The sequence below is a fragment of the Pseudomonas algeriensis genome (assembly GCF_048847255.1).
GTDB lineage: Bacteria > Pseudomonadota > Gammaproteobacteria > Pseudomonadales > Pseudomonadaceae > Aquipseudomonas.
The window spans coordinates 230,687-346,029 of record NZ_JBKKRK010000001.1; the positions used below are offsets into that span (position 1 = coordinate 230,687).

At 62.9% G+C, this 115,343-nt stretch carries 75 protein-coding genes (1 of these 75 cut by a window edge); 46 read left to right on the forward strand and 29 right to left on the reverse strand.

The features are described 5' to 3' along the window. The first annotated feature begins 152 nt into the window (after window positions 1-152). The 3 genes from treS to ACLK1G_RS01015 all read left to right on the forward strand — a co-directional run bounded on the left by treS (window position 153) and on the right by ACLK1G_RS01015 (window position 3,940). A complete protein-coding gene (gene treS / locus ACLK1G_RS01005; RefSeq protein ID WP_420763688.1) occupies window positions 153-2,219 on the forward strand; it encodes a maltose alpha-D-glucosyltransferase in 2,067 nt (688 codons plus the stop codon). Between the two features lie 120 nt (window positions 2,220-2,339). After that, complete coding sequence (locus tag ACLK1G_RS01010) at window positions 2,340-3,035, forward strand: hypothetical protein (RefSeq protein ID WP_420763689.1); 696 nt, start codon at window positions 2,340-2,342, stop codon at window positions 3,033-3,035. Beyond that, on the forward strand, window positions 3,032-3,940 hold the full coding sequence (locus ACLK1G_RS01015; RefSeq protein ID WP_420763690.1) for a hypothetical protein: 909 nt from the start codon (window positions 3,032-3,034) through the stop codon (window positions 3,938-3,940). The genes ACLK1G_RS01010 and ACLK1G_RS01015 overlap by 4 nt, the downstream gene beginning before the upstream one ends. Window positions 3,941-3,963: 23 nt before the next feature. Here ACLK1G_RS01015 and ACLK1G_RS01020 read toward each other — a convergent pair whose 3' ends face one another. From ACLK1G_RS01020 to ACLK1G_RS01035, 4 genes are all read right to left on the reverse strand, one after another. Continuing rightward, the gene (locus ACLK1G_RS01020; protein WP_420763691.1) at window positions 3,964-4,494 is read right to left on the reverse strand and encodes a cupin; all 531 of its coding nucleotides are present in this window, start codon (window positions 4,492-4,494) and stop codon (window positions 3,964-3,966) included. A gap of 83 nt (window positions 4,495-4,577) precedes the next feature. Further along, the gene (locus ACLK1G_RS01025) at window positions 4,578-5,312 is read right to left on the reverse strand and encodes a substrate-binding periplasmic protein (protein WP_420763692.1); all 735 of its coding nucleotides are present in this window, start codon (window positions 5,310-5,312) and stop codon (window positions 4,578-4,580) included. A gap of 23 nt (window positions 5,313-5,335) precedes the next feature. Beyond that, the gene (locus ACLK1G_RS01030; protein WP_420763693.1) at window positions 5,336-6,679 is read right to left on the reverse strand and encodes a GGDEF domain-containing protein; all 1,344 of its coding nucleotides are present in this window, start codon (window positions 6,677-6,679) and stop codon (window positions 5,336-5,338) included. 1 nt (window position 6,680) lies between these two features. Then, complete coding sequence (locus tag ACLK1G_RS01035; RefSeq protein WP_420763694.1) at window positions 6,681-7,451, reverse strand: substrate-binding periplasmic protein; 771 nt, start codon at window positions 7,449-7,451, stop codon at window positions 6,681-6,683. Window positions 7,452-7,680: 229 nt separating this feature from the next. Between ACLK1G_RS01035 and ACLK1G_RS01040 the strand changes: the two genes are divergently transcribed. Further along, window positions 7,681-9,417, forward strand: a complete 1,737-nt coding sequence (locus ACLK1G_RS01040) for an OPT family oligopeptide transporter (protein ID WP_420763695.1) — start codon at window positions 7,681-7,683, stop codon at window positions 9,415-9,417. 57 nt (window positions 9,418-9,474) lie between these two features. Here the strand turns inward: ACLK1G_RS01040 and ACLK1G_RS01045 are convergent, their stop codons facing one another. Next, window positions 9,475-11,259, reverse strand: a complete 1,785-nt coding sequence (locus tag ACLK1G_RS01045; protein WP_420763696.1) for an IlvD/Edd family dehydratase — start codon at window positions 11,257-11,259, stop codon at window positions 9,475-9,477. Between the two features lie 46 nt (window positions 11,260-11,305). Next, entirely contained in the window at window positions 11,306-12,487 is a 1,182-nt protein-coding gene (locus ACLK1G_RS01050) for a fumarylacetoacetate hydrolase family protein (RefSeq protein ID WP_420763697.1), read from the reverse strand. 114 nt (window positions 12,488-12,601) lie between these two features. Here ACLK1G_RS01050 and ACLK1G_RS01055 point away from each other — a divergent pair, with 114 nt between their 5' ends. The 4 genes from ACLK1G_RS01055 to ACLK1G_RS01070 all read left to right on the forward strand — a co-directional run bounded on the left by ACLK1G_RS01055 (window position 12,602) and on the right by ACLK1G_RS01070 (window position 16,852). Then, window positions 12,602-13,540, forward strand: a complete 939-nt coding sequence (locus ACLK1G_RS01055; protein WP_420763698.1) for a LysR family transcriptional regulator — start codon at window positions 12,602-12,604, stop codon at window positions 13,538-13,540. Window positions 13,541-13,858: 318 nt separating this feature from the next. Beyond that, a complete protein-coding gene (locus tag ACLK1G_RS01060) occupies window positions 13,859-15,241 on the forward strand; it encodes an MFS transporter (RefSeq protein ID WP_420763699.1) in 1,383 nt (460 codons plus the stop codon). Further along, window positions 15,238-15,978 (forward strand): SDR family oxidoreductase, encoded by a 741-nt coding sequence (locus tag ACLK1G_RS01065; RefSeq protein ID WP_420763700.1) that lies wholly within the window; start codon window positions 15,238-15,240, stop codon window positions 15,976-15,978. Before ACLK1G_RS01060 ends, ACLK1G_RS01065 begins: the two co-directional genes overlap by 4 nt. Before the next feature lie 25 nt (window positions 15,979-16,003). Next, window positions 16,004-16,852, forward strand: coding sequence for an ureidoglycolate lyase (locus tag ACLK1G_RS01070; protein WP_420763701.1), 849 nt, complete (start codon window positions 16,004-16,006; stop codon window positions 16,850-16,852). Between the two features lie 12 nt (window positions 16,853-16,864). Here ACLK1G_RS01070 and ACLK1G_RS01075 read toward each other — a convergent pair whose 3' ends face one another. Then, window positions 16,865-17,791 (reverse strand): LysR family transcriptional regulator, encoded by a 927-nt coding sequence (locus ACLK1G_RS01075; protein ID WP_420763702.1) that lies wholly within the window; start codon window positions 17,789-17,791, stop codon window positions 16,865-16,867. A 116-nt stretch (window positions 17,792-17,907) separates the two neighbouring features. Here ACLK1G_RS01075 and ACLK1G_RS01080 point away from each other — a divergent pair, with 116 nt between their 5' ends. Continuing rightward, window positions 17,908-18,333, forward strand: a complete 426-nt coding sequence (locus tag ACLK1G_RS01080; protein WP_420763703.1) for a VOC family protein — start codon at window positions 17,908-17,910, stop codon at window positions 18,331-18,333. 123 nt (window positions 18,334-18,456) lie between these two features. On the opposite strand, the gene ACLK1G_RS01085 is transcribed toward ACLK1G_RS01080, so the two are convergent. From ACLK1G_RS01085 to ACLK1G_RS01095, 3 genes are all read right to left on the reverse strand, one after another. Next, complete coding sequence (locus ACLK1G_RS01085) at window positions 18,457-19,410, reverse strand: sensor domain-containing diguanylate cyclase (RefSeq protein WP_420763704.1); 954 nt, start codon at window positions 19,408-19,410, stop codon at window positions 18,457-18,459. A 3-nt stretch (window positions 19,411-19,413) separates the two neighbouring features. Beyond that, a complete protein-coding gene (locus ACLK1G_RS01090; RefSeq protein WP_420763705.1) occupies window positions 19,414-20,412 on the reverse strand; it encodes a response regulator in 999 nt (332 codons plus the stop codon). Between the two features lie 129 nt (window positions 20,413-20,541). After that, window positions 20,542-21,354 (reverse strand): helix-turn-helix transcriptional regulator, encoded by an 813-nt coding sequence (locus tag ACLK1G_RS01095; protein ID WP_420763706.1) that lies wholly within the window; start codon window positions 21,352-21,354, stop codon window positions 20,542-20,544. A 103-nt stretch (window positions 21,355-21,457) separates the two neighbouring features. Here ACLK1G_RS01095 and ACLK1G_RS01100 point away from each other — a divergent pair, with 103 nt between their 5' ends. Next, window positions 21,458-22,441, forward strand: a complete 984-nt coding sequence (locus ACLK1G_RS01100) for a threonine dehydratase (protein WP_420763707.1) — start codon at window positions 21,458-21,460, stop codon at window positions 22,439-22,441. Between the two features lie 58 nt (window positions 22,442-22,499). Next, window positions 22,500-23,120, forward strand: coding sequence for a TetR/AcrR family transcriptional regulator (locus ACLK1G_RS01105; RefSeq protein WP_420763708.1), 621 nt, complete (start codon window positions 22,500-22,502; stop codon window positions 23,118-23,120). Window positions 23,121-23,182: 62 nt separating this feature from the next. Here the strand turns inward: ACLK1G_RS01105 and ACLK1G_RS01110 are convergent, their stop codons facing one another. Further along, entirely contained in the window at window positions 23,183-24,643 is a 1,461-nt protein-coding gene (locus tag ACLK1G_RS01110; protein WP_420763709.1) for an efflux transporter outer membrane subunit, read from the reverse strand. Window positions 24,644-24,854: 211 nt separating this feature from the next. Between ACLK1G_RS01110 and ACLK1G_RS01115 the strand changes: the two genes are divergently transcribed. Genes ACLK1G_RS01115 through fabF form a run of 3 tightly spaced genes read left to right on the forward strand, consistent with a single transcriptional unit; the run spans window position 24,855 to window position 30,318 of the window. Further along, window positions 24,855-25,964, forward strand: a complete 1,110-nt coding sequence (locus ACLK1G_RS01115; protein WP_420763710.1) for an efflux RND transporter periplasmic adaptor subunit — start codon at window positions 24,855-24,857, stop codon at window positions 25,962-25,964. Continuing rightward, window positions 25,961-29,023 (forward strand): efflux RND transporter permease subunit, encoded by a 3,063-nt coding sequence (locus tag ACLK1G_RS01120; protein ID WP_420763711.1) that lies wholly within the window; start codon window positions 25,961-25,963, stop codon window positions 29,021-29,023. Before ACLK1G_RS01115 ends, ACLK1G_RS01120 begins: the two co-directional genes overlap by 4 nt. Further along, window positions 29,020-30,318 carry a beta-ketoacyl-ACP synthase II gene (gene fabF, locus ACLK1G_RS01125; RefSeq protein ID WP_420763712.1) on the forward strand — a complete coding sequence of 433 codons (1,299 nt, stop codon included), beginning with the start codon at window positions 29,020-29,022 and terminating at the stop codon, window positions 30,316-30,318. Before ACLK1G_RS01120 ends, fabF begins: the two co-directional genes overlap by 4 nt. 7 nt (window positions 30,319-30,325) lie before the next feature. On the opposite strand, the gene ACLK1G_RS01130 is transcribed toward fabF, so the two are convergent. Next, complete coding sequence (locus ACLK1G_RS01130) at window positions 30,326-31,540, reverse strand: multidrug effflux MFS transporter (RefSeq protein WP_420763713.1); 1,215 nt, start codon at window positions 31,538-31,540, stop codon at window positions 30,326-30,328. 193 nt (window positions 31,541-31,733) lie between these two features. After that, window positions 31,734-33,944 (reverse strand): TonB-dependent siderophore receptor, encoded by a 2,211-nt coding sequence (locus tag ACLK1G_RS01135; protein WP_420763714.1) that lies wholly within the window; start codon window positions 33,942-33,944, stop codon window positions 31,734-31,736. 289 nt (window positions 33,945-34,233) lie between these two features. On the opposite strand from ACLK1G_RS01135, the gene ACLK1G_RS01140 reads away from it, so the two are divergent. The 10 genes from ACLK1G_RS01140 to ACLK1G_RS01185 all read left to right on the forward strand — a co-directional run bounded on the left by ACLK1G_RS01140 (window position 34,234) and on the right by ACLK1G_RS01185 (window position 68,006). Further along, on the forward strand, window positions 34,234-35,037 hold the full coding sequence (locus ACLK1G_RS01140; protein ID WP_420763715.1) for an ABC transporter ATP-binding protein: 804 nt from the start codon (window positions 34,234-34,236) through the stop codon (window positions 35,035-35,037). Beyond that, window positions 35,034-36,017 (forward strand): FecCD family ABC transporter permease, encoded by a 984-nt coding sequence (locus tag ACLK1G_RS01145; RefSeq protein WP_420763716.1) that lies wholly within the window; start codon window positions 35,034-35,036, stop codon window positions 36,015-36,017. Before ACLK1G_RS01140 ends, ACLK1G_RS01145 begins: the two co-directional genes overlap by 4 nt. Continuing rightward, entirely contained in the window at window positions 36,014-37,063 is a 1,050-nt protein-coding gene (locus tag ACLK1G_RS01150; protein WP_420763717.1) for a FecCD family ABC transporter permease, read from the forward strand. Before ACLK1G_RS01145 ends, ACLK1G_RS01150 begins: the two co-directional genes overlap by 4 nt. Before the next feature lie 63 nt (window positions 37,064-37,126). Then, on the forward strand, window positions 37,127-38,056 hold the full coding sequence (locus ACLK1G_RS01155) for an ABC transporter substrate-binding protein (protein ID WP_420763718.1): 930 nt from the start codon (window positions 37,127-37,129) through the stop codon (window positions 38,054-38,056). Window positions 38,057-38,213: 157 nt separating this feature from the next. Then, window positions 38,214-39,167, forward strand: coding sequence for a TauD/TfdA family dioxygenase (locus ACLK1G_RS01160; RefSeq protein WP_420764031.1), 954 nt, complete (start codon window positions 38,214-38,216; stop codon window positions 39,165-39,167). A 70-nt stretch (window positions 39,168-39,237) separates the two neighbouring features. Further along, on the forward strand, window positions 39,238-44,052 hold the full coding sequence (locus ACLK1G_RS01165; RefSeq protein ID WP_420763719.1) for a non-ribosomal peptide synthetase: 4,815 nt from the start codon (window positions 39,238-39,240) through the stop codon (window positions 44,050-44,052). Window positions 44,053-44,093: 41 nt separating this feature from the next. Next, window positions 44,094-53,558 (forward strand): amino acid adenylation domain-containing protein, encoded by a 9,465-nt coding sequence (locus ACLK1G_RS01170; RefSeq protein ID WP_420763720.1) that lies wholly within the window; start codon window positions 44,094-44,096, stop codon window positions 53,556-53,558. An 11-nt stretch (window positions 53,559-53,569) separates the two neighbouring features. Next, window positions 53,570-62,587, forward strand: coding sequence for an amino acid adenylation domain-containing protein (locus tag ACLK1G_RS01175; protein ID WP_420763721.1), 9,018 nt, complete (start codon window positions 53,570-53,572; stop codon window positions 62,585-62,587). Beyond that, window positions 62,584-66,366: a non-ribosomal peptide synthetase gene (locus ACLK1G_RS01180; RefSeq protein ID WP_420763722.1), complete on the forward strand. Its 3,783-nt coding sequence runs from the start codon at window positions 62,584-62,586 to the stop codon at window positions 66,364-66,366. The genes ACLK1G_RS01175 and ACLK1G_RS01180 overlap by 4 nt, the downstream gene beginning before the upstream one ends. Continuing rightward, on the forward strand, window positions 66,363-68,006 hold the full coding sequence (locus ACLK1G_RS01185) for a cyclic peptide export ABC transporter (RefSeq protein WP_420763723.1): 1,644 nt from the start codon (window positions 66,363-66,365) through the stop codon (window positions 68,004-68,006). The genes ACLK1G_RS01180 and ACLK1G_RS01185 overlap by 4 nt, the downstream gene beginning before the upstream one ends. A gap of 18 nt (window positions 68,007-68,024) precedes the next feature. On the opposite strand, the gene fhuF is transcribed toward ACLK1G_RS01185, so the two are convergent. Then, on the reverse strand, window positions 68,025-68,753 hold the full coding sequence (gene fhuF / locus ACLK1G_RS01190; protein ID WP_420763724.1) for a siderophore-iron reductase FhuF: 729 nt from the start codon (window positions 68,751-68,753) through the stop codon (window positions 68,025-68,027). Between the two features lie 199 nt (window positions 68,754-68,952). Between fhuF and ACLK1G_RS01195 the strand changes: the two genes are divergently transcribed. Then, entirely contained in the window at window positions 68,953-69,156 is a 204-nt protein-coding gene (locus ACLK1G_RS01195) for an MbtH family protein (protein WP_420763725.1), read from the forward strand. Between the two features lie 48 nt (window positions 69,157-69,204). Continuing rightward, complete coding sequence (locus ACLK1G_RS01200; RefSeq protein ID WP_420763726.1) at window positions 69,205-70,635, forward strand: diaminobutyrate--2-oxoglutarate transaminase; 1,431 nt, start codon at window positions 69,205-69,207, stop codon at window positions 70,633-70,635. A 154-nt stretch (window positions 70,636-70,789) separates the two neighbouring features. Here the strand turns inward: ACLK1G_RS01200 and ACLK1G_RS01205 are convergent, their stop codons facing one another. Genes ACLK1G_RS01205 through ACLK1G_RS01215 form a run of 3 tightly spaced genes read right to left on the reverse strand, consistent with a single transcriptional unit; the run spans window position 70,790 to window position 73,586 of the window. After that, the gene (locus ACLK1G_RS01205; protein ID WP_420763727.1) at window positions 70,790-71,716 is read right to left on the reverse strand and encodes a sugar ABC transporter substrate-binding protein; all 927 of its coding nucleotides are present in this window, start codon (window positions 71,714-71,716) and stop codon (window positions 70,790-70,792) included. 59 nt (window positions 71,717-71,775) lie between these two features. Continuing rightward, a complete protein-coding gene (locus tag ACLK1G_RS01210; protein WP_420763728.1) occupies window positions 71,776-72,567 on the reverse strand; it encodes a TIM barrel protein in 792 nt (263 codons plus the stop codon). Next, window positions 72,564-73,586: a Gfo/Idh/MocA family oxidoreductase gene (locus ACLK1G_RS01215; protein ID WP_420763729.1), complete on the reverse strand. Its 1,023-nt coding sequence runs from the start codon at window positions 73,584-73,586 to the stop codon at window positions 72,564-72,566. The genes ACLK1G_RS01210 and ACLK1G_RS01215 overlap by 4 nt, the downstream gene beginning before the upstream one ends. Before the next feature lie 179 nt (window positions 73,587-73,765). On the opposite strand from ACLK1G_RS01215, the gene ACLK1G_RS01220 reads away from it, so the two are divergent. Further along, entirely contained in the window at window positions 73,766-75,766 is a 2,001-nt protein-coding gene (locus ACLK1G_RS01220; protein WP_420763730.1) for a sigma-54 interaction domain-containing protein, read from the forward strand. A gap of 20 nt (window positions 75,767-75,786) precedes the next feature. On the opposite strand, the gene ACLK1G_RS01225 is transcribed toward ACLK1G_RS01220, so the two are convergent. Next, window positions 75,787-77,088 carry an SDR family oxidoreductase gene (locus ACLK1G_RS01225; protein ID WP_420763731.1) on the reverse strand — a complete coding sequence of 434 codons (1,302 nt, stop codon included), beginning with the start codon at window positions 77,086-77,088 and terminating at the stop codon, window positions 75,787-75,789. 147 nt (window positions 77,089-77,235) lie between these two features. Here ACLK1G_RS01225 and treA point away from each other — a divergent pair, with 147 nt between their 5' ends. Both treA and ACLK1G_RS01235 read left to right on the forward strand, forming a co-directional pair. Then, a complete protein-coding gene (gene treA, locus ACLK1G_RS01230) occupies window positions 77,236-78,840 on the forward strand; it encodes an alpha,alpha-trehalase TreA (RefSeq protein WP_420763732.1) in 1,605 nt (534 codons plus the stop codon). Between the two features lie 61 nt (window positions 78,841-78,901). Continuing rightward, a complete protein-coding gene (locus ACLK1G_RS01235; RefSeq protein WP_420763733.1) occupies window positions 78,902-79,819 on the forward strand; it encodes a LysR substrate-binding domain-containing protein in 918 nt (305 codons plus the stop codon). Between the two features lie 65 nt (window positions 79,820-79,884). Here ACLK1G_RS01235 and leuD read toward each other — a convergent pair whose 3' ends face one another. The 6 genes from leuD to xylA all read right to left on the reverse strand — a co-directional run bounded on the left by leuD (window position 79,885) and on the right by xylA (window position 87,392). Next, window positions 79,885-80,490 carry a 3-isopropylmalate dehydratase small subunit gene (leuD, locus tag ACLK1G_RS01240; protein WP_420763734.1) on the reverse strand — a complete coding sequence of 202 codons (606 nt, stop codon included), beginning with the start codon at window positions 80,488-80,490 and terminating at the stop codon, window positions 79,885-79,887. A 3-nt stretch (window positions 80,491-80,493) separates the two neighbouring features. Then, window positions 80,494-81,915: a 3-isopropylmalate dehydratase large subunit gene (leuC, locus tag ACLK1G_RS01245; protein WP_420763735.1), complete on the reverse strand. Its 1,422-nt coding sequence runs from the start codon at window positions 81,913-81,915 to the stop codon at window positions 80,494-80,496. A 153-nt stretch (window positions 81,916-82,068) separates the two neighbouring features. Further along, complete coding sequence (locus tag ACLK1G_RS01250; RefSeq protein WP_420763736.1) at window positions 82,069-83,205, reverse strand: sugar ABC transporter permease; 1,137 nt, start codon at window positions 83,203-83,205, stop codon at window positions 82,069-82,071. After that, window positions 83,206-84,762, reverse strand: a complete 1,557-nt coding sequence (xylG, locus tag ACLK1G_RS01255; protein ID WP_420763737.1) for a D-xylose ABC transporter ATP-binding protein — start codon at window positions 84,760-84,762, stop codon at window positions 83,206-83,208. 164 nt (window positions 84,763-84,926) lie between these two features. Then, a complete protein-coding gene (gene xylF / locus ACLK1G_RS01260) occupies window positions 84,927-85,928 on the reverse strand; it encodes a D-xylose ABC transporter substrate-binding protein (RefSeq protein ID WP_305494967.1) in 1,002 nt (333 codons plus the stop codon). Between the two features lie 147 nt (window positions 85,929-86,075). Continuing rightward, the gene (xylA, locus tag ACLK1G_RS01265) at window positions 86,076-87,392 is read right to left on the reverse strand and encodes a xylose isomerase (RefSeq protein ID WP_420763738.1); all 1,317 of its coding nucleotides are present in this window, start codon (window positions 87,390-87,392) and stop codon (window positions 86,076-86,078) included. Window positions 87,393-87,546: 154 nt separating this feature from the next. On the opposite strand from xylA, the gene ACLK1G_RS01270 reads away from it, so the two are divergent. From ACLK1G_RS01270 to ACLK1G_RS01280, 3 genes are all read left to right on the forward strand, one after another. Next, entirely contained in the window at window positions 87,547-88,734 is a 1,188-nt protein-coding gene (locus ACLK1G_RS01270; RefSeq protein ID WP_420763739.1) for a XylR family transcriptional regulator, read from the forward strand. Window positions 88,735-88,952: 218 nt separating this feature from the next. Then, a complete protein-coding gene (locus tag ACLK1G_RS01275; RefSeq protein WP_420763740.1) occupies window positions 88,953-89,294 on the forward strand; it encodes a YajG family lipoprotein in 342 nt (113 codons plus the stop codon). 165 nt (window positions 89,295-89,459) lie between these two features. Continuing rightward, on the forward strand, window positions 89,460-89,837 hold the full coding sequence (locus ACLK1G_RS01280) for a hypothetical protein (protein ID WP_420763741.1): 378 nt from the start codon (window positions 89,460-89,462) through the stop codon (window positions 89,835-89,837). On the opposite strand, the gene ACLK1G_RS25840 is transcribed toward ACLK1G_RS01280, so the two are convergent. Next, window positions 89,838-90,080 (reverse strand): hypothetical protein, encoded by a 243-nt coding sequence (locus tag ACLK1G_RS25840; RefSeq protein WP_489685926.1) that lies wholly within the window; start codon window positions 90,078-90,080, stop codon window positions 89,838-89,840. A gap of 16 nt (window positions 90,081-90,096) precedes the next feature. On the opposite strand from ACLK1G_RS25840, the gene ACLK1G_RS25845 reads away from it, so the two are divergent. Beyond that, on the forward strand, window positions 90,097-90,318 hold the full coding sequence (locus ACLK1G_RS25845; RefSeq protein WP_489685927.1) for a hypothetical protein: 222 nt from the start codon (window positions 90,097-90,099) through the stop codon (window positions 90,316-90,318). 9 nt (window positions 90,319-90,327) lie between these two features. Here ACLK1G_RS25845 and ACLK1G_RS01290 read toward each other — a convergent pair whose 3' ends face one another. Continuing rightward, complete coding sequence (locus ACLK1G_RS01290) at window positions 90,328-90,636, reverse strand: hypothetical protein (protein ID WP_420763742.1); 309 nt, start codon at window positions 90,634-90,636, stop codon at window positions 90,328-90,330. Between the two features lie 160 nt (window positions 90,637-90,796). Here ACLK1G_RS01290 and ACLK1G_RS01295 point away from each other — a divergent pair, with 160 nt between their 5' ends. Genes ACLK1G_RS01295 through ACLK1G_RS01305 form a run of 3 tightly spaced genes read left to right on the forward strand, consistent with a single transcriptional unit; the run spans window position 90,797 to window position 93,075 of the window. Further along, complete coding sequence (locus ACLK1G_RS01295; RefSeq protein ID WP_420763743.1) at window positions 90,797-91,522, forward strand: STN domain-containing protein; 726 nt, start codon at window positions 90,797-90,799, stop codon at window positions 91,520-91,522. Continuing rightward, complete coding sequence (locus tag ACLK1G_RS01300; protein ID WP_420763744.1) at window positions 91,519-92,064, forward strand: RNA polymerase sigma factor; 546 nt, start codon at window positions 91,519-91,521, stop codon at window positions 92,062-92,064. The genes ACLK1G_RS01295 and ACLK1G_RS01300 overlap by 4 nt, the downstream gene beginning before the upstream one ends. A 54-nt stretch (window positions 92,065-92,118) precedes the next feature. Next, entirely contained in the window at window positions 92,119-93,075 is a 957-nt protein-coding gene (locus tag ACLK1G_RS01305; protein WP_420763745.1) for a FecR family protein, read from the forward strand. Between the two features lie 22 nt (window positions 93,076-93,097). Here ACLK1G_RS01305 and ACLK1G_RS01310 read toward each other — a convergent pair whose 3' ends face one another. Together ACLK1G_RS01310 and gspH are read right to left on the reverse strand one after the other, a co-directional pair. Next, entirely contained in the window at window positions 93,098-93,709 is a 612-nt protein-coding gene (locus ACLK1G_RS01310; protein WP_420763746.1) for a type II secretion system protein GspJ, read from the reverse strand. Next, window positions 93,709-94,167, reverse strand: a complete 459-nt coding sequence (gene gspH / locus ACLK1G_RS01315; RefSeq protein WP_420763747.1) for a type II secretion system minor pseudopilin GspH — start codon at window positions 94,165-94,167, stop codon at window positions 93,709-93,711. The genes ACLK1G_RS01310 and gspH overlap by 1 nt, the downstream gene beginning before the upstream one ends. Window positions 94,168-94,259: 92 nt before the next feature. Between gspH and ACLK1G_RS01320 the strand changes: the two genes are divergently transcribed. After that, window positions 94,260-94,688: a type II secretion system protein N gene (locus ACLK1G_RS01320; RefSeq protein ID WP_420763748.1), complete on the forward strand. Its 429-nt coding sequence runs from the start codon at window positions 94,260-94,262 to the stop codon at window positions 94,686-94,688. A gap of 1 nt (window position 94,689) precedes the next feature. On the opposite strand, the gene gspI is transcribed toward ACLK1G_RS01320, so the two are convergent. Beyond that, the gene (gene gspI, locus ACLK1G_RS01325; protein WP_420763749.1) at window positions 94,690-95,070 is read right to left on the reverse strand and encodes a type II secretion system minor pseudopilin GspI; all 381 of its coding nucleotides are present in this window, start codon (window positions 95,068-95,070) and stop codon (window positions 94,690-94,692) included. 173 nt (window positions 95,071-95,243) lie between these two features. On the opposite strand from gspI, the gene gspG reads away from it, so the two are divergent. From gspG to ACLK1G_RS01370, 9 genes are all read left to right on the forward strand, one after another. Next, window positions 95,244-95,693, forward strand: a complete 450-nt coding sequence (gene gspG / locus ACLK1G_RS01330) for a type II secretion system major pseudopilin GspG (RefSeq protein ID WP_420763750.1) — start codon at window positions 95,244-95,246, stop codon at window positions 95,691-95,693. Next, complete coding sequence (gene gspK, locus ACLK1G_RS01335) at window positions 95,681-96,664, forward strand: type II secretion system minor pseudopilin GspK (protein WP_420764032.1); 984 nt, start codon at window positions 95,681-95,683, stop codon at window positions 96,662-96,664. Before gspG ends, gspK begins: the two co-directional genes overlap by 13 nt. Then, window positions 96,661-97,824, forward strand: a complete 1,164-nt coding sequence (gene gspL / locus ACLK1G_RS01340; protein WP_420763751.1) for a type II secretion system protein GspL — start codon at window positions 96,661-96,663, stop codon at window positions 97,822-97,824. The genes gspK and gspL overlap by 4 nt, the downstream gene beginning before the upstream one ends. After that, entirely contained in the window at window positions 97,817-98,371 is a 555-nt protein-coding gene (locus tag ACLK1G_RS01345; protein WP_420763752.1) for a type II secretion system protein M, read from the forward strand. The genes gspL and ACLK1G_RS01345 overlap by 8 nt, the downstream gene beginning before the upstream one ends. Then, window positions 98,368-100,740 carry a type II secretion system secretin GspD gene (gspD, locus tag ACLK1G_RS01350; RefSeq protein ID WP_420763753.1) on the forward strand — a complete coding sequence of 791 codons (2,373 nt, stop codon included), beginning with the start codon at window positions 98,368-98,370 and terminating at the stop codon, window positions 100,738-100,740. Before ACLK1G_RS01345 ends, gspD begins: the two co-directional genes overlap by 4 nt. Next, window positions 100,737-102,179 carry a type II secretion system ATPase GspE gene (gene gspE / locus ACLK1G_RS01355; protein ID WP_198796771.1) on the forward strand — a complete coding sequence of 481 codons (1,443 nt, stop codon included), beginning with the start codon at window positions 100,737-100,739 and terminating at the stop codon, window positions 102,177-102,179. Before gspD ends, gspE begins: the two co-directional genes overlap by 4 nt. Continuing rightward, window positions 102,179-103,390, forward strand: a complete 1,212-nt coding sequence (gene gspF, locus ACLK1G_RS01360) for a type II secretion system inner membrane protein GspF (protein WP_420763754.1) — start codon at window positions 102,179-102,181, stop codon at window positions 103,388-103,390. Before gspE ends, gspF begins: the two co-directional genes overlap by 1 nt. A gap of 340 nt (window positions 103,391-103,730) precedes the next feature. Beyond that, entirely contained in the window at window positions 103,731-104,963 is a 1,233-nt protein-coding gene (locus ACLK1G_RS01365; protein WP_420763755.1) for a substrate-binding domain-containing protein, read from the forward strand. 203 nt (window positions 104,964-105,166) lie between these two features. After that, on the forward strand, window positions 105,167-115,343 hold the 5' portion of the coding sequence (locus tag ACLK1G_RS01370) for a filamentous hemagglutinin family protein (protein ID WP_420763756.1). 2,336 nt of this gene lie beyond the right edge of the window; only the first 10,177 of its 12,513 coding nucleotides appear in the window; its start codon is at window positions 105,167-105,169; the stop codon falls past the right edge of the window.

Consider the following 115,343-nt stretch of genomic DNA (forward strand, 5'->3'; position numbering starts at 1 on the left):
AAGTTGCTCCCTCGCCACGGTTTTGGCGGGTTTGCCATCTCGCGAACCGTCCCAATGCAACGATTGCCAGGCCACGGCCTCATATGAGTCATAAGCGGCGCCTTGGATACCAGGCGGCGGGCCGATTTTCCTTATGACGGGTGATTGTTTTCATGACGATGGCTGAGAAAAACCATGTCGACTGGCTGGTGGAGCAATCGATGCTCAAGGCGGCGAGGCAGCGGGCCAAGCTTTACTCGGGACAAGGGCGCCTGTGGCAACAGCCCTTCGCACACACCCGGCCCCGTGACGCCTGCGCGCTATCCTCCGTTTGGTTCACCGCGTACCCGGCCTCCATCGTCACCCGGGAAGATGGCACGGTGCTCGAAGCGCTGGGGGATGAAACCTTGTGGCATGCGCTGTCGAAGATCGGCATCCAGGGCATCCACAACGGCCCCTTGAAAAGGTCCGGAGGCCTGCACGGCACTGAATTTACGCCGACGATCGACGGCAACTTCGATCGCATCAGCTTCGACATCGACCCGGAACTGGGCACCGAGGCCCAGTTGCAGGCATTGACACGCATGGCCGCTGCCCACAATGCCGTGGTCATCGACGACGTCATCCCGTCCCACACCGGCAAGGGCGCGGATTTCCGCCTGGCGGAGATGGCCTACGACGACTATCCAGGCCTCTACCACATGGTGGAGATCCGCGAGGAAGACTGGCCGCTGTTGCCTGAAGTCGAGGAGGGGCGCGACGCGCAGAATCTCACCGCGCAGCAGGTGGATGCCCTGCGCGACAAGCACTACATCGTCGGCCAGTTGCAGCGGGTGATCTTCTTCGAACCCGGCGTCAAGGAAACCGACTGGAGCGCAACCCCCGTCGTCATGGGGGTGGACGGCAAGCCGCGGCGTTGGGTCTACCTGCATTACTTCAAGGAAGGGCAGCCGTCGCTGAACTGGCTTGACCCAAGCTTTGCCGCGCAACAGATGATCATTGGCGATGCGCTGCACGCCATCGATTGCATGGGGGCGAAGATCCTGCGCCTGGACGCCAACGGTTTCCTGGGCGTCGAGCGCAAGCTCGATGGCACTGCATGGTCCGAGAGCCACCCGCTGTCGATCACCGGTAACCAGCTGCTCGGCGGTGCGATTCGCAAGGCAGGGGGTTTCAGTTTCCAGGAATTGAACCTGACGTTGGATGACATCGCCGCCATGTCCCACGGCGGGGCGGACCTGTCCTATGACTTCATCACGCGACCGGCCTACCAGCATGCCTTGCTGATGGGCGATACCGAATTCCTGCGCTTGATGCTGCGCCAGATGCACGCCTTTGGCATCGATCCGGGGTCGCTGATCCACGCGCTGCAAAACCACGACGAATTGACCCTTGAGTTGGTGCACTTCTGGACGCTGCACGCCCATGACACCTACCTGTACCAAGGCCAGACGTTTCCCGGCAACATCTTGCGCGAGCACATCCGCGAGCAGATGTATGAGCGCCTGTCCGGTGAACATGCGCCTTACAACTTGAGGTTCGTGACCAACGGCGTGTCCTGCACCACGGCCAGCATCATCACCGCCGCGCTGGGCATCCGCGACCTCGATGCCATCACCGCCGCCGATATCCAGCAGATTCGCCAGGTGCATCTACTACTGGTGATGTTCAACGCCATGCAGCCGGGCGTGTTCGCCTTGTCAGGCTGGGATCTGGTGGGGGCATTGCCGTTGCCGGCGGAGCAGGTCGAGCATTTGATGCGCGACGGCGATACGCGCTGGATCCATCGCGGCGCCTACGACCTTGTAGACCTCAACCCGCAAGCGCCGATGTCTGCCGGGCAAATGCCCCGCGCCAGGACGTTGTATGGCAGCCTGCCGAGCCAATTGAAGGATCCGGATTCGTTCGCCTCGCAACTGCGCAGAATCCTGGCCGCGCGCCGGGCCTACGACATCGCCGCGAGTCGCCAGATATTGATTCCGGACGTTGAGCATCCAGGGTTGCTGATCATGGTCCATGAACTGCCGGCCGGCAAAGGCACGCAGATCACCGCGCTGAATTTCGGCTCGACGCCCATCACTGAAACCCTCCATCTGCCAGATATCGCGCCGGGACCGGTGGTGGACATCATCAATGAGCGAGTCGAAGGGGATCTTACGTCGGAAGGCGAGTTCACCATTACCCTGGATGCGTACGAGGGGCTGGCGTTGCGGGTGGTGAGCAGTTCGCCGATGATCTGAGGGAGTCGAAGTCTTTGATCCGTGAGGAAGATTGAAAAGATAAATATCAATATGCCACTATTGTTATTGCCGCAGCTGCCGATATGAGCAGCATCGATTTTAATCATAGGGACTTGATACATGTCTTTTCGTACGCTTCGCACCCTCGCGACACTGACCGTTCTTGCCTGCCTGACCCTCACCGGTTGCGCCCACGTTCAACCGCCGGTACCGCTGGACCATCAATTCTGGGACGCCAAGGAGCCGACCATTGGCGTGGCGATCAACGTGGTGCCGGAGCCGGTGCTGGCGCTGACCGGCAATCAGGGGTTGCTGGACCTGGCCATCAATAAAGGCGTCAACAGCAAGCTCAGCGATAACGTTGAAAAATGGCAAGTACGCGACCTCAACACCTTGCCGGACGCCATCGTGGCCAAATTGCAGGCCAAGGGTTACAAGGCCAAGCGCATCAACGAGCCGGTGGACCTGACTAAATACAAGGAAGTCAGTTTCCGCGAAGGCTACACCACCCGTGACCTGACGCCGATCAAGGCCACCTACGGTGTCGATCGCCTGCTGCTGGTGAACGTGATGGGAACAGGCGCTACCCGCAGCTATTACAGCATCGTGCCGACCAGCGTCCCCATGGCGCAGGTGGGCGGGCAGGGCATGGTGGTCGATCTGGCCGACAACCGGCTCCTGTGGTTCAAGCCTTTCTCCGTTGTGCAGGCAGCCCAGGGCGAGTGGGACGAACCGAACTACACCAATCTGACCAACGCCTTTTACCAGGCGATGGACACGAGTCGCCAGCAAATGATCACACCGTTCGAGCAATGAAGCGCGGATTGATAGCGCTCGGCTCGGTGGCCTTGCTGATGGTGGCGGGTTGCGCGCAGAAGCCAGCCCCGCCGGCCGGTTTCAAAACGCCGGACGCGGTGTCCTATGTCCAGACCCACGGGGTGAAGGTTGACCTGCAACTGCCCCAGGCGTTTGTCGGCGCCAGTACCGTGGTGGACGCCGAGGCCGCACAGAAGGCTGCTTCGTCGAGTCATAACCTGGTCGCCAGTTCCGGCAACGCTGCTGGGCTTGCCGGTTTGCTGGTTGCCAGCCTGATCAATACCCAGATGGGCAGCGGTAGCTTGCAACGCGATGCCGAACAAACCGCCGCGAAGGAGTCCAGGCCGTTGGCGGACCTGCTTGCCGGCGTGCCGTTGCAGGAGCGCCTGCAACAGCGTTTCCAGCAGGCTTCGCTGGCAGCGGGTCTCAAGCAGGGCGCGGGAGATATCAGTGCCCGCCTGGTGATCGAGCCCAAGCTGATGCTGACCCCTGATCGTGGCAGCTTCGTATTGATCAATCAGGTGCAGGTCCAGGACATCGCCGGTTCGGCGTTGTATCGCATGCGCATTGAAGTCTCCAGCCAGCCGATCCGGCGTTGCGGCAAGCGTTGTGTCGACGACGGCTCGCTGGACCTGGCGCAAGTGACGACGGCGCTCGACGAATGTATCGATGAGTCGATGCGTGTGCTGGCTGCCGACCTGATGTTGCCGGCGCCGCCGGAAGCGGCCCAGGAAACCCTGCGCTATGTGCTTGATGGGCAGCGTGTAGTCGAGCGCGGTTATCAGTTGGCCAACAATGGGAATTACTGGCGCTACCGCAACCTCTACGGCGCGGTGAAATCAGTGCCGGTGCCGTTCGAGGACGCGTTGACTCAGGAGCAGTTGCGCCAGGTATACGGCCGCTGACCGCTCATATGTTCGGCCAGATGTCAGCGTTGGTCCGTCCAAAACCGGCTGACGCCGCCGTTGGCACCCTGCACCGGATCCCGATTCGGAAACGGCAACCCTTCGATGTTTGCCAGTTGCGCCTCGCTCGGCGCTTCGCGGCAGATGTCGGCCTGCTGGCCGGGTGGATACGCGCCGACCACCAGGAAGTCCTCGCTGGAGCCCAGGTTGCAATGCCCGGTGCCGGCGGGGAGAAGCAGCGCATCACCGGCCTTGACGTCGATGATTTGGCCGTTGGGGCCACCGATCATCAAGCGAGCCTTGCCGCTGGCAACACCGAGCACTTCGTGGCCTTCAGTGTGATAGTGGTGAAAGTCGTAGATCCCGTAACGCCATTGCGGTGGCCAGCCGTTGGCGCGGAAAGTCTGCTCCAGGCGGGCGGCCAGATCGTCGGTATGGGTCGCGACCGCATCACGGTAAACGATCACCGGCAGGCGTGGGTTGTTGGGTACCCAATCGTTGCGTTCCAGCAACAAGGTCTGGATTGAATCCGGGAGTGCGTTGAGCGTGCTCATGGAAGAAGCTCCACATCTGTGCCTTTATGGGCTAGACGGTGCCTTCGATGGGAGAGTTCAACGTCGCTCACCGGTGCCGCGCGTCAGCGCTTTTCCTTCATGATCCGCTCCACTTCACCCGAAGCCTTGAGCTGTTCGAAAGCGCGTTGTGCCTTGGCGACCGTCTCGTCGGGTGTGCTCAGGCTGAACGCCAGGTAAACCCGATGGGGCTGCTCATCCAGCGCGTAGACCTCCTCCAGCAGATTGAAGTCAATCCGGGCATCCTGGCACATCAGGCGCGCGGTGTTCTCCGGCATCGGCACGAGCTGGACCTGACGGTTCAACAGTTTCTGGAAGTTATCGTGGTTATTCGCTGAAACGACCAGTCGGCTGAAGCCACGACCTTGCAGATAAACCTGCTTGGCGTCATTTCGTACCACGCCGATGCTGTACTGCTTGGCCTCTTCCAGGGTGCCAATGGCGATGGGGGCCGTGTCGCGCAGCTTGTAGAGCCGGCTGGTGGAGCGATGGATTTCACCGACCCACTTGAACAGCTGTTCACGGGCCGGGGTGCGATCCAGCGGGAAGATCAGCACGTTGGGCTCGCGCAGCGCCATTTCATAGGCCCGCGCCCAGGGGTAGAGGGCCATGTGGAAATCGTCGAGATCGGCCTGCTTCAAGGTATCGGCGGCGATATGGATACCGGGGCCGACCAATTTCTCGTCGCGCAGATAGGCATACAACGAGTCCTCGGTCACGACCTCGATGGTTTCGGCCTGGCTTTGAAGGCTGTTCAAGGCCAGGAATACCCATGAACAGAGCATCAATGAGTGGCGCATACAGACCTCGGTTTTGGCGATGATTAGAGGGACACGCGGTTGCGGCCCTGGTGCTTGGCCCGGTACAGCGCCTGGTCGGCGCGTTGCATCAATTGGTCGAAATGATCCATGGCCTCGGGGTCCAGCTCGGCGACGCCGATGCTCAGGGTGACGAATGGGGAGATCGATGAGCCGCTGTGGGGCAGTTGGCGTTCGGCCAGGGCGCCACGCAAGCGTTGGGCCGCCTCCCAGGCCTGCCCTGCGTCGATATTGGGCAGCAGGACGACAAATTCCTCGCCACCGACCCGTGCGGTCAGCTCGCCAGAGCGGCCGAAGACCTCGCGCAGGGTTTCAGCGATCTGTTGCAGGCATTGGTCGCCGTTCATATGGCCATAGGTATCGTTGTAGATCTTGAAGAAATCGACGTCGCACATCAGCACCGCAAGCGGCGTCTTGTGGCGCATGGCGCGGCGAAACTCGACTTCCTTCAGCTCGTCGAAATGGCGACGGTTGGCCAGGCCCGTCAAGGCGTCGTGACGGGACAAGGCTTCGAGGGCCTGGTTGGCGGCCTTGAGCTCAGCGGTGCGCGCCTCGACCAGCTCGACCAGTTGATCGCGGCTGGCGGCGATCGCCAGCTCGTCCGAACGCTGGCGCTCCAGGTGGGCGTGGAGATTGTCCTGGAGTTCATTGACCTGGGATTCGAGCAAGCTCAACTCGTCCTGGCGATCCACCGAACGCTGCAGCTTGAGGTGGTGCTTGAGTGTTTGTGGCTCGAGCTCGCCCAGGTGCCGGGCGATATGCACCACGTGGATCGTCACCAGGCGGTTGAACATGGTCATGACCAGGCCCGCCAGCAGCATGGATTGGATGATCTGGGTGATGACGATGCTGCGCGCTTCGCCCCACAGGCGTTGCCACAGCAGTTGGTTATCGCCTTCGATGATGAGCTCGCCGACTTTTTCGTGGGCGCCGAGATAAGGCTGCGCGATGAGCTCGCGGTGCAATACCGGTGCTACCCCTTCGTTACCGGTGGTGTAGCGATTGAGCTCGATGATTTCCGGCGACCGGCCGGGCCGCAGGACATTCAGCGCCACGCGTCCGACCGGCGCGGCCTTGGCGACGCTGGCAAGCTGTTTGTCCAGGGAGTCGCGGTCCATCTCCCAGATCGCATGAGCCAAGGTGTCGCGGAAAACCTGGTCGATCAGCCCCAGCTCGGCATTCATGTCCGTCAGGTTGCTTTCCCAGGCCAGCCAGGTGCGCCAGGTGACCATCGCCACTGTGAAAAACAGGCAGAACAGCAGGGTCGCCAGGACCAGGCGCCGACCCAGGGAGCTGAGGGTCTTGGCTTGTGCCCGTTGAGAGGGTGGGGGTGTGAGATGGCTATCCATCTCATAACCACTTGCGCGCGATGGCATCGTAGACGCCGTTGCGACGTATGGCTTGCAGGCCTGCGCGGAATTTTTCGACGGTCTGCGGCGGCGTGTTGCGGCTGAACGCCATACTCAGGCCGTCGGCACTGCTCAGTTCGGGCAGCGCCAGCGACTTGATCAATACTTTGTCCGGGTCTTCGCCGTTCTGACGGGTCAGGTACAGCGCATTGAGCTCGTTGGAAATCCACAGCTCCACGTGGTCGACCTTGAGCTTGCGGTAATTATGTTCATATTTGGTGCTGGACTGAAGTTCTTCGCCGATGCGGAAGCCCTTCGAGACGAGAAACTGCTCGCCCACATCCTGATTGACGGTAGCGATCTGGTGCCCATGGGCATCGGCCAGGGAGTCGAGTTTCACCGGCCGCTCGGCCAGTGAATAGATATACCACTGGGTCGGGGCGATGGCGCCGATCCACTGGAACAGCGATTCGCGCGCCGGGGTGCGCACGATGGAATAGATCAACACATTGCTTTCATTGAGCGCCAGTTCATAGGCCCGCGCCCAAGGCATGGGCTGGATCGACGCTTCGACGCCGATCTCCTTGAGCACAGCCTCGACCACTTCGGTGCTCATGCCGGTCACCCGGCCGTCCTGCGTCATGTTGTAGGGCGGCAACTCCTCGGTGACGATGCGCAGTGGCGGCTCAGCCGCGATGGCCAACGCCGATCCACCTGCAACCAGGAGCATCAGGGCGCCACACATCAGTAAGCGGTAAAGCAGCGAAGCCATTGATCATCACCCTATGCAGCCAGCAGAGCCTGGCGAGGCCTGAGGGCCTTCGTCATCCAGGTTATCGGCTGGGTGAGGGTGTTGCTTGAGCGCAGCTACGCATCTTCCGGGCGACCGCTCTATCACGCGGACGCCAGGACGCGCCGGTGAACCTTCCGTCAATACAACGCTCACTTGTTAGGTCATCGCCCCGGGTGAACGCGCTGTTTTCTGCCGATAAGGAATTCGCATGGATCCAACCTCGACCTCCCACGTGCGCCCCGTAGAGCGCGAGTTCAGCCCACGCGCGGTAATCACCGGGATCGTGCTGGGTATTTTGCTGACGCCCTCCAATGTATATGCGGGATTGAAGATCGGCTGGTCGTTCAACATGTCGATCATCGCCTTGCTGGTTGGCTACGGCATCTGGCAGGGCCTGGCCAAGCGATCCTCCGGCCGGCTGCCCTGGACGCTCCACGAGAGCAACATCAACCAGACCGTGGCGTCGGCCGCGGCATCGATCATTTCCGGCGGGCTGGTGGCGCCGATCCCGGCGTACACCTTGCTGACCGGCCAGCAACTCGACGCGTTGCCCATGGTCGCGTGGGTATTTTCGGTGAGCTTCCTGGGTATCTGGATTGCCTGGTACCTGCGGCCATCGCTGCTTAACGACAAGGCGCTGAGGTTTCCCGAGGGCATGGCGACCCTGGAGACCTTGTTGCATATCTACAATCACGGCCACGAAGCCGCGACGCGCCTCAAGGTGCTGCTCGGCGCAGCCGTGCTGTCCGGGTTCGCCAAGTGGGTCGATACCTTCGTCTGGGCCATCCCGCGCTGGTCGCCGAGCGCCCAACTGGAGCGGCTGACATTTACCGCGGATCCGTCGCTATTGCTGGTGGGATTTGGCGGCATCATCGGCATCCGTGTCGGCCTGACCCTGTTGCTCGGCGCGCTGTTGGCGTGGGGTGGGTTGGCGCCGTGGCTGTTGGAAAATGGCCTCGTGCACTTGCCGCCCGGCAGCAGCGGCCCGCAATTCGCCGTGCTGGTGGAATGGCTGCTGTGGCCGGGCGTGAGCCTGATGGTTTGCGCGACCCTGGCTTCCCTGGCGATCCGCTTGTGGTCGCTGCACCGCTCAACCAAGGCCAGTGGCGCGGCGTCCTGGGTGGTGCCCAAGGCCGGGCCCGCCGTTGGTTTTTTGCTGGCAATCGTCTTGGTGGTCAGCCTGCAAGCCATGTTGTTCGGCATCAATCCCTGGATGGCGCTGCTGACCATTCCCTTGGCCATTTGCCTGGCGGCGGTGGCAGCCCGGGTAGTCGGCGCCACCGGAATTCCGCCCATTGGCGCCATTGGGCAACTGTCCCAGCTGAGCTTCGGCATCGTTGCACCGGGGCAGGTGCCGATCAACTTGATGAGCGCCAACACCGCCGGCGGTTCGGCGGGGCAATGCACGGACCTGATGAATGATTTCAAGGTCGGCCGGGCGATCGGCGCGACGCCGCGCAAGCAACTGCAGGCCCAGACGCTGGGGATTTTCATCGGCAGCATCGTCGGCGTGCTCGCTTACCTGGCGTTGATCCCCGACCCGCAAACCATGCTGCTCACCGAAGAATGGCCGGCCCCGGCCGTCGCCACTTGGAAGGCCGTGGCGCAAACCCTGACCCATGGCCTGGACTCGTTGTCGGTGAGCATCCGCTGGGCGATTTTCATCGGCGGCGCCGTCGGTTTGCTGCTGGGCATCCTCGACAGCCTGCTGCCGGCCCATCGCGCCCGCTACCTGCCCAGCACGGCTGCCCTGGGCCTGGCGTTTGTCCTGCCGGCCTCGGTGTCGCTGATGATGGCCCTTGGCGCCGTGCTGACCTGGCTGGTGAGCTGCCGCTGGCCGAGCCTCACCGAACGCTTCGCCATCACGGCGGCGGCGGGGTTGATCGCCGGGGAGAGCATTACCGGGGTGGGGGCTTCGTTGTGGCAGATGCTCGGTAATCTGTGAGCCCCCGTGGCGAGGGAGCAAGCTCGCTCGCCACTGGAAGCGGTGGGTGGCGCCGTGTCAGTGTGAATGTCGCGGCTCACCACTGCGGGCGATCACCCTCAGGTGCAACGTGGCCGGCTCCAGGCAACCGCCCGTGGAAAGCTGGCCGACCAGTTGCCGGTACAGTTCCTGCCAAGGCGTTTGCGACGGCGGGAAGTTCGGCGTCCAGGCACGGCGGCGCCGCTCCATTTCGGCGTCGTCCACCAGCAGGTTCACGGTGCGGGAGTTCAGGTCGACTTTCAGCCGGTCGTTGGTTTGCAGCAGTGCCAGGCCGCCGCCAACGGCCGCTTCCGGGGACATGTTGAGGATCGACGGGCTCGCCGAGGTGCCGCTCTGGCGGCCATCGCCCAGGCAGGGCAGGGAGTCGATGCCGCGCTTGATCAGCGCCGCCGGCGGGGCCATGTTCACCACTTCGGCGCTGCCGGGATAGCCCACGGTGCCAGCGCCGCGGATGACCAGGATGCAGCGCTCGTCGATGTCCAGCGCCGGGTCGTCGATGCGTGCGTGGTAGTCCTCCGGCCCCTCAAATACGATGGCCCGCGCTTCGAAGCTGTTCTCGGCGCCGGGTTCGGACAGGTAAGTCTTGCGGAACGCTTCGCCCACCACCGACATCTTCATGATCGCGCTGTCGAAAAAGTTGCCGCTGAGCACGATGAAACCGGCGCGGTGCTTGAGTGGGGTGTCGAAGGGGTGGATGACGTCGGCGTCGCAGGTCAGGCTGCCGCTGACGATCTCGCCGATGGTCTTGCCGCTGACCGTGGCGCAGTGCTCATGCAGGCGGCCGGCCTTTTGCAATTCGTGCATGACGGCCGGCACGCCGCCCGCGCGGTGGAAGCCTTCGCCCAGGTATTTGCCAGCGGGCATGCAGTTGACCAACAGCGGCACGTCCTCGCCGATTTTTTGCCAGTCGTCCAGGCTCAACTCGACGCCCATGTGCCGGGCGATGGCGATCAGGTGCGGCGGGCAGTTGCTCGATGCGCCGAGTGCCGAGGCGACGGCGATGGCGTTTTCGAAGGCTTCACGCGTCATGATCTGGGAAGGGCGCACGTCCTGGCGCACCAGTTCACAGATGCGCTTGCCAGTGGCGTAGGCCATCTGCCCGCGCTCGCGGTACGGCGCCGGAATGCTTGCGCAACCGGGTAACGACATGCCCAGGGCTTCGGCCAGCGCGTTCATCGACAGGGCGGTGCCCATGGTGTTGCAGTGGCCCACGGAGGGCGAGGCCGCCGTGGTCATTTCCATGAAACCTTCGTAGTTGATCTCGCCAGCGGCCATCAGGTTGCGAGCGTGCCACAGCACTGTGCCGGAGCCGATCAGCTCGCCCTTGTGACGACCGTCGAGCATCGGCCCGCCGGACAGCACGATGGACGGCAGGTCGGTGGTGGCTGCCGCCATCAGGCAGGCGGGGGTGGTCTTGTCGCAACCCGTGGTGAGCACCACGCCGTCCAACGGATAACCGTGGAGGATTTCCACCAGGCCCAGATACGCCAGGTTTCGGTCCAGGGCCGCCGTGGGGCGACGCGACTGTTCGGCGATGGGGTGCACCGGGAATTCCATCGGAATGCCACCGGCGTCGCGGATCCCGGCCTTGACCCGTTGCGCCAGTTCCAAGTGATGGCGGTTGCAGGGCGTCAGGTCGCTGCCGGTCTGGGCGATGCCAATGATCGGCCGGCCCGACTGCAACTCTTCCCGGGTCATCCCGTAGTTCATGTAGCGTTCGACATACAGCGCTGTCATGTCCGCGTGGGCCGGGTCGTTGAACCATTGCTCGCTGCGCAGGCGGCGTTTTGGCGTGTCACTCATGATTCATTTCTCTCTTGTAATTGGGTGAATCGACGATCTGTCGGGCTCAGCGGTCGAGCAGCCCCCGCGCGGCGAGGTTACGCAGCAGGGCGCCGACGCCGAAGGTCCACGGCGCGGCGTCGCAGCTATGGGTCACCTGATTATGCAGGCTGCCCAGTAGCGGGCTGCTGATACTGACGCGGTCGCCGAGTTTGTGGGTGAAACCGCTGCCGGCATGATCACGGTCCTCGGTGGGGGCGAACAGCGTACCGAGAAACAGCAGGAAGCCATCGGGGTATTGATGGTTGGCGTTGAGCGTCTGGCCTGCCAGGTCCTGCGGGTCGCGGCTGATCTGGCTCATGGAGCTGCAACCGTGCAGGCGGTAACCGTCTTCGCCTTGTACCTGCAAGTCAACTTCGCAGGCGCGCACATCGTCCAGGCTGAACTGCTCGTCGAACAGGCGAATGAACGGCCCGATGGCGCACGAGGCGTTGTTGTCCTTGGCCTTGCTCAACAACAGCGCACTGCGGCCTTCGATGTCCCGCAGGTTGACGTCGTTGCCCAGGGTCGCGCCGTGGATCCGGCCACGGCTGTCCACCGCCAGCACTACTTCCGGCTCTGGGTTGTTCCATTGTGAGGCGGGATGAATGCCGATCTGGCTGCCACTGCCCACGGCGGCCAGCACCGGCGCCTTGGTGAAAATTTCCGCGTCCGGGCCGATGCCCACTTCCAAATACTGCGACCACATGCCTTGCTCGATGAGAAACGCCTTGAGCCGCATGGCTTGCTCGGAACCCGGCACGATCGAGCGCAGGTTATCGCCGATCACGCCGTGGACCGTGGCGCGCACGGCTTCGGCGCGGGCCGCGTCGCCGCCGGCCTGTTCCTCGATGACCCGCTCGATCATGCTCGCCGCGAACGTCACGCCGGCCGCCTTGATCACTTGTAAGTCCAGCGGCGGCAACAGGAACGGCTTGGCCGGGTCGGCGTGGGGGCCGGTGTTGGCCAAGAGTGCTTCGAGGGTGGCGATGAAGGTGCCAGGCGTCTCTCTTACCGTCGCCAGGGGCGAGGGTGTTTCCAGTAGGTCGCTAAGGGTCGCGAATCGATCCGAGAGGTCGAACACCCCGTCGCTGCGCAGCACGATGGGCGAAGGCCCGGCGATCCGCCCCGGGACCCAGGCGCGACCAATCAACGTGCCGGCCACGCCATCGACCGGCAGAGTGTTCTCGGGAGTAAGCAATAGCGACATGGACAGGCTTCCTGGTTCGTAAAGCCTTCACGCTAGGGCCCGTTGTCGATGAACTCCAATGAGATATATTCAGTATCCGATAACGTCTGGTTATTGCGCCGCCGAGGAATGCCCATGTCCGATCTGTCCTTTTCCAGCTTTTGCGGCTGGCTCAAATTTCGTCATCTGCTGCTGATCGACACGTTGGGACGCACCTGCAACATGCATTTGGCGGCCGAGCAGATGAACCTCAGCCAGCCGGCCGTGAGCAAAATGCTCAAGGAAATCGAGAGCCTGCTCGGCTTCGCCCTGTTCGAGCGTCGACCGCGCAGCATGCCGCCCACCGCCCTGGGCGAGCACGTGCTGCGCTACGCGCAAATAGCCCTGAATGACGCCCGTTCGTTCGTCGAACAGATCAGCAGCCTGCGAGAAGGTGGCCACGGTTACTTGAAGGTCGGCGGTATTTTTGCCGCGACGGCGGTGGCGTTGCCCGAGGCGATCCTGCAGATCAAGCAGCGCTGGCCCTTGCTGTCCATCGAAGTGGTGGAGCAAACCAGTAATCATCTGATGAAGATGCTCGAAGAAAAGAAGCTCGACCTGGCCGTGGCGCGTTTCACCGATCAAAGCCAGCAGCAGCGCTACGACTTCCAGCCCCTGGCCCCCGAACCGTTCTGCATCGTGGTCAACGATCGCCATCCGCTGGCCAACGCCGGGCCGACATCCTTGCAGCAACTGGTGGACCTGCCGTGGATTCTCTACCCGGTCGGCACGCCGATCCGTGCCCGCATGGAGCTGGCCTTCGCCGAAGCTGGTGTGGGGATGCCGCGCAACACCATCGACACGATTTCGATGCAGACTTTCCTCCAGGTCCTGCAACGTGGGCCCATGATCGGCATGTTGCCCAACGCCATGGTCGACCCGTTGCTCGAAAGCGGCCAGCTCAAGACCCTTGACACACCGCTGCACCTGGTGCCCCAGGACTACGGCATCCTCACCCGCAAGGACGAGCCGCTGGTGGGCGCGGCCCTGGAGTTCGCCGAGATCCTCAAGGACAACGCCCGCTTGGATAACTGAATATCCTGTGGCGAGGGGATTTATCCCCGTTGGGCTGCGCAGCAGTCCTAAATCCAGCCTCTACGTTCTGTCAGGTTGATTGTGGGAGTTTGTTGGGGCTGCTTCGCAGCCCAGCGGGGATAAATCCCCTCGCCACAGGTTATGCAATTTGACTTACATTCCTCGTGCCAGTTTCTAGGTCTCTGATAACGCCCCGTTATCAACTAATCCAAAAATGCCATTGGGAAAGAATCGCTTCCCGACAGTAGAGTCCTCGTTCGATCGCCGGATGAATCGCTCATTCGACGTGACCCAATAAAAACAATCAGGGGTTACCTCATGCAAACCATCTCCGAGCATTCGCCCGCCCAGGCTTGCGCCGGCGGACTCGATTTCGAGGACCGGACCTACCGCAAGGTCATCTGGCGAATCCTGCCTGTCCTGCTGTTGTGCTACATGGCGGCCTACCTCGACCGGGTGAACATCGGTTTCGCCAAGCTCGACATGCTCAACGAGCTGCAATTCAGCAACACGGTCTACGCCTTGGGCGCCAGTATGTTTTTCTGGGGCTATTTCCTGTTCGAAGTCCCCAGCAACCTGTTGCTGCATCGCTTTGGCGCGCGGTTCTGGATCGCCCGGATCATGCTCAGCTGGGCGGTGATCTCCATGGCGGTGGCCTACACCGTGCCGCTGGCGGCGTTCTTCCATGTCGAATCGAGCACCATGTTCTATGTGCTGCGTTTCCTGCTGGGTATCTGTGAAGCGGGCTTTTTCCCGGGCGTGATCCTTTACCTCAATTACTGGTTTCCGACCCACCGGCAGAGCCGGGTGATGTCCGGGTTCCTGTTGGCCTTGCCGGTCAGCCTGACCCTCGGCGGGATCTTGTCCGGCTGGCTGATGAATAGCATGCAGGGCGTGCAAGGCCTGTCCGGCTGGCAATGGATGCTGATCATCGAGGGTATTCCTTCGATCATCATGGCTTTCGTGGTAATCGTCTGCCTGGCCGACAACATCGACAAGGCCAAGTGGCTGTCGGCAGCAGAAAAAGCCATGCTCAAGGCCAACCTGCAAACCGACAACCAGGGCAAGGCGTCGCGCTTGAGCGAGGTGTTTTTCAACCCTCGGGTGTGGTTGCTGGTGTTGATTTTGCTGACCTTCAACACCGGCTTCTATGGCCTGGCATTCTGGATGCCTTCGATCATCAAGAGCACCGGCATCACCAACAGCCTGCACATCGGTTTGCTCACCGCCATCCCTTATTCGGTGGCCGTCGTGGCGATGCTGCTCAACGCCCGGCACTCCAACCGCACCGGTGAGCGGCGCCTTCACGCGGCGATTCCAGCCTTCATCGGTGGCGCCGGGCTGATCCTCAGTGCGTTCTTCGCCGATAACCTGGTGCTGTCGGTGCTGTTCCTCAGCGTCTCCGCTTCGGGGATCCTCAGCCTGATGCCGATCTTCTGGACCCTGCCGGGCACCGTGTTGTCGGGCGTCGCTGCCGCTGCCGGGATCGGCATGATCAACGCCATCGGCAACCTGTCGGGCTTCACCGGATCGATGATCACCGCCGTGGCCGAGACGCTTACCGGCAATATCAACAATGGTACCTATGTCCTGGCCCTGTGCCTGTTGGTCAGTGGCGGGCTGATCCTGGCCATTCCGGCCTCGATGCTCGCCAGGGCACCAAAAAGCGCGGTCCCGGCAACGCAACTGGAGACCGCATGAGCCTGCAGAACAAACGGGTGCTGGTGACGGCGGCCGGGCAGGGTATCGGCCTCGCCAGCGCGGTGGCCTTCGCCCAGGCCGGGGCCGAGGTGTTTGCCAGTGACATCGATACGCGCGCATTGGCGGGCATCGAAGGTGTGACGGCGGTCACCCTGGATGTCACCTCGGCCAGCGCCATCGAGGCTGTCCGCGACTGGATCGGCGGCCTGGACGTGCTCTTCAACTGCGCCGGCTACGTGCACAGCGGCAACATCCTGGACTGCGACGAAGCGGCCTGGGTGCGTTCGATGGACCTCAACGTCACGGCCATGTACCGGATGATCCGTGCGTTCCTGCCAGGCATGCTGGCGCGGGGTGGCGGGTCGATCATCAACATGTCGTCGGTGGCGTCCAGTGTCAAAGGCGTGCCCAATCGTTTCGCCTACGCTGCCAGCAAGGCAGCGGTGGTGGGGCTGACCAAATCTGTCGCCATCGACTTCGTCAGCCAGGGGATCCGCTGCAACGCGATCTGCCCCGGCACCGTGGATTCACCATCGCTGCGCCAGCGCATTGCCGATCAGGCCGCGCAGCAGGGTGTCGATGTGCAACAGGTCTACCGGCAGTTTCTCGACCGTCAGCCCATGGGGCGCATTGGCAACACTCAGGAAATCGCGCAACTGGCGCTGTACCTGGGCAGTGACGCGTCCGCCTACACCACGGGAGCGGTGCACGTGATCGATGGCGGCATGAGCCTTTGAGTTTCCACTTGAACAGGAGCACTTCATGAAACTGTTGCGATACGGCGAAAAAGGTTCGGAAAAGCCCGGGCTGCTGGATGACGACCATCAGGTCCGCGACCTGTCGGGCCATGTGCCGGACATCGCCGGCAACGCCCTGGAGCCGGAAGGCCTGGCCAGACTCGCGGCCATCGACCCGCGCAGCTTGCCGGTGGTGACCGGCCAGCCTCGGATCGGCCCGTGCGTCGGGCAGGTCGGCAAGTTCATCTGCATCGGTTTGAACTACGCCGACCATGCCGCCGAATCGAACATGGAGGTGCCGAAAGAGCCGATCATCTTCAACAAATGGACCAGTGCCATTTGCGGGCCGAATGACGATATCCAGATCCCCCGCGGCTCGCTCAAGACCGACTGGGAAGTCGAGCTGGGCGTGGTCATCGGCAAAGGCGGGCGCTACATCGACGAAGCGAATGCCCTGGAGCACGTCGCCGGATATTGCGTCATCAACGACGTGTCGGAGCGCGAATGGCAGCTCGAACGTGGCGGCACCTGGGACAAAGGCAAAGGCTTTGACACCTTCGGCCCTCTCGGGCCGTGGCTGGTGACCAAGGATGAGATCCCAGACCCGCATACGCTGGACCTGTGGTTGGAAGTCGACGGGCATCGCTATCAGAACGGCAACACCCGGACGCTGATCTTCAGCGTGCCGCAACTGATCGCCTACCTCAGCCGGTGCATGAGCCTGCAACCGGGCGACGTCATTTCGACCGGCACGCCGCCGGGTGTCGGGCTGGGCATCAAGCCCAACCCGGTGTTCCTGCGGCCGGGCCAGACCATGCGCCTCGGGATTGCAGAATTGGGTGAGCAGCGTCAGGTGACCGTGCAGGCGGATTGATCCGGGAAGCGTTCAAGGGTGAGTAGTGCCGCCAATCCTATTCGGGTCTGCGACACCTGAGGCGCTTGCGGGCGTGCCTGCCTGCTCGATGACCAACTCGGCAAGAATCGCAACGGGGTCGGCCAGGCTCTGTCGCGACCGATGGATCAGGCCGATGTCCCGATGAAACGTGTGTGGCCCCAGGTCTAGGGCCCGCACGCCTTTGGGCCACGGCTGATGGGCTGACGTCTGCGGCACCAGGGCGACACCGACGCCTTTTTCCACCAGCTTGATGATCGCGTCCAGTTCATCCAGTTCGCACACTTCACGCAGGGTGAAATGCATCTGCCGCAGGAAACGATCGACTTGCCTGCCGCCGAACGAGGACCGGTCATAACGGATGAAGGGTTGGCTGGACAATAGCGCCGCCCAATCCTCGCCGGGCATTGCACGGGGAATGATCAGCCGATAAGGCTCCAATGCCAGGGTGGTCCAGCGCAGATCGCTTTGCAGCGAAAACGGCGGGCGGATCATCACGGCCATGTCGATTTCACCGGCGTCCACCAGATTGATCAATTCCACCGACAGGCCCGGCACGATGCGTGTGCGGCACTGCGGGCATTGCTGGTGAAACCTGGCGAGAGCGTCCGGCAGGTACGAGCGCTGGACCGAGGCGATCGCGCCGATGTTCACCAGCACGCTGGCGGGAAGCCCGGGGGTGGCGGAGCCGAGACTCTCGTAAAGGCGAAGCAGTTCCTGGGCTTGCAGGAGAACCTGGTGGCCCCGCTTGTTGAGGTGGGCCGTGCGCCCCTTGCGGTCGAATAGCTCGAAGCCCAGCTCGGCTTCCAGGCGCTGGATCTGCGCGCTGACCGCCGCCTGCGTGAGGCCGATCTTGTGCCCGGCTGCGGCGAAGGTGCCTTCGCGCGCGACGGCAATGAGGGTCTTGAGTTCTTTGATCATTGATAAAGATTAATGGTCTTTCTAAGAAATTTATATTGATTTTATTGTTCGGTTCCCGCGCCTACGATGGGCAAACGCGTGGTTGCGTATCCCATGATTGAATCTTTGGAGTCCCGATGAGCGTCTCGCCTTTCCATTTAGCAATTCCGGTCTATGACCTTGCGGCAGCCCGTACTTTTTACGGCCAAGTGTTTGGGTTGGAGGAGGGCCGCTCCAGCGAGCAGTGGGTCGATTTCAATTTCTACGGTCACCAGTTGGTGATCCACGAGCACCCCAAGACCGCGTCCCAGGAAAGCGTGCACAGCAACGCCGTGGATGGGCACGATGTGCCGGTGCCTCATTTTGGCGTGGTATTGGGGTGGGCTGAATGGGAAGCGCTGGCCGAGCGACTGAAATCCTTCGGCACTCAATTCGTGATCGAGCCCTACGTGCGTTTCAAGGGGCAGGTGGGCGAACAGGCGACGATGTTCCTGTTCGACCCTTGCGGCAATGCGCTGGAGTTCAAGGCGTTCAAGGACATGAGTCAGTTGTTCGCCAAATAACGGCATGCACATGACCCTGTGGGAGCGAGCTTGCTCGCGAAAGCGTTGGATCAGTTTGCAGCGATGTTGGATGTGCCGACGCCTTCGCGAGCAGGCTCGCTCCCACAGGGTTCGGTGCCGTCCTTAGCCATGCACCGTCACGCGATTGCGCCCTGTCTTCTTCGATGTATACAACGCCTGGTCGGCCCGGGCGATCAGCTCGGCGTGGTCGTTCGCCGGCGTGCTCAGGTCGGCCACGCCCAGGCTGATGGTGAACCGAATCTCCTGGCCGTTGTACTGCACCAACAATTGTTCGACAGCCTTGCGCAGGCGCTCTGCGAAAATCCGTGCGCCGGCCTGGTCGGTGTCCGACAGCACCACGCCGAACTCTTCGCCCCCGTAGCGCCCGGCCACGTCGGACTCGCGTACGTGCTCGTGCAATAGCGCGGCAACCTGTTCGATCACCTTGTCGCCGGCCTGGTGGCCGTAGGTGTCGTTGACCTGCTTGAAATGATCGATGTCCAGCATCACCAGGCTGAGGGCGTTGCCATAGCGCTGATGGCGGGCGTAGGCGGCTTTCAGGGTGCCTTCCCAATGACCGCGGTTATAGAGGCCGGTCAGGCGATCGGTGCTGGAGAGCAATTGCAGTTGTGCATTGGCGGCCTGGATCTGATGGCGATTGGTCGCGACGTCGGTGACGTCATAGATCACCAGGCAGATATGGTTGATCCGGTTGTCAGGCGAGCGCAGCGGCAGCAAGGTGGTGTTCTGGTACATGAACTCTTCCTGGCCGGTGATCGGTTGGTAGCTCTTGAAGCGCATCAGGTACGGGCGCTGCTCCCAGACCGTGAAGGCGGGGGTGCCCAGGGTCGCGACGCTTTCCACCTTGCGGCTGAACCATTGGCGGTCGACTTCCGGGAACAGGCTGAAGAAATTCCGGTTCTGGGCGTCCTTGGGTTGGACGCCGGAGCGGTTCTCCATGAAGGTGTTCCAGACCTGAACGCGGTACTCACGGTCGAGCACCACCACGCCGACGTCGATGCTCTGAACGATGGCCAGCAACCAGTGGAATTCGTTCAGATCGATGGAGTCGGTCATGGCTCAGCTCATCAGGTAGGCGAGTTTGTGGGTCAGCCGCTCGATGGAATCCTCCGTGAACAGCAGTAACAGGTCGAAGCGGATATCCTGGCCTTCGAGGCCGTAGCTGATCTCCACCGCGAGGGTTTTTTTCCAATGGACGCGGTTTGCCCGGATCAATTCCTCGATGGCCGCATGCTGGCCGAGGACCTGCGGATGACCTTGGGAGAACACCACATCGATCTGCTCGGCGATGCTGCTCAGGCACGCACCGATCAGGATGCTCGAAAGGTCCACCAGCATCTCCAGATCTGAATAGTCGGCGCTTTCGCGCTGCATCAACTGGGCGATATCGGCGATTTCCGAATCATGGAAGATCAGCAGGGCTTCGCCGGCAATCCCGCTGCCGATAAACCCCTGACAGATGGCCGTGAGTTGCTGGGAACCGCCGACGTCGTTCAAGGCCATGTGCAATTCGCCGACTTCGAGCACGTTGACGTTCGGCACCGGCAGTTGCACGAAAACCCCCAGCACTTTGGCAATCAGGGCGGCGGCCTGGCCGATGGCAACGTTGACCGTTTCGCGGAACGCGTCCTGGAAGCTGATGGCCGTGTTCGGTGTCGCTCGGTTCTGCGGCGGCGCCTGACCGGGCTGGCTCAACAGCCCCACGCGGTTGAGGGTCTTGCGCAGTTCGTTTTCATCGAACGGTTTTTTCAGGAAGGCCAACGCGCCCAGCTCAAGGACGCGGCGCACGGCCTCATCCTGAATGTCACCGGAAATCACGATGACCTGCGCCTTGAGGCCTTCGGCGCGCAACGCGCTAAGGACCTGGTATCCATCCATTTCCGGCATGGTCAGGTCGAGCAGCACCACATGGCCGAGGCCCTGACGTATGGCATCCATGGCCTGGCGGCCATTGACCGCCTCGGTGACTGAAACCGGCCAGTCTTGCGGCAGCGCACGCAACACTTGCTTGCGCGCCATGGTGGAGTCATCGCACACAACCAGAGGGATCAACGGCACTGGGGTGTCCAACGACGAATAGCGGGGGAGTTCCTTCGTGCCTCATTCATAGGCGGCAGTGGCCCTCTGATCAATGAACGGGATGCTGTCTTGGCTTCTTTTAAAAACTGGACCATTAAGTCAAGGGCGTCAAACGCCACTCGTCATCTGGCGCAACTGCGCCGGACTCACCCCTAGGCGCTGCTTGAACGTTGTTGTCATGTGCGCCTGGGAGCTGAAACCGCAGGCGTGGGCGATTTGCGCCAACGTCGCCGATGAGTCGCGTATCAACGCCCGGGCTTTGGCGAGGCGGCGGTCGATCAGGTAAGCGTGGGGGCTTTTGCCCGTCGCGAACTTGAAGGCGCGCATGAAATAACCTTCGGACAATCCCAGCAACTGCGCCATTGCCGAGACGCCCAGCGGTTGATCGAGGCCGGCATCGATGAACTCGTCGAGCAGGCGCATCCGGCTGTCGGTCATGGAGCCCTGGAGCGTTGCGCAAGAATGTTCGCCCGGCGTCACGCGCTCGGCCAGCGCCACGGCCCAGGCTTGCCAATCATCTTCGACCGAAGCGTGCAGCAACGCCTTGCGCATGCGCTGCGCGAGGGCGCTGGCGCGTGGGTCGACGCGATTGTTGAACGCATGATCTCCAGGCAGCACGACGCCGTCAGTGCGCACCAAACGCAGGTATTCGCCGCCTACGGGTGACTCCGAATACACGTCGCACTGGGCTGGGACGAACGCCAGGCCGTTGGGCTTGGCGTAGAACGGCTGCACCCGGTCGCTGCCAATGGCATGCAGGCCTCGCTGGCTGTCGAAGGCAAAGCCGATGACCGGCTGGGTTGCAATGTATCGAGCCGAATAGGCGCTACCGGGGAGCAGTTCGATGAGCCACGGGCCGGCCTCGACGCGACGGGTCGATTCAGTCGGGCGCGGTGGCTGTGGGCGGTTTCGATGGCTCATCTACCCATAGTAGTGAAGCGAGGGGACAAAAGTCAGGTCAGTTTTTTGAAAGCCCGGCTTCGGCGTCCCTGGCTAGACTGGCCGAAACCCAAGGAGACCCATCATGTACGCACTGACTCTCGACGATATCGAACAAGCGGCTCGCCAGGTCTACCAGGTCATGCCCGCCACGGCCCAGTACGCCTGGCCCTTGCTGGCGCAACGCCTCGGTTGCACGGTGTGGGTCAAGCACGAAAATCATACCCCCACGGGCGCGTTCAAGGTCCGCGGCGGCATCACATTCATGGATTGGCTCAAGCGTGAGCATCCGCGAACGAAAGGCATTGTCACCGCGACCCGTGGCAACCATGGCCAGAGCCAGGCGCTGGCGGCCAGCGCGGCGGGGCTGCGGGCATTGATCGTGGTGCCGGAGGGAAACTCGGTCGAGAAGAACGACGCCATGCGCGGCTTCGGTGGCGAAGTGATCGAATACGGTCGCGATTTCGATGAGGCCCGTGAAGAAGCGGCACGCCTGGCGCAGACCCAGGGACTCTATCTCGTACCGCCGTTTCATACCGAGCTGGTCAGAGGCGTCGCCACCTACGCGCTCGAGCTGTTCAAGGCCGTGCCTGACCTGGACACCGTCTACGTGCCCATTGGCTGCGGCTCCGGGATCTGCGCGGTCATCGCTGCCCGTGATGCCCTGGGCTTGCAAACCCAGGTCGTGGGCGTGGTGTCCACCGAGGCGACGGCGGCGAAACTGTCATTTGAAGCGGGTGAAATCCGCGAAACCGCCTCGGCCGATACCTATGCCGACGGCCTCGCCGTGCGCAAGCCGATTGCGCAGGCCTTCGCCATCTACGGCGCTGGCGCGGCGCGCATCGTAGCAGTCAGCGACCAGGAAATTGCCGAGGCCATGCGCGTCTATTACACCGACACCCACAACCTGGCCGAAGGTGCCGGCGCGGCGGCGTTGGCGGCGCTTATCCAGGAGCGCGGGAAGATGGAAGGGAAGAAGGTCGGGGTGATTTTGTCCGGCGGTAATATCGATCGATCGGTGTATGCCCGCGTAATCGGGTCAAGAGACGACAGGGCGATGGGATTGTGACTAAATCCAGGTTTGGTCATAAGTTGTCAATGGCCGTCGGGATGCGTAAGCTGCCCCGATGAACCAGCCATCCATTGCACCACCCAGCGCCCGTGGACCCGCCGATCACGACATTCGTGACCAGATCATCGCGGCCGCCCATGAACATTTCAGCCAGTACGGCTTTGGCAAGACCACGGTTTCCGACCTGGCCAAGGCTATCGGCTTCTCCAAGGCGTACATCTACAAGTTCTTCGATTCCAAGCAGGCAATCGGCGAAGCCATCTGCGCCAACTGTTTGTCGACGATCGTCGAGGCGGTGGAAGAGGCGATCAACGTAGACGGGCTGACGGCAACGGAGCGCTTGCGCAGGCTGGTCAAAACATTAGTGGTCACGGGCGTGAACCTGTTTTTCAACGACCGCAAGCTCTACGATATCGCGGCTTTCTCGGCTTCGGAGCGCTGGCCCAGTTCCCAGGCGTATAACGAACGGATCAAGAGCTTCGTGCTGGAGATCATCCGCCAAGGGCGTGAGCTCGGCGAGTTTGAACGACGCACGCCTCTGGACGAAACGGTGGAGGCCATCCACCTGGCCTTGCGGCCGTTCGTCAACCCCTTGCTGCTGCAATACAACCTCGACTTCGTCGAGGAAGCCCCCACGCTCACGACCAATCTCATCCTGCGTAGCCTGATGCCCTGAGCTTTGGCTGATGGCCACTCTTGCCACTCTTGCCGCTATTTAGTGACCATTTCTAAAAATGTTCACCTTGTCGCCACAGCTCCTTCCTCGGGAGCTTGCCAACCACCGCCAAGCGAACGGAATGCCGCGACCGCTGCCCGTGCTGATTCCGTTCGAGCCTGCGCTCGGGCATCGGATGCCTGCAGCAACGTCTCGTCGGCGTTGAGCACGTCGATCAGACTGGCGGTGCCTTTCTGGTAGGCGACGAAGGCCGATTGACGGGCCTGGTTCAAAGACGTTTCGCCTTGGGTGAGGGTGGTCGCCTGGGTTTCGCGATTGACCAGCGCGCTAAAGGCGTTTTCGACGTCTTCAGTGGCGCGCAGCACGGACTGGCGATAAGCAGCCAACGCTTCGGCTTCCTCGCCCTTGGCCTCGTCGATCCGGGCGTTGATGCGGCCAAAATCGAAGAGCCTCCAGCGCAGCCCCAGCACGCCCGCCGATTGGCTGGCGCCGCCACTGAACAAGTTACCGCCGGACACCGCCGTGGCGCTGCCGAGCAAGGCGCTGAGGGAGAACTTTGGATAGTACTCGGCGACGGCCTCGCCGATGCGCGCATTGGAGGCCGCAAGGTGGCGCTCGGCGACGATCAGGTCTGGCCGGCGACGTAGCAGGTCCGCCGGCGTTCCGGTTGTGGTTATTTGTGGGGCGAGGGGAATGTCGCGGCGCTCGGCCAATAGCGGCCGATGGGTGCCGGGCGGAGTGCCGAGCATGACATCCAAGGCGTTCATCGCGGCATCCAGGCCGGTCTGCAGGACCGGTAACGTTGCCTGGGCTTGTGCCAGTTGCCCCTCGGTCTGGCGAACCTGATAGCTGGCGGCGAGGCCTTTGTTGTACAGCAATTGGACTTTTTCCAGCAGGTCTTGCTGCGTCCTGACCTGTCGGTTTGCAATGTCCAGCCGGGCCTGCAGTCCACGAACGGTGATGTAGGTGTCGGCGACCTGCGCGGCGACCGCCAAGCGCGTAGCGACCGCACCGGCCTCGGACGCCTGGTAGTCCGCCAGCGCTGCTTCGCGTCCACGCCGCAGGCCGCCGAAGGCATCTATCTCCCAACTGGCGCCGAGGTTGAGTTCGTAGGAACTTCCGTATCGATCATAGCCAGGCGTTGAATCGAGCACCTGGCCGAGCGGGGTCTCCACCGACTGGTAGGCGCGCGCGGCCTGGCCACTGATATTTCCCGAGGGCAGCAAAGCGGCGTTCGCTGCGCCCAGTCCGGCCCGTGCCTGCATCACGCGCGCCGATGCCTGCGCCAAGTCCAGGTTTTGTTCAAGGGCCTTGGTGACAAACACCGTGAGGTTTGGATCACCAAACGCTTCCCACCAGACAATCGAGTCGGCCCGAACGCTCGCGGACCGCTGTTCGACCAGAGGCTGGCCTACGTAACGACTCGAAAGTGGGACTGCGGGACGATGGTAGTCCGGGCCGACCGCGCAACCTGTCAACAAGCCGGTGCTCAGAAAAAAAGCCAGGGGGCGCAGGGGTGGCATGGAAAATTCCTCGAGTCGATGCGGATTGTGACCATATCACAAGATGGTCACAAGCTGTCAATTGGCTTCCAGGTAGAGCTAACGGACAGTTGTTAAGTGCAACACGGCTTGAATGCTGACGGTCATAGCGTAAAGATCGTGACGATTGACAGATATGGTCACTCGAATGAGAATGCGCCTTCCATCCTGTCCGCTCATGAAAAGGGACCTTATGCTCCGGCGCCGACCTGTCACCCTTGCCGCTTGCTTGCTGCCTCTCGTCCTGACGGCGTGTGGCGAGTCATCCACCGAGAAAGATCCACGCACGCTTGCGCCCATAGTGAGGGTCGCGCAAGTTTTGGGTTCGCCCGACCGGTCGCGTTCGTTTACCGGCGTGGTCACGGCCAGGGTCCAGAGCGACCTGGGCTTTCGCGTGTCGGGCAAGGTCCTCGAGCGGCTGGTCGACACCGGCCAGACGGTCAAGCGCGGCCAGCCACTGATGCGCCTGGACCCTGTCGACCTGGGGCTGCAAGCGCGAGCACAACAGGAGGCCGTCGCCGCCGCTCGGGCGAGGGCGAAGCAGACCGCCGATGACGAGGCTCGTTACCGAGACCTCGTCGCTGCCGGCGCCATTTCCGCCTCGGGCTACGACCAGATCAAGGCCGCCGCCGATACCGCAAGGGCGCAACTCAGCGCGGCCCAGGCCCAGGCTGACGTTGCCCGCAACGCTTCTGGTTATGCCGTGCTGCTCGCCGACGCCGATGGCGTTGTGATGGAAACGCTCGCCGAGCCCGGGCAAGTTGTCGCTCTTGGACAAATCGTGGTTCGACTGGCCCGGGCAGGCCAGCGCGAAGCCGTAGTGCAACTGCCTGAAACCCTGCGGCCGACGTCGGGGTCAGTCGCCCAGGCGACGCTGTACGGCAATGCCAGCGAGGCGGTCAATGCGAAGCTGAGGTTGCTGTCGGATTCCGCCGACCCTGTAACGCGCACCTTCGAGGCGCGTTACGTGTTGGAGGGCGCGCTGGCCAGCGCACCGCTGGGTTCCACGGTCACGCTCCGGGTCGCCGCGGGGTCTCGGACGGAACAGGCACTGCAAGTTCCGATCGCTGCCATTTTCGACTCGGGCAAAGGCAGTGGTGTCTGGGTCATCACGGGCGAACCGGCGACAGTCGCCTGGCGTCCGGTGAAGGTCGTCGGCTTGAGCGACGACGCCGCGCAGGTCTTGGGCGAGCTGAGAATGGGCGAGCAGATCGTTGCGCTCGGCGCCCATCTGCTGCACGAGGGCGAGGCGGTGCGTCTTGCGCAACCGCAAGACGTGAAGGTTGCGGGGAATCGCCCATGAGCTTCAACCTCTCCGCGCTCGCCGTCCGCGAGCGTTCCATCACGGTATTCCTGCTGTTGCTGATCGCCGTTGCGGGTGTCCTCGCTTTTTTCCAGCTCGGCCGCGCGGAAGACCCACCCTTCACGGTAAAGCAACTGACGGTCATCACCGCCTGGCCAGGCGCGACAGCCCAGGAAATGCAAGACCAGGTCGCCGAACCGCTGGAAAAACGCCTGCAAGAATTGAAGTGGTACGACCGCACGGAAACCTATACCCGTCCCGGCCTTGCGTTCACGATGGTGTCGCTGGTCGATCGGACGCCGCCGTCGCAAGTGCAGGAAGAGTTCTACCAGGCGCGCAAGAAGCTGGCTGACGAGGCGATCAAACTGCCGCCCGGGGTTATAGGGCCGATGGTCAATGATGAATTTTCCGACGTGACCTTCGCCTTGTTCGCCCTGAAAGCCAAAGGCGAGCCGCAACGACGGCTGGTGCGTGATGCCGAAGCGCTGCGCCAACAACTGCTGCATGTGCCAGGCGTGAAGAAGATCAATATCATCGGCGAGCAGGCCGAACGGATCTTCGTGTCCTTTTCCCACGATCGCTTGGCGACCCTGGGGGTGTCCCCCCAGGATATTTTTACCGCCCTCAACAGCCAGAACATGCTCACGCCCGCCGGCTCCATCGAAACCGTCGGGCCGCAGGTGTTCCTGCGCCTGGATGGCGCTTTCGACAAGCTGCAGAAGATTCGCGACACGCCGGTCGTGGTACAGGGGCGCTCGCTGAAGCTGTCGGACGTGGCGACTGTCGAGCGCGGCTATGAAGACCCCGCCACGTTCCTGGTGCGCAACGGTGGCGAAGAGGCGTTGTTATTGGGCGTGATCATGCGCGAGGGCTGGAATGGCCTGGACCTGGGCAAGGCCTTGGATACGCAGATCAGCAAGATCAACCAAGACATGCCGCTGGGCATGGCGCTGACCAAGGTTACCGATCAATCGGTCAATATCGACTCGGCGGTCGGCGAGTTCATGGTCAAGTTCTTCGTCGCGCTGCTGGTGGTGATGATTGTCTGTTTCCTCAGCATGGGCTGGCGCGTGGGTGTCGTGGTCGCGGCGGCCGTGCCGTTGACGTTGGCCGTGGTGTTCGTGGTCATGGCCGCCACCGGCAAGAATTTCGACCGAATCACCCTCGGCTCCCTGATCCTCGCGCTCGGTTTGTTGGTGGACGACGCGATCATCGCCATTGAAATGATGGTGGTGAAAATGGAGGAGGGCTACGACCGGATCAAGGCCAGCGCGTATGCCTGGAGCCACACGGCCGCACCGATGTTGTCCGGCACGCTGGTGACCGCCATCGGCTTCATGCCCAACGGGTTCGCGCAATCGACCGCTGGCGAATACACCAGCAACATGTTCTGGATCGTCGGCATCGCGCTGATTGCTTCCTGGGTGGTCGCGGTGGCATTCACACCGTACCTGGGCGTGAAATTGTTGCCCGACATCAAGCAGGTCGAAGGCGGGCACGCGGCCATCTACAACACGCGGCACTACAACCGTTTCCGCCGAGTGCTGACGCGAGTCATCGCGCGCAAATGGTGGGTGGCCGGTACGGTGATCGCGACATTCGTGGTGGCGATCCTCGGCATGGGCCTGGTGAAAAAACAGTTCTTTCCGACCTCCGATCGGCCCGAGGTGCTGGTGGAAGTGCAGATGCCGTATGGCACCTCCATCGAGCAAACCAGCGCCACCACCGCCAGGGTCGAGGCCTGGCTGCAACAACAGGAAGAGGCCCGGATCGTCACCGCCTACATCGGCCAAGGCGCGCCGCGTTTCTACCTGGCGATGGCGCCGGAACTTCCCGATCCGTCATTTGCCAAGATTGTCGTGCTGACGGACAGCCAGCAAGCACGCGAAGCCCTCAAGTTCCGTCTCCGCGAAGCGATCGCCCAAGGGCTGGCTCCCGAGGCGCGGGTGCGGGTCACTCAATTGGTGTTCGGCCCGTATTCACCGTTCCCCGTGGCGTATCGTGTGATGGGCCCTGATTCGACGAAGCTGCGCGAGATCGCCAGTCAGGTCCAGGGCATCATGCAGGCGAGCCCGATGATGAGGACCGTCAACACCGACTGGGGACCCTTGGTGCCGACGCTGCATTTCAATCTTGACCAGAACCGCTTGCAAGCGGTGGGGCTGACGTCCAATGCGGTCGCCCAGCAATTGCAATTTCTGCTCAGCGGCGTGCCGATCACGGCAGTGCGCGAGGACATCCGTTCGGTGCAGGTGATCGGCCGCGCCGCCGGTGACATCCGCCTCGACCCCGCGCGGATCGAAGGTTTCACCCTAGTGGGCGCGACAGGCCAGCGCATTCCGCTGTCCCAGGTCGGCGAGGTGGATGTGCGCATGGAAGATCCGATCCTGCGCCGTCGTGATCGCACGCCGACCATGACGGTGCGCGGCGATATTGCCGAAGGCCTGCAGCCGCCGGACGTCTCCAGCGCGATCATCAAGCAACTGCAACCGGTCATCGACACGTTGCCCGCCGGCTACCGGATCGAGCAGGCGGGCGCCATCGAGGAGTCGGGCAAGGCCGGCAAGGCCATCGTGCCGCTGGTGCCGATCATGGTCGCCTTGACGTTGCTGATCATCATCCTGCAAGTGCGCTCGATCTCGGCGATGATCATGGTGTTCTTGACGGCGCCACTGGGGCTGATCGGCGTCGTGCCGACATTGCTGATCTTCAATCAGCCATTTGGTATCAATGCATTGGTCGGCCTGATCGCCCTGTCGGGCATTCTCATGCGCAATACGCTGATCCTGATCGGGCAAATCCATCACAACGCCAACGAAGGGCTGGATCCGTTCCATGCGGTGATCGAGGCCACGGTGCAGCGTGCACGGCCGGTGTTGCTCACGGCACTGGCGGCAATCCTTGCATTCATTCCCCTGACACATTCGGTGTTCTGGGGCACGCTGGCCTACACCCTGATCGGCGGCACGTTCGTCGGCACCATCATGACGCTGGTGTTCCTGCCGGCGATGTATTCCATCTGGTTCAAGATCCGTCCTGATACGAAGAGGGCTTCATGAAAAATCGCGAAGGTCAAAAACGCATCGTCATCACTGGCGTAGGCATCGTCGGCCCGCTGGGCTGCGGGGTGGAAGAGGTCTGGCAGCGCTTGCTGGCCGGGCAATCCGGCATTCGCAACCTGTCCGCCGACGTCACCGACGGGACCGGCGTCGCCGTGGGGGGGCAAGTGCCGACCTTGGAAGAGGACGGTATCGCCGGTTACGACCCGGAGCGCCTCATCGCGCCCAAGGATCGCAAGAAGATGGACCGCTTCATCGAGTTCGCCCTGGTGGCGGCTCACGAAGCCCTGGAGCAGGCGGGCTGGCATCCTGTTGATCCCGTCCATCGGGAGCGGACTGCCACGATCATTTCTTCGGGCGTGGGTGGTTTCGCCACGATTGCCGATGCGGTGCGCACCACCGATGCTCGCGGTCCACGTCGACTGTCGCCGTTCACCGCGCCGGCTTTCCTGGCCAACATGGCGGCCGGGCAGGTGTCCATCCGACATGGTTTCAAAGGGCCGCTAGGTGCGCCCGTTACCGCTTGTGCTGCCGGCGTACAAGCCATTGGCGATGCCGCTAGGCTGATCAAGAGTGGCGAGGCGGACATTGCCATTTGCGGTGGCACCGAGGCGGCGATCGACCGCGTGACGTTGGGCTGCTTCGCGGCGGCGCGGGCGTTGTCCACGGGATTTGCCGAGCGTCCACAAGAGGCCTCACGGCCGTTCGATCGAGAGCGCGACGGCTTCGTCATGGCCGAAGGCGCCGGGTTGCTGGTGATCGAGTCGCTGGAACACGCCCTGGCCCGGGGTGCCAAGCCCCTGGCGGAATTGGTGGGGTATGGCACCAGCGCCGATGCCTACCACCTGACCGCGGGCCCGGAGGATGGCAACGGCGCCCGCCGCGCCATGGAGCAAGCGTTGCGCCAGGCGGGTCTCACCCCCAGCGAGGTGCAGCACATCAATGCCCACGCGACGTCCACCCAGGTGGGTGATGCCGGTGAGCTGGCGGCGATCCGCGCGGTTTTTGGCACGAACGGCGGCGCGGGCGCAGGCGTGGCGATCACTTCTACCAAATCAGCAACCGGCCACTTGTTGGGCGCGGCCGGCGGCATCGAAGCGATCTTCACGGTTTTGGCGCTGCGTGATCAGGTCGTGCCGCCGACGCTGAACCTGATGCATCCCGACGAGGCAGCCAACGGCCTCGATCTGGTTGGCCTGAAGGCCCGGAAAATGCCGATCACCCATGCACTGTCGAATGGGTTCGGTTTTGGTGGCGTCAATGCCAGCGTGTTATTCCGTCGTTGGGACGACTGACGCCGCGTCAGCGGCGCAAGCGGAACAGCACCAGCGCGACCAGGCAGGTCGACGCCTGGATCGCGCCCAGTGTGGCGATGGGTGAAAAGCTCAGCACGGCGGCGAGCCAGGTGGTCAACGCTGCCGCACCCATGGAGAGAAAGCCCAGCAGCGCCGAGGCCATCCCGGCCTCTTTGCCGAAAGGCCCCATGGTGATCGCCGTACCCAACGGATTCGCCAGGCCCATGCCCCAAAGGAACGTCACCATCGACACCGCATACCAGCCAAGCCCCGGGCTGGCTGGCCCCACGATGAGCAAACCACCGCCGACCATGGCGCAGGCAATGCCCAGCAGGGCGGTGTTACCTGGGCCAAAACGTCGGGCCAGGCGAGGAGCGGCCAGGCCGGCGGCGAACACCACAAACACCGTTGATGCGAAATACAGGCCGGCCTGCAGGGACGTCAGGCCGATGCCTTTCATGAGAATGGCCGGGGCAGCGGCGAATGACGCGAACAGACCGCTGAGCAACAGGCTCATCGACAGGGCAGGGAGGATGAAACGCTTGTCCACCATCAGCCTGGCGTAAGCGCGCACCACACTGCCGGTAGAGTGCGGCGCCCGGCGGTCGGCGGGATGGGTTTCGCCAAGATCGCGTACATAGAAGAACGCCAGCACCACGGCGGCCAATCCCACCAGGATAAAGATGGCGCGCCATCCGAGCGTGACGGACAGCACGCTGCCCGCCAAGGGTGAGAAACCTGGCGCAGCGGCCGTGGCGACCATCGTCAATGACAGGGCGCGGGCCAGTGTCTCGCCTTCGAACAGATCCCGTGCGATGGCCCGCGACAGCACCGAGGCCGCGCACACGCCCAACGCCTGAACGACGCGGCCGGCAATCAGTACCTCAAGGGTGGTGGCGAGGCCGCCAATGACGGTGCCGACTATGAACACCGACAGTCCGCCCACCACCAGTTTCTGCCGTCCATAACGGTCAGCCAACGGCCCGACCACCAACTGACCCAGGGCAAAGGTGACGAAGTAACTGGAGAGCGTCAGGCCCAGTTCGCGGGCGGTCACGCCGAGGTCATCACCGATCACCGGGAACGCAGGGAGGATGATATTGGTGGAGAGCATGCCGATGGCCGCGAGGCCGGCGAGCAGTGCGACGATTCGGCCGGTCAGGGCTGGGCTCGATGCGAGTGGCTGCGTCTGCAGAATCGCTGATGCATCTGCGGTTTTCATGGATCAACCCCCTCTTGGCCGGTTTTGTCTGGCTTATGATGATCGTAATATGACGATCGTCATCTAGGGCGTCAAGGTCAATGGAAAATTTAGGGGGATGGGTGCGATGAGGGGATTCAAGAGGGCTTACAAAAGTTTATACAGCTGAAATGACTCGGTCGACACCTGTCGGCGCCGACCGAGTCAGGGGCATTTACCAGCGGAAGTTGACGGAGGTCACCAACTCGCGCTCGTCGCCGTAGCGGCAGATGGCAAATTCGCAATAAGTGTATTTTTTGTTCGTCACGTTGTTGGCGTTGAGGGCGATGTCCCAGTTCTTGTCGATCTGGTAGCTGGCCATTGCATCGAACAGCGTGTAGGCAGGCATTTGCGAATCGATGCCCGAAGCTTGGGTGGTTCCCTTGTAGCGCGCGCCGCCGCCGATTTTCAGCTGCGGTACGCCGAAACGGGCGAAGTTGTAGTCGGCCCACAGCGCGGCTTGGTGGTAAGGCGTATCTTCGCTGCGCTGACCCACTTCGCTCTGGATTACGCTTTTGGTGATGCGCGCATCGGTGTAGGCGTACGTCGCGATGACCGTCAGTTGAGGCGTGATGTCGGACTTGGCTTCGAGTTCCAGGCCACGGGAGCGCTGCTCGCCAATCTGCTGGGGATTGAGGCCAGCCAGGTCGCGCTTCACGACGTTTTCCTGCGTCAGTTCATAAACCGCTGCGCTCAACAGTGTATTGCTGCCCGGAGGTTGGTAGCGGATGCCGATTTCGTACTGCTTGCCTTCTGTAGGCTTGAATGTCTGGCCAGGCGCGTCGGCCACCGCAACTGGGAAGAATGATTCGCTGTAGCTGATGTAAGGTGCCAGGCCGTTGTCCGCCTGGTACACCAGGCCGGCGCGCCAAGTGGTGGATTCGTCGTTCTGGCTCAGCTTCTCGCCGGTGGCGAAGCCTTCCTGATCCTGATCTGCCCAATCGTGGCGACCGCCGAGCAGCAATAGCCAATGATCGTCGAACTTGATCTGGTCTTGCAGGTAGATACCTGTCTGGAAGGTATCGATCTGTGAACCGCGGTCGCGGTTCCGGCTCTTGTCCACCACCACTGGCTGACCGTAGTTGTAGTCACCAATATTGATAGAGGTCGAGTTGGCTCGGAAGTTATGCGAATCATATGAGGCATCGTAGGTATCGGCACCCACCAGGAAGGTGTTTTCAATCCCGCCAATGTTCCAACGCGTCTCGATGTTGGTGTCGCTGGCCAACGCCCGGGAGCGCTCCCGCCGATCACTGTACTGACGACCCAAAACGCCCGTGGCGGCTGCTGTATTGACTGGATTCCCTGTCCGAATCTGCATGTATTTCCACTTCACATCCGCTTCGTAGTAACGCAACTTGTTGCTGATACGGGTGTGTTCATCAAACCGGTGTTCGAACTCATAACCGATGGCGGACATCTCGCCGTTCATGTCGTCGTAGTCGGGTTCGCCGATGAAATCGTGGCGGCCGATGGTGAAGGGGCCGTTGCCTACGCCTTTGACCAATTGATAGGGCAGCGGGGCGGAGAAACGCGTGTCGCTCTTCTGATAGAACGAGAGCAGGGTCAGGGACGTGTCTTCATCAGGGCGCCAGGTCAGGGCCGGGGCGATGTAGAGCTTGTCGTCGTTGACGTAATCCTGCTGGGTGTCGCTGTCGCGCTTGAGCATGGTCAGGCGGTAGCTGAGGACATCGCTGTCACCGAGCGGGCCGCTGAAGTCGGCGGTCAGTTGCTTGCGATCATGGTTGCCATATTGCAGCCCCAACTCATGCAGCGGGGTTTCGGTCGGGCGCTTGCTGACACCGTTGACGAAGCCGCCTGGCGACAGTTGGCCGTACAGCACCGACGCCGCGCCGCGGATAACTTCCACGCGCTCCAACCCATACGGGTCCTGGACGCCATCGTAGGAGTTGTTTTGCAGGCGCATGCCGTCGCGCAGGGAGCCGCCAGTGGCGGATTCGACGTCGAAGCCGCGAATGCGGAACCGGTCCGAGGTGCGGTTGAAGCTGCTCGGTTGGCTGGTGAAGCCCGGGGTGTAGCTGAGGGCGTCCGCCATGGTGTCGGACTTGCGATCGCGCATTTCATCGTCGGTGACCACGGACACCGATTGCGGCGTTTCAGTGATGGCCGCGTTGGACTTGGTGGCACTGCCGTTGCGCAGGGCGACTTTGCCGGCCAGCGGCGCCGTGGGGTTTTCCACGGCGGCGGCATTGATGTTGATTTCGCCGAGTTGAAGAGGAGCGTTGGCTGCAGCCTCTTCTTGTGCGGCGATCGCCTGTGCTGAAAAGATGCTCCCCAAAGCCAGGGCCAGAGTGCTCAAGTGAAACGCTGGATGACGCGAGACGTAACGTTTTTCGGTGCCAACTGTTGTTTTTCTTACGAGCATCGAGGAAGTCCTTGAGGATTGTTATTGATCTTCGCAAGCCTATCGTCCCGGTCCGGCGGCAGGGCAGGCGAGCGAAGTTAGTGTCTACTGGCCATAATCAGACTGTGAATGATAAGGGTTTGCATTAATATTGTCAGGCTTGTAGGGAATTTATTTTAGTTTCGACATATTCTGTGCCGCACTTTTTAGCCTGCGGTGGGTTTTCCGGCGTTGTTACCGGGAAACGAATGCGCGGGATCTGTACGATGGACGATTCGATCAGGCCCTCTTGGGCGGTGGAGGGACGGTCATGCTGAAAGCCAGCAATGTGCGGCTGAGCTATGGCGAGCAACAGATTCTCAACGGTGTCAGCCTGGACATTCCCGAAGGCTGCTTCACGGCGCTGATCGGGGCCAACGGCTGTGGCAAGACCACACTCTTGAATGTGCTGGCACATATGCTGCGCCCAAGCGCGGGTGAGGTGCACCTGTCCGGCAAGGCTCTGGGGCAGTATTCGCGCCGGGCGCTGGCGCAGCGCATGGCGTTGTTGCCCCAGCGCACTACGTCACCGGCCGGCATGAGCGTGCGAGAGCTTGTGATGCAGGGACGTTTCCCCTGGCAGAGCTGGTGGCGGCAATGGTCCGAACAGGATCAGCAGGCAATCGACCGTGCCATCGAACTGGCGGGCATCGCACCGTTGCTCGATCGCTCGTTGGCCACCCTGTCGGGTGGACAACTGCAGCGCTGCTGGATTGCCATGACCTTGGCCCAGGACACCCCAGTGATCCTGTTGGACGAGCCCACGACGTTTCTCGATATCGCTCATCAGATCACCTTGCTCGAACTGCTGGTGGATCTGCGCGAGCAAGGCAAGACCGTCGTCGCCGTGCTTCACGATCTCAACCAGGCCGCGCGTTATGCCGATCACCTGGTGATGATGCGTGAAGGCCGCTTGCTGGCCCAGGGCGCGCCCGCTGAAGTCTTTACCCGTGAGAATCTCAAGGCGGTCTTCGACCTGGACGCGCACATCATCACCGACCCTTATTCGGGCGACCCGCTGTGTGTTCCGCAAACCACCCGTAGCCAGCCATCGGCTGTGCGGGAGGCGATGTGAGTCACGGTTTGCGAATACCGGTGTGGCTGGGCCTGCTGGTCGCCATCGCCTTGGCCGCACTGCTGCACCTGGCGGTTGGCGCCAAGAGCATCCCTTGGAACGAGGCCTGGCAGGCACTGGTGGCTTATGCACCGGACAACGCCGATCAGAGCGTCATCCGTGGCAGCCGCCTGCCACGCTTGCTGGTTGCCATGCTGGTGGGCGCCAGCCTTGGCCTGGCGGGAGTGATCATGCAGGCGGTAGGTGACAACCCCCTGGCCGACCCCGGCATTCTCGGCATCAACAGCGGCGCGGCATTGTTCGTGGTGTTCGGCTTGCTGGTGCTGCCCGGCCACGACCTGTCGATGATCCCATTGTTTGCTTTCAGCGGTGCCCTGGTGGCAGCCATTGGTGTCCTGCTGCTGGCGGGCAGGGGCCATAACCCGATTCGACTGACCTTGTCCGGCGCGATGATCGCGGCGTTGTTCAGCGCCATCACGTCAATCCTGCTGTTGCTCGACCAGCAGGGGCTCGACAGCCTTCGCCGCTGGCTCACCGGGTCGATCGGCGTCACCGGAGGCTCGATGCAGGCATGGGTCTGGCCTTATGTGGTGTTGGGCATGGTCTTGTGCCTGGTCAATGTCCGGGCCTTGAACGCCCATCGGCTCGGTCCGCAGGCCGCGGCCGGCATGGGCGTCAACTTGTTGAAAATGCGCCTGTTCGGGCTGGCTTCGGTGGTGCTGCTGTCAGGATGCGCCGTGGCGCTGGCGGGACCGATCGGTTTTGTCGGGTTGGTGGTGCCTCATGCGGCGCGGCTGTTGTTTGGCGATGATTATCGACGGCTATTGCTGGCCGCGCCGCTGCTCGGCGCGTTGCTGCTGATCCTGGCGGACATTGCCGCACGTACCGTTGTGCGCCCCTTTGAGCTGAACACCGGGATTGTCACGGCACTGATCGGCGGGCCGATTTTCGTCGCGTTGGTGTTGAGGAAAGTCAAATGACGCGCGTTGGGCTGATCTTGCCCAGGGCACTGCCATTACTGCCTTGGGTGGCCCGGCCCATCGACGTGATTTCGGTGCTGGCCCTGATGTTCGCATTGGTTGCCTTATCGTTGTACGCGTTGACTGTCGGCAGTTATTCGTTGGGGGTTGTCCAGGCCTGGCAAGCGCTGTGGGCGCCTGAACAGGTCGACTCGACGACGCGCAATCTGCTTTGGGAATTGCGACTGCCACGTGTGGCCCTGGCGATCCTCGCCGGCATGGCCATGTCGCTGGCCGGCCTGTTGATGCAGTCGTTGACGCGCAATCCGCTGGCGGCGCCGGGCCTGGTGGGCGTGGAGTCGGGCGCCAGTGTGACGATGCTGCTGATCATTGTGCTCTGGCCCACGCTGTTGCCCCTTGAGCTCTATCCATTGGCGGCACTGGCGGGCGGGTTGGCCGTGGCATTCTTCGTCGCGCTGCTGTCGTGGCGCCAGGGGATTTCGCCGCTGCGGTTGATCCTCGTCGGCGTTGGGCTCACCGCGATGCTCAGTGCAGTAGCCGATTTACTGATCACCTACGGCAACATCGACCAGGTCGAGTCGGCCCTGATGTGGCTGGGCGGCAGCTTGCACCGGGCCGGTTGGCCGCAGGTTCACAGCCTCGGCACCTGGCTGTTGCTCGCGGGGGTTCCCTTGCTGTTTTTTCACCGTCAATTGAACCTGTTGCAGTTGGGCGAAAAAGTCGCGCTCAGCCGGGGCCTGAACGTCACGGGTGTCATGGCTTTCCTATTGCTGTGCAGTGTCATGCTGACAGCGGCCGCCGTGGCGAACGTCGGCACCATGACTTTCGTCGGGCTGGTGGCGCCGCACCTGGCGCGCCAACTGGCGGGCGATCGCCACGGTGCGCTGATGCCTTTGTCGGCGTTGATGGGGGCATTGCTGGTACTGGCGGGGGATACACTGGGCAGGGGGCTGTTCCCACCGCTGCAATTACCGGCGGGGCTGGTGGTTGCAATTATCGGCGCGCCTTATCTGATCATATTGTTGGCGCGTCAACGCAGTCGCTGAAAACACAGCGGCGCTTATCTTGAAATTATCGGAGGCAAACGCGTGCGGGTAGGGATGAGAGAAGTGTTCAAGAGGTTGTTTGGCATGCTGTGCGTGCCGTTTGCATTGATGTCGATGCACGCTGGCGCGGCCGAAACCAAAGTGTTCGAGAACAGTTTCGGTCGTGTCGAGGTGCCTGTTTCACCCCACTGTATTGTCTCCCTGCACGATTTCAGCCTGACCGATCAGTTGCTCGAATTGGGTATCAAGCCCTGCGGATCGACAGGCAGGAAGAAGCTGTTTTCGGACGTGCTGTTTCGCGGTGCCCAGGAGCGCTTCGACGTGACGGGCATTCAATACATCGGCTCGCACCAATCTCCTGACCTGGAAGCCATCGCCGCCCTGAAGCCTGACCTGATTGTCGGCCTGTCTTATCACGCGGACCTAAAGGTAAAGCTCAGCAAAATCGCACCGGTCGTGCTGCTGCCCTCCCGGGAAAGCGACATCAAGACCTACGCCAGGCAGCTCGCCGAGCTGGTCGGCAAGCAGCAGCGTTACGAAGAAATGCTCCATGAATACGAATGGGTCGTCAGCGAGTTCAAGAAGCGGGTCAAGGACCCTTCGCGGATTACGGTCACGACGCTCGAGGTCTATACCGATGGTTTCCAGTTGATCGGCCGTGGCGGGATGGATGACGTCATCAAGGATTTCGGCCTGGGCCGTGTCGCCGCCTATCGCGAAGCGCGCCAGAACGTGCCCTACAGCCTGGAGCGAATCGGCGACTTCGACAGTGATTTCATTATCGACACATACGAAGAACTGCTCGATTCGGAAGCGAGCACGGCTGCGTTTCGCCAGTCGCCGCAATGGCAGAACCTGTTTGCGGTGAAGAACCGCCAGTTTCTGTACCTGAACCGCAGCCGCTATGCCGATACGATGCAGGGCTTGCTGGGTTCCGCCTACCTGTTGATGTCTCATATCGCTGAGCGGGAGAGCATGCTTCAGGCCAAATGATTTGTGTCGATTGTCATACAAACGTCATTAATGACAATGATTCTCTATTGCAGTTGTTACTCGTTTGTAATAGTTTGTGCTCTCGAAAAAACACGCTCATCGGAATGGCGAGGGATCACAAATGGAAACTGGTTTGGCGCGTGCACAGGTTCAACCCATGGAAGGCGTACCGGGCGACGAACAGACCTTGCCATTTATCTTCCACGCGCCAGGCGCGGGGGCTGCTTGGCAGGACAGCCGGGCGCAGATCCTGCAAGCAGTCGAGGCGCAGTTACCGCGAGCGGGCGGCATCCTGTTTCGTGGCTTTGGGTTCAATGGCGAAGCGGACTTTGAAGCATTCGCCCGCGGTTTCGGTCATGAACTGCTGACCTACGACTACGCCTCAACGCCGCGCACCAAGCTCAACAACCGGGTCTACACGTCGACCGAGTACCCGGCCCACCAAGTGATCCCTCTACACAACGAGCAGTCCTACTCGCTTAACTGGCCAATGAAAATCTGGTTCCACTGCATGCAGGTCTCTGCGGTGGGCGGTGAAACCCCCATTGCCGACAGCCGCAAGGTCTACCAGCAACTCGACCCCGCCATACGTCAGCGTTTCGCCGAGAAGCGCCTGATGTACGTGCGCAACTACGGCAACGGCCTCGACTTGCCCTGGCAACAGGCGTTCAGCACGGAAGACCGTTCACAAGTCGAACATTTCTGCCGCGCCAACCAGATCCAGTTTCAATGGAAAGAGGACGGCGAGCTGTCCACCCGCCAGATCTGCCAGGCCGTGGCCCAGCACCCGGTGACTGGGGAGTGGGTGTGGTTCAACCAGGCGCATCTGTTCCATATCTCCAATCTCGCCGCACCCGTGCGCGAGACGCTGATTTCCATCGTCGGTGAAGAGGGCGTGCCACGTAACGTTTTCTACGGTGATGGCTCGCCTATCGAGCTTGATGCCCTGGAGCATGTCCGTGCCGTATTGCAGCGCTGCCAGGTGAGCTTTCCCTGGCAAGCCGGTGACGTGCTGATGCTCGACAACATGCTGGTGGCCCATGGCCGTTCGACATTCCAGGGCGCGCGAAAGGTCGTGGTCGCCATGGCCGAGCCTGCTTCCGCGAACTGAGCTAGACGCTCTTGCAGACAGCCGTCACATGGGGCGGCTCATTCAGAACAAGCAAAATGAAGGACATCAAATGCTCGATCGCTTGATGCATCGCTGCTGGCTGCGTGGGATTCGCCTATCGAAAGTCGAAGGCCAATTGGTCATCACCCCCGGATCACCTAGGGCGTTGGACGATGAACTGGCAAGCGAACTGACGGCGCACGGCGCCGACGTGCTGCAATGGCTGGCCCGGCACCCCGATTATTTTGAAGCGCGCCCGCTGACGGATAACGAGCAGGCGCTCTGGTTCTTGCAACGACTGGAGCCGGACAGCTGCGCCTATAACATCGCTTACGCAGGGCGCATCAAGGCGCAGTTCGTCACCGACGACTTGCCCCGACGCCTGCAGGACGCCTGGGAAACGGTGCAGCGACGCTATCCCATGCTGTGCACCGCCTATGCCGAGCGCAATGGCGACCTGTTGCAGTGGAGCGACCGCGAGCGAGTCCGGCCGCTGGAGCGCATCGCGCTGCAGGCGGCCGACAGGCAGGCGTTGCAGCAGCGCGTCACCGAGTGGGCCGATAAGCCTTTCGACTTGGAAGCCGGCGACGTCAGTCGGGTCGTCCTGTTGAGCAACGTTCACGCCGATGATGTCGAACACACCGTGCTGCTGGTAATTCATCACATCGCCGCTGACCTGGCCACGTTCTACATCGTGCTCAATGAACTGTTCGCGCTGATCAACGAGCAAGCATTGCCCGCTGTGAATCCAGATGCCTATCGCGACTATTGCAGCGAATTGCACATACGCAGCGAAGCCGCCGAACCGATGGAGCTGGCCTGGTGGCAGGCGCAATTGGAAGGCGCCCCGGCACTGGAGCTACCGACCGATTTTCACTACGGCAGCAATCAGGCATTCCAAGGCGGGGAGCTGTCGTTTCGTTTCGACCGGGCCACCACGGCCAGAATTCGTGCCGTGGCCCGTCAATGGGGCGTGACGCCTTATATCTGTTGGTTCTCTTTGTTCCAGCAGTTTCTCGGCGTGCTGTCCGGCCAGGATGACTTTGTGCTGGGCACTCCCAGCGGTTGGCGCCTGCGCCGCGAGCACGTCAATCTGCCGGGCTACCTGGTCAACCCGTTGCCGGTCCGCTGTCGTTTGCAGCGCGAGCTGTCCGGTGGCGATTGGGCCAGGCAGGTGGACGCCAACGTCAAACAAACCTTGCAGCACCGTCATTATCCGTTCTCGCGCCTCGTCAAACAGTTGGATCTGCCTCGGCAGATGGGCAGGGCGCCGCTGTTTCAGCACATGTTCACCCTCAACAAGGAGCGCATCGCGCCGTTCGAGCAGTACGTCGACCGTCTGCTGTCGGAGCAGCGTGGCGCGGCCCATGAGCTGAACATGGTCATGATCGACGAGGAAGACGGCTTCCTGTGCCGGTGGCGTTACAGCAAGGCCTTGTACCGCCACGAAACAGTCCAACGTTTTTGCGACCAGTTCGTTGCGTTGGTCCACGCGGTCATCGAACAGCCGGACGTACCGTTTGCCCAGCTCGACTGGCTGGCACCGGCGCAGCAATCCTTGCTCTGTGGCGAGGACCTGCCGGTCCCGGTCAGCAACGCCTGGCAGGCGTTCGTCCAGCAGTGCGTTCGAAAGCCCGAGTCGATTGCCCTGCAAGACCAACAGGGCACGCTCAGCTATGCCGAATTGGGCCGTGCAGTGGTCGCCCGTGGCGAGCGCTTGCAAGCAGGCGCGAATCTGGAGGGCGCACGCATCGCCTTATGCTTGCCCCGCAGCCGCGAGCTGGTGATGCACATGCTCGCCGCCTGGCAGTGCGGCGCCACCTACCTGGCCCTCGATCCGCAGTGGCCGCAGTCGCGTTTGCAGGACATCTGCCAGGATGGCACGCCCAAGGTCTGGGTCGGCGAGGGCCAGCGTCCCGAGTGGCTGCCTGAAACGGTGCGGTGGCTGTCGTTGCCAACTGAGGCGTTGTCGGGTGAATCGCCGTTGCGCGCGTCCTTGCCCGCTGAAAGGTCGGCCTACGTCGTCTACACCTCCGGCTCCACGGGACGGCCGAAGGGGGTGATGGTCAGCCAGGGCAACCTGATCCATTACGTGGTCGGGTGCCTGGAACGCCTGGATCTGTCCGCCGATGCCAGTCTGGCAAGTCTCGCCAGCTGCGCCACCGACTTGGGGCACACGGCCTTGTTCGGTGCGTTGCTCAGCGGCCGTCGCCTGCGGCTGTTGGCTGAGGAACTGTCATTCGACGCCGAGGAGCTGGCGGCCGTGCTTGAGCGCGATCCCGTGGACCTGCTTAAAATTGTGCCTTCACACCTCAACGCCTTGCTGGTCGCCAACGATCCCCAGCGCCTATTGCCGCGCCGATGCCTGGTCACCGGTGGCGAAGCCCTGGGCCATGAGCTGGTTTCGCGCTTGCGGGCATTGATGCCGGACCTGCGTATCGTCAACCACTACGGCCCCAGTGAAACCACCGTCGGGGTGTTGACTCATGAGGTCGATATCGATGGCGCGGCACCGCTGGGACGACCGCTGCCCAATGTCCAAGTCAGCGTGCGTTCGCCCGAGGGCCGTCTGTTGCCGATCGGTGTCAGCGGCGAACTTTGCGTGCAGGGCAAAACGGTTGCGCTGGGTTACCTCAGCGCCAACGATTCAGACCACGCCCGCTTCGGTGCCCATGGCTATCGCACCGGTGACCGGGTGCGGCTCAATCATCGGGGGCAGATGGAGTTTCTCGGTCGGCTCGATGAGCAGGTCAAGATCCGCGGGTATCGGGTCGAGCCGGCAGAGGTTGCGGCACGGCTGCGGGCGATGCCGCAGGTCGGCGACGTACAGGTGCTGAACAACCCATCGCCCCTGACGGGCAACCGCTTGGTGGCGTTCCTGGTCGCACCATTGGCCGCGTTGCCTGATATTCAGGCCGCCCTGCAAGCGCAACTGCCGGACTATATGCAACCGTCCCAGTGGCATTGCCTCGATGGGTTTGCCTTGTTGCCCAACGGAAAAGTCGATCGCAAGGCATTGCAGCATTTGGCCGGGCAAGCGCCGGCCACCGCGCAGACGACGTCTCCCATCGAGGAACCCCTGAATGCGGTTGAAAGCGCGTTGCTGGATATCTGGCGCGGGCTGCTCGGCAACCCCGACCTCGGCCCCGATGACAACTTCTTCGCCTTGGGCGGCGATTCGATCCTCGGCCTGCAGATCATTGCTTTGGCCCGCCAGCAACATATCCTGATGACGCCCAAGCAGTTGTTTGCCGAACAGAGCGTACGCGCCTTGGCCCGAGTGGTGCAGACGCCACAGCGCAACCTCGAACAGCGTCTGCTCGATATCGCTCGTGAGATTCTCAATAACCCCGACCTGAGGGTCGATGACAATTTCTTCAGTGTCGGGGGAGACTCTATCCTGAGCTTGCAGATCATCGCCCGGGCCAAGCAGCACGGGCTGCAGCTCAAGCCCAAGCAGATTTTCGAGTTCCCAACCGTGCGCGGTTGGGCCGAGCAGGTGGTTGATCTTGGCGCGGTGGAGACGGGCGCTACGCCGGCCGTGCTCGAACCTGTCACAGCGTTCGCCCTGACGCCGATCCAGCAATGGTTTTTCGCCCAGGAGCAAACCGAGCCCGAGCATTGGAACCAATCCTTGCTTCTGGCATTGAACGCACCATTGGAACAGGCGCGGTTCATCCAGGCTGTTGGCGCACTGTTACAACGTCATGCCAGCTTGCGCCTGATATTTGAAACGTCGGAGCAGGGTTGGCAACAACGCTACCAGGCGTTTTCCTCGGGCCAGCTCGACGGGTTGTTCCACATCGAAGACCAACCCTTGGACGAAGCGCTGTTGCAGCGCTGGCAACAAGGCTTTGATTTGGGCAAGGCGCCTTTGATCCGCTGGGTGTATTTCTCCCAGAGCCGTGAGCTGCTATGCACGGCGCATCACTTGCTGGTCGATGCCGTGTCCTGGCAAGTGCTGCTGGAGGAATTGGAAAGCCTCTACTTGCAACCGAACGCCGCGTTGCCTGCCGTGTCGGCGGGTTTCCACGCATGGAGCGAGGCCTTGCAGCAGCATCGCCGCGAGCCCGCCGTCCTGGCCCAGGTTGGCTACTGGCATGAGCAGGTAGCCGCCGAACATAGCGCTCCTCAACAGCCCAATACATACGGCGAAAGCCGGACACTGGACATGCAACTGTCGGTCGAGCAAACACAATTGCTGTTGGGCGATTGTCACGCGGCCTACAGCACTCAGGTCCAGGATCTGCTGGTGGCCGCGTTGGCCGGTGTCATCGGCCAATGGCAGGGGCGCGAGCGCGTCACCCTGGAGCTGGAAAGCCACGGTCGTAGTGGCTGGGAGCAAGGCCCCGAGCTGTCTCGCTCCATCGGTTGGCACACCAGCCGATATCCGCTGGCCATCGATACTTCCTGGGATTTGGAATCCTCGATCATCGCGGCCAAGGAAGCCCTGCGCCGCGTCCCCGAACAAGGCATCGGCTACGGCCTGCTGCGCCAGGATCCGGCCCACGGCCTGGGTGCCGTCACGCTGCTGACGTTCAACTACCTGGGGCGTGTCGATCAGTGGATCGGCGCATCGAGCCTCTGGCGCCTGGCGCGGCCGATGTGCCCCGGCATGCGCGCCGACAGCACCTGCCGCACCCATTGGCTGGACGTGACGGCGCTCGTCAATGAAGGCCAGCTACACGTCGAATGGCGTTATGCGCCGCAGGTCCACGATCAGGTGTTGGTGAACGAACTGGCGCGGCAATTCCAGCAGCGACTCAGCACCTTGCTGGATCACTGTCAGGCCCCTGCGGCGGGCCGCGCCACGGCTTCGGATTTCGCCGACTCGGGCCTGTCCGACGATGAATTTTTGAGGTTGCTCGAACAACTTGAGCAGTGAACCCCCTGCGCCCCCCAATTACAGGTTCGGATACCGTCAGCATGAACGACAAGGTCAAAGCTGTTTCGCGCAATATCGAAGCTATTTACCCGCTGGCTCCCATGCAGCAAGGACTGCTGTTTCACAGCCTGATGCACCCTGGCAAGGGCATGTATCTGCTCCAATATCGCCATGTCATGGTCATGCCGGACCTGGACCTCGCGGCCTTCCGCCAGGCCTGGGCGCAGGTGGTGGAGCGCCATGAACTGCTGCGCACATCGTTCGTCTGGAAGCAGCAGAAACGCCCGATGCAGGTGGTGCACAAGCAGGTCGAATTACCGATCACCTATGAAGATTGGTCGCATCTGAGCGAAGGCGAGCAGCAGGACCGCCTCGAGCAATTGCTCAGCGCGGAGCGTGCCGAAGGCCTGGACTTCACCAAGGCGCCACTGATGCGGGTCAGGCTGTACAAACTGGCGCCCGACACCTACCAGTTCGTGCGCAGCTACCACCACATCCTCATGGATGCCTGGTGCTTCTCGATCATCATGATGGACTTCCTCAACGGCTACCGCGCCGCCCGGGAAGGGCGCCGACTGAGCCTGCCGACACCGCGCCCGTATCGCGACTTCATCCGGTGGCTGGAAACCCAGAAACCGGAAGATCACCAAGCCTTCTGGCAACAGCGACTGGCGGGCTTCGATACGCCCAACGAGTTTGGCTTTGGTCATGTCGGTCGCATCCAAGGTGTTGCCGAACCGGTCGAAGACTGTGTCGAACTCCTGGAGCCCGGGCAGACCCAGGCGTTGCAGAACGTCGCGGCGCAGCACGGCCTGACCCTCAACACCCTGGTGCAAGGCGCCTGGGCGCTATTGCTCGGGCGCTACAGTGGTGATCGCGACTTGGTAATGGGCATCACCGTCGCTGGCCGCCCGGTGCACCTGCAAGGCATGGAAAGCATCGTCGGCCTGTTCATCAATAGCTTGCCGCTGCGCTGGAGCTGTGGTCCGGAGGATAAGCTCGGCTCGTGGCTGAAAGCCTTGCAGACCGAAAACCTGAGCCTGCGCGAACACGAAAGTGTTTCCCTGGCCGACATCCAGCGCTGGAGCGACGTTCAGCGACAGGACTTGTTCCAGAGCCTGTTCGTGTTCGAGAACGCGCCCATTGCCGCCGACTTGCGCCAGGGCCAGTTGGATTACCTGATCAGCGACATGGCCAACCGCACCCACACCAACTACCCGGTCACTGTGGTAATCGTGCCGGGCGAGCGCCTGCACCTGCAGTTGACCTATCAAACCGACTGGTTCCTGCGCGAAGAAATCGAGCAGATGCTGCGGCATTTCCGCACCTTGCTGTTGAACATGGGCGATGCCCTCGGCGCAGATGCCGGCACGCCCTTGCATCAACTGGCGATGCTGGATGAAAGTGAAGTCACTCGCCAGCACGAGGTTTGGGCCGGCGGTGGCCTGGCGGCGGACGAGCAACTGCTGCAACCCTTATACATCGAGCGATTCCAGCAGCAGGTGCGCCAGACGCCAGAGCGTGTCGCCGTTGTCCATGGCGAGCAAAGCCTGACGTTCGATCAGCTGAACCGCGCCGCTAACCGACTGGCTCGGCACTTGCGCGCCCAGGGTGTGGGCAGCGACGACCTGATCGCGGTGTTCGACGAGCGGGGCCTGGATCTGGTGGTGATGATTGTCGCCACGCTGAAGGCCGGTGCCGGTTGGCTGCCGCTCGATCCGCGCAACCCGGCGCAGCGCCTGGCCCAAGTGCTGCGCCAGAGCCGCACGCCGTTGCTGATCCATAGCGCAGGGCAGGGCGAGCTGGCGATGCAGGCCCTCGACCTGCTCATGCACCGACCCAAGGCCGTTCGCTACGACCCTTCGGTGCTGGGCAGCTATAGCGACGATAACCTCGGCATCACGGTGCACGGCACATCATTGGCCTACTGCATCTTCACTTCCGGCTCCACTGGTACGCCGAAGGGCGCGATGGTGGCGCAGGCGGGCATGCTCAATAACATTCTCGGTAAATTGCCGGGGCTGGGGCTCGATGCGAACGATGTGATTGCCCAGACCGCGCCGCAGTGCTTTGACATCTCAGTCTGGCAGACCCTCGCCGGCCTGGTGCTCGGAGCCCGCACCGTGATCCTCGGCGACTGCGTGGTGCAGGACCCCGAGGCATTGGCCTCGGCCATCGGGCGGCACGGCATCAGCATCCTCGAAGCGGTGCCGTCCTTGATGCAAAGCCTGCTGGGCGCTGGATTGGAAACGTCCCCCCTGCGCTGGGTGCTTGCCACGGGCGAGGCCTTGCCGCCGGCCTTGGCGCGTCGCTGGTTCGAGCGCTACCCGGCGATCCCGCTGATGAATGCCTACGGGCCGGCTGAGTGCTCCGATGACGTGGCCTTTCATCCGCTGCTCGAGCGCCTGCCGGAACAGCGCATCAACGTACCGATCGGCCGCGCCACGCTGAACAATCGCTTGTACCTGCTCAACGCCGATCTGCAGCCGATACCGGTCGGCGCGGTCGGGGAGATCTTCGTTGCCGGTGTCGGCGTCGGGCGCGGTTACATGGCCGACCCTGCGCGTACGGCGGCGGTGTTCCTGCCGGACCCGATCGCCAACGACGGTTCGCGCCTGTACCGCACCGGTGACCTGGCGCGCTTCCTGCCCAACGGCGACCTGGAATACGTCGGACGCACCGACCATCAAGTCAAGATTCGCGGCCACCGCATCGAGCTGGACGAGATCGAGGCATGCCTGACCCATTACCCCGGCGTGCGCGAAGCCGTGGTCGTGGCCCGTGACGACCAGCAACGCGCCAAGGTACTGGTGGCTTACGTCGTGGCCGATGACGCCTGCAGCATCGAGATGTTGCGCGAGCATGTACTGGGCAATCTCCCGGCCTACATGATCCCGAGCGCATTCGTATTCCTGGAGCGTTTCCCGCTCAACGGCAACGGCAAGATCGACCGCAAGTCGTTGCCCTCCCCGGATTTTGCCGCGCAAAGCCAGGCCCGCTATGTGGCGCCGAGCAGCGAGTTGCAAGGCCAGTTGGTGCAAGCCTGGCAAAGCGTGCTCGGCCTGGACCAGGTGGGTGTCGAGGACAACTTCTTCGAGCTGGGCGGCCATTCGCTGCTGGCGACCCAGTTGATCGGCCTGATCGGTAAGCTCAGCGGCAAGGATTTGCCGTTGCGCGTGGTCTTCGAGCGTCCGACCATTACCGCCATGGCGGATTGGCTGGAGAACCAGGCTGGCGCGGTAAAGCCGTCGCCGGCCTTGCTGCCGCGCCCGGAAACGCTGCCGCTCTCGTTTGCCCAGCAACGGTTGTGGTTCCTGCAACAACTCGACCCCGACAGCCCGGCGTACAACCTGGCCGGCGCCGTGCGCCTGACTGGCGAGCTGTACGTCGCTGACCTGCACGCGGCGTTGCAAGCGGTCCTCGACCAGCACGAGGTGCTGCGCACCGGGTTCATCGGCGCGGCCCAAGGGCCGAGCCAGGTTGTCCTGGCGCACAGCGAAATTGAGTTGCCGGTCATCGATGTGGCGAGCGAAGACGCGCTGCACGAACGGCTACGCCTGGACGCCATGACACCGTTCGCCCTCGACGCGGCGCCGCTGTTGCGCGCCAGGCTGTATCGCCTGGCGCCGGAGGCGTTTGTCCTGTCGTTGAATTGCCACCACATCATTGCCGATGGCTGGTCCTTGCAACTGATCATCGACGGCCTCTGCGAGCAGTACCGCAATCGTCGCAAGGGCGTCGCGACCCCACGGCCCGCCCCGGCAATGCAATACGCCGACTACGCCGTGTGGCAACGCCAGTGGATGGGCAGCAAGGCGTGCGAGCAAGAGCTGGCCTACTGGCGCGAGCAACTGGCCGGCGAGCTGCCGGTGCTCGACCTGGCGGCCGATTTCCCTCGTCCCGCCCAGGCGAGCCAGGCCGGTGGACGTGTCGAGCGTCGCTTGCCCGACGACCTGGCGGCGCGGCTCAGGACCTTCAGCGCTCGCCATGGCTGGAGCAACTTCATCCCGATGCTGACCGCTTTCCAACTGCTGTTGCGCAGTCGCAGCGGAGAAAACGACATCCTGGTCGGTGTACCGGCGGCCAACCGGCACCATGCGGCGTTGCAGCCGCTGGTGGGTTGCTTCGTCAACACATTGGTGTACCGCAAGAAAATCTCCGGCGAGCGCAGCCCGCTGCAACTGATGAGCGAATTGCAGGCATTGTCGGTTTCGGTCCAGTCCCACCAGGACTTGCCGTTCGATTACTTGATCGAACAGTTGGGAGTGGTCCGGCAGGTGAGCTACAACCCGCTGTTCCAGGTCATGTTCAATTACTTCCCGGGCAACGCTCTGGAGCGTTTCGAACTCACTGACGTCATCGCCGAGCCGCTGGACAACCGCCCGGAGAGCGCCTTGTGCGATCTGCACCTGGACGTGCGCGACAGCGAACACGGGATTAACCTGAGTTTGCAATACAGCAGCGACCTGTTCCGCGAGCAGACCGTGCGAGGCATGGCCGAGCAGTACCTGGCCTTGCTCGATGCGGTGATCCAACAGGCCGGGCGGCCGCTGGGTGAGTTGACATGGCAGCCCGCTGAACGGGCCCTGGCGCGGATCGATGGGCGCGCCCTGGCCGGTCAGCAAGACATCCTTGACGCCTTCGCGCTTCAGGTTGCGCGCCAGCCCGAGGCGATTGCCGTCGTGGCAGGCAATCAACAAATGACGTACGCCGAATTGGACCAAGCCGCCGAGGCACTCGCAACGAGGTTGCAGGTCCAGGGTGTCGGTGTCGAAGACCGCGTAGCGTTGAGCCTGCCGCGCGACGCTCGCCTGCCCATGGCCATGCTGGCGGTCCTCAAGGCCGGGGCGGCGTATGTGCCGTTGGCCGAGGACACGCCGCCGGAACGCGGCCGCTACATTCTCCAGGCGGCGCAGCCCACGTTGTGCCTGGGCACCGCCGCGAGCCTCGGCGTGTTGGCGCAGTGGAACCCCGGCCTGCCGCTGCTGGACATCGACGCCAGTGGGGCGACCGGTACGCGCAAGCCTGTGGACTGCAACCCCGGTCAACTCGCCTACGTGCTGTACACCTCGGGTTCCACCGGCCAGCCCAAAGGGGTGGCGATCAGCCGTGGCAACCTGATGAACCTGATGCTGGCCGTCGAGCAGGTCCTGCCAATGACGGCCCGGGACCGGGTCCTGGCCTTGACCACCGCGACCTTTGACATCGCCATTGTCGAGTTGCTCCTGCCCTTGGCCCATGGCGCCAGCATCCTGCTGGCCGATCGAGAGCAGGCGCGGGACCCGCAAGCGATCGATCAGTTGCTGATAGGCGGACGACCCACCGTCATGCAGGCCACGCCGGCCACCTGGCGAATGCTCGTGGCGCATACCTCCCGCAGCTGGCGGGGCGTGCGTGCCATCTCCGGTGGCGAAGCCTTGCCGTGCGCGTTGGCCGAAGCCATCGAGGGCAGGGGTGCCAAGGTCATCAACGGCTACGGGCCGACTGAAGCGACCGTCTACAGCACCTTCGAAGTGCGCGGTGGCGAAGAAAGCGCGGTCGAGGTGCCGATCGGGCAACCGGTGGCGAACACCGCCGCATACGTGCTCGACGCTGACTTGCAACCGGTGGCTGCCGGCGTGCCAGGTGAGCTGTACCTCGCGGGGGCCAACTTGGGTCGCGGCTATTTCGCTGCCGCGCGCCTGACCGCCGCCGCGTTCCTGCCGGACCCTTTCGTGGCTGGCGCGCGCATGTACCGCACCGGCGACCGGGTCCGACGCAATGGCAACGGCAGCCTGGACTACCTCGGGCGCCTGGATTTCCAGGTCAAGCTGCGGGGTTTCCGTATCGAACTGGGGGAAATCGAAGCGCTGTTGTCCCGCGTCCCCGGGGTCCGCGAGGCGGCCGTGGTGCTGCTGGGCAGCGGTGACTCGGCGCGGCTGGTGGGCTACTACGCTGGCGATGCGCTGGACGAAACGACGCTGCGCGCCAGCCTCGGCGCCCAATTGCCGGACTACATGTTGCCCGGCCAGTTCGTTCGCCTCGACACCTTGCCGTTGAGCCCCAGCGGCAAAGTCGACCGCAAGGCCTTGCCGGCGCCGCAACAGCGTGACGGCCTGCAGGGCGCGCTGTCGAGCGAGTGGGAACAAACCCTGGCCGGCCTCTGGGAAGAGCTGCTGGAATGCACCGACATTGGCGCCGACGACAACTTCTTTGCCCTGGGCGGACACTCGCTGTTGGCGGCGCGGCTGGTGGCGCGAATCGCCGAACAGCATGGCCGCCGCCTGCCATTGCGCAGCGTGTTCGAACAACCGGTGCTACGGGACTTGGCCGCCATTTTGGCCCAGGCAAGCACCGAGGCTGATCGCATCCTGCGCCCGTTCGCAGAACCCTTGGCGCCGTTGCATTTCACTCAGCAACGCTTGTGGTTCCTTGACCGTTTACAGGGCGATACCCAGGCCTACCACCTGTCCTTGGCGCTGCGCCTGGATGGCATCCTACAACCCGATTTGCTGGAGCAGGCGCTGGCGCAACTGGAGGCTCGCCAACACAGTCTGCGGACGGTGTTCAGCGACACCGCCGACGGCGCACGCCAGCATATCGAAGACCTTGTGGCGGTGCCGCTGAGCTTCGAACCGCTGGAAGTCGATGAGCATTCGAGCGGCTTCGCCCAGAAGCTCAGCCAGGAGGCGCAGCATTCATTCGATCTCACAGCGCCGCCGCTGTGGCGGGTGCGTGTGTACCAGGGCCAGGATCGCAGCGTGCTGCAGGTGACCTTGCATCACATCATCGCTGACGCGCGTTCGCTGGAGATTCTCCTCAATGAACTGCAAGTGATCTACCAGGCTTTGCTGGAAAGGCGTGACGCTTGTCTGCCAGCGTTGCCGTTGCAGTTTTCCGACATCGCGGCCAGTTGGCAGAGCCCGGCGGGGCAGGCGCAGATCGAGTCGCAACTTGACTATTGGCGCCGTACCCTGGCGGGCGAGCCGCCGGTGCTGAACCTGCCGACCGACATGCCTCGGCCCGCCGAGCAGGGCTACAAGGGCCAGCGTCTGCGCTTCAACCTGTCGGCTAGGCTGGTCAAGCACCTGCGCGAGACGGCGCAGCGCCATGGCCTGACCGCTTTTGCACCGTTGCTGGCCGCCTGGAAAACCTTGCTGGCCAGGCACTCGGGCCAACGTGAAATCTGGATTGGCTTGCCGGTCGCCCATCGCCATCAGGCTCATACCGACAACCTGATCGGCTATTTCGCCACCACCCAGGTCCTGCGCAGCCATCTCGATCCGCAACAATCGGTCGAACAGTTCTGGCAGCAGTTGCAAACCACGCACCTGGCGGCGCAACAGCACGCCGACGTGCCTTTCGAACGCCTGGTGGAAGCCCTGCAAGTACGCCGCGATCTCAGCCACACGCCGCTGTTCCAGGCGTTGTTCAACCTGATCCAACGCGATGCCAACGCAACGACCGAGCAACACTTCGCCGGCTTGCCCGTACAGCGACTCAACGTTGAAAGCGACAGTGCCCTGGTGGACATCGGCCTGCACATCGAGCAGCAGGGCGAGGAGTGGCAATGCGTGCTGGAATACAACACCGACCTGTTCCTGGCGCACACCGCGCAACGTTATGCCGATGAGTTCCGCTACCTGCTTGAAGGCATGTTGGAACAACCCGAAGCGCGCCTCTGGGACATCGACCTGGCCAATGCCGACCACGCCTTGGCCCAGCGTCCTTGGAACCGTCCGGCGCAATCCTCGACGCCAGTGGTGGACGTCATCGCCCGTTTCGAACAGCAGGTCGTCCTGACACCTGAAGCGCTGGCGGTGGATGGCCAGGACCAGCAACTGACCTATGCGCAACTCAACGCCATCAGCAATCGCCTGGCCCAGTGGCTGCGCGCGCAAGGTGTCGGCACGGATGACCTGGTTGCGGTCTGTCTGACTCGCGGTCCATGGCTGCTGCCAACCCTGTTGGCGGTCCACAAGGCCGGTGCGGCGTACCTGCCACTGGATCCGCAGCAGCCGGGCGAGCGCCTGGGCTTAATCATCCGGCATGCGCGTGCGGCCATGGTGCTTACTGAAAGCCTTTGCGCCGGGGCCTTGGGCGGCGTCAACCACTTCCTGCTCGACGGGTTGGCGCTGGACAATTGCAGCGACGCCAACCTTGCATTGCCGATCGATCCACAGCAGCGCGCCTACGTGATCTATACCTCGGGCTCCACCGGCACACCGAAAGGCGTGCAGGTCAGCCGCGGTAACCTGAGCAATCTGCTGGCAGGCCTCGATCGCTTGCTGCCGCTTGGCGCCGAGGATGTTTGGCTCGCCAGCACCACGTACGCCTTCGATATGTGCAAGCCGGAGCTGTTCCTGCCGCTGGTCAACGGCGCGGCCATCCTGCTGGCGCGCCGCGAGCAGGTGGTCGACGGGCATCAACTGTTCGCGCTGCTGCGCCGGGCGACGGTATTCCAGGCTACCCCCGCTGGATGGCAGATCCTGCTGGAAACCGGCCAGGCCGATTGGCCGCCGCTGCGTGGCCTGATCGGTGGCGAGGCGGTGCCCGGTGAGCTGGTGAACGAACTGCGCAGTCGTGGCGTGGCGCTGATCAACGCCTACGGCCCGACGGAAACCACCGTCTGGTCGACCACCCAGGCGTTGCAGGAGGTGCCGTCCGGCGTCGCCGACATCGGCGCGCCGTTGCTCAACACGCTCTGCTACGTGCTCGACGACATGCTCCGCCCGGTGCCGCTCGGCGCGACGGGTGAGCTGTATATCGCCGGCTCCGGCGTCACGCGAGGGTATCAGCATGCGCCGGCCACCACGGCGGCGGCGTATTTGCCGGATCCCTATGCAGGCGAACCCGGTAGCCGCATGTACCGCACCGGCGACTTGGTACGCCGCCGCAACGACGGGCGGCTGGCCTATGTAGGTCGCGGCGATTTTCAGGTCAAGGTGCGCGGTTTCCGTATCGAGCCCGGTGAAATCGAATCGCTGCTGCGCCGTTACCCAGGCGTGGAAGAAGCGGTGGTGATGATCGATCCGTGCAGCCAGAGCCTGTTTGCCTGGCTGCAGACACCGAGCCCGGTCGATCAGGCGGCGTTGCGTCGGTATCTGGAAGGCGTGCTCCCGGGCTACATGATCCCGGCTGGCTTCATCGAGCAGCCACGTCTGGCCCTCAACGCCAATGGAAAGATCGACCGCAAGGCCTTGCCGGCACCACAGCCTGTGGCGATCCAGGGAGTGGCGCCGCGCAGCGAGCTGGAGCGGCAGTTGGCGGTCATCTGGCAGGACCTGCTGGCGTTGCCGCAGGTTGGCGTGTTCAGCAGCTTCTTCGAGCTGGGCGGACATTCGTTGTTGGCCATGCGTTTGATGACTCAGGTCGAGAGCCGTTTTGGCGTCAAGCTCGAACTGCGCAGCCTGTTCCAGAACCCCACAATCGCCGCGCTCGCCGAGCAGATTGAAAAACCCCAGGGGCCTTCGACCGACGAAGCCCTGGACGAAATGCAGCGCCTGTTGGCCGAGATGGAAATGTAAGGATGAGTACGATGACGCAACAAGCTTTCCTGGAGATTGCGCAGCGGCTGGCATCCTTGCCCGCGGAGAAGAAAAAGGTCTTTCGCCAACGCCTGTCCGAGAAGGGCATCGACAGCTGGCGCCTGCCGATCGTCCCCGCTCTGCTCGGCGAAGGCGAACACAGGCCGCTGGCGCAGGCGCAACGGCGCTTCCTGTCGGCTGAAGCCCTGAGCAGCCGGGCCCTTTATAACCTGTGCTCGGTGCTGCGCTTCGATGGGCGCCTGGATGGCGCGCGTTTGCAACAGGCGATGCAGCAGGTGGTCGACCGCCACCAGATCCTGCGCACGCGCTACAGCCCTGACACCAGCGGACAGTTGCAGCCCCATTGCGAGCCACAACAGGTGCACTTGCCGGGCGTCGAACGGTTGACCATCGCCGCATCCGAGCACGAGCAATGGTGTGCCGATGAATATGCCCGCCAACTCGCCGAGCCCTTCGACCTGGCGCAGTCGATGCCTTGGCGCTGGAAGGCATTCAGCGATGCCCAGGAGCATTGCACCTGGCTTTTTTTCATCATTCACCACGTCGCCTATGACGCCTGGTCGGCCCAACAACTGACCCTGGAACTGGCCGAGGCTTACCGGGCACTCGCTTCGAACCAGCCTGCCGCGTTAGCTGAACTGAGTATCCAGTACGCCGATTACGCCGCATGGGAACGTGAGTGGCTGGACAGCGATAGCTGCCGGCAGCATATCGATTTCTGGCGCGACCAACTGGCCGATGCACCGGCGCCGATGGCGTTGCCACTGGACCGTCCGCGCCCCACGCCCACACAACGTCGCCACAGTGGCGCGGTCCTGGCTCGGGAGCTCCCGCCGCAACTGACCACGGCAGTCGAAAGCGCCATCCGCAATCATGGCGTGACGTTGTACATTTATGGCCTGACGGCATTCACCTGCCTGCTGTCGCGCTATAGCGGCGAGACTGATCTGTGCCTGGGCACCTCGATTGCCCAACGTGACCGTCCGGAACTGGCATCGTTGATCGGGCCGTTACTCAATACCCTGGTGATTCGCCAGCGCCTTCAAGGCAATCCGGACTTCAGCAGCGCGTTGCAGCGCACCCGCGACACCGTTGCGGCGGCGTTCGACCATCAGCAGTTGCCCTTCGAAAACATCCTCGAAAACCTTGAACGTCCACGTTCGAGCCCGTTGTTCCAGGTCATGTTCGTCCAGGTCGATCTGCCCGAAAGCCGCACCCTGGCCTTGCCCGGCGTGGCGGTGGAGGTACTCGACCCGCCGCAACGCCACGCGCGTTTCGACTTGACGTTGCGCATGGTCCGTACCGCCGACGCGCGGCTGCGTTGCGAACTGGAATACAGCGACGAATTGTTCGACACGGCCACGGTCGAGCAAATGCTCGACGACTTGCTGGCGATCTTCCACGAGGGCTCGGCTCATCCGCAGCGGCGGTTGTCGGACCTGCAATTGGTTTCCACGCCGAGTGAAGTGCGCGGCCCGGTCCTGGGCGCGATCGCGTTGCCGTTGGACCAGCAGGTGCTGCATTGGGCCACGCACACGCCGAATGCCGTGGCGTTGTGCAGTGTGGGGCAGAGCATCGATTACGCCACGCTCGGCGCGGCCAGTCGCTCGATGGCCGCACGGCTGGCCGCGCAGGGCGTTGGGCCGGGTCAGGTGGTCGCGCTGTGCATGCCGCGCTGTGCCGAACAAGTGCTGGCGACCCTGGCGTGCTGGCAGCGTGGCGCCACCTGTCTGTTTCTCGACCCGGCGCAACCAGCCCGGCGACTCGAACAACTGTTGCACGACAGCGGCGCGAGCCTGTGGCTGACATTGGCGCAAGCACCCGAGACCGGCGTGGGCATCCCATGCCTGGTGCTGAGCGCCGACGATTGGTCGCTCAACGCGAACGTCCACCAGTACGAAAGCCTCAGCCAGCCTCAGTTGCCTGCCTACCTGATCTACACGTCGGGCTCGACCGGCCAGCCGAAAGGCGTTCAGGTCACGCATGCCAACCTCGCCCATTACGCCAATGCCGTCGGTCAACGCTTGCAAGCCAAATCGGGTAGCCGCTGGGCGACCTTGGCAACGGTCGCCGCCGACCTCGGCTTGACCTCTGTTTTCGCCGCGCTCAACGCAGGCGACACGCTGGTATTGCCACCGGCGTCGTTGGCCTTCGACCCGCCCGGCTGGGCCGATTTTCTCGACCAACATCCGGCGGATTGCCTCAAGATCGCCCCTTCGCACCTGCGCGGTTTGCTGGCGTTGGACGACGCCCGTCGCGTGTTGCCCAAGGAGCTGTTGATTCTTGGTGGCGAGGGGTTCGACCAGGCGTTATTCGCCAAGGTGCGTGAACTGGCGCCGCAACTCCGTATCTTCAATCACTATGGCCCGTCGGAAACGACTGTCGGCGTGGTCTGCGGTGAAATTCTGGACTCCGAGGCGTTCGTAGCGGGTCAGTATCTGCCGCTGGGCCAGCCGCTGTCCGGCTGTGAGTTGCGTATCGTCGATGGTCAAAATCGGTGCGTACCGCTGGGTGTCGCCGGTGAGCTGCTGATTGGTGGTCCCCAGGTTGCCCAAGGCTATCTCGGCCAGCCTGAGTTGACAGCACGTGCATTCGGCGTCACGGCCCAGGGCCAACGCTTTTATCGCAGCGGCGACCGGGTTCGCCTGGATCGCGACGGGCGCCTGGTGTTTCTCGGACGTCAGGACGATCAAGCTAAGATCCGCGGGTTCCGCGTCGAACCGGGCGAAGTCAGCGCCTGGCTCAACGCCCAGCCTCAGGTTCGCGAAGGCGCCGTGCTGGCTTGTGAAGTAAAAGGGCGGACGCAACTGGTGGCCTATGTCAGCCCCTCGATGACCACCCAAGCGCTGGCGGCGCTGCAAGCCGAGGCCAAGCGGCAACTGCCGGAACACATGGTGCCGGCCCATTGGTTGGCGCTGGACGCTTTGCCGCTGACTGCCAATGGCAAGCTGGACCGACGTGCATTGCCTGAGCCGGCGATCGATGAGCCGGCCGCCGAAGCCGCCGAGCAGCCCAGCGGAGCGACCGAACAACGATTGGCGCAACTGTGGTGCCAGATCCTCGGCTGCGCGCCAGTTGGCCGCTCGGACGATTTTTTCGCTCTCGGCGGGGATTCGATTCTCAGCCTGCAATTGATCGGCCTGGCATCCCGGGAAGGGCTCAAGCTGGAACCGCGGGACGTGCTGCAGCATCCGACCCTGGCGGCCATGGCCCTGTGCATCGACTGCCGCGCCGAGCCGGCATTGCTTGCGGTTCTGACGGCTTTTCGCGAGTTGCTCGGACAACCTGGCCTGGGGCCGGACGCCGATTTCTTTGCCATGGGCGGCGACTCGATCCTCAGCTTGCAGTTGATCGCGCGCTTGCGTCAGGCCGACTTGCGCCTGATGCCCCGGCAATTGCTGGAAAACCCGACCCCTCGGCAACTGGCCAAGGTGCTCGCACCGATCGTCGCACCGGTCGCTGATGCCGTGGCGCCGTGCGAGGACGCGGCGCAACCGCAGGCTCTGTCCCATGCCCAGCAACGGGTGTGGTTCATGCAGCAATTCGACCCGGCTGAAACCGCCTACAACGTTACCCAACTGTTGGCCTTGCGCGGCGAGCTGGATGTGCCCCGCCTGCAACGCGCCTGTCAGGCGCTGGTGACCCGGCATGACGCACTGCGCTGCCGTTTTTTCGAAGAGCACGGGCAAGTCTGGCAGCGGCTGGACGATACGACTGCGCCGATCTTCAACGTCCATGACATCGGCGCCCTGAGTGACTCGGAACAGGACGCGGCCATTGCCAGTGCCGCCAGGCGGGTGTTCGATCTCACGCGAGGTCCGCTGCTGGCCATCGATGTGTTCTGTGTGGCGCCCGGCGACTATCGCCTGTTGTTCAACGTGCACCACATTGCCGTGGACGGTTGGTCGATGGGCTTGCTGGTCCAGGATCTGGCAGCGCTTTATCAAGATCAGACCCTACCGGCGGCAAGCGCTTTGCTGCCGTTGATCAAGGCGCATCGAGAGCGCTTGGATGGCGCGTATGGCAAGGATTCGTTGGCCTATTGGCAACAACGCCTGGAAGGCCTGGGCAACGAGCCGCTGGAGCTGCCTGAGCAATCCACGCGGCCGGCGGTGCAGGCGTTCGGTGGAGCGCGAGACGAATATGTGCTGCCCGGTTCGCTGAGCACTGCGGTCGAGGCGCGGGCGAGGGTGCTAGGCGTCACGCCGTTCGTGCTGTATTTCGCGGCCTATCAGTTGCTGCTCTGGCGCCACGGCGGGCGCAGTGATTTCGCCATCGGCTTGCCGGTGGCGGGGCGTGAGTCAGTCCAGAGCCAGGCGTTAGTCGGGTTGTTCGTCAACACCCTGGCCCACCGTGTCCGGATCGACGGCCGCCAGAGCCTGCAAGCATTCGTCCAGGCACTGGGCAGCACGCTGAATGAGGACCTGGCCCATCAATCGCTGCCGTTCGAGCAGTTATTGGAAGTGCTGGATGTAGAGCGCAGCCTGGATCGCACGCCGCTGTTCCAGACGATGTTCAACTATCAGGTCGACCATCAGGATTCCCGCAGCCTGAACCTGCCCGGCATCAGTGCCCAGGCTTTGGCGCTGCCGGGTGGCGTGGTGAGCGCCAAATTCGACCTGACGTTCAACCTGTTCACCCAGGGTCGCGGTGCCGAGGCCAGCACCGGTTTGATCGTCGAATACGCGACGGCATTGTTGCGGCCCGACATCACTCGCCGGTTGGTAGAGGATTACCAGGCATTGCTCGCCAGCCTGTCGGGCCAGGATCTTGATGCGCGCCTGCTGGAAATCCCGCTGCGTTCGGTTGCGACGTTGGCGACTGCCGGGAAGTCGTTGCCCTTGCACGGCGAAGCGGATTGGGTGACGCGTTTCGAAGTGCAAGCCGCTGTGCATCCCGAGTGCATCGCCGTCTACTGCGCCGACCGCCAATTGAGCTATGCCGCGCTGGAGGCCCAGGCTAACCGCTTGGCTCATTGGTTGCTGGCCCAGGGCGTCGGGCCTGAATCGTTGGTTGCCTTCTGCCTGCCTCGGGATGAACGCCTGTTGGTGTGCATGTTGGGCATCCAGAAGGCCGGTGCCGCCTATTTGCCACTCGACCGCGCCCATCCACCGGCCCGCCAGGCGCAAGTGCTCAACCGGGCGCAGCCGCATATGCTGCTTTGCGATTCGACGACAGGGGATTGGCCTGCCGACCTACGTGTTTGCCTCTGGGCAGATCTGCCATTGGCGCAATTTCCCACCCAGGCGCCTGGATTGGCGACGCACCTCGGGCAACTGGCCTACACCCTCTACACCTCGGGGTCGACCGGGCAACCCAAAGGCGTGCAGATCAGCCGTGGCAACTTTGCCAATTTCCTGCTCGCCATGGAGCAGGCGCTGCCCTTGGATAACGTGCAGCGTTACCTGGCCTTGACCACTGTCACTTTCGATATTTGTGGCCTGGAGCTCTGCCTGCCGCTGGTGCGTGGCGGCTCGGTGGTCCTGGCGGACGACGACGAGCGCCAGGATCCGCTGCTGCTTGCACGCTTGATTGACGAACGGTCCGTTGACCTGATCCAGGCCACGCCCGCTACCTGGGCGATGTTGTTGCAAGGCGATCGCCGGGTGTTGGAAGGGCGAGTGGCCCTGGCCGGCGGCGAGGCGGTGCCGAAGGAGCTGGCCAGCGAGCTGAAGCAGCACGTGGCGCGCTTGATCAATGTCTACGGCCCGACCGAGACCACGGTGTGGTCGACCCAGACGCCGATCGACACACTTCAATTGCCCGTCGCCCCGATAGGCCGGCCGTTGCTCAACACCCGCTGCCATGTTCTCGATGAATACCTGTGTGAAGTGCCGCCAGGCTGCGTCGGTGAACTCTATATCGCCGGTGACGGACTGGCCCGGGGTTATGCCGGGCAGCCGGGGCTGACCGCAGAGCGCTTCATTGCCGACCCGTTCGGTAACGGTGGTCGCTTGTACCGCACCGGCGATCTGGCGCGCTGGCAGCCCGACGGCCAGCTGTACTACCTCGGACGCACCGACGACCAGATCAAGTTGCGTGGCTATCGCATCGAACTGGGGGAAATCGAAGCCGTCCTGCTCAGCCATCCTCAAGTGCTGCAAACGGCGGTGGCCGTGCAAGGCGAGCAGTTGGCCGGATTCTGGGTGGCGAATCCTGACGATGCACCTGGTGAGGCAGCTGTTCGAGACTATTTGCAGGCGCGCTTGCCGGTCTACATGGTGCCGACGCACCTGCAGGCGCTTGAGCAACTGCCGCTCAACAGCAATGGCAAGGTCGATCGCAGACAACTGCCGCGCTTGCAATCGGTTGTCGGCAGCGCGCCAGCAACCGGGCGCCCGCTGTCGGCCGGCGAGGGGATGCTGGCGCAGATCTGGGCCTCGGTGCTGAACGTGCGGGACGTCCCACCCGACGGACATTTCTTCCAATTGGGCGGGCATTCCCTGATGGCGGCCCAGGTACGGGGGCGCCTGCGGGAACAGGGCTTCGAGGTGCCATTGCGCTGGCTGTTCGAAACACCGGTGCTGGCGCGACTGGCCGAGCGAATCGAGGGCCTCGCCGCTGAGCAGGATCTGGCGTCGGTGACGATTCCGGTGGTTGACCAAGGCATCGATCAACCCTTGTCCTCGGCGCAGCAACGGGTCTGGTTGATGCAACAACTGGATGAGGTCGACAGCAGCTTCAACATGAGTAGCAACGTGCGCTTGCGTGGGGAACTGGATAACCACGCCCTGGAGCGTTCGTTGCAACGGTTGGTGAATCGACATGCCATCCTGCGCACCACCTATCACCAGTGCGGCGGCGAGTTGCGCCAGCGAATCCACCCGCAATTGGCGGTGGCTTTGCAACGCCTGGCGTCGAGCGAATCGAAGTGGTCAATCGATGCCCGGGACATGGCGCTGCGACCGTTCGACCTCGGCAGCGAAGCGCCGCTTCGGGTGGTCCTGTATCGCCTCGGCGAACAGGAGCATGTACTGCAAATGGTCATGCACCACATTGCCTCCGACGGTTGGTCCGGCGCGGTGTTGGTCGATGAGCTGATCGAAGGTTACGAGGCCTACAGCACCGGCGTGCTGCCAACCCAGGAAGCGCTGCCGATCCAATACGTCGACTACGCCGTTTGGCAAGGTTCGGCGGCGGTCCAGTTGCGTCAAAGGGAAGGCTTGGAGTTCTGGCGAAGGACCCTGGCGGGGATTCCCGCGCAGGTGCCATTGCCATTCGATTTCCCCCGTCCGGAGCGTGATAGCGGTGCCGGGGCGGCGGTGGATTTCCAATTGTCGCCCGCCACGGTGGGCCGGTTGAAAACCTTTGCCCAGGACAGCGGCACGTCGCCGTTCATGGTGCTGCTGACGTGTTATGCAGCCGTGCTGCAACGTGAGACACAAGGCCGCGACCTGGTGATTGGCACGGACGTGGCGAACCGCGACCATCCGGCCACCGAATCGCTGATCGGCTTCTTCGTCAACCTGCTGGCCTTGCGCATCCGCGTGCAACCGGAACTGAGCTTCCATGAGCAGGCCATGCAAGTCCGCGAGTTATGCCTGCAAGCGTTCGCCTGGCAGGACACGCCGTTCGAACGCGTGGTCGAGTGCCTGGAATTGCCGCGGGTGGCCAATGTGCATCCGCTGTTGCAGACACTCTTCGTGCTCGACAACACGCCGCGTCAGCAGCGCCAACTGGGCGATCTGCAGGTCGAGCCGTTGACGGGCGAGCAGCACCACTCCAAGTTCGACATGGCGCTGTTCGCCAGCGAAGACCGCGACGCGCTCAGCCTGCGCTGGGTGTACCGCACCAGCCTGTTCCGTCCGGCCACCATCGAACGCTTGCGCGATGCCTTCGAGTTACTGCTGGAGCGCGCGCTCACCGCGCCGCAAACCCCTATCGATACCTTGATGCCGACTGTGAAGGGAGCTGCTGCAATGTCCACGGACAACCCGCTGCAACGCAAAATGAGCAAATTGGGCAAGATGCGCCAGGGCGGATCGGCGGCTACCCGTGAGCCCATCGAGGCCCGGCCGCTACGAGCGGACTCGGCATTCCCGTTGCTGGTTTCGTTGCGTGACCGCGAACTGGCCCCGGCCATCTGGGCGCAAGCCAACCGCGACAAGGTCGAGCACTGGTTACGCGAGCATGGCGGCATCCTGTTCCGTGGCTTCGACCTGCCGACCCCGGCGGATTTCGAGGCGTTCTGCCAGGCGCTGTGCCCGCAGCTGTACGGGCAATACGGTGACCTGCCGAAAGAGGAAGGCGGCAAGAACATCTACAAGTCCACGCCATACCCCAAGGACCGGATGATCCTGTTCCATAACGAAAGCGCGCATCAGCACCGCTGGCCACGTCGGCAGTGGTTCTACTGCGAGACGCCCGCGACGTCCGGGGGCGCGACGCCAATCGTTGACAGTCGCCAGGTCTACCGCGAATTGCCGACGTGGTTGCAGGCGAACCTACGGAGCAAACAACTGATGTACGTGCGCAATTTCAGCACCAGCCTGGACGTTAGTTGGCAGCACTTCTTCCAGACCGACGACCGAGCCGACGTCGAGCGGATCTGTCGTGAGAGCAACATCGAGTTCCAGTGGCGCGGCGCCAATGACCTGCACACCCGGCAGGTGTGCCCGGCGGTGATCCTGCACCCGTTGACGGGCGAAGAAAGCTTCTTCAACCAGATCCAGCTGTACCACCCGGCATTGCTCGATGAGGATGTTCGCGAGCAATTCCTGCGCGACGGCGAATCGGCAATGCCCAGGCAAGTGTTTTATGGGGACGGCTCGGAGCTCGAACCAGCGGCTATCGATGCCATCAATGCCGCCTACGACCGTTGTGCCGTGCGCTTCGACTGGCAACAGGGCGACGTGGTGATGCTCGATAACATGCTAGCGGCCCATGCTCGGGATCCGTTCGAGGGCGAGCGCAAAATCGTCGTCGCCATGGGGGAAATCTATGCCCGCCACCAAGTCATGGCCGCGCCGGCGCAGACCGAAGAGACACTTGAAGAGTTGACCCCATGATGGACCTTGGACTCACGCTTTCACCCCAGCAGAAACAACTGGCCCAGGCCAACCCACACGCCTGGCGCTGGGTGCGCATGGTGCTGACAGGCGTTCCCGAAGGCATCGTCGAGCAACGCTTGCGCGACAGCCTGGCGCAGCATCAAGCGCTGCGCTTGCGCTATGAGCGGCCACTGGGCGCCACCGGGCTGCGCCAAAGGGTGATCGAACCTCAGGCATTGCGCCTTGATTGGCGCCTGGGGCGCGCAACCGACGGTCACGATGAGCAGGATTGGCTGGAAGAGGCGCGGCGTCGCTGCCAGGCCGAACAGCCCGACGTGCTGGCTTGGCTGCTCGATGATCAATTGTTGCTGGCGGTCCCGGCCTACTCGCTGGACGCGCGCAGCCTGGTCCAGTTGCGCGAGCATTTGCTGGGCCGCGCCGCGCCGCTGGATGACGAGCCCATGCAGTACGTGGACTACGTCGAGTGGATCAACGGCCTGCAACTGGATGAAGACGCTGAGCAGGGCGCACAGTTCTGGCGCAACCTGGCCTTGCAGGACATCCCGGGCATGCGCCTGGTCGAACGTTATGGCATCGCCAGTGGCCGTCATGCCGTCGTCCGTCAGGAGTTGGCGCAAAGCGAGGTGACGGGGCTGACCGCCCTGGCCGAGCAGGAAGGTATCGCTGAGGAGCAGTTGGTCTTGGCGGCCTGGGGATCATTGCTCGGCAGGCTCAATGGCCAACGGCAGGGCCAACTGGGTTTGCAGCATGACCCTCGAGATAACTACGAGGAACTGACCGGCGCGTTTGGTGTGTTCGAACAGACGTTGCCGATGGTGATGCAAATGTCCGAGCACAGCACCCTGGTCAACCTGGCCCGGCAAATGGCCCGGCAACTGGAGAGTGCCGTCGATTGGCAGGAATACGTCGGCCAGGCGCAGTTGTTGCCAGAGTGGCGAGCCAGTTTCCAGGCAGGATTGCAGGTTCTGCAAGTGCCGCAACCGGACGCGTTGCAGTGGCTCTCGTTTGACACGCCGATCGAGCTGCAACTTCAGTTGACCCTCCACACCCAGGGCAATGGCGAGCTGGCGTTGGCGTATGATTGCGGGGTGTATCGCGAGGAGCAGATGCAGGCGCTGCTCAAGCGTGTCAAGCATTGGCTCGGCCAACTGATGCAGTCGCCCAATGAGCTTATCGATGGCATGGATGCGTGTCTGCCCGAGGAGTCGCTGGTGTCCTCGCCGCGTCCTGACCTCGGAGCGGACCTTGACATCATCGTTGCCCTGCGCCGGCACGCCCAGGCACACCCGGATCGCCCGGCGCTGCGGTATGCCGACCAATTTCTCTCATACGCTGAACTCGATGCCTTGAGTGACCGCGTCGCCGGCAGCCTGGATCAGGCGGGCGTGGGCCGCGGCGACGTGGTGGGGCTGTATCTGCCACGCGGCGCGCAGATGCTGGTTGCGATGCTCGCTTGTTTCAAGGTCGGTGCCGCGTATCTGCCTTTGGATCCCCAACAGCCGCCGCTGCGGCTGGCTGCGGTACTCGATGACGCCCAACCTGCGTTACTCCTGCACTTGGAGGGCCTCTTGCCTGACACGTCGGCCCGGACGCTGTGCTGGTCCCAGGCAAGCAAAGGGCCTGTGTCAGCTACATCGCACTCCGGCACCGCGCAAGACCTGGCCTACGTGCTCTACACCTCGGGCACCAGCGGCAAGCCAAAAGGGGTGCAGATCGAACAAGGGCAATTGCGCCATTACGTCACCCAAGTAACCCGTGCACTGCAACTGCCCGAGGGCGGGCATTATGGGTTGGTGTCCTCGCTGCTCGCGGACCTGGGCAATACCGTGTTGTTCCCGGCGTGGCTGCAGGGCGGTTGTGTGCATGTGCTGGCGCAGTCGACGGTGACCGACGCCCAGGCCTTTGCCGAGGAGCTAAGGCGTTATCCCCTCGACGTGCTGAAAATCGTCCCATCGCACCTCGAAGCCTTGATGGGCGAGCAAGCCGTCGGCGTACTGCCTCGCCAGGTGCTGGTATTGGGCGGGGAACCGATTGGCGAGGCGTTGCTGACACGCTTGGCCCAGGCCGAGCCGGCCTGCCGACTGTATAACCACTATGGCCCGACCGAAACCACCGTCGGGGTGTTGTGGCGAGCCATTGATCTTGCGCAGGGCGTGACTGGTTGCGCGTTGAATCAAGTGTTGGGTGCCAACCGTATTCATCTGCTTGACGAGCAGCAACGGCCAGTGCCGCCCGGCCAGGCTGGCGAGTTGTACATCAGTGGCGCCAGTGTCGGCAGGGGATACGTCGGCAATGTCGGTGGCGAGGCCTTCGGTGTAGATCCTGCCAGCGGCAATCGCCTGTACCGCACCGGTGACTTGGTCTTACGCCAGGCCGATGGGGCCCTGCGCATTCTGGGGCGCAATGACCAGCAGGTGAAAATTCGTGGGTTTCGCCTTGAGCTGGCGGAGGTCGAGCAGGCGATGCTCGCCCAGCCGGGCGTCTTGCAAGCCGCTGTGCTGCTGGATGGCGAAGGCGATCTCGGGCGGTTGCTGGCATTTGTAGTCACGGACGATGTTCAGTTCCAGGGGACGGATCCGTTGCGCGCCAGCTTGGCTCGTCAATTGCCGGATTACATGCTGCCCAGCGGTATCTTTGCGTTGAAGGCCATGCCTCTGAACAGCAACGGCAAGCTCGATCGTAAGCACCTGCTCGAACGGGCCCGGCAGCGATTGCAGAATACGCGGGTGAAGCCGGAGGGGGAGTTGGAGACGGTGGTCCTTGCGATCTGGTGTGACGTGCTGGGGGTCGATGACCTCGGCGTAACGGACAATTTCTTCAACGTTGGCGGTCATTCGCTGGCGGCGATCAAAGTGGTGTCGCTGATCCGTGAACGGTTGGGCCTCAACCTGCCGACCAATCTGTTGTTCGAGCGGCATACGGTGCGTGATCTGGTGCAGGACCTGGACGATATCGGCAGCGGTCCCTTTAAGATCTTGAGCGACGCCGATCCGCACGCACCGGCCTTGCTGGCGGTGCATGGTGCGCAAGGGCACCTGCAGGCTTACCAGCCGCTGGTGGAAAACCTGCGCGGCGAGGTGGCCGTCTTTGGCCTGGCCGCCCTTGAAAATGACTGGGCCCACGGCGATATGGATGCGCTGTTGCAGCAATACGTGGCGAGTATCCCGGTCCAGCTCAAACAGCGACCGATGGTGTTGTTGGGCTGGAGCCTGGCCGCGCGCCTGGCCTTGTTGCTGGTGCCGCATCTGCAAGCCAGCGGCTTCAGCGTCGAAGGCCTGGTGTTGCTCGATCACGATGCTCAGCGCAGCCTGGCCGGCGAGGGCGACGAAGCGGGCCAGTTGATTGCCGATTTCGCGTTTTATTGCCGCAGCCACGGCCAGCCGATCGGCGAGTCGCTACGGGAACGGTTGACGGGCCTGTTGGCCGGCCTCGACTATGCCGAGGGTGTCGCCCGGCTGCTCGACGATGAACAGGTGCGCGGGCACCTGCAATGGAAAGCGGCGGATGGTGAACTGCTGGCGCTGATGGCGCGATATCGCGCGATCAAGACCCGTTTGTACGAGCAGGCCTTGCCAACCGTTGACGTGCCAGTCTGGTTGTGGCGCGGCAATGCCCACGGCGACTTGCGCGCACAATGGCAAGTCCACGCGCGCCAACCGGTTAGCCAGTGGACGCTGGACGTGGGGCATCATGAGATGCTCGGCGAGCCGCGACTGGTCGAAAACCTGCTGCCTTTACTGTTGCAAACCTCTGCCAAGGTGGTGTCGGTCCCATGATGTTATTGAGAGAATTGCTGCACAACGCGCGATGGCGCATTTTCCTAGCGGTGCTGAGCAGTGCCCTGAGCGCGGCCACCAGTATCGGCCTGATCGGCTACATCAACCGCTGCCTGGAACAAGGTCTCAATGACCTCGGCCAGGGCTTGCTGCTGTTCGGTGGCCTGCTGGTGCTGTTGTTCATCAGCGGGGTCACCGCGCAATGGCTGCTGGTGCAGATCGGCCATCGGCTGGTGTACCAGCTGCGCTTGCGGCTGGTGGGCAAGGTGCTGGGCACCGCGCTGGAACGCATCGAACGGTTGGGCAGCCCACGCATCTACAACGCCCTGACCAAGGACGTGACCACCGTCGCCACGGCCTTCAAGCAATTGCCGATTTCCTTGTACAACGGCTTGCTGCTGTTGGCGGGGCTGGCCTATATGGCGTGGTTGAGCCTGCCGTTCTTCGGCCTGACGCTGGCAGTGATCGCCGCTGGCGTCGGCCTCGACGTGCTGCTCGGGCGCAAGGTCAAGACCTTGATGCAGGCGGTCCGGCAGCAGGACGACCAACTCACCGAGCAGTTCGAAGCCGCCATCCAGGGGCGCTGCGAACTGGGCCTGAGCCGGGAGCGTCGGCATTTACTCTATCAACGCAAGCTCGAACCCATCGCCCGGGCGTCGCTGGACGCATCGGTACGCGCTGACACTTTGTGGGCCGTCAACCTGAACTGGACGACGTTGCTGGTGTTCGTGCTGATCGGCACGCTGTTTTTCCTCGGCCAGGGGCTGGGATTGCTGAGCCAGCAGGTGGTGGTGGGCTACGTCTTGGCGATCATGTTCCTGCGCACGCCGATCTCGATGATCCTCGACGCTATTCCGGCTGTCATTCGTGGTCATGTCGCCTTACAGGCCATTGATGCCCTGGCACTGGGCGAGACGGTAGAGTTCAAGGCGTCCGCGCAAGCAGCGCAGCCGTTTCGGGATCTGCGTCTGTCGAACGTGCATTACCGGTATGCCGGCAAGAACGAGGAATTTGCCTTTGAATTGGGACCCATCGACCTGACGATCCGGCGCGGCGAGTTGATCTTCATTGTGGGGGGCAACGGCAGTGGCAAGTCGACCCTGGCCAAGCTGCTGACCGGGCTCTATGTGCCCGCTTGCGGGGAAGTTTCACTCAACGGCGTGGTGCTCGACGCCAGCACCAGCGAATGGCACCGCGAGCACTTCGCCGCGATCTTTGCCGATTTCTATCTGTTCGCCGATGTGTTGGGCGAGGCGGGCGACCATGAAGGGCTGGAGGCTCGGGTGGACCATTATCTGGAGCGCCTGGGGCTGGCCCACAAGGTTGAATTCGCCGCTGGACGCCTGTCCACCACCGCGTTGTCCCAGGGCCAGCGCAAGCGCCTGGCCTTACTGTTGCTGATGATGGAAGGCCGTGAAGTGTTCCTGCTGGACGAGTGGGCGGCCGACCAGGACCCGGTGTTCCGCCATGTGTTCTACAACGAATTGCTGCCCGAGCTCAAAGCGGCCGGCAAGACGGTCATCGCGATCACCCATGACGACCGTTATTTCGACGTGGCGGACCGGGTCTATCGTCTCGACTACGGCCACCTCGTCGATTACGACCGGGCGACGGAGAATCCCTTTCAATTGGCAAAATGATCGGCGCGATCAGACGCTTCAATGCTGCCGCTTGCATTCATCGAGGGGGCAACTGCTGCAATAGCCGACGCTGGGAAGGCGATACCGAATGCAGCAGATTCGCCGCAGGCGCTGCGGCTCGTCCTCGCCGATATCGTGGTAACGCACGGGGGCGAACAGCGGGTTGCGCCGACCATCGGGGCGCAGGCGGGCAGTGAGGATTTGCCGGGCGGGCAGGGTGCTCTCGGGATTGGCCAGCGGATGCAGGTCGATCCGCGTGGTGACGAATTCGAAGGTGTTGCCGGCATTGCTCCAGAACAAGCGGGGCGATGCGCGGCTGACACTGGCCAGCGTGTCGATGACCGGTTCCAGGTGTTGTTCGACCAGCGTATGGAACCGTTCAAAGGCTGTGCATTCGGGCAGTGGTTGCCCGGCGTCGCGAACATGTAAGGCCTGTGGCCTGGCGTCGTCGCCGAGTTTCAACCCAACATCGTTCAGAGCGACTGGCAGGTCCCGTTGCAGCAACAGGTTGGCGCCCATCACCGGCGCGAGGAAGGTACTGAAATACCACTTGGACCACAGCGACACCAGGGCCAGGCGTTCATCGGTCTTGTAGCGCGCCAGCAGCTCGTCGACGAACTGACTGAACGTCTCGCGCTGGAAGAACAGTTCCACCGACAGAACGGTGGGCGAGTGGCTGCGCAGTTGCAGTTTTTCTTCGAAGGCCGCGAGCGGCCCGGTGAACAGCGGAGCAAGGCTGGGAATCATTGACTCATCCGTGACCGCGAATTGAGAGACGTTATCGTCCAGAAGGGGCGAAGTATAAACAGCGCACCACCGTCTTGCGACTTCTCGTGGGTGTTGAAGCAGGCAAGCCATGTAAGATTTATAAAATATTAATGAGAATCGATACTATTAGTATTGTATCGTAGCGATCTTTCCCGTCATGCCAGTCAAGGAGCAAGCAATGAGTTTGGATAGCCCGGATACGCGGTTTCTGGTTGTCGTCAACGAAGAGGAGCAGTACTCGATCTGGCCGGACTACCGCAGTGTGCCCGATGGCTGGCGCACCGTAGACATGCAGGGCAGCAAGGAAGAGTGCCTGGCCTACATCGAGAAAGTCTGGACCGACATGCGCCCGCTGAGCCTGCGCCAGGCAATGCAGGCATAAGGACAGGGCTGATCGCCCACGACAGCGTTCTCATCTCAGGGAGTCAAAATGGAAAGTGTCCAGCCCCGCTCATCATCCAGCGCCACCTTCACGCTGGAGCAGTTCCGCCAACAGGCGCCTCGCGAACTGAATACCAATCCGTACCTGCAACGCCAGGCGGCCCGGGAATCGAATGCGCGTTCATACCCGCGACGCATCCCGCTGGCCCTGCAAGAGGCTCACGGCCTTTATGTTCGCGACACGCAGGGGCAATTGTTCATGGACTGTCTCGCCGGCGCGGGAACCTTGGCGCTGGGCCATAACCACCCGGTGGCCATTGCGGCGATGCGCCAGACGCTCGATTCCGGCTTGCCCTTGCACACCCTGGACCTGACGACGCCGGTCAAGGATCGCTTTGTCGAGGACCTTTTCAATGCCATGCCGGAAAACTTCGCGCGTCACGCGCGCATACAGTTTTGCGGGCCGACGGGTGCAGATGGCATCGAGGCGGCCTTGAAACTGGCGAGAATCGCCACCGGGCGTAAGCCGATCCTGACGTTCTCCGGCGGCTATCATGGCATGACCCTGGGGACATTGAGCCTGATGGGCAACCTGGGGCCGAAACAGGCGCTGGGCTCGCTGATGGCCGACGTGCAATTCCTGCCGTACCCTTACGACTACCGTTGTCCGTTCGGCATCGGTGGTGAAGCTGGCATCGATGCCGGGCTGCACTTCATCGAACAACTGCTGAGCGACCCGGAATCGGGCGTGTTGCCGCCGGCGGCAGTGGTCGTGGAGGTGGTGCAGGGCGAGGGCGGGGTGATCCCGGCACCGGTGCGCTGGCTCCAGGGCTTGCGCCAGTTGACTCGCAAATACGGCGTGGCCCTGATCATCGACGAAGTGCAGACCGGCCTGGGTCGTACCGGCAAGCTGTTCGCTTTCCAGCATGCCGATATCGAGCCAGACATTCTGGTGCTGTCCAAAGCCATCGGTGGCGGCCTGCCACTGGCGGTGATGGTCTATCGCGAAGAGCTGGACACCTGGAAGCCCGGTTCCCATGCCGGCACGTTCCGTGGCAACCAGATGGCGATGGCTGCAGGTGCCGCGACATTGCGCCATATCATTAGCGAAAACCTGCCAGAACATGCCGATGCCATGGGGCAGCGCCTGATGGAGCAACTGCGCCAGTTGCAGGGCGACTACCCTTGCCTGGGCCAGGTGCGCGGTCGGGGGTTGATGGTGGGCGTGGAAGTCGTCAGCGACACCCCGAGCGACAGCCGTGTTCCTCCTGCGGACACCGCATTGGCCCAGGCCATTCAGCGCCAATGCCTGCGCCTGGGTGTCATCCTGGAACTGGGCGGGCGTCACGGCGCCGTGGTGCGATTCCTGCCGCCACTGATCATCCAGGCCGACGAGATCGATGTGCTGGTCGAACTGTTCCGTGTTGCATTGAACAACGCCCTCGCCGAGACCAAGGGCCGAGCGTTGCACATCGCTTGATCCAGCGCTGTTCACTCGTGGCGAGGGAGCTCGCTCCCGCTGGGTCGGTCCGACGCTTCGGGCGCAGCGGCCCCAAAATCTTGCGGCTGCTACGCAACCGAGCGGGAGCAAGCTCCCTCGCCACGGAGCCATTGTTTTTCTCAGGTGATTACTGCTACTTGTAACGCTGCTCGAACACCGCCAGTTGTTCAGGCTTGATCAACTGGAAGGGCACCCAGACTTCTGTCTCGACCGGCTCGCCCTTTATCATCTTGATGGCTGCCTGCACCGCGCTGGTCGCCTGGGCCTTAGGGTCCTGGAATACCGAGGCGACTAGCATCCCGCGCTTGATCGCCGCCAGGCCGTCCGGCAAGCCGTCAATTCCGACAATCGCAACCTCGCCCTTGGCCTTGCCGGATTGTTGCAAGGCCATGGCCGCACCGATGGCCATCTCGTCATTGTTGGCGACGATGGCATCGAACCGGCTGCCGGCGAGCAACCAGTTGCTGGTCAGGTCCATGCTCTTGTTGCGTTGCCACTCGGCACTCTGCTGCTCGACGATCTTGATGCCGGGAAAGTCCTTGAGCACTTGCTTGACCCCTTCGGTGCGGTCGTGGGTAGCGTTTTGCGCGAGGTCACCCATGATGATCGCCAGGTTGCCTTTGCCACCGAGCTTTTCGGCGAGGTAACGCATCTGCAATTGGCCAGCCTCGATGTCATTGGACGCCACCGTGACCACCCCTTTGGGCAGCGTACGCTCGTCCGGGTGCCGATTGACGTAGACCAGTGGCGTCTTCGCCTCGACTGCGGCACGGGTGATATTGGCGGTGGCGGAGGTGTCGACCGGCAGGACGATGACCGCATCCACTTTCTGGTTGATGAAGCCTTGGACCTGGTTGAGCTGACGAACCACATCGCCCTGGGCGTCCTCGAACTGGATCTGGACGTTGTCCTTCTTGGCGGCCTCGTCCAGGCCGTTACGCACATAGGTCATGAAGTTATCGTCGACCCTGGCGATGCTGACGCCGATGCGATAGTCGGCGGCGGCCCATTGGCTGAAGAGCAGGAGCAGCGTGGCGAACAGCAGTGTGCAACGACGCATGATGGTTTTCCTTTTGTTGTTATGGAGTGAACGTCATCAATAAATGTTCTGCACGGGCCTTACCCATCCAGCGTGAAGGCCCGCCTGAATCGCTCAAGCGCCCGCTCGCTGTCTCCGCTGGCCCAACCTTCGAGGCCGACGACACCGCTGTATCCCATGCCGGACAACGCCCTGGCAATCGCCGGATAATTGATTTCGCCAGTGCCGGGCTCCATGCGGCCAGGCACATCGGCGACTTGGATTTCACCGATGGCGCCGCCGGCGCGCTGGATCAGTTCGGTCAGGTTTCCTTCGCCGATCTGCGCGTGATAGAGGTCCAGGTTCATTTTCAGATGCGGGCTGCCTACGGCTTCGATCAGCGCCAGGGTGTCGTCGGCGCGAGCGAAAGGCGTGCCCGGATGGTCGACTTCGGTGTTGAGGTTTTCCAGCAGGAACACACGGCCGGCGTCTTCCCCCAGGCGGGCGATTTTTTCCAGGGTCTTGCAGGCGCTCAACCACATGCGGCCGGTGGCCTGGGCCACGGGTTTGACCGGCAGACCCTGGTCCCCCAGGCCGGTGCCGTGCAGGTTCAGGCTCGGGCAATTCAATTGCGCGGCGACACCCAAGGACTCCTGGGCACTGTCCAGCAGTTGCCGGATGTCCTCGGGGTCGGTGAGGTTGCCCGTGATGTAGCCGGTCATCGAGGTAAAGTCAGCGCCCGTCGCGGCGAGGGCGGGGATGTCCTTGGTCGTCCAGTTCCATATCTCGACGCTGAAGCCCAGCGCATGGATGCGTTTGACGCGTTCGATAAAGGGCAGGTCGAGGAACACCATCTCCGCGCTGACCGCCAGCTTGAACGGTACGAGACTCATGACAGCGGCCCTTGGACACGCACCGCTTTGCCTTGCTGGAAAGACTCGATACAGGCACGGGCAATCGCCAGCGCGGCCCGGGCGTCCTCACCGCTGGCTAGGGGCTTTTCACCGCTGCGTACGCAATTGACGAAGTGATTGAGCTCGGTCACGTAGGCGTCACGCAGCAAGTCGGTGTCCATGCGCTGGGTATCGGCCTGGACGCCACTTGCCAGGTAGCGCAGCAAGTCGCTGTCGTTGACGCTGCCCATGGTCAGCATGCCGGCGCTGCCGAACACTTCGCCGCGGACGTCATAGCCGTAGACCGCCTGGAAGTTGGCCTCGGCCGTGGCGATGGCGCCGTTGTCGAATCTGATCGTGACCACCGCCGTGTCGAGGAACCCTTTGTGTTTGAAGTCCGGCGCGATCAACGCGTCGGCCATGACGAACACCTCGACCGCTTCGGCACCCGGATTGAGGTAGCGCAGGGTGTCGAAGTCGTGGATCAGCGTCTCCAGGAAAATGACCCATTGCGGCGAGGCGGCGGGATTGTTCAGCGCCGGGTCGCGGGTCAGCGAACGCAGAAGCTGTGGCGTGCCGATTCGGCCGGCGACCACGTCCAGGTGCGCGGTGCGGAAGCTCTTGGCGAAGCGCCGGTTGAAGCCGACTTGCAGCGTCACCCTCGCATCGGCAGCGGCGGCAATGGCCCGATCGGCTTCCTCCAGCGTGACGGCCATGGGTTTTTCGCAGAAAACGCTTTTGCCCGCCTGCGCCGCGCTGATCACCAGTTCGGCGTGGCTGCGAGCTGGCGCGGCGATCAGCACCGCGTCGATATCCGGGTCATTCAGCAACTGTTGTGGATCGGTATGAACCTTCCCTGCGCCCAGTTCTGCCGCCAGGCGCTCGGCCTGGCCGGGGGTAGGATCGGCAATGGCGGCAAGGTATGCGCCGGGGATGTGGCGAGCGGCGGTCAGGCCGTGAAAGCTGCCCATGCGACCCGCACCGATAAGACCCAGGCGGACGGTTTTTGACGTACCCATGAAAGACTCCCTTTTATTGTTGTTCGCGACTCGTTGTCGGTGCATTGCCGGGAGCAAGGGCTGTGCCAATTGTTAACAGCCTGAAAATAAAGGGTTTTATTGATGCTTTGTGATTGCATGTGTCCATTTAGAAGACATGCCTATACTGACATGTCAAAAGCATGTACATAGAGCCCGCCATGAACACACAGCCGATGACGTTGAGCGTTGAAGACCGTGATTACCTGACTGCCCTGGGGCCTGCGTCATTGAATGGCGGATCAAGCCCGGCGCTGGATGAAGCCTGGCGAGCCTGCTTGAGCGGTGTCACCGAGCGTCCTGAAGGTGTCCGGCAGGTTATCTGGAGTTCCTGGCAGCGTAGCGTCGATGCCGGCCTCGACTCGGCAGACGGCGAGTACCGTTTTGTCTCGCCTGCCGAGCTGACCGCCACACTGGCGGCGAATCGACTGTTGATCGCCGCGGCGGCGCAGGTCATGCGCGGCTTGCTTGCCTACAATCCCAACGGGCATATCAACCTCACGGATGCCCAGGGCACCACCTTGTACTTCTGTGGCTTGGACCTCACACCCATCGGCAGTCGCTTGCTTGAATCGGTACAGGGCACCAATTGCACCGGCCTGGCGCTGGTTGAAGACCGCTTGGTATACGTGCTGTCTGGCGAAAATTTCGGCGCCGGCCTGCGCCAGCGGCAGATGCATTGTGCCGCCGCGCCCATCCGCGATGCCCATGGCCGGACCCTGGCCATGTTGACCCTAACGGCCGAGCCCGGCTGGTTTCACTTCCACACCTTGGGCACCGTCCAGGCTGCAGCCGAAGCTGTTTCCAGGCAAATGGCGCTGCAAGCGTTGCTGGAAGAACAACAAACGGTTTTGGAGGTGCTCAACGAGGGCTTGGTCGTATTGGACGAAAAAAACGATATCAAGGCCCTCAACCATTACGCCCGGCAATTGTTTCGTGTCGACCCTGCCTGGCTGGGCAAGCCGTTCCAGAGCCTGGGCCAGACCGAACTGAGCGATGAAATCCTGCGCAGGGCCGGGGAAGGAGTACGGGACCTGGATTGTACGTTTGAGCTGCACGATCGCAGCCACCTGGCCTGCCTGGTGTCGGTCTGTCCGCTGGCGCAGGGCGGTCGCATTGTTTCATTGCGCGAGAACCGGCGCATCCGCGAGATTACCCGGCGCATCATGGGTACCCAGGCCAGCTATACCTTCGAAACCATCCAGGGCCATTCACGCGCCATCCAGGACGCATTGCACCTGGCTCGAATCGCCAGCCGCAGCGATTCGACCACGCTGATTCTCGGGGAGAGCGGCACCGGCAAGGAACTGTTTGCCCAGGCCATCCACAATGGCAGCGAGCGTTGCGGCGGACCTTTCGTTGCGGTCAATTGCGGGGCCATTCCTCGCGACCTGGTCCAGAGTGAACTGTTCGGCCATGTCGAAGGCGCGTTCACCGGATCGGTGCGTGGCGGTTCGGCGGGCAAGTTCGAATTGGCTGACGGCGGGACGATCTTTCTCGACGAAATCGGCGACATGTCATTCGATGCTCAAGTCAGCTTGCTGCGTGTCCTGCAGGAAGGCGAAGTCACTCGGGTGGGGGCGAAAAAATCGTTGCGGGTGAACGTGCGCATCATCGCTGCGACCCACCGCAACCTGAGCCAGGCCGTGGCCGAAGGGGCTTTTCGCGAAGATCTTTATTACCGCCTCAACGTGCTGGGCCTGACGGTACCGCCCCTGCGCATGCGCCGCGAAGACGTGCCGATGCTGGCACGGCATTTTCTTGCGCGTTGCGCCCGGTCGCTGCGAAAACCCATGCGCGACCTGTCCCCGGAGGCGCTGGAGCTCTTGGGCGCCTACCACTGGCCGGGCAACGTCCGTGAGCTGGAAAACGTCATTGAGCGCGCGACCAACCTGGCTGCCACCGAGCTGATCCAAGCGAGTGATCTTGCGTTGGAGATCAGGCAGGGAGGACAGCCAGCGGCCCGGCATTTTGCCCCCGAGCCCCGGGCAGCCGTGGATCTAGGTACCCATGAAATGAACGCGATCATCGCGGCCCTCAGGGACACGCGGGGCAATATCCGCCTGGCCGCCCGGCAGTTGAACGTTTCCCGTGGCGGTTTGTACAACAAGATGAACCGATTCGGGCTCAAGGCTGAAGCGTTCCGTTCGGGATTGGCCTGAGCCAATACCCAGACGCCGCTTCAGCGACGACTTCGTTCCCGACCCAGCGCCACCAGGCACCCACCAATCAACAATGCGGCGCCCGCCACGAGCAAGGGCGCGGATCGCCGCGTCGGCTTGCGCCAACCGCCTTCGACACGTCGCTGGCCGCTGGGCGGGGAGAACAGGTTTCCGGAGGATGAAGCCATTGCCGGGTTGCGATCCAGGCCCCGACGTGTCAGCCAGCCGGAGAGTTGCGCAAACCCGGGCACAAGAAAATGCGCCATCCTTGCCAGTGTCGCGGCGCTGCCCACGGTGGTGGTGGGCTTGGGGTTGAGTGCGCAACTGACCATCGCCTCGGCGACGCGATGGGGGTCGTAGACCGGTGGTGGTGGCTTCAGCGCGTGGCCGGTGAAATTCGCCCCATCGCGAAAACCCGGCGTATCGATGACCGCGGGGTAGATGTCGCAGACGTGGATATCCCGGTATTCCCCCAACTCACCGCGCAAGGCTTCGGACAACCCGCGCAGTCCGTACTTGCTCGCGGAATAGGCGGCGGCATAAGGCTGGGCGACCCAACTGCCCAACGACAGGGTATTGATCAGGATGCCGCGTTTTTGCTTCTTGAAATACGGCCAGGCCACATAGGCGCCACGCAGGTAGCCAAGCAAGTCGGTTTGCAGGACCTGCTCATGCACATCGAGCGGCGTCTGCTCGAAGCTGCCTACCGCACCCACGCCGGCATTGTTGATCCAGATGTCGATGCGACCGTCACCGAACGTTGCGGCTTCGGCGGCAAGCGCCTGCATCTGCTCGCTGCTGGTGACGTCGGTGCACACCGCCAACGCGTCGGCTCCCTGGGCCTGGCATTGTGCAACGACCTCATCGAGGGCCGCCCGGTCGCGTGCCGCCAGGACCAGGCGTGCGCGCTGCCTGGCAAACGCCTGGGCGGTGGCGCGGCCGATCCCGCTCGAAGCGCCGGTGATGACCACCAGTTTCTCCGACAAGGGATACGACGTCGTCTTACGGCTCGGGGCGGTTTCGCCTGTCGACTGATGGATCTCGGGCTGCATGGGCGAAAGCTTCAGGCGCACCCCGTCCGCCATGATCAGCGTCAGGTCCTGGACGGTGCCGGCGACCCTGTCCGGGTACACCGGCTCGCCCTCGGGATCGAGTTGGTCATAGACAAACTTTTCGCCCTCCAGCCAGCCCACCGCGGTGTTCAGTTCTGGGCCCAGGTAATACTTTCCATCAAGGAAAAAGCCGGGGAAATGTGGCGCTCGCTCGACGCTTTCGACGGCATAGCGTTCGCCCGTCCTCATTCCGGTTGCCGGGGAAATCATGATCAACACCTCCGCTCTGTTGGTTCTGCGATAGAGAGCGAGGGTGAAACGGGGGTTCCATTGAAGTGAGGAAAGGAAGTTCGAGTGAACCGAGGCTCATTTTCTTCAGTCATTGCTGTAGGAAGTGATCACATCAAGGAGCCTCAGATGCGTTCTGTTTATCTCGCCAGCCTGTCCTTTACCGCGTTGTTGTGCGCAGCATGCTCAAGCCAATCGCCTGCGACATGGAGCTACGAGGACGCGCGAAGTCGCACCCCCGTGCCGCCCGACCAGGCCTATCCCGAATTGTTTGAGGCGGTGCAAGGCAACCAGTTGTTCACTGACCAAAAACACTTCGTCGATGCGCTGCCCAAGCGCGACCCCTCGCAGATTCGCGCCGATTACCTGGCCCGCCGCGACAGTGCCGATTTCGATCTCAACGCGTTCGTGAAGGACAACTTCGTCGAGTCAGGCCAGGCTGAGAGCCCTACCCCAAAACCCGGCGCGCCGATCAAGGAACACATCGACAATCTCTGGCCGGTGCTCAGCCGAACCTACACCGAGGTTCCGCAATACAGCAGTCTATTGCCGTTGCCGCAGCCCTATGTCGTGCCAGGCGGGCGTTTCCGAGAAATGTATTACTGGGATTCGTATTTCACCATGCTGGGGTTGGAGCAAAGCGGTGACCAGACGCAGGTTCGCCAGATGGCCGACAACTTTGCCTACATGATCGACACCTACGGCCACATTCCCAACGGCAATCGCACCTACTACCTGAGCCGATCGCAGCCGCCATTCTTTGCCTATATGGTGCAATTGCAGGCGCATATCGAGGGCGAGCAGGCCTACGGGCGTTACCTTGGGCAACTGCAAAAAGAATATGCCTACTGGATGGAAGGGGCGCAGACCCTCAAGCCGGGTGAGGCTGGGCGACACGTCGTCAAGCTTGCCGATGGCAGCGTGCTCAACCGCTATTGGGACGCCAGCCCCACGCCTCGTCAGGAGTCGTGGCTGCAGGACGTCAAGACCGCTGAACAGGCAGCCGACAGGCCCAAGCAAGAAGTCTGGCGCGACTTGCGCGCAGGCGCTGAAAGCGGCTGGGATTTCAGTTCCCGCTGGCTGGGAGACGGTAAAAACCTGGCGACCATTCGCACGACCTCCATCGCACCCGTGGACCTGAACAGCCTGATGTATCACTTGGAGCGCACCATCGCCAAGGCCTGTGAAACGGTGCGGAACACGCCGTGTACCCAAGCCTATGGGCAACGGGCCGAGCAACGCCAGCGCGCCATCGAGACGTACCTGTGGAACGCCGAAGGCGGCTATTACGTGGACTACGATTGGCAGCAGAACCGGCAGCGCCCGGCACTCACTGCCGCGACGCTGTTCCCGCTCTATACCGGCCTGGCTTCCAGCGAACGCGCCAACCGCACTGCCGACGCCGTGCGCAAGGGCTTGCTGCGTCCCGGCGGCATCGCCACCACCCAGGTCAATAACGGCCAGCAGTGGGATGAACCCAATGGCTGGGCGCCCCTGCAATGGGTGGCGGTCGAGGGGTTGGAGCGCTACGGCCAAACCGACCTGGCCAGGGAGGTTGGCAGCCGTTTTCTGCAACAGGTCCAGGATCTCTACCGCAAGGAAGACAAACTGGTCGAGAAGTACGACTTGTCCGGTCAAGGCGACGGTGGGGGCGGGGGCGAGTATGAATTGCAGGATGGCTTTGGCTGGACGAACGGCGTGACGCTTAAATTGCTGGGCAAATACGGCGGTTGAGCCGGGCCGCTTCAGTGCTATTCTTCGCGAAATTGCGAAGAATAGCGCTGCGGTAGAGCCGATGAACACAACCCGTGATCAATTCCCCTTGCCGGAGGACCTGAAGGTCTTTCTGACTGTCGTCCGAAAGAATGGCTTTGCCAGCGCGGCCGAGGCATTGGGCTATTCACCGGCCTATATCAGCAAGCGCATCTCGGTATTGGAGGCGACGCTCGCTACCCGACTGCTGCATCGCACGACCCGGCGCATCGCATTGACCGACGACGGCGAGCGCGTGCGGGTGTGGGCCGAAAAGCTGCTGGGGGATTTCGATGAGTTCGTCGGTGAAATCGCCCGGGCTCGCCATCAGCCCACCGGCTCGTTGCATATCTGCAGCAGCTTTGGTTTTGGCCGCAACCATGTCGCGCCGGCAATCGGCAAGCTGTCGCAGACGTATCCTGGCCTCGATATCCGACTGGATGTGTTCGACCGCGTCGTCGATATCGTTGGCGAGGGGTTCGATCTTGAGATCCGCGTCGGTGATGACCTGCCAGGGCAGCACCTGGGCCGCAAGCTGGTGAGCAATCGGCGCGTGCTCTGCGCAGCCCCCGGGTATCTGGAACGACGGGGCACACCGCGTTCGCTCGATGACCTCAAGGACCATGATTGCCTGGTGCTCAAGGAGCGCGACAACGCCTTCGGCATCTGGACTTTGAGCAAGGATGGGGTGCAGGAGACAGTGCGTGTCGGCGGCCCGTTGTCCTCCAACAGCGGCGAGATTGTCCTGGAATGGGCGTTGAGTGGCGGCGGGATCTTGCTGCGCTCGATGTGGGACGCCGGGCCCCTGCTTGAACAGGGGCGGTTGGTTCAGGTGCTGCCGGCGTATTCGCAAAGCGCCAACGTCTGGGCGGTGTATCCGACCCGGCTCAGTCAGTCGGCGAAGCTGCGGGTTTGCGTTGAGTTTCTTGAGACGTGTTTTCGGGACTTGTCGGCTGGGTAGAAGAGCAGCACCGCTTTCGCGAGCAGGCTCGCTCCCACAGTCTTGCTCAGTGGTTGGACGTTACGCTACAGCCAGGGATTTTCCGCCAGGTGCCGGCTTTCGAAACGGCGTATCTGGTCCGCACGTTGAAGGGTCGTGCCAATGGCATCCAGGCCGAGCAGCAAGGATTGCTTGCGCAGCTCGTCGATCTCGAAAGAAATTACCTCACCGTCCGCCAATCTGATCTGTTGCGCGGGCAGGTTAACGCTGATGCTGGCGGTTTCGGCGCGGCTGATCGTCTGCGCGACTCTCTTGAGTTGCGCTTCGGGCAATTGAATGACCAACACCCCGTTACGCTGGCAATTGTCATAGAAGATCCCGGCGAAGCTGCTGCCGATCAACGCCCGGATGCCCACTTGCTTCAAACCCCACACCGCATGTTCGCGGCTTGAGCCGCATCCGAAGTTTTCCCCGACCACCAGGAACGTTGTGCCGCGCCAGCCCGGTTTGTTGAGCACGAATTCAGGATTGGGATCGCCGTTGCCCAGCCACTTCAAGTCGAAGAACAGGCCACGGTCCAGCCCGTTGCGGTCAATGCCCTTGAGGAACTGCTTGGGCATGATCACGTCGGTGTCGATGTTGGCGGCCAGCAGCGGGGCGGCGGTGCCAATTACAGTATTGAAGGGTTGCATGCTTCAGGCCTCCGGCAGCAGTGAACGAACATCGGTCAAATGACCAGCAATCGCGGCGGCGGCCACCATGGCCGGGCTCATCAAGTGGGTGCGCGCGCCGGCGCCCTGGCGTCCTTCGAAGTTGCGATTGGTACTGGAGGCGCAGCGATCCCCAGGGGCGAGCACGTCATCGTTCATCGCCAGGCACATCGAACAGCCGGATTGGCGCCATTCGAAACCGGCTTTGCGAAATATTGCCGCCAGGCCTTCTTCTTCGGCCTGTTCGCGCACCATGGTCGAGCCGGGCACGATCATCGCGCGCACATGGGCGGCAACGTGCTTGCCCTGTACGACACGCGCCGCATCGCGCAGGTCCTCGATTCGCGCGTTGGTGCACGAGCCGATGAAAGCATGGTTGATGACCACGTCGGCGAGCGGCATGCCTGGCGTCAGGCCCATGTAGGTGAGGGCACGCTGCAGGCCTTGGCGCAGGATCAGGTCGGGTTCTGTCGCAGGGTCGGGTACCTGGCTTCCGATCGGTGCAGCCTGGTCAGGGCTGGTGCCCCAGGTGACCATGGGTTCCAATGCGTCGACATCGAGCGTCACTTCCCGGTCGAACACCGCGCCTTCATCGCTGTGCAGGGCTCGCCATTTGGTCACGGCCCGTTCCCACAGCTCGCCCCTGGGAGCGCGGGGCTTGCTTTGCAGATAGGCAAAAACCTTGTCATCCGGCGCCATGAACGCGCCCCGGGCGCCGGCTTCCACGGCCATGTTGCAGATGGTCATGCGGGCTTCGACGCTAAGGGCGGTGATTGCCGGGCCGGTGAATTCGATCGCATAACCGGTGGCGCCCGAGGCGCCGATCCTTTCGATCAGCGCCATGATGATGTCCTTGGCGGTGACACCTGCCCCAAGCGTGCCGTTGACCGTGACGCGCAGGGTTTTCAGGCGCTTGTAGACCAGCGTTTGCGTAGCCAGCAGGTGTTCGATTTCAGACGTGCCGATGCCAAAACCAAAGGCCCCCAACGCACCGTATGTCGTGGTGTGGCTGTCGCCCGCAGCGACCACCATGCCCGGCAGGATGAAGCCTTGCTCGGGGGCGACGACGTGCTCGATGCCCTGGCGTTTGTCCAGCACATCGAACAGTTCAATGCCGAAGTCCCGGCAGTTTTCTGCGAAGTACGAGACCTGCCGAGCGCCGCCGGCATCCGGCATGGCTGCGATGCGCTGGGGCGCCGTCGGGTTGACGTGATCGACCACCGCCAGCGTCGCGCTCGGCCGCCAGACGCTGCGGCCGTTTTCACGAAGGCCGCTGAAGGCTTGCGGGCTGGTGTATTCGTTGGCGACCTGGCGGTCGATGTACAACAGCACGTGGCCCTGATCGTCCAACGGGCAAACGGTATGGCTGTCGATGTGCTTTTGATAGAGCGTTCGGGGGCTGTTCATGCAGGCGCTTCTTCATTTTTGGCGGGTCTGCCCACAGCATATTGACTGCCGGCGTCGCATCAAGAGCCCAGCGGTGAAGGCGTTGCACACGGATTGTGATCAATCATTCCCGGGAGTGGGGCGGCCATCCATGGTGCCCCTAATCGGTATGGGTCAGCGTCGGGCGGTGCGGGTGCTGACATCCACCCACACGGCCAGGACCAGGATGCTGCCCTTGACGATCATCTGCCAGTAGCTGTCGACGTCGAGCATGGACATGCCGTTGTCCAGGCTAGTGATGACCAGCGCGCCCAGCAGCGCGCCGTAGACCGTGCCCGAGCCACCGCGCATGGACGTGCCGCCGATAAAGCAGGCGGCGATAGCGTCCAGTTCGCCCATGTTGCCCGCCGAGGGCGAGCCGGCGGCAAGGCGCGCGGTGTTGACCATGCCGGCGAGGGCGCACATCACGCCCATGATGCCGAAGATCCACAGCTTCACTGCCTGTACATTGATGCCGGACAGGCGCGTGGCCTCCATGTTGCTGCCCACCGAGTAGACGCGCCTGCCGAATACGGTTTGGCTGGTCACGTAGCTGAATACCCCCAGCAGAACCAACAGGAGCAGCACCGGAACCGGGATCCCGTCGTAGCTGTTGAGCGTATAGACGAACCCGGCCAGCACTGCGCCGATCAACACCACCCGCGCCACGTCCCGCGTCAGGGAATGGGCCGCGAGGCCATGCAGCGCGCGGTTGCGGCGCTGTTTCCAGGTCAGGAAAAGCGTCAGCGCGAACAACAACACGCCCAGGCCCGTGCCGACTGCGTGGGGCAGGTAACCCTGGCCGACGTAAACCAGCTCCGGCGATACCGGCGCGATGGTGGTGCCGCCAGTGATGCCCAGCAGGATTCCGCGAAACGCCAGCATGCCACCCAGGCCCACGATGAAGGAGGGGATGCGCAGGTAGGCGGTCATGTAGCCGTTGGCCAGGCCGATCATCAGCCCACACAGGGCGACCAGGCTCAGGTTCGCCAGCAGCGGGATGTGATAGACCACATCGAGTATCGCCGCCAGACCTCCCAATAAACCGAGCAACGAGCCCACCGACAAATCGATCTCGCCACTGATGATCACCAGTACCATGCCGCAAGCCAGGATGCCGGTGATGGACATCTGCCGCAGCAGGTTGGAGAGGTTGCGCGGAGTCAGGAACCCGCCCTCGGTCTGCCAGCTGAAGAACAACCAGATGACCGCCACGGCAATCACCAGGGCGAGCATTTTGTAGCGGGTGAACACTTGTTTGACTTGGTTCATCTACGCGGACTTCCGATCATTGTTGTTATTGCTTTCGGGATGGCTGAGCGCGGCGGCAAGCACCTGTTCCTGGGTCAATTGCTGGTTGATGAAATCGCCGCGCAGTTGCCCTTCGCCGATCACCAGCACGCGGTCCGACACACCCAGCACTTCGGCCAGTTCCGAGGACACCATGATGATCGACACGCCTTCGGCCGCCAGCGCGCCCATCAGCTTGTAGATCTCATACTTGGCGCCGACGTCCACGCCCCGGGTGGGTTCGTCGAGAATCAATACCCGGGGCTTGGTCAGGAGCATCTTCGCCAGCACGGCTTTCTGCTGGTTGCCACCGGAAAGGCTGGTGATCGGCAGGAACGGGCTCGCGGTCTTGAGGTGCATGCGCGAGATTTCCCGGTCGATGCTGCCCAGCTCGGCCTCGGCGTCGATGCGGGTCATCTTCGAGAAGTTTTCCAGGACCGCCAGGGTGATGTTCTGGCCGACGCCCAGGTCCGGGATGATGCCCTGGCGCTTGCGATCTTCAGGGACCATGCACAGGCCGGCCCGGATCGACTTGAGGGGCGTGCTGCTGTCAATGCGCTGGCCGTCCAGCCAGACTTCGCCCTCATGTCGGCCGGGGTAGGCGCCGAACAACGCCGACACCAGCTCCGTGCGACCCGCACCCACCAACCCGGCGATGCCAAGGATTTCGCCGCGCTTGAGCACGAACGAAATGTCGTCGACGCGTTTGCGCCTGGGGTTGTCGACGTCGTAGCAGGTCACATGGCGTGCCTCGAAAATCACCTCGCCGATAGCGTGGGGTTCGGTGGGGTAGAGGTTACTCATCTCCCGCCCGACCATTTGCGTGATGATCTTGGGAATATCCATGTCGGCCATGGCAGTGGTGGCGATGTGTTTGCCATCGCGTATCACCGCGATGGTGTCGCACACAGCGGCCACTTCATCGAGCTTGTGGGAGATGTAGACGCACGCCACGCCCTTGGCCTTGAGGTCGCGGATGATGTCCAGCAGCACTTCGATTTCCGAGCGGGTCAGGGCCGACGAAGGCTCGTCGAGGATCAGCAGGCGGGCCTGTTTGTTCAGGGCCTTGGCGATCTCGACCAATTGCTGGTAGCCACCGCCGTACTGCGAAACCGGCAGCGAGACGTTCATGTCCGGCACCTTGAGTTCACGCATCAGGGCTTCGGCGCGGTGGATCATCGCCGGGTAATTCATGCGTCCGCCGGGCAAGGTCAGCTCGTGGCCCATGAAGATGTTTTCGGCCACCGACAGGTCGGGCACCAGGGTCAGTTCCTGGTGAATGATGACGATGCCGGCAGCTTCGGTTTCGCTGATCGATTGCGCCTTCAGCGGCTGGCCGTCCCAGAGAATCTCACCCTCCCAGGTGCCGTAGGGATAGACCGCCGATAGGACTTTCATCAAGGTGGATTTGCCGGCGCCGTTCTCGCCGCACAGGCCGACGCATTCACCCGGCCTGACCTTGATGTCGATGCCGTTCAGGGCCTTGACACCGCCGAAGGTCTTGACGATGCCGTTCATTTGCAGCAGGTATTCAGACATGGCGAGGGCTCGTAAGAAAGGGGCTCACACAACATAAAACCTGTGGGCGCGAGCCTGCTCGCGAAAGCGGTAGGTCAGCTTGCATCTGCATTCACTGTGCCGCCGCCATCGCGAGCAGGCTCGCTCCCACAAGGATTTCTGCTATCCAAAGAGCTGCGCCCGGGTCACTGCCCCGCGATCTGCGCCTTGGTGTAGAACCCGTCCTTTTCCAGCAGGTCGATGTTGTCCTTGGTCAGCGCGGTAGGCGTGAGCAGGATGGTGTCGACTTTCTTGTTGCCATTGTCGTACTGCGAGCTGTAGGTGGGTTTTTCGTTGCGCGCCAGTTGTACCGAAAGCTTCGCGGCTTCGGAGGCGATCAGCTTTAAGGGCTTGTAGACCGTCATGGTCTGGGTGCCGTCGATCACCCGCTTGACCGCCGCCAGGTCGGCATCCTGGCCGGAGATCGGCACCTTGCCGGCCAGCTTTTGCGCGGCCAGGGCCTGGATGGCGCCGCCAGCGGTGGCGTCGTTGGAGGCGACGATGCCGTCGATTTTGTTGTTGTTCCGGGTCAGGGCGTTTTCGACGATGCTCAGGGCTTCGGTGGGGTTCCATTCCTTCACCCATTGCTGGCCGACAATCTTGATGTCGCCCTTGTCGATGGCCGGTTGCAGCACCTTCATCTGGCCTTCACGCAGGATTTTGGCATTGTTGTCGGTAGGCGCGCCGCCGAGTAGGAAGTAGTTGCCCTTGGGCGCTGCCTTCAACACGCCGCCGGCCTGCATCTCGCCGACCTTTTCGTTATCGAAGGAAATGTAAGCGTCGATATCGGCGTTGAGGATCAGCCGGTCATAGGACACCACCTTGATCCCGGCCTTCTTGGCTTCGGCGACGGCGTTGGTCAGCACAGTGGCGTTGAACGGCACGATCACGATGACGTCGACGCCACGGGAAATCAGGTTTTCGATCTGGGAAATCTGCTTCTGCTCGTTGGCATCGGCGGACTGGACATAAACCTTGGCGTCGAGTTTTTCTGCCGCCGCGACGAAATAGTCTCTATCGCGGGACCAGCGTTCCAGGCGCAGGTCATCGATGGAGAAACCGATCTTGGGGTGGGTGGCGTCGGCCATGGCCGGGAGCGATAGCAGGGCGAGGGCGCCGGCGAGCAGGGTACGTTTGAATGTTTTCATGGTGGTGCGTCCTTTTATTGTTTTTTGAAAGACACTGCCTGACGAGAACGTGATGCCGGTAGAACTGTAGAGCGTTGCGCGGCGTTGCGGGCACAGATTTGTCGCGCGAATGTAACAGCCTCCCCGCGCCCGCAAAGTCGCCCGCCGTCAGGAGTAGATGAACCGGTTGACGACGTTTTCGAGCATTTCCTGCCGACCGCTGACCGCCTGCGGATTCAGCTCGTTGGTGAATGCATGCTCGGCCAGGGATTCGAGGCTGTAGTCCCCCGCGAGCAGCGCCTTGCCGAACGGCTGCTGCCAGCCGGCGTACCGCTGGTCCTTGAATTTCTGCAACTGATCGTCCTGCACCATGGCGGCTGCGCGTTCCAACGAAAGGGCGAGCACGTCCATGGCCGCGACATGGCCGTGGAACAAGTCGACGTCGTCCAAGCTCTGGCGGCGTACCTTGGAATCGAAGTTGAAACCGCCGTTGCCGAAGCCTCCGGCCTTGAGGATCTCGTAGGTGGCCAGGGTCATTTCTTCGACACTGTTGGGGAACTGATCGGTGTCCCAGCCGTTCTGCGGATCGCCCCGGTTGGCGTCGATGCTGCCGAAGATCCCCAGGGAGACCGCCGTGGCGATTTCATGATGGAAACTGTGCCCGGCCAGGGTCGCATGGTTGGCCTCGATGTTGACCTTGATCTCTTTTTCCAGGCCGAACTGCTGCAGAAAGCCGAACACCGTGGCGCTGTCGTAATCGTACTGGTGCTTGGTCGGCTCCTGGGGCTTGGGCTCGATCAGCAGGTCGCCCTTGAAGCCGATCTTGTATTTATGCTCGACCACCATGCGCATGAACCGGCCCAGTTGCTCGCGTTCGCGGGCCAGATCGGTATTGAGCAGGGTTTCGTAACCTTCGCGGCCGCCCCACAACACGTAGTTGGAGCCCTTGAGGCGCTGGGTGGCATTCATGGCGCTGAACACCTGGGCGGCGGCGCAGGCGAAGACTTGCGGGTCAGGGTTGCTGGCGGCGCCGGCGGCAAAACGCGGGTTGCTGAAGCAGTTGGCGGTGCCCCAGAGCAGCTTGATGCCGGTCTGTTCCTGGTGACGCTCGAGGTGATCGACCATTTGCGCGAAGTGGTTGCGGTATTCCTTCAGCGATTGGCCTTCCGGCGCGACATCGGTGTCGTGGAAGCAGTAGTAGTCGATGCCCAGCTTGGAGAAAAACTCGAACGCCGCCTCGGCCTTGCCGATGGCCACTTCCATCGGGTCCCCTGCGTGCTGCCATGGGCGTTTGAAGGTTCCCGCACCGAACACATCGGACCCCGGCCAGACAAAGGTGTGCCAATAGCAGACCGCCATGCGCAGGTGCTCGCGCATGGGGTTGCCGAGGATCAGTTTGTCGGCATCGTAGTGCCGGAAAGCGAGCGGCGAGTCGCTGCCCGGGCCCTCATAGCGGATCGGCTGAACATCGGGGAAGTACGACATGGACGGTTTCCTTTTTATTCTTGGCGGTGACCTGATACTAACGCCGCCCCTGGGGCCGCTGATTATGAAAATCATCAAAGGACAGTTCGATTTTGAGTATTGAGATTCGCCGTCCGCGCGCCTAGTCTCTGTCCACCGGCCCAGGGTTCTTACAATGAAAATCGTCCCGCCCGTCCACCGCATCGCCCTTTTGTTCAACGGCAGCAAGATCTACGACCGAGGCATCATCAGCGGCATCGGTAACTACCTGAGCAGTACCCGCGCGTCCTGGGATCTGTTTCTCGAGGAAGATTTCCTATGCAGGTTGAAAGGGATCGAGCGTTGGCAGGGCGACGGGATCATCGCCGACTTCGACGACCCGCTGATCGGCGAGGCGCTGGCCGGGATCAAGATGCCCGTGGTGGCGGTGGGCGGCTCGTACCAGGACGAGCGCGCCTATCCCAAGGGCATTCCCTATGTCGCCACGGACAACCATGGGCTGATCAAATTGGCTTACGAACATCTGATCGAAGCCGGACTGACGCGATTCGCCTGTTTCAGCCTGCCGGAATCCCAAGCCAATCGCTGGGCCCAGGAACGGGAGAAAGCCTTTCGCCGGTTGATGCTGCGCGATGGTCTGCACGCCGAGGTCTATCGCGGCATGGGCACCAGCGCGCCGCTCTGGGACAGCGCCGTCGAACAGCAGATCGCCTGGCTGCAAAGCCTGCCCAAACCCATCGGCATCATCGCTGTCAGCGATGCGCGAGCCCGCCAGCTGTTGCAGGCTTGCCTGACCGCCGGCATTGCTGTTCCGGAGCAGGTGGCGTTGATCGGCATCGACAACGATCCACTGACCCGCAGCCTGACTCGGGTGCCGCTGAGCTCCGTGGTGCAGGGCACCGAAACGATGGGTCGGACCGCCGCGCGGCTGCTCCACCAGATGCTGCATGGCATGCCGTCCACAGGCACGCAGGTGCTGATCCCGCCGGACGCGATCAATGTGCAGACATCCAGCTTGCACCAGCCGCTGGGCAATCCTTATGTGATGCAAGCGCTGTTGTTCATCCGCCAGTACGCATGCCAGGGCATCAAGACCGCGCAAGTGGCGGCGTATGTCGGTGTCTCGCGCTCATCCCTGGAAGCGCATTTTCGCAAGGAGCGAGGTTGCAGCGTTCATGACGAAATCCTGCGCTTCAAATTGGCCGCGGCGGCCAACGGCTTGGAAAACACCGACTCGGCGATCGCCGACATCGCCCGCAATTGCGGCTTCAAGTCGGCGCAATACCTGCACACGGTATTTCGTCGCGAGTTCGGTTGTACGCCTCGGGAGTATCAGCAGGGCGCGAGCGTGGTGAGCGAGTAGTCCGGGCTCCTGTGGTGAGGCGTTAATCGACGGTCAGCTGCGTCGGGGGAGGTCCGTCGGTTTCATCTTGGCCGAGCGCTTTTGCGGGGTTCTTCTGGGGCTTTCAACTATTGCCATCAGTAATAGTGACCATTACGAAATGCAAGTTCTGCTTTGTCGGCAATCATTGGAAAATCAGCGCCATCGAACACGCAGCCCACCACTGCAGGACTTCAATCATGCGCCCTTTATCTTTCCTTGCCCTGGCGTTTTCCCCCTTGTTGCTAGCAGGTTGCGCTTCGGCTCCGAACGATCCGACCCTGACCTTGCAGACCAGCAAGACACCGGCCGAATACGCCGAATGCGTCGTACCGAAGCTGCAGGGCAGCGCCCTGAACCCGACGGTCTCGCAGACCCAGCGCAGCTACCGCATCGTCGTGCCGAGTAAAATTGCGGCGGACAACGTGCTCGAAGCCTACAAGGCTGGCAACGGTGGGAAGGTGTTCATTTACGACCGGCATCTGCTGGCCTCCAATCTCTTGCCTTCGAATTTTGAACGCGCCGCCCAGGAATGCATCTGACCGGCCCGTAGACGTTTTACCCGTGCTCCTTTGGTTGGCCGCAACCAACCAATTCCCTTTGCCCCGCACCGTATTCGGTTGCGGGGCTTTTTTTGTTTGGAGAGCCTTGCGTACGTGGGTGTGAGAGGATGCCGTACGCGCCGTCGCCGCCTACAAAGGATCGAAATGAACCTGCCCCCTGCCCATGCCGTGCCATTCATCCTGATGCTCTCAGCCTTGTGCGTCCCGGTGCACGCCGCGGCGTGGCAGATCTGCGATATGCAATTGCGGGTCACTGAGGTGGTGAAGCGGCCGTCACCTGGTCTCCGGGCCCAGGTTCTGAAAACCAGCCCGGCCTCGCCCATGGTGGAATGCCCAGAAGTCGGCGCAGTGATCAGCTTCATCCCGGAAACCGCTGACTATCAGTCAACGCTTGCGCGGCGAAAATGGCCCGCAAAAGGCGAGGCGATTCGGATCAAATACCGTTACCTGGACGGCATCTGCAAAGGCGATGGCGACGATTATCCTTGTCGTATCGAGCATTACCCGTTCGTGGCTCAATGATCAGCATCGGCCGGCGTTCGCCTCGGCTTCGATCGCGGCCCTGACGCTGGGTCGCGTCTCGATCCGGGCCATATACGACGCCCGCGCCGGCCAATCATTGATATCGATGGCGAAAAACGGCAGCCATTCGAACACCGAGAACAGATACGCAGGGTATTGGGGGTGCGCTTGTTCTTGCGGCTCAAGGATGGCCTGGCGTTGACCGATGAAGTCGCGCCTATTCTCCAGGCGTTCGTTCGGCATTCCATGAGTTGCGTCATTGCACGAAACCTTGTTGGATTCGGTCCACAACAGTGCGCTGACGGTGAGTACCCTGGTGTCCTTCGCATCAAAATGGCTGCTGCCTAGATTGGCCTCGTTCCAGTTCTATCTGGTGACACCCGTCGAGACAGCCCACTCGAAAAAGGTCGAGGCGTTCAGGGCCTGGTTGATCGATTCGACCAGGGAGGCAAATACACCGGACACGCTGTCGCTGGATTAAACGTCCACGCTACTGCGGCGGGCGTTGCGGCAACGCCGAATGACCGAAGGTATTGCCCATGCGAATCCGCGTGGCCGACTGGTTATACAAACCCAGCTTGTTGGGCGCTCGCTGCTCTATCGGCACGTTCAACGCTTCCTGGTTCTTGCGTGCTGCCGGCGTACCCTTCGGGTTGGCCATCTGTTCGCTCAGGCATTCGTAGGACAGCGCCTTGTACCCGTTCACCTCGACATTGATGCATCCCTCATTCGCCGGCTCGGCGGCTTGGGCCCACAAGGGAAGGGCAGCAAGCAGCAGCGCGAATACACGACAGTCCATGGCGGAGCTCCTTTCTAACGGTAGAAGCCTGAATCTACCTCGTATTGGAGCGAGGTATGGCGATGTTTTTTTTGCAGCGCTCGTCACACAAACGACATGTACACGTCTCATGATGCGCCAACGCAGGGCGTCGACACGCCGTTCGGGCCGGAAGATGTCTATGTCAAGAGAAGCGCTGAGCAGGTGCTGCCTCGCGCCCACGGTACTGTTCTTGTTGCTCCATGCATTGATGCCGCAACGCGACGCGTGGTCTGCCACGCCTGCGCCCGTCGAGGTGGACGATCGGCTGGCGCGTTTTGTCGAGTTTGCGATACCCGCCCAGGAAATGACCGTCGCCCTGGACCTGTACAGCAGGGCCAGCGGGATGGCGATCCTGGTGGATCGTCAACTGGCACAGGGACGACGTTCGACCGCGGTGCATGGACGTCTGAATGCCCGCCAGGCCTTGGAGCAATTGCTCGCCGGCAGTGGCTTGGCGGCGCTTTACACCGGCGCAGACGCTGTCACCGTGAAAGAGGCAAAGCTGACCCGCCGCGCCGATGCGTCTTCGCGCAACGGTGGTCCTAGGCGAGAGGATAACTTTGCCAGTGCGTTGCAGGTCGCGTTGGAGCAGGCGCTTTGCCGTTCTGCGGTGACTCGTCCGGGCCATTATCGAGCGGCGCTACAGCTGTGGGTCGGAGGGTCGGGCGAGGTGCGCAAGAGTCGCTTGCTGGCGTCCACCGGTGACGCCCGGCGCGATGCGGCGATTATCGAGGGGCTGGGCACATTGGACATCGGCCGGGTTCCGCCGTCCTCGTTGCCGCAGCCGGTGACGGTGCTGGTGGTGCCAGGCGCCGCTTCGGCCGGCACGGAATGCAACCCATGGGAAGGAGCGGTAGAGCCATGAAGGAAAAGGAGCAGAGCACCATGCTCAAGGTGTTCCTGGCTTCCTATGATGTGTTTCGCGCACGCTTGCGTCGGCGTCTGGGCTCCGATGACCTGGCCAACGACGTACTGCACGAAACCTATCTTCGGGTAGACCGCATGGAACAGCCGGTGGATGTGCAGAAGCCCGGCGCCTACCTGTTCCGCATGGCCCTGAACATCGCGGCTGACCGTCGTGCGCAGGATGCACGCTTGCTCACCGGCACTGAAATCGAGGAACTGATGCAAACCGCCGACGAACATCAGGACCCGGCGGTGATCGTCGGTGGCCAGATTGAAATTCGCGCGCTGATGCAGGCGCTGACCGAGCTTGCGCCCCGGCGCCGGCAAATATTGATGGCGTCGCGCATGGAGCAAACACCGCATCAGGAGATCGCCCAGCGATTCGGCATCTCCACCCGGATGGTTGAGAAGGAACTCAAGGCTGCGCTGCAATACTGTGCCGATCGCCTGGAAAGAAAAGTGATTCAGCGGTTCGGTCCCGGCGCGGGAAAACAGTCTTAGGTGATAAGGCGCTTGTCGCGCATACCTTCTTGAGTCATTTCACGTTTGAAAAACATGTCTATAAGCGCATCTGAATCGGCCACTGCCACGGCTAACCAGCTCCGGGAAGAAGCGTTCCATTGGCTGGTGCGCTTGACTTCAGGGCACGCCACCCACGCCGACGCCGAGGCTTTTCGGCGCTGGAGTGCACAAAGTTCCGAGCACGCCCGGGCCTTTTTCCTGGCCCGCCAGTTGTGGCAGGCCATGGCGCCCGCCGAGCAAAAGCTCCAGCAGGAGCAGGCGGCAGAGGTCGTCAACCACCCGCGGCGTTTCGGGCGCCGAGCGTTTCTCGGCGGCGCGATTGCCGCGTCGGTTGCGGTGCTGGTCGCGCGCCCGTCGCTGCTGGACGGCTGGCCCATGGGCGCGGATTTTCATACCGGTGTCGGCGAGCAACGCCGCGTCGACCTGACCCAGGGCGTGGTGCTTGAGCTCAATACCCAGACGCGCATCAGCCAGCGCAGCGAGGCCCCTGGTGACGCCGCCATCGAAGTGTTGAGCGGTGAAGTGGAAATTCAGGCCAGCACGGCTTTGCGCGTGCTGGCCGGCAATGGCGAGGTGTTCGCCGACGGTGCGCGGTTTAATGTACGGGCCATCGAGGGTAGCGTGTGCGTGACGTGCCTGGAGGGCCACTTGCAACTGAGGCATCAGGGTCGGCGCCTGAGCCTGGAGCAGGGCCGACAATTGACCTATACCGCGCAGCGACAAGGCCAACCCAGCCCCTTCGATTCACAGCAAGTCATGGCCTGGCGTCAGCAATTGTTGGTGTTCAACGATGCCCCCCTGGCGAGCGTGATCGATGAGATCAACCGCTACCGTCCCGGCATGATCGTACTGATGAACGCTGAGCTCGGGCGGCGCAAGGTTCAGGCGCGCTTCAGCCTGGCGCAACTGGCGAATGTCGCCGTACTGATTCGCGATGCCTACGGCGCCACCATCACCGAGCTACCGGGCGGCGTGGTGCTGGTCAGCTAGGCGTTTTCATTCCAGTGGGCTGCTATTGAAGCGGTGCCAGCACCTGGCGGTAGCGCTCGGTGCCGTGTGCCGTGCGGCGGCTGAAGCTGATTTCCACACCCGCCGGATTTTCCTCCTTGCTGCCAGTCAGATGGCTCCAGCCCCGGTCGGTGCGCCATACCCGCACATCAACGCGCTCAAGCTCACTCAACACCGCGACACGCTCCTTGGGCGCCGGTAGGGGATAGCGTGACCGCGCGACGCCCGAGGCACGGAAAAGCGTGCCGCTTTCAATCCACCACCTCACCCGTTGCATCTTGCCGTCCTGGTCCGCCGCGGCACGTATCAATTCCAACTGCAAAGGGTCGCTGTCGCTGCTGCGAATACTGATCGCAGCGGGCACCGGGGGGCGGCTGGCCGAGGGTTCGTCGGGCGGAGGCGGTTCGGCCAGTTCAGTGGTGGCGCGCAGGGCGAAGTCACGCTGCAGTTGGTTGAGTGCGCGCATCAGTTGCGCGTGCTGTTCGGCGCTGTCCTGCAGGTGGGCGTCGGCGCGGGTCACGCCGTCGAGCCCGCGCCAGGCGATCAGGCTGACGATGGTCATCAGCAGAATGGCGACCATCACTTCAATCAGCGTGAAGCCGTTCTGTCGGACCATCAATGCACCTCGATGCGGCCAGCCGCGGTGCGCGTCACCGATACGCTGGCCTGGTTGCTGGACAGAATGACGTGCAGGGGCGCGGCAATCCATTCGGCATCAAGCACCAGTGTTTTGCCTGGGTGGATGCGCACCTGCACCGGTCCCGCGCTCCAGTGCCTGGGGCGCAGTTGCGGGTCGTTGATGAAGTCCCGGTCCTGTGCGCCGACAGCGTCCAGCCGCACGAAACGGTAGCCCTGGCTGTCCGCGACCCAGGCGATGCGACGACCGTCGCTGCGCGCTTCGGCCTGGGCGGTTTCCAGCAGCAAGGCCAGGCGCTTGGCATCTTCGCGCAGGCCACTGGCAGCGTCGGCGTGGATATTCAAGCTGATGGCGGCGCTGGCGATGCCGATGATCACCAGCACGACCATCAATTCGATCAGCGTGAAGCCGCGTTGTCGGTGTCGCCATTCATTCATGGTCTCTACGCCTTTCGCTGGGGTGAATTTGCAATAAAACCGTGAGAAAGCGCTGGTAGCCTGAAGCACTGGACGTCACGGAGGATCCGCTCATGCGCCATTTCCATCGCCTCGATCCGGCCACGCTGGTCCAGGCTGTCGCCGTGTTGGCCAGCGTGGCGGGGCTTGTCACCTGGGGCTTCTTGCTCAACGATTCGGCGCCCGTGCAAGCCCAGGCCAATAGCGAACCCTTGCCGCCCTTGGCAGCCACTGGCCAAGCGGCGGCGCAATGGTTCGCCAGTTCCCCGCACAACCTGGAGATCAAGCTCAGCGGCCTACTGGCCGGGCCCCATGGCGCGGTGGCGATTCTCAGCATCGAGGACTCGCCGCCGCGGGCTTTTCGTGCGGGTGAGCCATTGGGCGAAGGCGTGCGCCTGAGAGGAATCGAGGCTGATGCCGTGGTCATCGAGCGGGCCGGCGTTGAGTCTCGCCTGTCGATGGCTCGTTTGCCGGTGCCGGTGGCGCTGCCGTCGTTGCGCTGATTCATGGCGGGGTGACAGGGCGGCTGAGCAGCGTTTCCAGGCGCGCCAGCGGCGGTCCGTCATGTTCACGTTCATGCACCAGCACTTTCACTCTCAGCAGGTCGCCACTGCGGGTTACCTGCTGCTCGCAGCTGAGTTTCAAGCGTCCTTGATCACAGCGTTGCATGGCGCTGCCCTTATCTGTGGTTCCGCGCAGACGCACTTCTGCCAGGCTGTTCTGGGCCGCCAACAGCGCCATCGAGCGATCCCGCAACAGCGCGTTGCTCTGGCTCATCTGTGCACTGGCGCGAACGGCCGCTGACATCGCCACCGCCACGATCAGCAGCGCCACCAATACTTCGATCAGGGTAAAGCCGCGTTGCCGGGGTACCTGTCGGGTCATGGCAATGAGCATCGTCGGGGAAATGTGCTTCAGCCTAATGGCCGCGTTTGACGGATTGCTGACCAAAGCTCCTGAGGATTTTTTATACCAGTGACATATGCCGCTGGAACAATCCGCAGCGAATGGAAACCTCAACCAGCGCCAGAATGCGGCGCCAGCCAAGGAGTGTCGAGATGGGTGTCGCATCGTCTGGCCGTCCCACACATGGCCCTCGCCGGCAGCGAGGTTTTACCCTGATCGAGATCATGGTCGTGGTGGTCATTCTCGGCATTCTTGCCGCCATGGTCGTGCCGAAGGTGCTTGACCGCCCGGACCAGGCCAGGGCCACGGCGGCCCGCCAGGATGTTGCGGGCCTGATGCAGGCACTCAAGCTGTTCCGTCTCGACCAGGGTCGCTACCCGACCATGAATGAAGGGCTCAAGGCCCTGGCGGAAAAACCCGCCAACGCCACCAGCGGCAATTGGCGCGCGTATCTGGAACGGCTGCCCAAGGACCCTTGGGGCCGCGCCTACAACTACCTCAACCCGGGCACCAACGGTGAGGTCGATGTGTTTTCCCTCGGCGCCGATGGGCAGCCCGACGGCGAAGGTGTCAACGCTGATATCGGCTCCTGGCAGCTCTAGTCGTGAATCGCTCAGCCCAGCGTGGCATGGCGGTGATCAGCGCCTTGCTGGTGGCGACCGTGGTCGCGGTGATCGCCGCCGGCATGATCGCCCGACAGGTCCAGGTGACTCGCGGCGTGGAAAGCGAAAGCCAGCGGGTGCGGGGCGCCTGGCTGTCCAATGGCGTATTGGAATGGACCCGCCAGGCGCTCTGGCAGCAACGCCTGCGCGAGCCCATGACGCGTTTGGACCAGGCGTGGGCGCAGCCCTTGCGTGGGGTGCGCCTGGGCACTGAAAGCGGGGTGTTCGACGGCCATATCAGCGATGAGCAAAGCAAGTTCAACCTGCGCAACCTGATCCTCGACGGCCAACTCGACACACTGGAAGTCGCCGTATTCGAACGCCTGTGCGCCGAGCTGGGCGTGCCCGTGGCCCAGGGCAACCGTATCGTCCAACGCGTGGTAGAGGCCTACCCCAAGCGCCTGCGTCCACCGCCGTCAGTCTCCAGCGCGGCACCCGGGTTCGATAGCGGTCGCCTGACATCGCCGGACGCCGAAAGCCAGCCGCTGCCCGCCACCCGGCCGATGTTGCGCGGTCTCGATGACCTGGCCGGCCTGCCCGGGATCGACCTCGCTGCCCTTGAGCGCCTGCGCCCCTATGTCACGGTGCTGCCGGCGCTCACTTGGGTGAACGGCAATACCACCACGGCCCAGGTCTTGGCCGCACGAGTGCCCGGTATGAGCGTGGCCCAGGCACAGGCGGTGATTGCCGAGCGTGACCGTGGCCAGTGGTTCATCAACAGCGGGGATTTCCTCAACCGCTTGCGCGTGCCGCAGATGAGCACCGAGCAGCTGCGCCTGGGCATTACCAGCGAGTGGTTTCTATTGCGGGGACAGGCGACGGTCGAACAACGCCGCTTCGGTGTCGAAGCATTGTTTTATCGCAGCGAGCAGCGCAGGCCCCAGGTGGTCTGGTCGCGGGTGGGCGCATGAGCACCTTGCTGCGCATAGCGCTGGCGCCGTTGGCACAGTTGACCGCCGACAGCCCGTTGGACTTCGCCTGGCTCGATCGCAAGGGTGCGCTGGTGGAGCAGGGGCGGCGACCCCTGCGGGAGCTGAGCGGCGCGGCCCAAGGCAAAGCCCTGGAGCTCTGCTTGCATCCTCAAGACACGTTGCTCGCCTGCGTCGAGTTGCCGCCACTGCCACCGGCGCGCCTTGGCGATGCGGTGCGCTGTGCGGCAGACAACCTTCTGCTGGGCTGCGACGATACCGTGCACCTGGTGCACGGGCCTCGTGATGCGGGCGGCCAGGTTCAACTGGCCTGGTTCGAGCGCGCGGCGCTGTCGGGTCTTTCGCAACTGTTGCAGGGGCTCAGGTTGCAACCGCGTGGCGTGTACGCGGCGCCTTGTTTTCTGCCGCTGGCTGAGCCGGGCACGTGCACGGCGGCAAGCGTGGAAGGTCATTTGCTGGTCCGTGAGGATCGCCAACGCGCATGGGTGCATCCGATGATGCAAGAAGGCGCCGAACAGTTGCGCGAAAGGACGGTGCGTTGGATCGGCGAGGGTGCGCAATCCGTCGACCCATGGCCGGACGAGCAACGCTGGATCGGTCCCGTCCCGGCGTGGAACTTACTGAGCGGGATCGAACAAAGCGTCCGGGGCAATCAGCGCTGGGGCCGCGCGGTCGGCTGTTGCGCGATGGCGGCGTTGATCTGGACCCTGGGCCTCAACCTGTATGCGATGCGGTTGGCCGGCGAGGGCCAGGCAATCAAGGGGCAGATGAGCAGCCGGGTCCAGCAGGCTTTTCCTGAACTGCCGGTGATTCTCAATCCCTTGCAGCAGGCTCGCCAGCAACGCGATGCCCGGCGCAATGGCGCGCTGGCGGAGGGTCCGGTCAGCTTCGCTGCCCTGGTGCAGCAGGCGGCTGGGCAGTTGCCGTTCATGGCGGGCGCGGTCGACAAACTCGACTTCGATGGCAGCGAATTGCACCTGACCCCCCGCACGCCTGCCCGCAAGCCACCCGCCGATAGCAACTGGCAAACCAGCCTGGCGCAAGCGGGCATCGTGGCCGATCTCGCCAATGGGCGATGGACGCTGAAGCGTTTGCCAGCGCACGCCGCGGCAGCGCCCGTTGCGGGAGGCGCGGATGAATAGCCTTGCCCGTTACCGCGCCCGCTGGCAGGCGCAGCGAGCCAGCGCTCAGCAGTTCTGGCAACGCAGCAGTGCCCGGGATAAACGCATCCTGCGGATCGCCGCGCTGGTGTTGCCCGTGGTGCTGCTGTGGTACGGCCTGATCCAGCCGCCACTGCAACGCATCGACCATTGGCAAGCCGAACTGCCGCGCCTGCGCTCCCAGGCGGCGGCCCTGGAGGGAGTGCTGGCCGAGGTTCAGGATGCCGGCGTGGTGTCCGGCGCGGTCACGCCACAGCTTGTGAAAGCGCGTTTGGATGACATCGGTCTGGCCGGCGCCTACGACCTGGAGCACCGCGTCGAGGCCGGCGCCGTGACCTGGCGGCTGACCCTCGACGACGCGCCCGCCGATGCCTTGTTGAACTGGTTACTGGACGACGCACCCAGGCTCGGCCTGCAGGTGCGCGACGCTCATTTGCAACGGGCAACCTCGCAAAGCACTGAGACGGCCGCGCGGATTTCCGGGGTCGTTGGCATGGAACAGGCGCCCGGCGCTAAGGAATCCTCATGAAGCGGTTTGGTACGTATGCGTCAACAATTCCCTTGGCGCTGTTGCTCAGTGCCTGTAGTCAATTGGGCAGCGAGCAGGCGCAGCCCATTCCCGCTCAAAGTGAGCTGGGCCAGCCGCTGGCACAGACCGGCAGCGGTGACGCGTTGGCGGAGCGCCAGCGCGTGCAGGCACAGGCAGAGCAGCGACGCCAGGTCACGCGCAAGGCCCCGTCGCGCTCAAGCCTTCGGCCGCCCGCCGACAATGCCGGCCCGACCGGCAACGGGCTGGGCAACCAACCGGTGCAACTGAATTTCGTCGAGGCGGATATACCTGCCGTGGTGCGTGCGCTGTCACGCGCCACCGGTCGCCAGTTCCTGGTGGACCCACGTGTCAAAGGCCAACTGACCCTGGTGTCCGAAGGCGAAGTGCCGGCCCGCACGGCCTATGACATGCTGCTCGCGGCCCTGCGCATGCAGGGTTTTGCCGTGGTCGAAGTGCAAGGCGTCAGCCAGGTGGTACCGGAAGCCGACGCCAAGTTGTTGGGCGGACCGGTGGGGGACGCCGATCGTGCGGCAGGCAACGGCATGATCACCCGGACCTTTCGCTTGCAATACGAAAACGCCGTCAACCTGATTCCGGCACTGCGGCCCATCATATCGGCCAACAATCCCATCAATGCCTACCCCGGCAATAACACGGTGGTGGTCACCGACTATGCGGAAAACCTCGATCGGGTGGCGCAGATCATCGCCAACGTCGACATACCCGGCGCCATCGACACGGATGTAGTCCCCGTGCAGAACGGCATTGCCGTCGACATCGCGACGATGGTGTCGGAGTTGCTCGACGTGCAGGGCGCCGATGCGACGCAAAAGGTCTCGGTGATTGGCGACCCTCGATCCAACAGCATCATCCTGCGCACCGGCAGCCCCGAACGCACCGAGCTGGCCAGGCAACTGATCTACAAGCTCGACAATGCCCAGAACAACCCGAGCAATCTCCACGTGGTGTACCTGCGCAACGCCCAGGCCAATAAGCTGGCGCAAGCTTTGCGCGGCTTGCTCACGGGTGAAGGGGAAATGGCCGGTGCGTCCACCGACAGCGCACGGAGCCTGTTGAACGGCGGTGGCCTGGGTGGCCCGGCGGGCAGCAGTACGACCAGCAACGGCAGTCATTCGTCGAGTACTACCGGCAGCAGTTCGCAAACCAACAATGGGCAGAATGCAGGCCTGCAAATGTCGAGCGGCCAGGGCAGCCATCAGGCAGGCGAAGGCGCAGTGGCGTTTTCCGCCAACGGCGTCACCGTGCAGGCCGATACCACCACCAACACATTGCTGATTTCCGCGCCCGACCCGCTGTATCGCAACCTGCGTGAAGTCATCGATCTGCTCGACCAGCGCCGCGCCCAGGTGGTGATCGAAAGCCTGATCGTCGAGGTCAGCGAAGACGATGCGAGTGCGTTCGGCATTCAGTGGCAAGCCGGCAACCTGGCGGGCAATGGCTGGATCGGTGGCGCCAACCTGGGCGGTGCCGGCATCAATACCTCGGCCAAGAACAGCATTGATGCGTTGCCCGGTGGCTTGAGCATTGGCAAGGTCTCGGGCACGGTAAATATTCCCGGCATCGGCCAGGTGCTTGATTTGAAGGTGCTGGCCCGCGCCTTGAAAAGCAAGGGCGGAACCAATGTGTTGTCCACGCCCAACCTGCTGACGCTGGACAACGAAGCGGCGAGCATTTTCGTGGGCCAGACCATCCCCTTCGTCACTGGCAACTACGTGACCAACGGTGGTGGCAACAGCAACAACCCGTTCCAGACCATCGAGCGGGAGGAAGTCGGGCTGCGCCTGAACGTGCGCCCGCAGATTTCCGAGGGTGGCACGGTCAAGCTGGACATCTACCAGGAAGTCAGCAGCGTGGACCCGCGCGCCTCCAGCGACGCCGGCACGGTGACCAACAAGCGCGCCATCGACACCAGCATCCTGCTCGACGACGGACAAATCATGGTGTTGGGCGGCCTGCTGCAAGACGGTTTTACCGAAAGCACCGACGCGATTCCGGGGCTGGGCAGCATCCCGGGCATTGGCGCGCTGTTTCGCAGCGACAGTCGTTCGCGGACCAAGACCAACCTGATGGTCTTCCTGCGGCCCTACATCATTCGCGACAGTGACGTCGGCCGCAGCATTACCCTCAATCGCTACGATTTTATCCGTCGTGCCCAAGGCAATCTGCAGCCAGCGCACAAATGGCCGCTCACGGACATGCAGGCGCCGCAGTTGCCGCCGGCCGCCCAGGCGATGCCTTTCAATCCGCCGCCACGCCAGCCGATACCGCTCAATCAGCCACCCCGAGCGATGCGCGCCGTGCCGCTGGAACCAGGTGGGCAGCCATGAGCCCCTCCCTGCAAACCGGTGCGGGCGCGTTGCCCTATGCGTGGGCCAAGGCGCAGCGGCTCCTCCTCAAGGCCGGTGAGGAGGGCAACGTGTTGCTGGTCAGTGCCGCGACGCCGGGCTGGGCCATCAACGAGGTACGCCGGCGTTATGGTCCTACTGCGTTGCAACGGATACGCGACGAAGAGCTCGAAGCGCTGTTGACCAGCGCCTACGCCGACACCGGCAGCGCCGCGGCGATCGTTGGCGCGGCGGAAAACGAAGTCGACCTTGATCGCCTGATGCAGGACATCCCGGAAGTCACCGACTTGCTGGACAGTGAGGGTGGCGCGCCAGTCATCCGCATGATCAACGCATTGCTGACCCAGGCCGCGCGGGATGAGGCCAGCGATATTCATATCGAACCGTTCGAAAGCCATTCCGTGGTGCGTTATCGCGTCGACGGAGCCCTGCGCGATGTGGTCGCGCCGCGCAAGGCCCTGCACGCGGCATTGGTGTCGCGGATCAAGATCATGGCGCAATTGGACATCGCCGAAAAACGCTTGCCCCAGGACGGCCGCATCGCCCTGCGTGTCGCCGGACGGCCCATTGATGTGCGGGTGTCCACCGTGCCCACCGGCCACGGCGAGCGGGTGGTGATGCGCCTGCTGGACAAACAGGCCGGGCGCCTGCAATTGGAAACCCTGGGCATGGCGCCCGCGGTGCTGAGCCAACTGGATCAACTGATCCGCCAACCCCACGGCATCGTGCTGGTTACCGGACCCACCGGCAGCGGCAAGACCACCACGCTGTATGCCGCCCTGGCCCGTCTGGATGCCAGCACCAGCAATATCCTTACGGTCGAGGACCCCGTGGAATATGACCTGCCGGGCATCAGCCAGATCCAGGTCAATACCCGAATCGACATGAGCTTCGGCCTGGCCTTGCGCGCGATCCTGCGCCAGGACCCGGATGTCATCATGATCGGTGAAATCCGCGATCAGGAGACCGCGCAGATCGCCGTCCAGGCGTCGCTGACCGGGCACCTGGTGCTGGCGACGCTGCATACCAACGACGCGGTGTCGGCGGTGACGCGGCTGACCGACATCGGGGTCGAGCCGTTCCTGTTGGCGTCGTCATTGCTCGGCGTCCTGGCGCAACGCCTGGTGCGTCGCCTGTGTCCTGCCTGCAAGCAACCTGACGAAGCCGCGCCGGGCCAATGGCGTCCCCATGGCTGCCCGCGCTGCAACCACACCGGTTACAGCGGCCGTACTGGCATCCACGAACTCTTCGTGGTGGACGACGAGGTGCGGCGGTTGATCCATCAGGGTGAAGGCGAGCAGGCGTTGCGCACCTGTGCGCGACAGGCCGGCATGTTAAGCATGCGCGAGGACGGCGAACGGTGGGTGAGCAGTGGCTCCACCGCCCGCGAGGAAATCCTGCGCGTGACCCGAGACGCTTGATGAACCGCTACCGTTTCGAGGCCGCCGATGCCTCGGGGAAAATCGAGCAAGGCGTGCTGGAGGCCGACAACCAGCGCGGTGCGATGGCTGAACTGCGTGGCCGTGGGCTGACGCCGTTGCGCATCGACGAGCAGTTGCAAGTCGGCAGCTCGCGTGCCTCGGGCCTGTTCAGCCCGAAATTGTCGGACAGCGACCTGGCCTGGGCTACCCGTCAATTGGCGAGCCTGTTGGGCGCCAGTCTGCCCCTGGAAGCGGCCCTGTCGGCCACCGTCGACCAGGCCGAGAAACGCCACATCGCCGACACCCTCGGCGCGGTGCGCGGCGATGTGCGCAACGGCATGCGCCTGGCCGATGCGCTGGCCGCGCGACCACGGGATTTTCCCGAGATCTACCGGGCGATGATCGCAGCGGGGGAGGAGTCTGGCGATCTCGCCCAGGTGATGGAGCGCCTGGCCGACTACATCGAAGAGCGCAACAACCTGCGGGGCAAGATCCTCACGGCCTTCATCTACCCAGCGGTGGTGGGCGTGGTGTCCATCGTCATCGTCATTTTCCTGCTGGGTTTCGTGGTGCCGCAGGTGGTCAGCGCGTTTTCCCAGGCGCGCCAGGACCTGCCAACCCTGACCCGAGTGATGCTGCAGGCCAGCGATTTCCTGCGCGCCTGGGGCTGGGCCTGTTTCGCCGGGCTGGCCGGTTGCTGGTGGGGGTGGCGCCGCTATTTGCGTAACGCCGAGGCACGCCTGGCCTGGCATAGCCGGGTGTTGCGGCTTCCGCTGATCGGCCGCTTCGTGCTCGGGGTGAACACGGCGCGTTTCGCCTCGACCTTGGCGATTCTCGGCAGCGCCGGCGTGCCGCTGTTGCGCGCCCTGGACGCCGCCGGGCAGACGCTGGCCAACGACCGCCTGGCCCAGTGCGTGACCGATGCGACGCTGCGGGTACGCGAAGGCGTGGGCCTGGCCAATGCGCTGCGAGTCGGCAAGGTGTTCCCGCCGATCCTGATCCACCTGATCGCCAGTGGCGAAAAAACCGGTAATTTGCCGCCCATGCTCGAACGCGCCGCGCAAACCCTGTCCCGCGACATCGAACGGCGGGCCATGGGCATGACGGCGCTGTTGGAGCCGCTGATGATTGTGATCATGGGAGGCGTCGTGCTGACCATCGTCATGGCTGTGTTGCTGCCGATCATCGAGATCAATCAGCTGGTGCAATGAAACCTGCGTAATCCCACACCAGAGCGCCACTCGGGTTCATCGGTGCGACATGTACGGCGCGCCAAGCTACGGCGCACGGGGCAGGGCATACAATGGGGATTTTGCTCATGCTGCGAAAGCTGGGCGAAATGTCAGTAAGGTGTCGGTAACTCCCGAGAATATTCAGGAAAAACAACACCGAACACCCGAGATTTTTTCCTTTCTCTGTCACCGGAAGTTGAGAGCTTCTACGCCGTGGCCACCCCTTTAAAAGAGCGCTGGAAACCTGCTCGGGGCAGCGGTCGCGATGAGAAGCACAAGCGAACTACCAACGTCCAGACACGATGAAAGGAGATTCTTCATGTTCAAGCGCAACGTTCTTGCTGTTTCCATGGCCGTCGCCGGCCTTTGCTCCGCCCAGGCCATGGCCGCTGTCGTCGGTGGCGGTGCCACTCTGCCGCAGAACCTGTACGGCGTGCCTCCAACCGGTGGCGTCGCTGCTCCCGTCGGCATCCTCAACGGCCCTGCGCCACAACCGGCCTTCGCCAACTACGTGGGTGTGGGCAGCGGCGGCGGCAAGACTGCTTTCCTGACCAACAACTCGGACGTGCTGGTCTGGAACCTCGACGGCAACTCGGCAACTGCCCTGGAAAAGGTCTACGTTCCGGCCGTGACCGTTGACTACGCCGGCAGCGATTCGATCCTGTCCAGCGCTGAACTGACCACCTATCGCGCCGCTCACCAGTCGCCGGCCGTGCCGACCGGCAACGCCGCCAACTGGGGTCCGATCATTCAGATCCCTGCCGAAGCCACTTCGGTCACCGTTCCATACAAACTCACGTTGGCCAACGGCACCGCCGTCAACAACCTGAACCTGACCAGCGCCCAGCTGTGCGACATTTTCTCTGGCACTGTCACCACCTGGAACCAGGTCAACAGCACCTACCCCAGCACCCCGATCAAGGTCTACTACCGTGCTGGCAGCAGCGGCACCAGTGAGATCTTCACCCGTCACCTGAACAGCCAGTGCCCGACCAAGTTCACCACCAACGGCACCTTCACCACGGCTGTCGGCACCGTTCCGGCGAACTCCACTGCCGTGACCGGCAGCACCGCGATGGCCAGCACCGTGCTTTCCACCGAAGGCGCCATCGGCTACGTCGGTCCGGAAGACGTCAACGCCAGCAGCAACGCCGTGGTCGCTCGCGTCAACGGCAACCTGCCCACCGTCGGCAACGTGACTACCGCCCTGAGCACCATCGCTCCGCCAGCCGCTGCTGATCGTGGCCTGCCGGAAAACTGGGCCAAGGTCCTGCCTAACCCGGCGACGGGCTACAGCATCGTTGGCTACACCTTCCTGGTGTTCAACCAGTGCTACAAAGACAGCACCGATACCGCGGCTGTACGTGACTTCATCGGTCGCCACTACACCCTGTCCGATGCCAACAACAACGACGATGAAATCATCGCCGCCAAGCTGATCCCGATCACCGACACCTGGAAAACTGCCATTCGCAGCACCTTCTGGACCGCCAGCAACTCGCTGTCGGTGGGTAACGCCACCGCCTGCAACGGCATTGGTCGTCCGCAATAAGCCCTGATTAGGGTTCGCTCCATGAACCGGCAACAGCTTCGCGCTGTTGCCGGTTTTTCGTTTCAGGCAACCGCCCGGCAGATGAACATTGCGTGACAAAAGTTCGGTCGCGACGGCTTCAACCTGCCTTGGAATTAGTCATTTGTGCGCCTCGTCCCAGAGGTCGCTATCGAATTCGCCCTGCGTAAAAAGGATCCGTAGTGATGCGTTGCCGCCCCCAGAAAGCCACTCGCCGTAATGCTGATTCCGCCGCTGTGCCGTGCCTCAAGCCCTTGGCTCAAGCCATCGCCTTGCTGTTGCTGGCCAACCCCGCCTACGCAGCGACCAGTTTCAGTTCGGCCTGGTTCGCGGCCAAGGGCGCGGCTCCGGCGGCAGGCCCGGCCAGCCCCAGCGCGCCTCGGCCTGGAACGCCTCCACCGCTGGCGCAGCAGCAACGGGTGCAGCAGCAGTTGGGCCGTTCGCTGGCGAACATGAACAGCACGGTGGCGGCCATTGCGGCCAGCCAAGCTGCCCAGGCGGCAGGACGTGCGGCTACCTTTGGCGCACCGCAAACCATCCATAACGGTTTGGGTGGCAATGGCCTGAACGCGGTGATTGGTCCGGACGGCAAGCCACTGTTCGTCAACGCCAATGGCCCGGTGCAGACCGATGCCAATGGCAAGGTCGTGGTGACTGTCAAGCAGACCGCCGACAAGGCAATCCTCAACTGGGACACGTTCAATATTGGCCGTGACACCACCCTGGCGTTTCAACAGGACGCCAGTTGGGCGGCGTTGAACAAGGTCAACAACAGCACCGCGCCGAGCCAGATCCAGGGCCAGATCAAGGCCGACGGCACGGTGATGATTCTCAACAGCAACGGCGTGGTGTTCAGCGGCAGCAGCCAGGTCAACGTGCGTAACCTGGTGGCGGCCGCCACGGATTTCAGCGACGAACAGTTCAAGACCGGTGGCCTCTACAACGCCAACGCGGCGAGCTTTACCAACGCCCAGGGCGGGATCCGGGTGGAGAAGGGCGCGCAGATTTCCACGGCCGCCCCGAGCAAATCGACCGCCGGTGGCGGCTATGTGTTGTTGCTGGGCAAAAACGTCGACAACGCAGGCACCATCAGTACCCCGCGTGGACAGACCGTGCTGGCGGCGGGCGGCAGCTTCACCATCAAGAAGGGCTTCGCCAGCGACGGTAACTCGACGTCGACCACGCGCGGCAATGAAGTCATCGCCCACCAGGATGGCGGCACGGGCGCCGGCCGGGTGAGCAACACAGGATTATTGATGGGGGCCAGCGGTGATGTGACGCTGACCGGCAATCAAGTGCGGCAGGACGGTGTGGCCGTGGCCAGCACTTCGGCGGACACCCGTGGCACGCTGCACCTCACGGCGCGAGGCAGCGATGCCAGCGTGGCCCTGGGCGAGGGCAGCACCACGGCGATTCTAGTGGATGCCAGCGCGAAGGCCCTGGACAGCCAACGCGACAGTGCCTTGAAACCGATCGTCAGCCAGGACGGCAAAGTCATTCCAGCGGACACCTATCGCCGCGACCTGTCCCTGGTGCAGATCGACAGCGCCGGCAGCGTCGATTTCCAGAAGGGATCGATTACCCTCGCCACGGGCGGTCAGGTGGCGGTGAACGCCGGCACCCGCAGCCTGGTGCGCGACGGTGCGGTGATCGACGTCTCCGGCGCCACCGGCGTCAAGGTGGCGATGGAAGCCAACAGCATCAAGGTCAACATCCAGGGCAACGAGCAGCGCGATGCCGCCGGCAACCGGGATGAAGGTGCGTTGAACAACAATGATGTTTGGGTGGATGCCCGAGAGTTGGTATTCGTACCCGCCGGCACCAACGGGTACGCCACTGATCGCTGGTACACCGCCGGTGGCCTGCTGGAGGTCAGCGGCTACCTCGGTACCCAGGGCCACAGCGCTGGCGAATGGATGGCCCAGGGCGGCACCGTGAGTTTTACCGGTAATGATGTGGTGACCCAGGCCGGCTCGCAGATCAATCTGTCCGGCGGCACGCTGGATGTGCAGAGCGGCACCGTCAAGCAGACCTGGCTCAAGGGCGCCGATGGCCGCTTGTATGAACTCAACAGTGCGCCTGGGGACATGCTCTACACCGGGATCTACAAGGGATACGAAGACCACACCCAGCGCTGGGGACAAACGAAGTATTACTACAATCCCTTGATTGCCCCGCGTTCGCGCCAGGAGGCCGGCTACACGGTCGGCCGCGACGCCGGCACCCTGGTGATCGGGACTAAAAACGCGGTGCTCGAAGGCACGCTCGCCAGCGATACCTTCCAGGGTGACCGTCAGACCCGCGCCGCCCAGGCCGGCCTGGATGGCTACCAGCAATCGCAGAAAGCGGTGGCCCGTGGCGGGCAGTTGGTGGTCGGCTCGTACGTGCCGTTCTACGTGAAGGAAAGCGGCACTGTGGAATATGCCCTTGGCGCCACGGCCAATACCTTGAAGAACGTGATCTTCGGCCAAGACGCGGCGGGCGTTGCCGGTAGCGTCGGTCTGGACGGTGCCTTGCCGACGGATCGCCAGGGCACGTTGTACCTGGACAGTAACCAGCTCAACGGCTTCAAGCTCGGTGCCGTCAAGGTCGCTGCGAGCGAAGGCATCACAGTCAACGGTGCGTTGCAGGTGGCTCCGGCCGGTTCCATCAGCCTGTTTGGCCCGAAGGTGGCCGTGAATGCCAATCTTACTGCCCACGCTGGTGCCATTCAGGTAGGCAGGGATTTCGTCCAAGTCGACGGCACGATGCCGGTTGCCGGCGCGTCCTCGGTCAGGGTGGCTGACGGGGTGCGTCTGGATGCCAGCGGGCTGTGGAGCAATCTACAACTGGACCCTGGCGATATCAGCGCCTTGCCTTACCAGAACGGCGGCGGCATCGCCCTGAAAACCGGCGGCGCCATCGTGCTGGGCGCCGGCAGCGTGCTGGACGTTTCTTCCGGAGCGGCACTGCTCAACTCAGGCAAGTTCCAGGGCGGCAAGGGCGGCGATGTCACCTTGAGCACTCTCACGGGCGAATTGAGCCTGGCCGGCGAATTGCGGGGCCAGGGTGTAAAGGGCGGCGGCACCTTGCAATTGCAGGCCGGTAAAGTCCTGATCAGCGACACCGCGACCTCGGCGGCGGCCGGTACCTTGCTGCTCGATGGCGGCTTCTTTAAAAAAGGCTTTTCCGCCTACGACATCATCGGCAACGACGGCCTTGAGGTTGCCGAGGGCACCCGGGTCGATGTCACCCTGCCGGTTTATCGCCAAGGCGCTGGCGCGCCTGGGGTCGCCACCGGTGGTGCATTGGGCAGCGCGCTGGAAACCTGGACGCCACCGCTGTACGTCGAGGACGCCAGCAAGGGCGTGCTGCCCCAACGCCAGGGTGCCAGCCTGTCCTTGCAAGCCGGCAGCCAGCAAACCGGCGCGGCGAATGTCGCCACGGCTGACCTGCTGGTGGGCAAGTCGGCGGTGTTGAATGTCGACCCCGGACAAGCGATCCGCTTGACGGGCATCGGCCAGATCACCGTGGACGGCGCCTTGAATGCCTGGGGCGGCTCGATCACTGTCGGCTCCGCGCCTGGGCCGCAAGCGGCGGTCATACCGCCCAGTGACAACTTCAAGTCGATCTGGATCGGCGAGAACGCGGTCCTGGACGTAGCCGCTCGCGCCGCCACCGCCACGGATGCCAGGGGGAACCAATACGGTTTCGTGCGTAACGGCGGAAGTATCGTCATTGGTGGTGAAATCGACCATGCGACGGGCGACGGCGGCGGTATCGGCAAATTCATCGTGGTGCGCGAAGGCGCGTTGCTCGATGCTTCGGGTGCCCAGGCGGTGCTGGATGAGGCGGGGCAACGCCGAGTGGTTGCCAGCCACGGCGGCAGCATCAGCTTTGGCTCGACCAGTGGGCTTTACCTGGACGGTCAGTTCAAGGCTGCCGCCGGCGGTGCCGGAGCGGCGGGCGGGAGCTTGTCGGTCGGGCTCGGGGCGACGGTTTATTTGAACAGCTCGGATTTGCCGGACAACCAGCGCAAGACTCGCGAACTGATTATCGAGCAGCACCATTCCGTGACGGGTATCACGGCCGGGAGTGCTCCAGAGCAGGGCGCCTCCCTGCTGGAGCACGGTTATGCACGGCTTGCAGCGGATCAGGTCGAGGCCGGCGGCTTTGATACGTTGTCCCTTTTCAGTACCGGTCTGCTGACCTTCGATGGCAATGTCAACCTGACGATGGCCAATGCGCTTCAGCTCTACGCGGGTGCGTACGGCATGGCGGAGACAGCGGCGGCGGACTCGGTGGTCAAACTGCGCGGTAACTATGTGCGCTTGGCCGGCGCGCAAGATAATACGACCGCCGGGGCTGACAACAGCAGCACCGGCATAGGGCTGGCGCCTTCGGCACGACCTGCCGCGGGGCAGTTGTTGGTGTCAGCGACCGGGTTGCTTGAGGTTCGCGACGCGGTGAGGATCGGCGGCAGCGGAACGCTGACGATGGCCCAGGGCGAAGTTCGAAACGTCGATCGTCGTGGTTTTGCGGATTTGCAATTGAACAGCCAGGGTGACATTCGGATGGCGAGCAGCCAGGCCGATCATAAAATGTTACTTCGAACCCCCGGCGTCCTGGGCCTCACCGCCGCGCAGATCTATCCCGGCACCGGCGTGCAAGGGACGCTGACCGCCAAGCGCATGGACATAGGCCGCAATGGCTCGGCGATCCCTTCGGTGCCTTACTCCGCGTTCGGCGAGTTGCGACTCGAAGCGGATGTCATCAATCAGGGCGGCATTCTGCGGGCGCCCTTGGGCAACCTGATCATCGGCCAGACGGCGCTGGAAACGGAGGGGCGACCTGGCAGTGACGTGAACCTGCTGTCAGGCAGCCTGACCTCCGTCAGCGGCGCGGGGCTCGTCATGCCTTATGGCGGAACAGCGGATGGCAAGTCCTACGTGTTCGATGGCGTGACGCTCGACAAGAGCCTGCTGCGGCCCGCCCTCAATGGCGTGCCGGGAAAGATCGATCTGGTGGGCGAGACCATCGACGTCGCGGCGGGAGCCGTGGTGGACGTGTCCGGTGGGGGTGAATTGACCGGCGCCGGTTTCATCTCGGGGCGTGGCGGCTCCACTGACGCGCGCTTCAACCCCTTGGTGCAGTTCGGTCCGGACGGTTTCCTGTTACCGGCACTGAGCAGCAACCCGGTCTACGCCATCGTTCCTGGCGTACAGACCGGCTATGCGCCCGTGGGCGGTGAAGCCGGCGCCGTCGCCCCCTTGGCCGGCCAACAGATTACCCTCGGTGCCGGCGTCCCCGGCTTGCCGGCCGGCACCTATACCTTGCTGCCCTCGACCTACGCGCTGCTGCCGGGTGCGTTTCGCATCGAGGTCAACGGCCTGGCCGGGCAGGGCGGGGTGGTGCCGACCCAGGCCATGCGTAACGGCTCCTGGGCAACGGCCGGTACCCTCGGCATTGCCGGCACCGGCGTACGCGACAGTCTGGCGAGCCAGGTGATCGTCACCGCGGCCGATACGCTGCGCCGCTATTCGCAGTACAACGAGACCAGCTTCAGTCAGTTCGCCCTGGCGGACGCGGCGCGCCTGGGCGTGCCCGCCGTCCTGCTGCCCCGGGATGCCAAGGCGTTCAACGTCACGTTCGAGCGCAACCAGAGTGACCAACCGAGCTTCAGTTTTGCCGGCAAACTGCTGAGCAAAGCAGCCAAAGAGGGTCGCGGCAGCACCACCTCACTCACGTTGGTCAGGGCCGGGGACCTGGAAATCATCAAGGCTGGACAGGTAGCCAACGCCGGATTGAACGGTGTAACCCTGACCGACGATGCGGTGAATGCCATCGGCGCCAGCAGCCTGTTCATCGGCGGTTATGCCTTGGCCCGCTATGGCCAGGGCGGTAACTTCCTTGAGTTCGGAGATGGTAATGGCTCCGTCGCCAGGACCCAAAATATCACCTTGCGCAGCGGCGCGACCTTGCGGGCACCTGAAGTGTTCCTGGTGACGTCCAGCCCGAATGGCGGCATCACCGTGGAGCAGGGCGCGTCGATCAATACGCTGGGCATGGGCGCCGTGGCCCGTGACTCGCGTGATGGCTATCTCTACAACCCCGGCCGCAACAGCGTGCTCGCCGTCTCCAATGGCTACGTGAACATGCTGGCGCCTGCGGCGCCCAACCCGATGACGCCGGACAGCGCACCTGGCAGTATCCGCATCGGTGTATGCGATGGTGTTTGCAGCGGTACAACCCGTTTGTACTCCGAAGGCACCATCGCTTCGGCCACGGACAATCGCTTCGAGCTGACGGATGCCGTACGCTTCGGTACCCGTAACCTGACCCTGGCGGTTGGCGGCATCAACGTTGGCAGCGCCGAGACCCTGGCCGACCTGGCGTCACGCAATCTGTTGCCCAGCGGGCTGACACTCAACCAGCAGGTGCTCGACCGCCTGTTGCAGGGCGATACCAGCGCTGGCGCGCCGGCGCTCGAAACCCTGGTGCTGGGCGCGCGCGATTCACTGAATTTCTATGGCAACGCCAGCCTCGATACCTTTGACGCTGTGACCGGCAAGTCGCGGCTCAAGGAATTGGTGCTTGGCACTCCAGCGATCTATGGCAAAGGCAATGCCAATGAAACGGCGCTGATTCGCACCGGTAACCTGATCTGGAATGGGGTGCAAAACGAGGCTGGCAGCATCGTGGCCGGCGGCGCGGGCACCGGCACGGGCAACCTGCAGATCGATGCCCAACGCATCGAGTTTGGTTATGCCCCAGCCACCGAGTCCAAGGCGGCCAAGGCCTATGACCGGCTTGCACTGGGATTTGCCAACGTCAATCTCAACGCCAGCGAACGCATCACCGCCAACCATAAGGGTGGCCTGCTGGTTTACCAGCGTCAGGGTGAATACATCACAGGCAAGGGGTTCCAGTACAGCGGCGGCAACCTGAACATCCTCACGCCGTTGATGACCGGCGAGGCCGGGTCGGTCAACCGGATCACCGCAGGCGGCAATATCCGTGTCAGCGCTCCGGCGGGCAGTCGCTTGCCGGTGGCCAGCGCCGATAGCTTGGGCGCCGAGCTGGCGTTGAACGGCAAGAATGTGCGGGTCGAAGGCAACGTGGTGCTGCCCAGCGGCAAGCTGACCCTCAGCGCCGAGGATGAATTGACCCTCACCGATGCCGCGCGCCTCGACCTGGCCGGACGCAAAATCACCTTCAACGATGTCAGCAAGTACAGCTGGGGCGGTGACCTGATCCTCGAAAGCCGCAACGGCAATATCCGCCAGGCCGTCGGCTCGGTGATCGATCTCTCCGCCGTGAACAACCAGGCCGGCACGCTCAAGGCCACCGCATTGGCGGCGGCTGCGGGACAGGTCGACCTGGCGGGCAGCGTGCTGGGCAGCAGCAGCGGCTACTACGATGCGGGCGGCACCGCCGTGCCCTACAAGGCCGGGAGCTTGGACATCCGTGCGCAGCGCCTGGGCGATGGTAGCCTGAGCGATGAGTTCGCCGCCCTCAACCAACGCCTGAACCAGGGCCAGGTCTTCGGCGGCCGCAGCTTCCAGCTCAAGCAGGGTGACCTGGTGATCGGCGATGGGCTCAAGGCCGGCGTGATCAGCGTGTCGGTGGACGGCGGCAAGCTGACAGTCAACGGCACCGTGGACGCCAGTGGCGAGCGCGTGGGGTCCATTCGCCTGGCGGGCAAGCAAGGCTTGACCGTTGGCGGCAACGCCAAGCTCGACGCCCATGGCAGCGTGCTCCGGGTCGACAGTTACGGCCAGATTATCGATTCGCCGAACCGCGCCATGGTCGAGCTCAGTTCCGGAGATGGCCTGCTGACGCTGGCCGGTGGCGCGCGCATCGATTTGCGCCATGGCACCGCCACCACGGTCGGCCACGACGGCAAGGCCCGTGGCACCCTGGAGCTGAATGCGCCACGCCTGGGCGGGGCCACGGCCGGCGACATCGCCATCGATGCCAGCGGCAACCTGAACATCCAGGGCGCCAAGCTGATCGCGCTCAATGGCGTGCAACGCTACGACGATGCCGCCTACGGCACCGACCCGGCGGCCAGTGGCCGGCCGTACCAAGTCATCAATCAGGACTACCTCAACGGTATCCATGACGACAACCGCGACTTTATCGACAATGCCTTGAACAACAATGCCTTACGCGATGGCAAGCTGGCGGGCCTCAACAATGCCGCCTATCGCAACGCTTTCCACCTGCGCCCCGGCGTCGAAATCGTCAGTGCCACCCCCGACGGCGACCTGGTGGTGCAGGGCGATCTGGACCTCTCCGGTTACCGCTACGCCAGCCTCAACCCACTGACGCCAAAGACTGGCGTGTACGGTTCCGGCGAAGTCGGCAGCCTGGTGCTGCGCGCCGGGGGCGACCTGACCGTGCTAGGCAGCATCAACGATGGTTTCGCGCCGCCGCCGGAAACACCGGACGACGATGGCTGGGTGCTGACGCCCGGCAAGCAAATGTTCAACGGTGATTTGATCGTGCCGCGAGCGGGCATTGAATTGCAGGACGGCACGACGTTCCTCTCCGGCGTCATCCTCAACTACGACCTACCATTGCAAGCCATTACTCTGGCCGCAGGCACGCGCCTGCCGGTGGACGGTGAGTTGGCCGAGGCGATTTCACTGCCTGCCGGCACGGTATTGGCGGCCAATATCCGTTACAGCGACGGCCGTGTGGCGTATGCCGCCGGTACGCGCCTGACCGCCGACCTGACCGTGGCGCAAGGGATGATCCTCGGGAGTGGTTCGGTGTTGATCGGCGATACCGCCTTGACCGGATTGGTCTGGCCAAAAGGCGTGGCTTTGCCCAGCCGTCCGGCAAGTTCGGTGACAGTTCATAGCCCAAGCACCGTGGTTCAGGCGGGCGCGTTGCTGTTGCCCTTGGGCGCGCTGATACCCGCGGGTACCGACGTGAAGCTGGCCGAAGGCGTGGACAAGATCAATCTGCGCGGCGGCGATGGCAAGGGCCACAACTGGGCAATCGCGCCCATGTTGGCCGAGGGTTCGCAGTCCTGGTCGCTACGTGCCGTGGCGGGCGCCGATTTGCAGGCCGCTGATACCCGCCTGGCCAATCCTTATGCCGAGCATGGACGCTTCACGGTGGCCGACACTCACTATGGAATGCTGGCTAAGGCGGGTGGCTTGGTGTTGACCGATCAAGCCTCGCTCGACTATTACGGTGACTTGAGCTACTCCGGGCGGCCTGTCGCCGAGTTGGCTGACCTCTACGGCATAAGCGTCGACGAGTTCTGCGGGCAGGGGGCAGGGCTCTGTGTCGCTGCGGGGCGGACGCTGACCGAGCAAGCCTCGCTCGATTATTTCGGTGACCTTACTTATGTCGGGCGGCCGGTGGCGGAACTGGCGGACCTGTATGGCATGTCCGAGGACGAATTCTGTTCGCAAGCGCCCGGATTATGCATCGGTGGGAGCGTTTACACCTACGTGGCGGGCACCAGCAGCTTCAGTGTGCTTCGTACCGGTACAGGCGATCTGGACCTGGTCAGCGCGGGTGATTTCAGCATGCAATCGCTGTTTGGCATTTATACCGCGGGCACGTCGTCCTTGAGCCTGGCCGACTCGGCGGCGTACAACCTTGCGCGAGGCGTCTCGCTGAATAGTACCGGCCTGCCGACTGACTCGATTCTGGGGAACGGTGACAGCCCTTATGAACGCTTGGTGGATGGCGGCGCAGACAGCCAATATCGCGCATGGTATCCAGACCATGGCGGTAACCTGCTGCTGTCGGTGGGCGGCGATTTGGCCGGTGACATCGTCGGCAGAAAACAAAGTACTCTCGTGACCGAAGATGCACCGCAGATGGAGAGCTCGGGGGTTGGGAATTGGTTGTGGCGCCAGGGCGATGGTGACGGTACGCCTACGGCCTGGTGGATCAATTTCGGCACCTATGTGCCCCATGGCACCGATCCGGTACTGAACGGTTTCACCGGTATCGGTACCTTGGGCGGCGGCAACGTGGATGTGCGAGTCGCGGGAGATGCGGGCATGTTGGCGCCCCGTGGGGAGCGAGGCGAGCAGGGCGCCAGTCGCAGTCAGGGGATAGTCCTGGCGGTCGGCTCGACCGGGCGCATGGTGGACGGTCAATTGAAGTTCACGGGTGGCGGTGACCTGTCGCTGGCAATCGGCGGCGCGCTCAACCCTTCACTGGAGGCTAGGGCGTTTCTCGACTTAGCCGGCCAGCCGGTTGATTCGCGCCATGACATGAATGGCAGCCTGACGAACTTGCGGGGTTCGCTGAGGGCCAGTGCCGGTTCGTTCGGCGGCATGGAATTGATCAACGGTCCGGACGAGGTTTCGCAGGACCCCCGAGAGATCCGTGCCTACAACCCATACGATG

Coding starts and splice junctions, on each gene's coding strand:
- treS (WP_420763688.1), top strand. CDS start 153: ATGACGATGGCTGAGAAAAACCATGTCGACTGGCTGGTGGAGCAATCG.
- ACLK1G_RS01010 (WP_420763689.1), top strand. CDS start 2,340: ATGTCTTTTCGTACGCTTCGCACCCTCGCGACACTGACCGTTCTTGCC.
- ACLK1G_RS01015 (WP_420763690.1), top strand. CDS start 3,032: ATGAAGCGCGGATTGATAGCGCTCGGCTCGGTGGCCTTGCTGATGGTG.
- ACLK1G_RS01020 (WP_420763691.1), bottom strand. CDS start 4,494: ATGAGCACGCTCAACGCACTCCCGGATTCAATCCAGACCTTGTTGCTG.
- ACLK1G_RS01025 (WP_420763692.1), bottom strand. CDS start 5,312: ATGCGCCACTCATTGATGCTCTGTTCATGGGTATTCCTGGCCTTGAAC.
- ACLK1G_RS01030 (WP_420763693.1), bottom strand. CDS start 6,679: ATGGATAGCCATCTCACACCCCCACCCTCTCAACGGGCACAAGCCAAG.
- ACLK1G_RS01035 (WP_420763694.1), bottom strand. CDS start 7,451: ATGGCTTCGCTGCTTTACCGCTTACTGATGTGTGGCGCCCTGATGCTC.
- ACLK1G_RS01040 (WP_420763695.1), top strand. CDS start 7,681: ATGGATCCAACCTCGACCTCCCACGTGCGCCCCGTAGAGCGCGAGTTC.
- ACLK1G_RS01045 (WP_420763696.1), bottom strand. CDS start 11,259: ATGAGTGACACGCCAAAACGCCGCCTGCGCAGCGAGCAATGGTTCAAC.
- ACLK1G_RS01050 (WP_420763697.1), bottom strand. CDS start 12,487: ATGTCGCTATTGCTTACTCCCGAGAACACTCTGCCGGTCGATGGCGTG.
- ACLK1G_RS01055 (WP_420763698.1), top strand. CDS start 12,602: ATGTCCGATCTGTCCTTTTCCAGCTTTTGCGGCTGGCTCAAATTTCGT.
- ACLK1G_RS01060 (WP_420763699.1), top strand. CDS start 13,859: ATGCAAACCATCTCCGAGCATTCGCCCGCCCAGGCTTGCGCCGGCGGA.
- ACLK1G_RS01065 (WP_420763700.1), top strand. CDS start 15,238: ATGAGCCTGCAGAACAAACGGGTGCTGGTGACGGCGGCCGGGCAGGGT.
- ACLK1G_RS01070 (WP_420763701.1), top strand. CDS start 16,004: ATGAAACTGTTGCGATACGGCGAAAAAGGTTCGGAAAAGCCCGGGCTG.
- ACLK1G_RS01075 (WP_420763702.1), bottom strand. CDS start 17,791: ATGATCAAAGAACTCAAGACCCTCATTGCCGTCGCGCGCGAAGGCACC.
- ACLK1G_RS01080 (WP_420763703.1), top strand. CDS start 17,908: ATGAGCGTCTCGCCTTTCCATTTAGCAATTCCGGTCTATGACCTTGCG.
- ACLK1G_RS01085 (WP_420763704.1), bottom strand. CDS start 19,410: ATGACCGACTCCATCGATCTGAACGAATTCCACTGGTTGCTGGCCATC.
- ACLK1G_RS01095 (WP_420763706.1), bottom strand. CDS start 21,354: ATGAGCCATCGAAACCGCCCACAGCCACCGCGCCCGACTGAATCGACC.
- ACLK1G_RS01100 (WP_420763707.1), top strand. CDS start 21,458: ATGTACGCACTGACTCTCGACGATATCGAACAAGCGGCTCGCCAGGTC.
- ACLK1G_RS01105 (WP_420763708.1), top strand. CDS start 22,500: ATGAACCAGCCATCCATTGCACCACCCAGCGCCCGTGGACCCGCCGAT.
- ACLK1G_RS01110 (WP_420763709.1), bottom strand. CDS start 24,643: ATGCCACCCCTGCGCCCCCTGGCTTTTTTTCTGAGCACCGGCTTGTTG.
- ACLK1G_RS01115 (WP_420763710.1), top strand. CDS start 24,855: ATGCTCCGGCGCCGACCTGTCACCCTTGCCGCTTGCTTGCTGCCTCTC.
- ACLK1G_RS01120 (WP_420763711.1), top strand. CDS start 25,961: ATGAGCTTCAACCTCTCCGCGCTCGCCGTCCGCGAGCGTTCCATCACG.
- fabF (WP_420763712.1), top strand. CDS start 29,020: ATGAAAAATCGCGAAGGTCAAAAACGCATCGTCATCACTGGCGTAGGC.
- ACLK1G_RS01130 (WP_420763713.1), bottom strand. CDS start 31,540: ATGAAAACCGCAGATGCATCAGCGATTCTGCAGACGCAGCCACTCGCA.
- ACLK1G_RS01135 (WP_420763714.1), bottom strand. CDS start 33,944: ATGCTCGTAAGAAAAACAACAGTTGGCACCGAAAAACGTTACGTCTCG.
- ACLK1G_RS01140 (WP_420763715.1), top strand. CDS start 34,234: ATGCTGAAAGCCAGCAATGTGCGGCTGAGCTATGGCGAGCAACAGATT.
- ACLK1G_RS01150 (WP_420763717.1), top strand. CDS start 36,014: ATGACGCGCGTTGGGCTGATCTTGCCCAGGGCACTGCCATTACTGCCT.
- ACLK1G_RS01160 (WP_420764031.1), top strand. CDS start 38,214: ATGGAAGGCGTACCGGGCGACGAACAGACCTTGCCATTTATCTTCCAC.
- ACLK1G_RS01165 (WP_420763719.1), top strand. CDS start 39,238: ATGCTCGATCGCTTGATGCATCGCTGCTGGCTGCGTGGGATTCGCCTA.
- ACLK1G_RS01170 (WP_420763720.1), top strand. CDS start 44,094: ATGAACGACAAGGTCAAAGCTGTTTCGCGCAATATCGAAGCTATTTAC.
- ACLK1G_RS01175 (WP_420763721.1), top strand. CDS start 53,570: ATGACGCAACAAGCTTTCCTGGAGATTGCGCAGCGGCTGGCATCCTTG.
- ACLK1G_RS01180 (WP_420763722.1), top strand. CDS start 62,584: ATGATGGACCTTGGACTCACGCTTTCACCCCAGCAGAAACAACTGGCC.
- ACLK1G_RS01185 (WP_420763723.1), top strand. CDS start 66,363: ATGATGTTATTGAGAGAATTGCTGCACAACGCGCGATGGCGCATTTTC.
- fhuF (WP_420763724.1), bottom strand. CDS start 68,753: ATGATTCCCAGCCTTGCTCCGCTGTTCACCGGGCCGCTCGCGGCCTTC.
- ACLK1G_RS01195 (WP_420763725.1), top strand. CDS start 68,953: ATGAGTTTGGATAGCCCGGATACGCGGTTTCTGGTTGTCGTCAACGAA.
- ACLK1G_RS01200 (WP_420763726.1), top strand. CDS start 69,205: ATGGAAAGTGTCCAGCCCCGCTCATCATCCAGCGCCACCTTCACGCTG.
- ACLK1G_RS01205 (WP_420763727.1), bottom strand. CDS start 71,716: ATGCGTCGTTGCACACTGCTGTTCGCCACGCTGCTCCTGCTCTTCAGC.
- ACLK1G_RS01210 (WP_420763728.1), bottom strand. CDS start 72,567: ATGAGTCTCGTACCGTTCAAGCTGGCGGTCAGCGCGGAGATGGTGTTC.
- ACLK1G_RS01215 (WP_420763729.1), bottom strand. CDS start 73,586: ATGGGTACGTCAAAAACCGTCCGCCTGGGTCTTATCGGTGCGGGTCGC.
- ACLK1G_RS01220 (WP_420763730.1), top strand. CDS start 73,766: ATGAACACACAGCCGATGACGTTGAGCGTTGAAGACCGTGATTACCTG.
- ACLK1G_RS01225 (WP_420763731.1), bottom strand. CDS start 77,088: ATGATTTCCCCGGCAACCGGAATGAGGACGGGCGAACGCTATGCCGTC.
- treA (WP_420763732.1), top strand. CDS start 77,236: ATGCGTTCTGTTTATCTCGCCAGCCTGTCCTTTACCGCGTTGTTGTGC.
- ACLK1G_RS01235 (WP_420763733.1), top strand. CDS start 78,902: ATGAACACAACCCGTGATCAATTCCCCTTGCCGGAGGACCTGAAGGTC.
- leuD (WP_420763734.1), bottom strand. CDS start 80,490: ATGCAACCCTTCAATACTGTAATTGGCACCGCCGCCCCGCTGCTGGCC.
- leuC (WP_420763735.1), bottom strand. CDS start 81,915: ATGAACAGCCCCCGAACGCTCTATCAAAAGCACATCGACAGCCATACC.
- ACLK1G_RS01250 (WP_420763736.1), bottom strand. CDS start 83,205: ATGAACCAAGTCAAACAAGTGTTCACCCGCTACAAAATGCTCGCCCTG.
- xylG (WP_420763737.1), bottom strand. CDS start 84,762: ATGTCTGAATACCTGCTGCAAATGAACGGCATCGTCAAGACCTTCGGC.
- xylF (WP_305494967.1), bottom strand. CDS start 85,928: ATGAAAACATTCAAACGTACCCTGCTCGCCGGCGCCCTCGCCCTGCTA.
- xylA (WP_420763738.1), bottom strand. CDS start 87,392: ATGTCGTACTTCCCCGATGTTCAGCCGATCCGCTATGAGGGCCCGGGC.
- ACLK1G_RS01270 (WP_420763739.1), top strand. CDS start 87,547: ATGAAAATCGTCCCGCCCGTCCACCGCATCGCCCTTTTGTTCAACGGC.
- ACLK1G_RS01275 (WP_420763740.1), top strand. CDS start 88,953: ATGCGCCCTTTATCTTTCCTTGCCCTGGCGTTTTCCCCCTTGTTGCTA.
- ACLK1G_RS01280 (WP_420763741.1), top strand. CDS start 89,460: ATGAACCTGCCCCCTGCCCATGCCGTGCCATTCATCCTGATGCTCTCA.
- ACLK1G_RS25840 (WP_489685926.1), bottom strand. CDS start 90,080: ATGCCGAACGAACGCCTGGAGAATAGGCGCGACTTCATCGGTCAACGC.
- ACLK1G_RS01290 (WP_420763742.1), bottom strand. CDS start 90,636: ATGGACTGTCGTGTATTCGCGCTGCTGCTTGCTGCCCTTCCCTTGTGG.
- ACLK1G_RS01295 (WP_420763743.1), top strand. CDS start 90,797: ATGTCAAGAGAAGCGCTGAGCAGGTGCTGCCTCGCGCCCACGGTACTG.
- ACLK1G_RS01300 (WP_420763744.1), top strand. CDS start 91,519: ATGAAGGAAAAGGAGCAGAGCACCATGCTCAAGGTGTTCCTGGCTTCC.
- ACLK1G_RS01305 (WP_420763745.1), top strand. CDS start 92,119: ATGTCTATAAGCGCATCTGAATCGGCCACTGCCACGGCTAACCAGCTC.
- ACLK1G_RS01310 (WP_420763746.1), bottom strand. CDS start 93,709: ATGGTCCGACAGAACGGCTTCACGCTGATTGAAGTGATGGTCGCCATT.
- gspH (WP_420763747.1), bottom strand. CDS start 94,167: ATGAATGAATGGCGACACCGACAACGCGGCTTCACGCTGATCGAATTG.
- ACLK1G_RS01320 (WP_420763748.1), top strand. CDS start 94,260: ATGCGCCATTTCCATCGCCTCGATCCGGCCACGCTGGTCCAGGCTGTC.
- gspI (WP_420763749.1), bottom strand. CDS start 95,070: ATGACCCGACAGGTACCCCGGCAACGCGGCTTTACCCTGATCGAAGTA.
- gspG (WP_420763750.1), top strand. CDS start 95,244: ATGGGTGTCGCATCGTCTGGCCGTCCCACACATGGCCCTCGCCGGCAG.
- gspL (WP_420763751.1), top strand. CDS start 96,661: ATGAGCACCTTGCTGCGCATAGCGCTGGCGCCGTTGGCACAGTTGACC.
- ACLK1G_RS01345 (WP_420763752.1), top strand. CDS start 97,817: ATGAATAGCCTTGCCCGTTACCGCGCCCGCTGGCAGGCGCAGCGAGCC.
- gspD (WP_420763753.1), top strand. CDS start 98,368: ATGAAGCGGTTTGGTACGTATGCGTCAACAATTCCCTTGGCGCTGTTG.
- gspE (WP_198796771.1), top strand. CDS start 100,737: ATGAGCCCCTCCCTGCAAACCGGTGCGGGCGCGTTGCCCTATGCGTGG.
- gspF (WP_420763754.1), top strand. CDS start 102,179: ATGAACCGCTACCGTTTCGAGGCCGCCGATGCCTCGGGGAAAATCGAG.
- ACLK1G_RS01365 (WP_420763755.1), top strand. CDS start 103,731: ATGTTCAAGCGCAACGTTCTTGCTGTTTCCATGGCCGTCGCCGGCCTT.